The sequence below is a fragment of the Vibrio ichthyoenteri ATCC 700023 genome (assembly GCF_000222605.1).
Lineage (GTDB): Bacteria > Pseudomonadota > Gammaproteobacteria > Enterobacterales > Vibrionaceae > Vibrio > Vibrio ichthyoenteri.
On sequence record NZ_AFWF01000086.1, the window covers coordinates 1 to 105,208 of the forward strand.

Below are 105,208 nucleotides of genomic sequence, written 5' to 3' on the forward strand. Positions count from 1 at the left end.
TTTTCTCGGCTAGCTTCAGAGTTTCAGCTTTAAATTCAGGCGTGTGTTTGATTCTGTTTTTTTGATTTGTCATGTTTCACCTCGTTAGTGATTTTACTCACTTAACTCAGTGTCCAAAACTACTGGTGCGGATCAGCATTAAATAATTCGGGTATACGGTTTCAATATACATCCACCGATTAAAGATACGATGTTTATCCTCTTCACGAATTTTATCCATTCCCTCAGCCACTTTAACCAACATTTCGCCATTACCTTGTGCGACGGCAGGCCTTACGACACCAGAATAGAGATGAAACACACTGATAAACTGATCACTCTGGTCAGTGCTCTGCAAATAATAATTTGCCACTTGTAAGTCGGCAACAAAAGCATCAATACGTCCGGCGAAGGCTGCTGCAATTAAATCTTGGTTATTGGAGAAACTGAGCGTTGCTAGTTTAGGAAAATTTTTCTGTGCGTAGTCTTGCTCGAAGCCACCTTCGACGACCCCTAAGATAAAGTTATGAGAACCAGAAATAAGATCAGTGACATCGATACCAAGTAGTTTTCTATTTAAAAACAATTGCGTATCAATGGTTAGAATTGGTTGGCTAAAATCTAAATAACGGTCACGTTCTTTAGAAAGCAGTAAACCGGCATGAAAGTCTGCTCGTCCATCTTCAACGGCTTTTAGTGAATCAGCCCAATCGAGTAACAGAAACTCCACTGGTTGGCCTGTTACTCGTGAATACTCACGCCAATAATCAATCAAGATACCTGAAGGTTCACCACTCGCATCAAGAAATGAAAACGGCTTCCATGCTTTCGAGTTAGCAATGACCAGTGTCTGCGTTTGCTTTGTCTGTTCGGCATAACTTACCGACGCAATGACGAGTAGAACCCACGATAACCAACGAGACACAACAAACCTCAGCACAGCAGAGAAAATGAATTGCTATCAAAGAGCAATACTTAGGAGAATGATTCCTACTTGTATATAGTCTAAATCTACTATTCGATCGCTATGCTATTGATTTTATACGAGTGACATCACAAATACCCATTCAAAAAACACATAGAAAAAAGCCCTCATGTTGAGGGCTCAAAATCGATCATATCCAATTAGATTTGCGCAGAGTTGATATAGTCGCTGAGCTCTTGATTAGATACAGTCGTCACTAGGTCATCATTCAAATAGAAGTCCACGCTGTCTGCGCCTTTAACGCCACGCAGTACCTTATGTTGTCCATCGATATAAGTGATGTCCATCTGCATTGTATTTTCGTCTAGTTGCGACATTGTCGCACTCTCAATATTCTTGGTGCTCGTTAGCGGAACACCCGTCAAGGCAGGATCTAGCTGGCCATTTACTTTAATGTAGTTTTTGGTTGGAGTATCCACAACTGCCGGAGACTTGCCCGAAATTGGGTTGGTGCCAGTCCAAAACTCAATCGCATTAAAGATAAATAGGTCAACCGTACCGGTTAAGCCGTATACCGGTGACAAAAGCAAAAACATCCCTTCACGACCGTATCGGTTATCGACGATTTCTAGGTTGAACTTAGAGACTAAGCCTGTGGTTGCCATTTGGCCCATGCAGCCAGTTAGTGACGAAACACCTAACGCCGTCACTACCGCCATTGTTACTGCTTTTGCTTTCATTGTTACTACCAAAATAATAAATTCGGCGCGCATGCTACTCCCGGCGCTTGGTCTTGAAAAGAGGCTAACACTGCAATTGACAGAAAACTAACTTCATTTCAAATCGTATCTTGGTGTCATTCAATTTGATGTGGGCCAAAGTAAGTCACATCCGCAACATTCCCTCTCTCTATATATATAGATTTGACCAATAAAATTCGGCTTTGGCTTGAGGTCACTTAAGCAAACAAAATTGCAACATGGATAAACCAACCATTAACATACGCAAATTATTTTCATATTCTCCGAAAAAGAGATTCCAATCACACTTCAATTGGTTATAATTCGCGCCCATTGCGCTTTATGTTGATAAACGCAAACTAATTTTTAATAAATCGAGTGTTAACAATCCTCAGAAATGGGGACAAATGAGAAGAATATGAGCAAGATTGATAAAGCTTCACGTATCCTTTTAGCAGGATTCTGTATCAACCTTTGTCTTGGCATCCTGTATGCTTGGAGTGTGTTTAATAAAGCGTTAGTAACTGAATCTGGTTGGAGTGCTGCAGAAGCATCTGCACCATACGCAACAGCAACTATCACTTTCTCTATCTGTCTTCTTGTTGCAGGCATCCTTCAAGACCGCATGGGTCCACGCATGATCCTGATCCTAGGTACAGTTCTTACTGGCCTTGGCATGATCGCGTCTGGCTTTGTTAATACACCAATGATGCTAAACATCACCTTTGGTGTGATTACAGGTGCGGGTATCGGTTTTGGTTACGCGTGTCTTTCTCCTTCAGCGATGAAATGGTTCCACCCATCGAAGAAAGGTATGGTTAACGGTCTAATCGCAGCGGGCTTTGGTCTTGCAGCTATTTACCTTGCACCAGTAACTTCTGCACTGATCGATAGCATGGGCATTCAAACCAGCTTTAAGATCCTAGGTGTTGGTATCCTATTTATTGCCGTACCTCTAGCAGCAACCATCAACAACCCAGCAGCCGATTACACGCCAGCTGAGCCTAAATTAAAAGAAGGCCAAGCACCTAAAGCGGTTAAGAAGTCTGAAGATCTAACTTGGAAAGCAATGCTAAAAACTCCACAGTTTTACTCACTGTGGATCATGTACGCACTAGCTGCTTCAGTTGGTCTTATGATCATCGGTAACATCACTACTATCGCAAGCGTACAAGCTAACCTGCCAAATGCAGTTTACCTAGCTTCGCTTCTAGCAATCTTTAACTCAGGCGGCCGTGTTTGTGCGGGCATGCTTGCAGATAAAATTGGTGGTGTTCGTACTCTTCTTCTAGCGTTCGTTCTACAAGGTATCAACATGGTACTGTTTGCAACGTTCCAATCAGAAGTAACATTGATCATCGGTACTGCGGTTGCAGCAGTAGGTTACGGTACTCTACTAGCAGTATTCCCTACTCTAACAGCTGAGTTCTACGGTCTGAAAAACTACGGTACTAACTACGGTGTGCTTTACACATCATGGGGTATTGGTGGTGCAATCGGTGCAGCCGTTGTTGGTTTCTCTATGACTAATGGCGACGGTTACGGCCTAGCGTACACAATCTCTGCAGTAATGATGGCAGTGTGTATCGTACTAGCGCTTGTTACTAAGCCTCTTTCAGACGCAAAAGTTGCTGAGCTGAAAAACGCATAATTGCGAATTGATTTGAAACAAAAGGCTTAACCTAACGGTTAGGCCTTTTTTGTTTTGCGCCGTCTATAATTGATCTCATCAGATAGATGGATCAAATAATCTTGATACTTGTCGTACCAATCTATCTTGAGTTCAATGCTTATAAATAGAAAGGATTGCGTATGAGATCAGCATGGCTACTCACCGGCACCGCACTTATTTGCTCTATGCCCGCCGCCACTCAAGAGACTAAACCCAAACTCGTTCTGCAAATCACCGTCGATGGCTTACGGGCTGACTTGCTTAGCCGTTACCAACATAATTTTGGTCAAGGTGGCTTCCGCTACTTGATGGATGACGGTATCTATTACACCAATGCCAATTATCAACACGGTAATACAGAAACCATCGTGGGGCATGTTTCTTTAGCGACTGGCGCACCACCCTCGGTGCATGGCATGGTGGGTAATGTTTGGTATGACCGAGCCAAAGAACGTCTGGTCTACAACGTTGAAGATGATCAATATTCAACGCTCACTCAAGGGGCTGGTGTTGATAAAGCTACCGAAATTGACCCAACCCAAAAAACCGCACAAGGTGATGGCCGTTCACCCGACCCAATTCTTTCAACCACTTTTTCAGATGAACTCGCCCTATCAAGCAATGGCAAAGCCAAAATATTTTCTGTGTCAGTCAAAGATCGAGGCGCAATTTCACTGGGAGGCCATGCTGGTAAAGCGTTTTGGTTCTCCAAGGCGACATCTGATTTCGTCACAAGCAATTACTACTATCAACAATATCCAGATTGGGTCGAGCAGTGGAATGCGCAAGACCATCCCAAACGTTACTCAGGTACCCAATGGCAGCTTAGCCTTGAACGCGATAAATACACACTCGATGATTCTGATGCCGACTTCAAAGTTGACTTAGGTGGATTTGCACGTAGCTTTCCCCACCCATACGGCCCGGCTGACTTCAAATATTATTCAACCATGCTAACGCTCAGCCCCGCTGGCGATGAGTTAACCGCTGATTTTGCAATGGAACTACTGCAACAAGAGCAACTTGGGCAAGGCGCGTTTACTGATTATCTCGCGGTGAGCTTTTCTTCCAATGACTATGTCGTACATATGTTCGGTAGCAATAGTTTGGAAAATGAAGATAACCTGATTCGCCTTGATCGCACTCTCGCTCGCCTCTTCAAACAGGTCGACGAGTATGTTGGATTGGACAATACCTTAATTGTACTCTCTGCCGATCATGGCGTGCCGGAGTCATCACCCAATGCCGCGCGGTTTGGTCTTCGTCAGGCGCGTTACTTTAGCTTAGAAGACTTGTGGAACAATAACGTATCGCAACGTCTCAAACGCGAATTTGGCCTCGATAAAAGTGCGATCAGGCTCTACGCTCAGCCTTATGTCTACTTAAATCATCAAGTGATTGAGCAAGGTGGCCATGATTTAGATGCTGTGCAAACTGCCATTGCCGAAGAAGCAAGAAAGATTGAAGGTATTGCTTTTGCCATGACCAGTTCAGACATTAAACACAATCGTGAAGCTGAAACCCGCGTAATGCAATTGGTCAAAAATAACTATCACCCTTTGCGCTCAGGCGATGTTTACCTTGTCTTTAGCCCACGAACTTATATTAACGATATGGACGGGCTGACTATCGCTTCTACCCACGGTTCACCTTGGCGGTATGATACTCACGTGCCCGTGATTTTTGCCGGCTTTAACTTAAAATCGCAAAAACAACCAAGGCCAATTACGCCTTATGATATCGCACCCTCACTTTCTAGTCTTTTAGGTATCACTCTACCAAGTGGAGCAACAGGCGAGGTGCTGCGAGAAGTAGTGGCAGATTAAGTAAGGGCTGCGTCACGATGACGCAGAACGGATTATCAGACAAAAAGTCGTACATTTTACGCCTTCTACTTCAAGGTAAAAAAGTGGCGCTCACGACTTAAATGGCTTAGCGTCCCTCAATTAATCCCTTCTCGTGGGTTTGATTGAGGGACTATCATTTGCGAGTAATAAGATTTCGTCACCAACACTTTTCCTAGCTAGGCGCACAATATCAGCAGACAAAGAGTCACGGTGAGTCATTCGACTTGGTATCATCGATTCGTTTTAAAAGAGAACTCAAAATGAAAAAAATAATTGCTCTATCTGCACTACTTTTCGCTTCTAGCTCTGCTTTTGCCGCTTTCAACGGTCCTGAAGTGGCGTCTATCAATTCAGTTAGCGATGCACTAAAAGCCAATGATGATAGCTTTGTTATACTCACGGGTAACATTACGAAATCTTTGGGTAATGAACTCTACTTGTTCAGCGATAAAAGCGGCCAAATTGAGATTGAAATTGATGACGACAACTGGATGGGTGTCGACGTTACGCCAACCGATACAGTCATCATCCGTGGTGAAGTAGACAGCGAATGGACCACACCTCAGATTGATGTTGATACCATTAAACTTCAATAAAATGTCTCCCGCCCAAATCATCCCTTGTGATGATTTGGGTTGTTCCCCTTATTCTTGGTTTTATTTGGCTGATTAAGGTTGATGGCGGAATCATCTAACGCCGGAAGCGCTTTGGGTAAACTAAGTAGAGGTTGACGCCTTAACCTCACCGCACGCCAGATACGCTTAAAAAGCGCTTTCTCTTGCTTTCCGTGCTGGAATGCCTCCATCGTCGACGACCAATCTTCAGATGAATCTAATTTATTCAATTCCAATTGCGAGCGTTCTATTCGTAATTGTCTATAGATCATTGCACGTGCCTTACCCCACTCTCTTCTCTTTAATAATCTTGCAAAATCCAACCACAAAGGGGCTGGGTGATTCTGGTAATAACGTCTCAGCATGTAGATAACGACGATGAGTAGCAGTATTAAACTGACTATGAGCAAGATCGACGAGGCGTAAGCCTTAGTGAAAGAGACGAATGTATGTTTGGCGTGAAAAGTCTTACTCGCAAGCGTAACCGTTTCTACCTGATTTTTTTCACTGTTCCACCATTGAAATGTATATTCAGGTAAGGTGATTGCACCGCCTTGCTGAATAACATAAACGCTTTGCTCTGTGCGGCTCGAACGATAGTCACCCCGAGCATGACTATCATCCAACCGATTAGGTTGAGGATAACTTTGGTAGTCATCACTCAATTCATTCACCAACAGATCAGGAATCAACACCGATAAGGTATCAGAAGCATTAATGGTAATCGTACGCGTAATGGCGTCACCGACATGCAATGTATCACCAACGCCATCCACGCCAGTCAACGCCCACTCTTGCTGTACATCGACACTGGTTGCGGAAAACCAAGGAGTATCATCACTCAATAATCCTGACGGCAAGCGAGCTTCAAAGGTAATTGAGGGAGTATAGATTGTTCCAGACGCAGAGCCTCCACCTGCCAGCGAGACTTTTACGGCAACAGCAAGAGGCGAGATAGTAAACAATCCGGATTGCTGAGGATACAGGGTAGTTTCCCAACGTTGATGAGACCAAGTTTCTCCCTGTTCTCGCTGGGTATAATTGGTGGCAAGTTGATTGCGCTGCTTCGCGATAACGCCCGGAACTTCCACCGGGGCTATTCTTGTCCCTGCCGCAAACCAACGAGGTGTGGAGACATCAATGTAGAGAATAATTTGCTGGTTAACGGCAAAGCGTTCCATTGTTCGCTCTGTTTGTTGGTTGCCTGGCTTGTCATTTGGCAACGTGTCGCCAACCCATGCTTTGACCTTAACCAAAGAAGGGTCAACACTCGCCTGAACCCCTTGTATGTGCGCAGATACAGTAACCAATAGCGCCAAAGCCAGTAACCGCATTGAGTTGAAAGGATTAATATTCATCATGGTTTTGCCCCTTGCGCTTTTACTGCACTATCTGCTTTTACTGCACGATCCGAAGACACAGAACTCTGTTGCGGCAATGCGGGCTCTCGAAGTTGAATTTGGAACTTCGCTCTGAGGAAGTATTTCGGGTCTGCTTCAACACGTTTTAACCACTTATCCGCCACCTCTTGATCCGCCAAAATGTCATCGGCACTGAACTGCTGTTTTTGCATCAGTTGTTGAGCCGTTTCCTCATCGACACCATCGCCGGTGCGAGGCTTGTCTTGATCGAGTTCGAGTGATTCTTCCGGACCATCGGTTGATCCCGCTTGGCTTTCACTGGTTCGATTCACGTCTTCTACGATGCCCGCTATCACATTGAGGTTATGCTGCACATCATCTTTCAGCGTTGCGGTAAGTGTCGGTTTTTCTAACAAGGCAATTAACAGATCTCGTGCTGCTACGTATTCTCTCTGACGAGCCAACGCACTAGCTGCGTTGTAGAGCCCATAATCACTTTCCATTTGAATAAACGCGCTATGTGCTAGCTTGTATTCACCAGCGTAGTAATAAGCCGTACCTTTACGCAGTGGATCACGAAACTGTTTTGCTGCTTCAAGATACTGGTGCTGATTAAATAGCCTTTGCCCTTGTTGATCTGAGGTCAACCACAGATCCCACCACCACTGCCCTGCTTTTTGCCACGTAGAGCGTGTTTCTACCTGTTGATTTGTCTCAGCCTTGAGAGAAATAGCTTCAGCCTTGACTTTGATCGGCACCAACATCGTCGCTGAAATACTCGCAATAACACACCATTGCACTAACCAGCCTTTACGAAACCACAGCAGCATAATCAGAGCAATCGGGATCAACAAGCCATAGCCCATATCTTGCCATGGCATTGATGATTCACCATTAATTTGCATATTTCGCTCTATGTAGCGATTGAGCATTTCCACATCACGATTATCGACTGCCACCTCGATCAAATGTCCATTCGTCGCACTGGTGAGCGCTTCAAGTGACTCTAAATCAATAGGGTCATTGCTCACAATGTTGGGATTGCCAGCCGCAAGAACCAACAACTGATAAGGTCTTTGGCTGAAAAATTCTTTATAAGCCCTGATGGTTTGCTGATTCACCGAATCTGAAACCAGTAAAACCGTTGAGCCCGCTTGTTGTTGAAGTTGCTGATCGATCAAAGGCAAAGCCTTCTCGGCTAATTTGCCCTCTATTGGCATGATCTCCGGCGTAATTGCAGCTAAAAACGGCGAAAACACCTCGTTATCTTGGGTAATTGGCATGGCTACATGAGCCGATCCGGCAAAAACAACCAAGCCGGTGCGCCCTCCATTACGAGCGGCAAGTAAATCACTGATCTTTTGCTTCGCACGTTCAAGCCGACTTGGTGGTAAGTCTTTTTGCAACATGGAATCTGTATTATCCAGCACCACCAGCATTGAGGCCTTATCTTCGCCGAATGGCGATGCTTGTCTTTGCCAAGTTGGGCCTGCACAAATGACAATCGCGAAAGTCATAATCACAATGAGCATTTTAAGTGGCAGTTGTTTCTTCCAGCCCGTTTCCCCAATGGTTAAAGCATTACGTAAATGGGATGGCAAAACATCCTGCCACGAGGGTTTATTTTCAACGCGCCAACGCAACCAAAGGAGCACTAACATTGGAACGAGGGCGAGTAGCCATTGTGGCCGCAAGAAATGAAACTGAACTAAAAACTGTTGCAAGGCTTGCCAATCAAACATGTTTGTCCCCCTGTTGACGCTCTGTCTCGTCTTGCGGCTTCGGGACTGACTGGCTTGGATGTGAGTAGCTTTTATGTGAGTAGCTTGGATATGAGTAAAGAAGACGAGATAAGCGCAGGCGGCGCAATGTAGCCAATGTAAAAGCCAGTAAATACAGGCAAACGACCATCGCGATTAGATAATGATGTAAACTTTGCTTGGGGCGATAGCTGCTACTCTCATAGAATTGCGGTTCAAGTTCGCCGATTTTTTGATAGGCCGACGCTAACTCAACACGATTCAATGCCTGAAAAGCTTCGCCGCCCGACTCTTTTGCAATCCGTTGAATCGTCTCCATATCCAACGCAACTTCACCCACGGTTTGCGGATCGCCCATAGCAATCATATGGATGCGAACCCCTTTGGCTTTGGCGACTTTAGCGGCATCAATCGGCTCGACAAAACTGCCGGTGTCGTTGCCGTCTGTGAGGACGATAGCCACTTTCTGTGCCTGTTTGTCGCTTGGGCTTACACTGTTGTTTTTCGTTTGATTATTTTTACTTAGATGACTCCGACTATCAGCGCTTTGTTCGAACACTTTGACAACCAGACCGATAGCATCGCCCAAATGGGTGCTTTTTCCCGCCATTGCAACATCAGTCTGGTTAAGGAGCGCCAACCATACTGTTTGATCTGCAGTAAAAGGCGCTTGTAGAAAAGCAGCATCACCAAACAAAATCAACCCCAGTCGATCTCCTTGACGTGTGGCAGCGAAATCTGCCAACACCTCTTTGGCCGCCTGCAAACGGGTAATTTTTTGACCATTGTCTGCCGAAAAATCTTGCTCTGCCATTGAACCAGAAAGATCGACCACTACCATAACATCTCGGCCCAATTGCTCTCTTAATACCGGTTCACCCAATATTGATGGTTTCGTTAACGCACATACCACTAATAGCCATGAGATAAGTAACGTCATCCTCTGCCACCAACTCGGTGTCAGTTGGGTCGCGCCTGCCGAAGGGGTTTCCCCAATCGCATCCACCAATTGCTGAAAAAATGGCACCTTGATCGCCTGTTGCTTAGTGCGGTATGCCGGTACCAAGTAATAGATCAATAATGGCAGCGGCAAAATCACCAACCACCATGGATAATCCAATTCTAAACTGGCCGAGGTAACATCAATCATCTTTACCTCTCGGTATTTTGCGGCGCTGTGTTGTTGACGATTTCTTCGTTAACTGCCCTTGATTATGATGTCGCTTCAGCCATTCTGAAGCATCATTGAGTAATGTCGCGCGTTCTTTTTCTGTCAGTTGAGTTTTTGGGTCGACAAGACTGTGTAACCACTTTTTTCCCAGCTTAGAAGCGAAGCGAGCATCGATTGGGCTGAGATCATCGAGCGATTTCAGTAACGGCAAACCAAATTGTTGTCGATAGTGGCGACTTAAATGATTGAGTACGATTTTTAATATGGCGTAAATTTGATGCCCTGCTTGTGGATTGGCAATGCTAACCCTCTCAAGCGCTATGAGAGCCTCCTTGCGATAGCGATTTCGCCACCACCATCGCGCGGTTCGCCACAAGAAATAAAGGCCAGCAATCACCCCTGTGGCAAACAAGATTTTCCAGCCTAGTGTTTGAGGGAGCCAGCTAACACTCTCAGGTACCGTAACGTCATGCAAGTTACGCAGAATATAGGTACTTGGTGGTGTATGAGGATCACTCATTTAACGACCTCCCACTAACTTTTGCCACTGGTGTATGTGATCACCATCGGTGCTCAATTCAATGTGAGGCAGGCGTTTAATCGCCATAAGCTGAGATAGTTTTTGGCGTTGAATCGTACTTTGACGTTGTAGCCCTTCACTCGCCATCGTGACTTTAGCATCGCTATCTAAATTGAGTTGGTATTGGCCATCCCCCACAACCCAATTCGCCTTGGCAATATGTTCGGGCAGGGCTTGTTCTAAAGGGTCACTGACCATTACCGCTAACAGATCGTTGTGTTGTTGCAATTGTTTTAACTGCTCAAGATGTTGCTCTTCACAATCATGCCAATCACTAATTAAAATCAGCGTTGTTTGTTTCAGCTTCATCCGTTTAAGCAGCTCAACCCATTTGGCAAAACTCACCTCATCACTATCCACTGACCCAACGTTCAGCACTTGGTTCGCTTTGGCCACGCATTTAAGTTGCGCTAATAAATCATTTTGTGAGCGCCCCGCTTTACTGTGAAAAACCTTGGTATGCGAGGCGATGACAAACCCCACACGGTCGCCATCTTTTAATACTCGCCAGCCACACATTGCGCCAATCTCAGCCGCCACAACGGACTTCATCACTTGTAGCGAGGAAAAGAACATTGAACTGCGCTGATCAATACACAAAATGACGTTGCGATCTTTCTCTTCGGTATAGCTACGCACATGAGGCTTACCGGTACGCATGGTCACTTTCCAATCCAGATTACGAATATCATCGCCCAACTGATAATGGCGCAGCTCCTCGAAATTTAATCCTCTACCACGAAATAACGAACTATGGCGACCTGAAAGCACGCTGCCCGCTCTCAAATGAGGCAATAAACTAAATGACTGTGCTTGAGCTTGTAATCGAACCAAACGGGCATAATCGCAATACAGTCGCGGGTCGAACGCTTGCGTTGCTGGTGGATGGGTTGGCTTGGCCATAATATTGTTAGCCTATTTCGACGTGATCAAGCAGTTCATTAACGACTTGTATATGGTCGACCCCATCAGCTAACGCATCATAGGTCAGTGAAAAGCGATGCCCAATCACCATTGGCGTCATCGCTCTGACATCATCTAAAGTGACATAGTCACGCCCTTGTAGCCATGCATAAGCACGGGCGCATTTATCCAGAGAAATAGACGCTCTAGGGCTCGCGCCAACATCAATCCACTTAGCCAGATTTGTGTCTTGGTAACGAGCAGGTTGCCGTGTCGCCATCACCAATGCCACAATATAATTTTCCACTAAGTCAGAAACCGCAACATCAGGCAATTGGCGACGCGCTTCGATCACCAACTCAGGTTCAATATGCTCGGGCGTCACCAATTCAGCACTAGTTTCATTGCCCAACTCTTCGCTTCTTACCAATCGAATAATGTCTCGCTCTGCGCCTGCATCGGGATAATCAACCGTCACTTTCATAATGAAGCGGTCCATTTGAGCCTCGGGTAAGGGATAAGTGCCCTCTTGCTCGACCGGATTTTGCGTGGCTAACACCATGAACAGCTCGGGCAAAATGTGGGTCTTATCGCCCACCGTTATGGTGCCCTCCGCCATTGCCTCAAGTAACGCCGCTTGTACTTTTGCGGGAGCTCGGTTGACCTCATCGGCCAACACAATGCTATTGAAAATAGGCCCCGGTTGAAAACGCAGCTGTGGTTTACCCTCAAACTCTTGATATACCTCAGTACCCGTCACATCCGATGGCAAAAGGTCCGGTGTGAATTGAATTCTGCCAAAGCTAGTATTCAACAAATTTGCCAGCGACTTAACGGAACGGGTTTTGGCTGTACCGGGTAAACCTTCCAGCAATATATGACCATTGGTTAGAAGAGCAATCACCAAGCTCTGAACAACATGCTTTTGACCGATAACACTTTTCTCTGTTTGTTCCATCAACCGATTCATGGCTTGTTGAGCTTGATTCATAACGTATCCTTTTCTTGTTATCGCCTTATTGTCTCGTCACTCATTTGCTCATAGAGCTAGCAAAAAACGGCTTAAACAGGCATTAAAGGTTTGGTTGCGGCCTTAATTCATCATATCGTCTAACTGTTGAATGACGTTAGGTGGCGCGATATCACTTAACTGTGCGCGACATTGCCTGTACGCCGTCATCACTTTATTCCGTAGTTCATCTGCCGTTTGATTACTATTACGCGCCAACACTTCACATTGCGCGTAGAGATGTTGTGGGTTACCGCTGGCAATAAAGGCTTGGTTTAGCCCGCGAGCTGCTTCTAGAACATCCAATCGTTCCATCGCCAATCCGTATACATACCAATATTGAGCATTATTCATTGCCCGCTCAGCCGCTTGCTTTAAGTATTGGCTTGCTTGCTCTGATTTTCCTAAGCGTAGCAATGTTAGCCCCGCACTGTAGGGTAACGCGCTCGATTTTGGTTGAGCAGTAATGCCTTTAAATAACGTCTCTAGTGCACGTTGTTCTTGCCCCTGCACTCGATAAAGATCGGCCAAATTGGCATAACTGTTTTCATAATAAGGTTCGATGGCGATTGCGCCTTGATACCACTCGATCGCTTGATCAAATTCACCTAGATCGCGATATACATTGGCTAAGTTGGTTCGACCAAAACCGCGGTCGCTGTTAAAACGTTGAATCTGCATATAAGCTTCTAACGGCTGCGCCATTTTGCTTTTTTGCTCTTGGCTCATCTCACTCCAACCAACAACTAAAGCGCCAGCGGCTTCTGCTTGGACGGACAAAACCGGATCACCCAACAGAGGCGATAAAATTTGCCAACGATCATTAAAGGGATAACCCGACGAGCCCTCAATGGCACCTAAGCGGATCAGGTCACTGTCATGTTTAACGGCACGAGCTAAGGCCACCAGCGTGTTTTTACCTTGATTTCCGGCCATTCTCTGCAGCGCTGATCCACGGATAATGTCACTCAGTGTCGCGTCTTGAGAGAAATACGCTAATGCATCTGCCGCTCCCTCATGCCCTATCGAGTCAGCATAGAAAGCCACCGCCACATTTTGGGGACTTTGATAGTTTGAATCAGGAAACCATTGCTGTAATTGCTGAGCCGCCCATTGATCAGTTTGAGTCTCATGACAATCTGTGCAGACATTGGGGGTTTTTATATGTTGGCTTAAATCAGGTCGAGGTACATTCCAGCTATGGTCGCGACGAGGGTCTACTTCCATATAGGTGGTTTCTGGCATATGGCACGTGGTACATTGCGATGCTTCGGTATTAGCTTGATGAAAGGTGTGTTTTTCAGCGCTATATTCTGAGGCCAAATGACATTGTGCACACACTTGCTGTTCAGGAATTTTCAATTTTGCGGTATGAGGGTCATGGCAGTTGGTACAAGTCACACCACTTTTTGCCATCTTCGATTGAAGAAACGAACCATAGACATAATCTTCATCGAAAATTTGTCCATCTGGATAATAGAGCTCTGGCGTAATCAAGCTAAGGCGGTACTTATCGAGAAAAGCCCCTTTGAGATGATCTTGATTTTCATTGAGCTGTGTACGGCGGCTATGGCACTGAGCACACATTTGTAATTGGTCGGTTGGTTGAATTGCTTGCGGCTGTAAGGTGCTATGACCCTCCTTGAACACCCATTCTTTCACCGCAGCCGATAACTCACGATCAAATCCATAGTGAACACCGATTGGGTTTTCGCTTTTGGCTTGTGCGATATGCAAGCTTGCTGGGCCATGGCATGCTTCGCAACTCACGTTAATTTCAGACCATGTGGTCGCATAGCGATCTGTTGGCGCATCGTAGTTTTTAGTTAGATTGGTGGAGTGACAATCTGCACACATAAAATTCCAATTTTGCCCGCTATTTGTCCAATAAAATTCATCGCTTGGCTTAGTGTCTGGATAAAGGTGAAACCAGCGCTGGCCACCCAGTTTTAACTCACGCGCATCCCAAGCGAAGGGGATAAGTTGAATCCGTCCGTCGTCAAACTCGACCATGTATTGCTGTAATGGGTCAATGCCAAACGTATAGGCGATTTGATAGTTCTTTAGTTCTCCATCAGGTCCTTCAATCGTGACCCAAAACTCATCACCTTGCCGATAGAAACGATTTTCTTTGCCCGCATGTGTCACTTTATGATCAGAAAAATCCGCTAACACGGAAGCATCCGTTGCGTGCTGCATAGCCTTGTCATGGTGCGAGCCTTGCCATGCTTTGACTTCTTCTTTATGGCAATCAACACATTGTTCCACGCCTACATACCCAGCCTCTTCTGAGCGGGCTACGCCAACAAAAAGGCTTATTGATAGCGATAGTATGAGTACAGATTGAGCTAATATCCTTATTAGCCGTTCGCTTTTCTGCATACCTTTCCTTGTTATTTTTTACGCCAAGCCGTTTTTATTCCATGCCCTCTAAAACAGGCTTCTCGAACACATACATTTCGCATACGTGATGATTGAATACATGGTTATACGGCATGGCTAAATCACCGTTGTTTAATCAAAGATAGGCTGTTTTTTCCCGTTTTTACAAATAATTAGGGCTCCGAAGAGCCCTAACTTGTATCTCATTACTTATTTGGATTTTCTTGCAGTTTTTCCATGACTTGATCCAAGCTGAAACTCGCGGCTTCCTGCCTTGGTGGGAATTCCTCAAATGTTTCTAGGAATTTTCCAACGTAAGCTTGAGCAGGAACGAGCATATAAGCACGATCAAGCATCCAATCGTAATAGGTATTTGAAGTTACATCGGCCACTTCATATGGGTCCATACGTAGGTTGAAGATTTTTGGTACACGCAGAGGCATAAATGGTTCAGCCCAAATGCGCAAAGTACCTTTTGCGCGCTGCTCCAAAAATACAATTTTCCAGTTATGGTAACGGAGTGAACTAAGGTCACCATCATCTGTGAAGTAGAACACCTCTTCACGCGGACCTTGATCGACTTCGCCGGTAAGGTAAGGCAAGAAGTTGTATCCATCTAAGTGTACTTTGAACTCTTTATCACCCGCGCTGTAACCTTTAAGCAGCTTCTCTTTGATTTGATCATCTCCCGCGGCTGCAACCAGCGTTGGCATCCAATCCATATGGTGCATGATTTCATTTGACACTGAACCCGGTTCGATTTTACCTGGCCAACGAACCATCGCAGGTACACGGTACGCCCCTTCCCAATTGGTATTTTTCTCACCTCGGAAAGGTGTCAAACCCGCATCTGGCCATGAGTTCATATGAGGGCCGTTATCGGTTGAATAGAAAACAATGGTGTTGTCTTTAATGCCGAGATCATCCACCTTTTTCAACAGTGCACCGACATGATTATCGTGCTCAACCATACCATCGGCATAAAAGCTGATGCCTGTTTTGCCTTGGTTTTCCTCTTTGACATGCGTACGGAAGTGCATGCGCGTTGCATTCCACCACACAAAGAACGGTTTATCCGCTTTCACTGCGCGATCCATAAAATCAAGTGCCGCATCGAGGGTTTCTTCATCCACCGTTTCCATGCGTTTACGTGTTAAAGGACCGGTGTCTTCAATCTTGCCATCGGCATAAGACTTAATCACACCACGCGGGCCAAACTTCTTACGAAACTCAGGATCTTTTGGATAGTCTACATTCTCCGGTTCTTCCTCGGCATTCAAGTGATAAAGGTTGCCAAAAAATTCGTCGAAACCGTGGTTAGTCGGAAGATGTTCGTCTTTGTCGCCAAGGTGATTTTTACCAAACTGCCCGGTCATATAGCCTAATGGCTTGAGCATTTCGGCAATCGTCGCGTCTTCTGCTTGTAAGCCAAGATCGGCTCCAGGCAATCCTACTTTACTTAAACCAGTTCTTAGTACAGTTTGACCGGTAATAAATGTCGAACGTCCAGCGGTACAAGATTGCTCACCGTAATAATCGGTAAACATCATGCCCTCTTTCGCTATTGAGTCGATGTTTGGGGTTTTATAGCCAACAAGTCCAAAGGTATAGGCACTGATATTTGTTTGGCCAATATCGTCCCCCCAGATCACAAGTATGTTTGGTTTTTCTGCCGCGATACTGCTACTTGTCGCACCCATTAAGGCTACGGCAAGAATCGCTAATCGGCGTTTGACGCCATATTTCGCTGTCATAGAAACCTCTGTTGTAGTGAAAAATGTGCTTCCTGCTCAGAAACGTATAGCCCAGAAATTTAATTAATGCGAATTAGATCGCATAACACGTCACGGCTATTCATAACTCGGACATTACTACGTACAGCAGCGCAAGAATCATCAATGAGAGCTGAAAAAATTCATGACCAATCTGATAATTAGCTCGCTAGGAAGGGGATGAATCGCGAGTGTTAAAGGGCAGTTGAAGCAATCACACTGGGGTTAAATTATCCGATGGGCAGTCGTCGTCCCTGCGACTAAAAAACCTGCATTTAACGAAAAATGACATACTCTGGCGTCTACCTGCGATATTAATTCACAGTTAGATACACATTTACATAACATATTCTTTTGCGTAAATTGAAAGTTAAAACAATATAATTGATAATGCGTATCATATTCACCTAGGTAAAATATGATGTTTGACGCATTACCCGCAGGCTCAACAACCACTTCATCGTTTGATAGTGAGAACAGTACCTCTCCGTTATCGATCCTTCTGGTCGAGGATGATATAAACCTCAATCATCAATTGACCGCCCTGCTACAAAGCGAACACTATTGTGTTTCCAATGTAGAGTGTGGGGCCAAAGCGTTAACTTTACTCAAAATGCGCCAATTTGACTTAATACTGCTTGATGTCAACATCCCTAACATAGATGGATTTGGTTTACTAAAATACGTCCGCTCTCATTCACGTACCCCCGTCATTATGCTGACCGCTTATGGTGCAGAAGAGCATCGTATAAAAGGATTGCGCTATGGTGCGGATGATTACATTAGCAAGCCGTGTAATTTTGAAGAGGTAAAACTAAGAATTGAAGCGGTACTTCGCCGAACCCAACAACTCGCAGCCCCAACCTCTTCCCGCTACTTAAGTTATCAAGAGCTAACGCTCGATAGGCAAACTTATCAAGTCACCGTAACAAGCGAGAATCATGAAGAACCGCTAGTATTCACCCCCATTCAGTTCAAATTGCTTTGGACACTCATACAGCACAAAGGATCTGTGCAAAGCAAACCTTTCCTCTATCAAGCCGTACTTGAACGAGAATTTAGCCCCTATGACCGCGCACTTGATATGCATTTAAGCCGAGTTAGAAAGCAGTTATCCGCGCTTGGAATGGCGCAGGGACGCATACAAACAGTTCATGGAAAGGGATATATAATCAAATGAAACGAGTTCTCTTTTGGCGATTATTCATCGTGCTCGCTTTAGGTGGCGTTATCTTTTTTTCTTTACTGCATAGCGCAGCACTCATATCTAATGAAAAAATGAGCTATTTAGCCCAACAGCATCAACAAGAAATTCTCGATTGGGGCGTAACCGCGCAGCAGTTTATCGATGACAGTGATCAGCAAGGTTTGGACAACTGGTTAACCCAACTGGCCTATCAGGAAAACACGTGGGTAACGGTGGTTAAATCCCAAATTGATGTGGTCAGTGGCAACGGGCTTAATACCCGTTTTTGGTCTGGTTACGGGATAGGCCGAAACGTAGAATGGAAAATTCACCTCGATTTCCCCGATAACCCAATCATGGAAGTCGCCCTATCACCCAGCAATCACCACTTTTTGATTATATTACCCGAACGTATGCGTCCGGGAGGCTATCTGTCGCATGCATTTTGGTTATTCCGTGTCGTGATTCCTTTTATTGCTCTGCTGAGTTTAACCGTTTATCTATACCGATATGTTATGCGCCCTTTGCGTGGTTTTCAGCGAGCCACCAAAGACTTTAGCCAAGGTAACTATCAAGCAAGGGTGAGCCATTATCTCACCCTTGGCGACGATGAAGTCAGTCATGTGGCGAAAACCTTCGATATGATGGCCGATCGAACCGAACGTGTTATTGAGCATAATCGCAACCTAATCGCTGAAATGTCCCATGAAATACGCACGCCCCTGGCACGTGTCGAAATGGCCACTGACTGTGTAGAGAACCATATCGATACCTATACCATGGTCGAAAGAATTCGCTCAGAGGTGAAAAACATTCGCCAGATGGCGGAAGACACTCTCACATTAGCATGGCTAGAGAATGAACGCCCAAACCTATGCCAAGAATCCTTTGATCTGGTTGAGTTGCTGGATGCCATTATTGAAGATGCGCGTTTTGAGTATCCAGATCGAACGATCTCGTGCAACATCCCAGCATCCATACCTTTGACCCACTCCAATCAGCGGGCGCTTTCTCAGGCCCTAGAAAACATCATCCGTAATGGCTTACGCTACACGCCAGCAGGTGATATTTTTATTGTCACTGCCTGCTTGTCACAGCGCGCGGCTCACATCACGATTTCTGACTCCGGCCCAGGACTTGAGCCATCACTGACTAAAACTATCTTCCGCCCATTCTTTAAAGCCAACAACCAACAAGGTGCTCGCAAAGGCTTTGGGGTTGGGCTGGCACTCGCAAAACGTCATATCGAAGCGGTGAATGGCACTATAGAGGCCAAAAATCGTCAGGCTAGTGGGCTCGACATGGTGATCGAACTGCCCTCTTAATACCTGATTTTATTATTGATCATAACGTTGTGACTCATTCTATTACTGAGCCTGTCATTGATTTGTAACAGTTGTAAAAGTCATTTACTCCGCAGGGGCAAATCTTCAATATCCACAACCGATAATAATTCTCATTTAATCAAGGGGTTTACGGGAATGGATACCGTATTTAAGTTAAGCCCTGTGGCGCTCGCCCTCATTGCATTTTCAACCTCAGCACAAGAGACAGAAGTCATTGAAGTGACCGGTCAACAGTTGATTGGCGTTGACACCATCATCACCGCGGAAGATCTCTCTAAACGTCAAGCGAGTGACCTCAATGATATCTTTCGTAACGATCCTGAAGTGACGGTCGGTGGTTCATCGGGGATCAGTCAGAAGATTTATGTGCGTGGTTTAGAAGATACCATGCTTAATGTCACGATTGATGGTGCCCAACAGACCAGTAATTTATTCCACCACCAAGGCCGTTTATCAATTGAACCTGAACTGCTTAAACAAGTTGATGTGAGTGCTGGTGCCGGTCGAGCGACCAATGGCCCAGGCGCATTGGGTGGCGCAATTCAGTTTAAAACCAAAGATGCTCACGATTTACTGCATAGTGGCGAAAAATTTGGTGCACAAATCAAAAGTGGTTACTACACCAACAACAAAGGGCAAAAATACTCTGCCAGTTTATATGGTGAAATCACCGAAGGACTCGGGCTCCTAGCGACCTACGGCTATATTGATAGCGATAACATCAAAAATGGCAACGGTGACGAACAACCCTATACGGCAACGGAACAACATGTTGGCCTCATCAAGCTTTCCGGGCAAATCAACCCAAATCACTATATTTCATTAGCTTATGATTTCCGTGAAGATGATGGCGCGCGTCTGACCAAACCGCACTTCCAACCCAGTTTTAAAAATACCCCTCTAGAACAAGAAGCAGACCGCGAGACCATCACCGGTAACTATCGCTTTACCCAAGGTAATTACGTTGCTCTGGATGCGACGGTCTATAACACTCGATCTCGCATGTCTCACTTAGACAACCCACTTTGGGGGACGAGTGATGGCTCAATCGAGACCTTTGGCGGAAAACTGTTCAACACTGCATCGTTTGAAAAACACACTCTGATTGTGGGTGCTGATTATCGTGATGATGAATCTGAATTTGAAACCAACTGGGACGGAAACCGTTTTGACTATGAAAAAGGCAAAGTTTATGGTCTGTTTGTGCAAGATGATTGGCAAGTTACCGACACCATATTGCTCAGCGCGGGGGCACGTTACGACTGGTATCAACTGACTGACAATGTCGATCAAGATTTCGAATCTTCTGGCTTCAGTCCAAACATCGGCATCGACTACGAAGTCGCTTCCGGTGTTGTGATGTTCGCTAACTATGCAGAAGCATTCCGTGGCCAAACGGCTAAGGAACTCTTTATCATCGACTGGCGTGAAAACGATCCTAACCGTGGCCCAGAACGAGCGAAAAACTTCGAGTTTGGTACCCGAGTCCTCAAAGATAACTTCTTTGCTGGGATCACGGTATTCGATAGCCGAATTAAAGATGTGGTGGATAAAGACTCCGTCACGGGCAACTACACCAACGTCGGTGAACTGGTCACAACCGGTGTGACGGCTTATGTGGGAACTCATCTAGGCGATTTGTCGACGCAACTAAGTTACAACCAATCTAAGCCTGAGCTCAACGGTGTTCCATTGAGTGATGGAGACAGCACGTTAGGCACCTCAATTGGTGACACATGGGTGCTTGATCTCAACTACACCTTATCTCAAGCGCTACAGTTTGGTTGGACATCGACTTTCGTTGAACGCCTCTCTTATACCGCAGATGCCACAACCTATCCTGAAAAAGCCGGTTACGGTGTTCATGATCTCTATGCACAGTGGCAGCCAATCACCAGTGAAGAATTGTTATTAACCTTGTCGGTTAAAAATGTATTCGACAAACAATACTTCGATCATGGCACCTACGTTGGCATTATTGGAAGCGAAGTAGCTAAAGGCTACGCCTCCCCTGGTCGTGATGTTCGATTCAACCTGAGCTATGCATTTTAAAGGATAGTCTTATGTTCAAAACAGCCAGTCAGTGGCTATTGACCGCCCTTTGGGCGGTCTCTTCCAGCGCTATCAGCCAATCAATTGTGGTCGAGCATCCATTAGGCACAACCACTTTACCAACCCAACCAAGCAGAGTGGTTGTGCTTGGTATGGATGCGTTAGATGTTATGGATTATTTGGAAATCGAACCGATTGGGGTAGTAAAGCGCCCGATGCCTGATTATCTAACTAAATATCAAGCGGAGCGTTACGTCAGCGTAGGGACGCTACATGAACCTGACTTTGAGACGATTTATACTCTAAAGCCAGACCTCATTATTGTCAGCAATCGCAGCACGCCAGCTTACGATGAGTTGAGCAAAATTGCCCCAACGGTCGCTTTTACGGTCGACGCTCGTCAGTTTTGGCTTTCAACCCAAATAGCATGGCGAATGATGGGGAAACTCTTTCAGCAACAAGCTGCCATTGAGCGCATCATAAAAGCCACTGAAGAACGAATCACAGCGATTCAACAACGTGCATTGGCAGAAAATGCTCAAGCTTTGATGGTGATGGCCAATGGTGACAATATTACCACTTTTGGTGCAGGTTCTAGATACGATGCCATTTTTAACGAATTTGGCTTCAAAGAGATCGTCGATAATGATGAAACCGCTGCGCACGGCGACTTAATCAGCTATGAGTTTATCGCAGAAGCTGACCCAGACTATCTATTGGTGATGGACCGAGACAAAGCGATTGGACGAGAATCAGGTACAGCGAAAAAAGGCTTTAGCAATGAATTAATCAAGCAAACCAAAGCGGCGAAAAATGGACGCATCACTGAATTAAACCCACAAGCTTGGTACATCTCCGCCAGTGGTATTACCGCTACAGAGATTATGATCAAGGATATTACGATGGCACTAGAGTAGTCATCTACCCACTTGCATCTATGTCATAACGAATACTCTTTGTGCCGCGAGGTTATCTCGCGGCATTTTTTTACCCGCAGATCAACTCACATAGCGCAAATCAACGCTGTTGGTCTCCAACGTGTCGCCAATATTATTCTGCGAGCGACATCAATGAAGCTCGCTATTTTATCCGTCGCACGATAGCAAATACCCGTTAAACTGGTGGACGCTACCACCATCGGTGCACACCCAGTGTATTTCAGAGAGAGTCTTCTATTGCGCAGTATCGGTACATTATTTAGCGGACAAAATGGGGTTCTTTTCGCCATCAATAGCGTTACCGCACTCGCTTTTGCATTTATTCTGCCGGTCATGAGCCTGTTTCTAATCACGGAACTTAATGCGCCTCCCGCTTATTTGGGCATTTATACAACACTCACCGCAATCATCACGATCATTGTTAGCCAAAAGTTAACTGCACTTATCGACCAAGGCGTGCCGAGTAAACGCCTATTTCTTTTTTCGTTACTTGGGATCATTGCCTCTGCGGTCGGATTCTCATTCGCTCAAACATTTTGGCATGCATTACTGATTGGTTGTACGGCAATGCCGATCGCATCAAGCGCCATTCCATTGCTCCTCACCATTATTCGCAATTATGCCGATAGCAGCGGCCAAAACAGCGCTAAACTCAACTCTCAAATGCGTTCGTCAGTATCCTTGCTGTGGATTTTCGGCCCACCACTGGCCTTTATATCCGTCGAACACCTTGGTTTTACCACCAACTATTACCTTTCTATTGCATTTGCGTTGGCTGTTATTTTGATCGTCACCTTTGGGCTTAAATTACCGCAAGCCAATCGGGTCGTAAAAACCAAAGAGCAGCATGACGCATTGCCAAAACAAGTCTGGTTTCTGGCGTTTATTACGCTACTTGCCAATATTGGTAACAGCACTTATATCAACGGCATGCCATTGCTGATCACACGTGAAATGGGCTTACCGACTTCCTACCCTGGATTCTTGTTCGGTCTTACCGCTGCAGTTGAAATTCCTGTGATGCTACTGGCGGTTGGCTGGGCTGAACGCTGGAACAAACCGGCGGTGATTCGTATCGGTTTTGTCAGCGCCATGGCTTTTTATGTGGGTATGTTTTACGCCCAAACGATGCCTGTGTTACTGGCTCTACAAATATTAAATGGCATATTTTTTGGTATTTTTGTTGGTCTAGGAGTCACTATCATGCAGGATTACGCACCAAATAATATTGGCAAAGCTTCTGCGATATACACTAACGCTATGTTGATCGGCACAATGATAGGCACTAGCTCCATGGGAGTCATTTCCCAGTACTTTGGCTTTAGAATGATTCTATTGTCTAGCCTAATCGCCATCAGTTTTGCCTTCATCGCCCTGTCGATTTTCATGCTAAGAAATCCAAATCATGTCAATAATGAGCTGGTAACACCCTGCTAAACCGTATGCTAGCAGAAATATTACGCCATTTTGCTTAAACCCTAAGCAGTTACCCAGACTCGACTACCCTATTAAAAATCAGTCGTTATACTTAGCTATAAGTTTCAATAACATTGATATGCCATGAGTTTACGTAAATTGTTTTTAATTGGTCTGGTGACCATTTTTTCAGGCTGTGCGACTTACGCCGGTTTAAACTTCGACCAATTGTTTGGTGAATCGCACGCGCGGGAACGCAGAGCCGACATTGGAACCCCTGCCAGTAACCAGTTTTTAGATGACGTAAAACCCATTATCAATAATCGCTGCGTGGTCTGCCACGCCTGCTACGATGCGCCATGCCAACTCAAGATGAGTTCGGTGGAAGGTATCGATCGCGGCGCCAGTAAGGCATTGGTTTATGAAGGCACTCGCTTAACCGCGACAACGCCAACCCGTCTCTTTGAAGATGCTGATACCACACAACAGTGGCGTGCTCTTGGCTTTCACCCAGTCCTTAATGAACGTGATCAAACCTCTACTGCGAATATTGAAGCGGGTTTAGTCGCGCGTCTGCTGGTACAAAAAGAAGAGCACCCCCTTCCCGACCAAGTTCAGCTTGAAGGTTTTGATTTCGCCACAGATCGCGAACAAGTTTGCCCTACGATTGAAGAGCTAGACCAATATCAAAATGATTACCCGACGTGGGGAATGCCTTACGGCATGCCAAATTTGTCCAATCAAGAGTACACCACTCTGATGAATTGGCTGAATGATGGCGCCATTATGAATAAAGCCATACCGCTAACCACTGAACAGCAAATCATGGTTAATCTTTATGAATCGCTATTCAATGGTGAAAGTAATAAGCATCAATTGGTGGCGCGTTATATTTATGAGCACCTGTATCTATCGCATCTGTATTTTTCTGAACTGAACGAGGAAAAACCGCGCTTCTTTACCTTGGTTCGCTCTGCAACACCGCCCGGAGAGCCCGTTAAGCGTATCGCGACTCGTCGCCCATATGACGATCCACAAGTTGCGCGGGTCTATTATCGACTGATTCCAGAACAAGGTACGATCGTAGATAAAACACATATGCCTTTTTCCTTGAATAAACAACGTATGCAGGACTGGCAAAACTGGTTTTTCAACGAGCAATATAGTGTCGCGCAACTGCCAAGCTATGATGCTGATGTGGCAGCAAACCCAATGACGGCTTTTAACGACTTACCGGTGAAGGCTCGTTTCAAGTTTATGCTCGATAATTCTCAAAATACGATTTCAGCCTTTATCAAAGGGCCAGTTTGTCGTGGTCAACTCGCTTTAAACGTCATCAATGACCATTTTTGGGTATTCTTTTTGGACCCCGACAAATCGGATCTTCCAGAAGTTGATGCTTTCTATCGTTCGCAACAAGAGAACCTAAAATTACCGAGTGAATTGGAGAGCAATACCCTGCCTATAAGCAACTGGGTTTCCTATTCACGCCAACAGGCGCGTTATCTAGAAGCAAAATCGGATTTCATCAATCAAACCTTTAAAAATGGTCAGCATTTAGATACCAATGTCATTTGGACTGGTAACGGGAGCAATCCCAATGCGGCTCTAACGATCTTCAGACATTTTGACAGCGCTTCTGTTGTTCGAGGCATGGTCGGTCAGCAACCGAAAACCGCATGGGTGTTGGATTATGCCTTGTTAGAACGAATCCACTACCTCTTGGTGGCGGGCTTTGATGTTTATGGCAACTTTGGCCATCAGTTGATCACTCGTATGTTTATGGACTTTTTACGCCTTGAAGGGGAAAGCAACTTTGTTGCCCTGCTACCGCGTGATGTGCGTCATAAAGAGCAATCAAGCTGGTACCAGAACCAAAGTTCGCAGCTAAGTGACTATCTACAACGTAACGTTAAGCCGTTTAATCAACCGACTCAGGTTCCTTATCACACCAACAACCCTAAGAAAGAGTTGTTCGATATTTTGCAGCAAAAACTGAAACCCGTTTTACACGACCGCTATGTAATCGTCGACACAGGATTTAGCGCAGATAACCAAGCGCTGTTGCGTCAAATAGACAATATTCGTGGATCTGGTTTACGTCCAATCCCACAAATCATGATGCTGATGATTGAAAGCGACCAAGGCCATCAGCAGTTGTTTACGTTGTTGCACAATAATGCGCACACCAACATCTCTAGCTTATTTGACGAAGAGAGCAACCGTGACTATGCCCATGATTCCCTCACGTTAGTACGTGGGGTGATCGGCAGTTACCCCGCCGCGTATTTATCTCTTGAAGAGAATCAAATCCCAGCGTTAGTAAATATGCTGAAAAATATGCGCAACGGCGATGATTACGTTAAGTTGTTGGATGCATTCTCGATTCGCCGAAGCAACCCAGATTTTTGGTCGTTCAGCGACGATGTTCATCGCTGGTATCAGCAAGATCAACCGATCGAATTTGGATTACTTGACTACAATAGATTTGAGAATAGGTAGAAATCAATAACGCTTCTTTCCTATTTGAGGAGGTGTGTATGAGCAGCCAAGATACGATACGAACTATCGAACAGCAGATTTACGTGGCTTGTTCTGAAGGTGACTATGATACCGTCAACATGCTTGAGCATCAGTTAGAACGGCTTCGCAGTAAAGCGGAACACCCTTTTGACGATGACCCTTACGCGCCAGAAGGGAAAATATTCCCTGACGATGAATGGTAAGTCAAACCGCATATTTTAAAGCCCCAGCCTGGGGCTTTTTGTTTGAAACCACATCCCAATAGTCATAGCCACTCAACCGATAACATTAACGGTAAATAACCCATTTTATACTCAAAAAGACGCCCCTATCTTTTTCTGCTCCACAGGGATTTGGCCTGCCTTTTGGCAGGTCTTTTTTTTGCCCTCTATAGATTTTTCTTGTGGATTTTTAACGCTACGCTCATAGTTACCCACTTCCGATGGGTAACGTGCTACAAACTATTCCTTTACAAAGCACATTTTGACGCTATTATTCTTGCGCAAACGTTTGCCCATCTATTCATATCGTAGTTTTGAGGGTTTTATGCTGTCGGATATCAACATTTGCCGAAGCGCGAACTTAGTACCAATTGGTGACATTGCCATTCGTGCTGGCTTAAAAAAAGAAGAATTTCATAGCCAAGGGAAATACAAAGCGAAAGTCTCGCTCAATTGCCTTAAACGTCTGAGTGATCAAACCGCCAATAGTAATAGTGGCAAGTTAGTGCTGGTTACCGCGATCACACCAACTCCGCTTGGTGAAGGAAAGACCGTCACCACCATTGGGCTTGCACAAGGTTTGGCGCAATTACAACGTTCAGTCATTGCTTGTATCCGCCAACCTTCCATGGGGCCTGTCTTCGGCGTAAAAGGTGGAGCAGCTGGTGGCGGTTATTCTCAAGTCGCGCCTATGGAAGAGCTCAATTTGCACTTGACCGGCGACATTCACGCCGTGACAGCCGCACATAACCTTGCCGCCGCAGCAATTGATGCACGCATTTACCACGAACAACGTAATGGCTATGAAGACTTTGAGCTGCGCAGTGGTTTAACAGCACTGAAAATCGATCATAAACGCGTGGTCTGGAAACGAGTCATGGACCACAATGACCGAGCTTTGCGAATGGTCACGGTTGGACAAAATGAACTAGGTAAAAACATCAACGGCTACGAACGTGAAGATGGCTTTGATATTTCTGCCGCATCGGAGCTAATGGCAATACTTGCTTTAGCCTCGGATTTAAAAGATCTTCGTGCTCGCATCGGTCGAATCGTCGTTGCGTACACTTTAGATGGTGACCCCGTAACAACTGAAGATCTGCAAGTTGCAGGGGCGATGGCAGTCAGTATGCGTGAAGCGATTGAGCCGACCCTAATGCAAACACTCGAAGGTGTCCCGACGCTTATTCATGCAGGCCCATTTGCTAACATTGCGCACGGAAACTCTTCGATCATCGCCGATAACATCGCGACTAGATTAGCTGAATTTACTGTGACCGAAGGTGGTTTTGGCTCAGATATGGGCTTTGAGAAAGCCTGTAATATCAAAGCGCAGATTTCTGGTAAAGCACCTGATTGTGCGGTTATTGTGGCAACATTACGCGGGTTGAAAGCCAACTCAGGTCTGTATGACTTAAAGCCTGGCCAAGCGATTCCCGACTCCTTGTTTAGCGATGACAGTGCAGCACTCGAAGCGGGTTTCGAAAATCTAAAATGGCACATCAACAACGTCAGTAAATATGGTGTGCCTGCGGTGGTGGCGATCAACCGCTTTCCGCAAGATAGTGAGAGCGAACTGGCACAGCTCAAAGCGATGCTCGAAGCCTTGCCAAATAACATTGAAGTAGCGATTAGCGAGGGCTTTGCCAAAGGTGGTCAAGGTACGTTAGAACTCGCGCAGAAAGTGGTGCAGCAGTGCCAAGTTGCCCCGCAATTCAATCCACTTTACCAGTTAGAACAAACAACCGAAGAAAAACTGATGGCTGTTGCTGAAGTGGGTTATGGCGCTTCTAGCGTGACACTGAGTTACCAAGCACGCCACCAACTTGAGGAGTATCAAAAGCAAGGGTTTGATAATCTAGCGGTTTGTTTGGCAAAAACGCCTCTTTCAATTTCTACTGATGGTAATGTGAAAGGAGCCCCAACTCACTTTAATGTTCCGATTCGAGAGCTTAAATTGTGCGCTGGAGCCGGCTTTATCTATGCGCTGTGTGGTAACGTCATGACAATGCCTGGTTTGCCTGAAAAACCAGCGTTTATGAACTTGGATCTTGATGACGATGGAAATATCATCGGATTAAGTTGATTGAGAAAGCGAGCTTGATAGCTCGCTTTTTTTCATTTAAAGCGCCTGTCCTGCCCTACCATTTACAAAATCTTACTTACCTTCAATGAATTCTATGCAATTTTTTGCTCCGTCCGCCGTTCTTATCGGTATAAAGGAAGTGAACGAAATGAGGATAGTATGAAGAGCAAATTATCTGTGGTATTGCCTATCGTGGCCATGTTGCTTGTCGCAGCGTCATTTATTGGCCGGGCTGATAGTGAAATGAAAAACTCGCCAAGTAAGGCGGGGGCGGAAATTGCGACCCTTGCTGGAGGATGTTTTTGGTGTACCGAGTCAGATTTGGAAAAACTACCCGGCGTCATTGATGTTGTGTCAGGCTACTCAGGCGGAGAAACTGAAAATCCCACCTATAAGCAGGTATCATCGGGTAAATCAGGTCATATAGAAGTGATTCAAGTCGAGTTTGACCCTACCATCGTTAGCTACGAACAAGTATTAGATCAGCTTTTTCGTCATATTGACCCAACGGATAATCAAGGATCGTTCGTTGACCGCGGAGCGCACTATCGCCCTGCCGTTTTCTATCACAATGCAGAACAAAAGCAGATTGCCACTGAGTTTATGGCCGAAATAGACCAATTGGGCATCTTCAACAAACCTTTGCGAACCGAGTTGATCGAATTTGAAAAATTCTGGCCAGCAGAGGATTATCATCAAGACTATTACAAGCGTAATAAAGTCAGATACAACTACTATCGCTATTCTTCCGGTAGGGACCAATACTTAGACCAGATTTTTGGTGATGATAGAGAAACGAACCCAGCAACACTGCGCCAACTGATTGATGAAAACAAAGCACTCACTCAAGGTAAAACCTTTACTAAGCCTAGTGATGCTAAACTCAAACGTACATTGACAGAAATGCAGTATTACGTGACCCAAGAAGATGGTACTGAGCGCCCATTTAATAACGAGTATTGGGACAACAAAGAGATGGGCATCTATGTCGATGTCGTAACGGGTGAACCACTGTTTTCATCAACTGACAAATATCGTTCTGGAACGGGTTGGCCAAGCTTTACTAAACCAATCAATGATGCTTTTGTGGTTATCACCACGGACTACAAACTAGTGTACCCACGCAAAGAAGTGAGAAGTCGTTTTGGCGATTCCCATTTAGGCCACGTGTTTAAAGACGGCCCTGAACCAACCGGGTTACGTTACTGTATGAATTCAGCTTCGATGCGTTTTATTCCAAAAGAAGCATTGGAGAAAGAAGGCTACGGCGAGTACCTCTACTTATTTGATAGCTAATTCGCGCCACAAGACTCAAAAAGCCCAATTCACTTGGGCTTTTTGTTTAGGCGCTATGTATCAAGCGGTGTCACATCAGACAACCATACTTAAATGACGATGACTCCCAATGGTTCAAGTAATTGAGGTTGCTGCCAGCTGGCAATTTTTACTCCAGTCACATCGACTCTTCTTGGATCAAGTCCCACTAAATCACTGTCGCTAAGATCACAATTGGCGATCCTCACCCCACTCCAAATATCTTCGGAAAACTCCCCACGGCTAAGATCCGATCCCTGCAAAGAAGTACCTTGTAAGTTCGTACCTATCCAGCGGTTCTCAAACAACTCACATTTTTCAATGCACAAACGCTCCATATTGGCATAGGACAGATTGCAGGCGGTGATAAACGCAGAGCAAAAATAGACGTTATGGCTAATCTGATTGGCAAAACGGGCCTGAGAAAAATTGGCACCTTTTAAATCGCACTCGCGCATTTCTATACCAAAACAATTGCTACCCACAAATTGATTCATTGATAGTTGGCATTGCTTAAAACTGGCATCGTGCAAGTTGGCGTAATGGAAATCACACCCTTCAATTTGACCTTGCTCAATAAAAGTACAATTCTCAAAATGCGCTTCCACCATTTCAGCACGGCTAAAATCACAACCATAAAATTTGCAGCGGATAAATTTGGCGTAACTTAAGTTTTGGTTAGAAAATGAGTGATTTTCAAAAATCTTATTTTCAAATACGGTGTCTTGGTAATGCATGAATAACTCCCTGATTTGTTTCAAGGCTATCATTTCATTTATAAAATCACACCAAATTAAAAACCTTAAAAATCAATAAGATAAAAACGCGAGATTTGCGTGAAAAATGGCGATGTAAGGCGCCTAAATGACGCCATTCAATTATTAGTCTACGCGGATGGGAAAAATTTATTTTTACCACGCTCAAGGCGAATTGGGATTGCTAAATTGGCCAATTGAGTTAACTCAATACTTTGCAGTTCGTTCCGCACTTAGCCAAACAATTTACTCCAGATGCTAGGGTTACGTTTATCGTGAAATTCCACGCGTAAATCATCTATTGTTCTGAGCTGTTCTTTCGCTTGTTGCAGGTCACCACTTTCAAGCTGTTGCTCAACATTTTCGACAACCAACTCAAGCTGGTCAAAGCCTTCATTATAGAGAGCTTGTTTTTCTACTGGGTAATTAGCCTGCTGCAACTCATCAAGCACTTGATTGAAAGACGTCATAGCGGTACTCATCTCTTCAATACTTTGTGCCTCCGCTGCTTGTTTAAAGCTGAGTTTCATTTCATTCATCGCCGATTTGATATCAAACGAAGCAGCAAATGATTGGCTGGCAAATAGGACCATTGTTAACAGTAAACTACGTTTGAGCATGGGACTCTCTCTAAGTGATTGTTTAATTGCATATGAAAATACGGTGACCCATCGTGCAAACATGCCGAGTCAGTCCGTTTCTTGCACTGATGATACTAAACCTCAACGTTAATACAGAGTAATATTCGTCATAAAATTGTTTCAAAACCCCATTCATTTACCATCATCCTAGCGTCCATCCCTTCTATACTAAGAAACGTGCTGTCATTAGCACGAAAACGATAACGTGAGTGTAATTTCAGTAATTGGTTGAATATTTAGCTTAAATTCACCACATCGTGGTTACGAACTGTAAAAAACAAGTTATATATTAAGCAATTAAACACTCTGTAGTTGATGTGAATCAATTTGTCGTAGACAATACAGCGCCGTATTGAGTGTTAACTCAACGAGCTTCGATTTTATCTATCAATCCAATAGGTAACATCGATTATCCATTTTGAGGTGTCGTTGATAAGGTAGCTTTCCTACTATATAAGTGAAAAGCCAAACCTAGGCACGCAGTCACTACCTCGTTTTAAGGGAAAGATGATGGTAATTCCAGAAAACAGCAGCATCGTTATTTTTGGTGCTTCGGGCGACTTAACATATCGTAAGTTGATCCCTGCTTTATACCACCTCTACGCGAACAAGCAGCTGCCTGAAAATTTCGCAATTTTGGGCGTTAGTCGTACCGAATATAGTGATGAATCATACCGCGATAAGCTAAAGCGCTCTCTCCAAGAAATGGAGAAAACCGAGCCAGCAACGTTGGATGCCTTTATTGATCATCTTCACTACCAAGCCATCAATACTTCTGATACTGCCGATTACAACAAATTGACCGTTCGCCTTGATCAGCTAGCAGACAAGTATCAGTTTGAGCAGCGCAATACCCTATTCTACTTGGCAACACCACCAAGCTTGTACAGCGTCATTCCTGCAAGTCTTGCCGCTCATGGTCTTAATGATGAGCAAACCGGTTGGAAGCGTCTTATTGTAGAAAAACCATTTGGCTACGATCTCGCATCAGCACGTCAATTGGACAAAGATATTCACGAACACTTCCAAGAGCATCAAATCTACCGTATCGACCATTACCTTGGTAAAGAGACGGTACAAAACCTATTGGTGTTCCGTTTTTCAAACGCGATGTTTGAACCACTTTGGAACCGTAACTTCATTGATTATGTTGAAATCACTGGAGCCGAATTCCTTGGTGTAGAAGATCGTGGTGGCTACTACGATGGCTCTGGTGCGATGCGTGATATGTTCCAAAACCACCTGCTACAAGTGTTAGCGATGGTGGGCATGGAGCCACCAGCACAAATCAATGCCGATTCAATACGTGATGAAGTAGCAAAAGTACTGCAATGCTTGAAGCCATTGGAAGAAAATGATCTGCGCAACAATCTAGTGCTTGGTCAATACACCGCTTCAGATGTTCGTGGCCAACACTTACCCGGCTACCGTGAAGAGCATGGCGTTGCTGAAGATTCTCGTACTGAAACCTACGTTGGTCTTAAAGCCTACATCAATAACTGGCGTTGGAATGGTGTACCATTCTATGTGCGCACGGGTAAACGTTTACCGACCCGTGTGACAGAAGTCGTGATTCACTTTAAAAACACGCCGCACCCAGTCTTTGGTCAAGATGCGCCTGAAAACAAACTCATCATTCGCATTCAGCCAGACGAAGGGATTCAAATGAGCTTCGGCCTAAAGCAGCCTGGTGCTGGCTTTAAAGCCCGTGAAGTTAAAATGAACTTCCATTATGCTGATTTGCAAGAAACCCAAATGCTCACCGCGTATGAACGTTTATTGCTTGATGCCCTAAACGGTGATGCGACTCTATTTGCACGCAGTGATGCAGTAGAAGCTTGTTGGAAATACGTTCAGCCGATTCTTGATTTCAAACAAGACCCTCAATCGCTGTTTGGTTATGCCTGCGGCACGTGGGGACCAAAAGAGTGCGACGATTTATTACAACGCGATGGACGCGCTTGGCGCTTCCCTTGTAAAAACCTAACCGATACGGATTACTGCGAACTATGATCAATCATAAGATCTTTGATACGGCAGATCAGGTTGTTGAAAGCCTGGCGAAGGATATGCAAGCCTACAGCGAATTAGGCCGTGCTGTGCATATTTCTCTATCTGGTGGTAGCACGCCAAAAATGCTGTTTAAACTACTCGCAAGCGAACCATTCGCAAGCGCGATCCAATGGCAAAACCTGCACTTCTGGTGGGGTGATGAGCGCTGTGTGACACCGGATGATGCAGAAAGCAACTATGGTGAAGCAAACACACTCCTGTTTAGCCAAGTGGCTATCCCAGCGGAAAACATCCACCGAATTCGTGGAGAAGATGAGCCTCAAGTAGAAGCGGCTCGCTTTGCACAAGAGATGGCCGATGTGATCCCGTGTGAAGACGGCACGCCTGTATTTGATTGGATTTTGCTGGGCGTTGGCGCAGATGGTCATACAGCTTCGCTCTTCCCTGGTGTAACAAACTACGCTGACGAAAACCTATCGGTGCTGGCCTCTCACCCTGAATCGGGTCAGATCCGCGTGTCGAAAACAGCGAAAGTATTGCAAGCAGCAAAACGCATCAGCTACCTCGTGCTTGGCGCAGGTAAAGTTGCGATCGTAAATGAAATTTCAACCACGCCTGCTTCTGAGCTGCCTTATCCTGCAGCAAAAATTCAGTCTACGACTGGCGAAACAGAGTGGTACTTAGATTCAGACGCGGCTGCGCAGATTGCTTAACGTTATCGTTAGCACAATAGCCCGTCCTTTAGCGTAATTTGGAGAGAAATAATGAAAGGTGATATCGGTGTAATCGGCCTTGCTGTAATGGGTCAAAACCTTATCCTAAACATGAACGACCACGGTTTTAAAGTGGTTGCGCACAACCGTTCTACTGAAAAAGTAGACGAGTTCCTAGCAGGCCCTGCAAAAGACACCAACATCGTTGGCGCATACTCGCTGGAAGAACTGGTAGAGAAGCTAGAGTCACCACGTAAAATCATGCTGATGGTGCGTGCGGGTGATGTGGTTGATATCTTCATCGATAAGCTAGTACCACTACTAGACAAAGGCGACATCATCATTGATGGTGGTAACACTAACTTCCCTGACACTAACCGTCGCGTTGCTGCGCTTCGCGAGAAAGGCATTCACTTTATCGGTACTGGCGTATCTGGTGGTGAAGAAGGTGCTCGTTTTGGTCCTTCAATCATGCCAGGCGGCGCTCCTGAAGCTTGGGAAGCCGTTAAGCCTATCTTCCAAGGCATCTCAGCAAAAACAGACGCTGGTGAGCCTTGTTGTGATTGGGTTGGTAATGATGGTGCTGGTCACTTCGTTAAAATGGTTCACAACGGCATCGAATACGGTGACATGCAGTTGATCACGGAAGCATACCAGTTCATGAAAGATGGCCTAGGTCTATCTGCTGACGATATGCAAAAAGTGTTCGCAGAGTGGAATACCACTGAACTAGACAGCTACCTAGTAGAAATCACCGCCGACATCCTTGGCTACAAAGATGAAGATGGTGAAGCGCTGGTTGAGAAAATCCTAGACACTGCTGGCCAAAAAGGCACCGGTAAATGGACTGGTATCAATGCGCTAGACATGGGTATCCCGCTAACGCTAATCACTGAATCTGTATTTGCTCGTTGCCTATCAGCACTGAAAGACCAACGTGTTGAAGCTGAACAACTGTTTGCAAAAACCATCACGCCAGTTGAAGGTGATAAGCAAGAGTGGGTTGACGCACTACGTCAAGCGCTACTGGCTTCTAAAATCATCTCTTACGCACAAGGCTTTATGCTGATGCGTGAAGCATCAAACGAGAATGGTTGGGACCTAAACTACGGTAACGTAGCCCTTATGTGGCGCGGTGGTTGTATCATCCGTTCTGCATTCCTAGGTAACATCCGTGATGCATTTGATGCAAACCCAGAAATCGCATTCCTAGGATCAGATGCTTACTTCAAAGGTATCCTAGACAACTGTATGAGCGCATGGCGTAAAGTGGCAGCGAAATCAATGGAAGTGGGCATCCCAATGCCATGTATGACTTCGGCACTAACCTTCCTAGATGGTTACACGACCGCTCGTCTACCTGCGAATTTGCTACAAGCACAGCGCGATTACTTCGGCGCGCACACTTATGAGCGTATCGATCGTCCACGTGGTGAGTTCTTCCACACCAACTGGACTGGTACAGGCGGTAACACTGCGTCTACAACTTACGACGTTTAATCACTGAAAGAACTCGTCCATATAGATTGGAATCGAGTTAACAGCAGATTGATTTAAAGCCGGTAGCCTTGCTATCGGCTTTTTTTGATCACTTACCGTTGAGAGTCCGCTCTGCGAAATGAGATCATCCTAAGTTCTACGCCTATAATAAATAGTGTATGGATGAGGCGAAACCTACGTCGCTACCCTATTCTCCAAATGCATCATTTGCCGACGAAAGATTTGCTCGGTTAACAAACACCAGGATGGCGAACACGATCTATTGAGGTTCACATGACAATTAATACCCGCTTTGTGTATGTCCCTGAAAACGAAATCCCAGAACAAACACAACCATCATCGCCACCGCTAATGTCAGAGAAGGAAGCACAGCGCCAAGCGTTAGTGAAGCAAGCTCAACATGAAGGTCAATTACTCAGTGATGATTAATGCCAACTGAACAGAATAAGCTTGCTTAATGGCACTGTTAGGCTCCATATGGTGTACTGACAAAGTATGGCAACGACCAAATAAGACAAAGCCCAACTCTCTAGTTGGGCTTTGTCTTTTTAATCCAGCAAGCAACTAGCGCCAAATTAGCTTCGCGATTTTTTTACCTATTAGATAACAAGTATAAGCCACCGCGACCAAAACTAAGATTGCCGCTAAATAGGCAAGATACTGAGGAAAACCTAGCCCCCACGCAAAAGTAAACGCGAGTCCATGTAAAGCTTCAACCGGCATTTGAAGGAGAGACATAGGGGTACCAGCACTAAAAATAGAGACAAATAGACTCAAGCCAATACATGCCGTCATTACAGCGAAAAAAGTCGCTTTATTCATAAATCAGTAACGATAAAGTAAAAACCAAATTCTATTCTCGACTTTTGTTTCACGCTAGCGATAATTTAGCGCTCAACCGTCATTGTGGCGACAAAACAAGCATAAAACACCCCCAGATTCAAAGAGAGATTACTGCGCCAATAAATGAACATAACAGAGTCATTATTAACAGCGTACTCCCAATCCTTGCAGGCCGATTCACTCGGTGAAAGTAGTATTCGCATTGTTACTCGTTTGATGGGGCTGATTTTGACCTGATTGGCATGCAAATGCTCATTCAAAGCGCACACGATGCCATTTTTCGGCTTCACACCCCAACCAACGAAGAGCCTATCGTTCACATCAGCAATATCTATTCACTTTGTGGTCCTCTAAAAAAAGGGCCTTACGGCCCTTTCTCATTATATTTCCTGAGGTTTGATTAACTCAGTTAATAAGTTAGTTAGTTCGCTACCGGTAATGTTACCGCTACCACTGTCAATTCCGCTTAATTGATCCACCACACCATCAAGCTGAATCGTTTGAGTACTATTGCCATTATCACGCGTAATGGTCAACTCAACGTTATTATCATTGACTACCGTCGCCGAAATACTACTGAATAAGTCATCCATGGTTTCGTTCTGGCCTAGTAAGTCTGAAATATCGATCTTATCTTCGCTAACCGTGAAATCGCTAATGATATCAAGTCCGCCATCCAGATCGCTATTCATCCATAGGAAGGTATCGTTACCGGCACCACCAGTAAGTACATCATTGCCTAAGCCACCGATAAGCACATCGTCACCATCGCCACCAAATAGGAAGTCATTACCGAGACCACCATCAATCACATCATCACCTTGATGCCCAAGCAGCACGTCATCACCATCTGTGCCAGTGATTACGTCATCACCAGTTGAACCATTAAGGCTTGGTGAAGCCGCTTTCACATCACCAGATTGGCTGATGTTTAAGGTTGCTAAATGTTGTGACTCTACTCCGTTGGTATCAAGCACGGTATAAAGGATGTTGTAACCAACCGCTTCACCTGCTCCAAGTTGTGGGGCTGTCGGATCGGGTTGGAAGAAGTATGAACCATCCTCTTTGATGCGCAGATCACCGTAATCAGTTTCTACGACAAGATCATCAATATCAACTCTCGTGGTAACCGATGCCGGGGTGACCTGACCATTCACTCCAATCTCTTGGAGAACTTGAATACTCGACGCATTGATGACAATTTCTTCGACATCCATACCGGTAATCATTGCGAGAAGAGTACCCGGTAAACCAATGGTTGGACGTAGTTTTGGCAACTCCGTTTTGATTTTAGAATCTGGTATATAAAGAATATTTCCAGAACCAGCCACCTCTTCTAAACCCTCTTTAGGAATAGAGGATGGAACACCAACCCCGACAGACGTGACCTCTTTATCCGCGATAAAGGCATCCCACTCACTGTTGGTTGTTGAATCCCAACCTCGGTTATTACTACCATCACTAAGGAAGAAGATCACATCATTGGTATTGGTCAAATCAACACTATTAAGAGCGGCATCATCATAGCCATTCATCACGCCATAAACCGCTTCTTCGTAATCAGTGTAACCAGAAGGGTCAAACACGCCTGTATAGCTACTATCAGCAACACTGCTCAAGGCAGAGCCTAACATTGCAATCGCTTGGTTAACCGTCATCCAACCTTCACTTTGAGCCGAACGGTCAGCATTATCGTTACTCTGCCCATCTTTCCCATCCGTTAATTGATCATCAAAATCGATGAGCTGCACTAGGACATTTTCAGAGCCTTCTTGCGCATTAACATGCTCAAGCATTTCTATTGACGCTTCTAGCACCAATTCCATTCTCATTTTATTTTGATCCGGATTGCCTGAATCACTATAGAATGGTTTGCTGCGCATACTGCCCGAAGAGTCGATGATCAAACTCATCAAGGTCATTGGCGTTTCACCACCTTGATCGGCATAGATATCTTGTTGTGATGCAGCATTTTCAGTGCTTGTCGCAGTATCATTATTGGCCACTTCAGTGCTGGTCGCCGTAACATCGATATCGAGAACCGTACCTTGTGGATGGGTAATCACTAGGTTATCGAACGTTTCTGCCGCAGAACCAGTCACCGGCAATATCCAATTCACGCCGTCTTGGTATCCAGCGGACACCACAGCTGTCGCAGGCAGACCTTGAATTACCACTGATTGAATCTGTTCACTGCCATCAAGGTCATTCACAGATGCCGCTATATCAACTTCCGTTTCGATATCACCTTGTCCATTCACCGTCGATTCGCCAAACACAATCGATACGCTTGGTTCATCCGCCACTGGGGTGATATTAATGGTTAAGGTGTCACTCACTCCCGTATTAGTCGTAAAGGTAATAACAGGAAGAGAACCAGACCAATCTGCATTTGGTTCAAAGCTGTAGTCACCGTTGGCCTCTATCAACAACGTACCTGAAGCCAAATTAACGGCTTCACCAACATTGTAATTGACGTTATCAAGAGTGAACCCAGCGATGCTAAGTACATTGTCTTCATCCGTCGCACTATCGAGTACATTACCCGATACCGAATTATCTTCATCAACGGTTTGAGTTTGTGAAACGGTTGTGGTTGGTTTGTTTTCATGCACGACAACTTGTATCGTACCCACCGAATCAGCTTCACTGGTTGAGTATTGCTCTTTCGCCGTTGATGTCACAGTGATGATAAAGTCACTATCATCACCTAATGGCGGTAAAACGGTTAACTGAGTTAAATCCCAGCCGGTCACACCCACGATACCGCTCGCATCAACATTGACGCTATTACCCGCCCCATCACTTAAGGTTGCATCTTGCGGTAAGCCACTAAGCTCGACCATTAAATCTTCCGAATTATCGGTATCAACCAATGCGGTGGTAATTTCAGACAGTGGAATCTCCGTATCTTGCAAGCCTTCGTTATAGGCATACACCTCGTACACCTCTACACCTTCAACAATTTGCAATGCTGAGGTTCGCAGTTCGGTATTCTCCAAGGCCGCTTGGTCAGGTACCACTGGTAGATTACTGCTGGCTAAATCAACGGCCGGAGCGCCATTAATCGACACGTTGACATCAAAATTACCCGGACCACTTTGGTTGTGGTGGTAAATTTCAATTGGGTAAAAACCGCTTACTGGAGGAATAAATTCACTGCCGTTAATCTGGCCGCTATTCACGCCCCAACGCGCTTCGTCCACCAATTCGCCGCCAACTTTAATCGCTAAGCTATCGTCAGCTTTACCCGTAAAGTCGTATGTATTACCAGCCTCTAGATAAACAAGCCCAGTCACTAACACTGCCGTGTTCGCCGGTGTCGCGCCGCTGCCTGTTTCTTGCGCGTTATTGGTTGTCGATTGCGTCGCTTGAGTCATATCAAGCATGCTAATTTGTTCGACAAGGGTATCGCCATCTACACCATTGCCAAGACCAAAGATTGGGTCCACAACCACATTGTCCCATTCAGAGATATTGAAACTTTGCTCAGGGAAAACGATATCCGGAGTCACAATCGACAAGGTTGGCGCATCGGCAACCGGGGAGACATCGATCGTTAAGGTATTTTCCTCACTACGCGCATCGCCTTTCTCCAAAATAAAGCCCAGACTCGAGTAATCTTGGTATTGATTACCTTCGCCCACATTTGGATATTGGTCATAACCTGTTTCATGTTCAGCAGGAACAAAGCGTACGTTTCCTGCCGCTATCTCAGAACCATCGATTCTGTCACGCTCCGCAATGGGTTCCCAAGTATCAGGCGCCGTTTGCAACTCGTATTGACCATTACTTGATAGCTGAGTGACAAATAATGTTGCATCAGGATCTGTGATGCCAAGATCGTTTAGCGTTAGAATGTGCTCAGAGTCTTCGATAATTTCAATTTGTTTGCTCTGTGCATCAAGCACAGGCAATACCGTCACGTTAATAACCTTATCAACGGTTTCTACCACACCTGGCGCGTTGTCTTGAGAGGAGACAGAAACGCCAAGTGGATAATTTCCCGGTTCAGGAACATTAATAAACAGTTCCGAAAGATCATTTTGCCAAGCGGTAATATCAATTTTACCGCTACCGTCAGGTGTCAGATCGCTACCATCAGGGGCCTTAATGACGGTGCCTGCTGGGAATGCTCCTAAATCAAGTTCAGTGGTCAATGTCTCTGAACCGTCGGTATCAACCAATCCCACTACAATGTCACTGAGCGCAATGTAGCTGTCCTCGTAACCAACATTATCGAGAGTTCCTAATTTAATATCATCCAGTAAAGCGCCGTAGCTGTTGGCCGATGTTTCCGATTCAAACACCACTTTATACTGACCATCATCTGGCGTTTGGAAGTTAAGTGTTTCACTACTCCACGTTAGACTTTGTTGATCGGTATATTCAAACAATATGGTCCGTTCACCTTGGCTGTTTTCTAAGAAAATGGTCATAGGTGAATCATCTAAACGACGAGCGGCCACATCAAATGACAAGGCATAAAACTGCCCCGCCTCGCCCTCAAATTGTGTAAAGAGTTGGTCATCTCCATTACGGCCTTCTAGCTCATAAACATTATTGCCTTGTTCGCCAGCATTACCTCGATAAACCGTTTCCTTACCGACTTCATTGTAGTCTTGATTACCACTGTTATTGTCTGTTCCCCAAACGCCTTCAGCGCCGTCGCTGATGCCTTCGACAACATCCGCATCGGTAAGCTCTTGTGAGTCAATATTTCCTCTCCACGACTGACCATCCAAATCAATCGTATCGAAATTATGGAAGGACAGAATCTCCGCGCCTTCGATATCTAGATTTGGCGTATCAGTCACCGCTTCCACGTCGACATCAATAATATGGTCTTCTATTACCGTATCGTTTGCAGTATATCCTTCAACTCGGAGGCTAAAGTTGACATCGCTGTGTTCAGGAGGCGTAATCGTCAATAGATCGAGTTGGTTTGGTGACAATGAGGCCATGCCATTAATCACACTAATTTCATTGCCATCGGAAGCGAGCACGGCGCCATCAGGGATATCTTTGATAACAATTTCCACCACCGAGCTATCCGCTGGTAGTGTAATATCAAGCGCGATTGCCGTATCTTCTTGGCCTGCAGCGCTATCATCAACATCTAAATCCGACACTTCGATAACTTGAACCGTAGTGGTTGCCGTATTCGACTCTTGCCCCGCATCATCGGTCACTTTAACCGTCACCGTTCGGTCTGTTTCATCAGGATTTTCACTGCTGTTTTCAAAGCCAATTTGTTTTAAAAACGCTTCAAATTCGGAAGCAGACAGGCCATTTGGATCATCGGCCGTCACCGTTAGTACAATCGAAGATGCAAGCACACTTTGACCAATCGTAAAGCCGCTGGTGTTGGCGGGCAGTGTTAAGCTGTCACCATCAAATTTATTGACTAAAGTAACTTCCATGGTCGTAATACGGTCATGGTCATCGAATATATCTGCGTCCAAGTCAGCAATGGAGACCGGATCATCCCCTTCGGTGAAGGTGGTTTGATAATCCACATTACTGTCGAGTTTGGAAACTTTAATCACTAAGTCGTTGTAATCATCGTCATCACGAGGATGGCCTAGTTGATCATCAAAGCTCAAGACGGTATTTCCATCATTGTCTTCAGATACTCGGATGGTCGAATTCTCGCCATGGGTTGAGAATACGGTCTGGTTTGGTACGACCGCACCATTAATCAACAGCTCTCCCATATCACTCGTCGTGAACTCTGCGTTAGCAGGTGCACTGCTAATCACATCCGCAGCATCTGGGATGAGGAAATAACCGACATTATCCAAGCTATCAAGTTGACCGAGTACAGGGTCTACAACATTGCCTTTGTAGTCATGGGAGTCGTCCATCAATATCATTAGCTGCTGCGTATCACTTGTGTCGTCATAGACATAGTAGCCAAACACATTTTGATATCCGGCGCTTTCGCTGACAAACTCAATTTGATACTGACTTCCATCCAAATCTAGAGTCGGAGATTCGTTGTCAGTTATCGTCGCCAGTCCTTCCTCTACGCCTTGTTGATACTGAGTGCTTGCCGACAACATAAAGACTTCGTTGTTATCAGATACGTTATCATCTGTCGTTTGCACAAGAACATCGAACTCAGACTCACCAGCTGGAAGTATAAACTGCACCGTTCCGTCATTACCGACGCTAAGGACTTGTGTGGTCGAACCAAATTGGACACTCAACTCCGTACCATCAAAGTCTTCAGGAGTCGTCGCATTGCCTTCCGCGAGAGTTAGGGTGATGGTTGTATCTGTGGTGCTGCTTGATGACAAGGTCACATCGAAAGTAGCGATATTGCCTTCTTCGACGGTCGGTTCGCTAACGCCAGTCACAACCGGACGGTCATCATCCGCTGGGGTTGGCCCGCTTGGATCGACACTGCCATCATCAAAGATGGTCGCAACGCCTTTATCATTACCTTGTGCGCCCACTACACCACTAGCGGTAAGCTCAAAGCTTTCTGCGCCTTCGTATATTGGTGCATTGTTATCATCCGTCGTTGCGACAGTCACGCGAACTTCGTTCACGCCCGCCGGCAGAACCACATCACCATTATTGGCCACAGTCAGCACTTCCGAACCGTTGTTGCCTTCAAACTCAACCAGCATGGCGCCGATGTCGTCGCTTTCTGTCGAGATATGATTAATACCTAAGTTGATGGTGGTTGGCGCTTCAGTTGGGGTGGTCAATGACACGATAAACACGGCGTCTTGTCCTTCGCTCACATCCACATCATCTGACACTTGTACCAAAGGTATATCAACGTTTTCAATGTTCCCTTCACCACTCACACCACCAATGCTCAAGGTGTAATCTTCGGTGAGTTCGTAAATACCATCCACTAAGGTTGGAATGACAATACTGAAATTGCTGATACCTATCGGGACAACAATTTCATTGGTAATAGGGTCAAACGTCACACCATTGGTAAATTGAGCCTGACTTAAGTCAACATCGTTGTCGGTTGCGGTATCGTCGTTGGCACCAAATTCAATGCTGTAACGGGTTTCTTCAAGCACGCCATCTTCAAGTGCCACTTGATAAACTAGATTGTCCCCTTCCACCACAGTGGTATCGAGCATCTCAATGGAGTCCACATCCACGGGCGTTGGCAGAGGATTAACAATGATTGAGACTTTGGCTTCATCAAAGCCGCCTTTATCGTCAGTGATGACATAATCAAAATGGGTATCGCCGGTAAAATCATCATCCAAATCGATATAGACAATGCCATCTTCAATCCAAATGTTGGCATTATTGGCATCCGATACATGGGTAAAGCGGATACTATCACCATCAGGATCAGCATCATTACCCAGCAGCTCAGAAACCGGGATTTGCAATACGTCGCCTTGATTGGCGACATACGCGCCATCGCTTGACGCTTTAAAGCCGGTCAGGAAGTAATCCGATGAATCCGATCCTCGGCTTGGTTCGTTAACAAAATCCACCGCCTCAAACACGATGCTGTCAAACGCTACACCGCCTAGTGCGGTTTCATCAAAGCTGTAGGTGCCATTACTGCTGCCTTCGTTAGCGATAAATAAACCGCTGGCAACCGCATTATCACCGAAATAAGCCACCCATTTGCCTTGCTCGTGGTTGCCGTTACCGCCTTCGTCTTTAAATAGATTTGAGACAGAGAAAGTAAACTCGGTCACGGGCTCATCAAGATCAATTCTAAATTGCTCCGATTCGCCCTCTTCACGGTTATATTGAATTTGCGCGTCTGGACCACCGTTTTCATCGCCCTCGACACCGCGTTTCACGCCACTCTCGGTAATGCCTTTGTCATCACCTTGGTAACTGCCGCTGACTTGCGCATCGGGATGGATCCAATCGTCGCCATTGAATTTACCCAGTTCGACTTCAAACGCCACCGGATCATCGGTTGCAATTGGTGGGGTATTATCGGCTTCAACAAGGCTGACCGTCCGTTCTTCACTGACGTTATCATCACTGTCGACAGCGCGGTAATCAAAGCTATCATCCGCAGGATTCGCTTCAAAGTAGCGCAGTTCCCAGTTACCGTTACCAATGGTAGAGACTTCCACACTGGTGATTTGCGCGCCTTCTTGGCCTTCTGAAGCAAAAATTTCTATTTCTTTGAACAAGTCAGTATTGCCTGAGGTCTCTTTGGTGACCTCTTTGACAATTGTGCTGCCATCATCGAGATAAACGGTGATCAAGACGCTGGTTGGGTTGGCTTGTTGTCCTTCATAGAACCATCCGCCTAAACCATCCAGACCCAGCGTGACCGAATCTGCAGGACGTTCAGACATATCAATCACGATCGATTCGTTCGCTTGAATCCCATCACCATTGCCCACACCCAGACCGTAACCAATATGGTTTTTGTCACCAAAGTATTGCGTCAGTGGTTGGTCGTTGTTGGACTCAGCGGTGATACGGATCACGTCATCGCTGCCTTCAAAGGTCAGCACGCGCTGTGTTGGGTCACCATCGACCGGCTCACCCCAGTTAAGGAACGATGTGGTACTTTCATCGCCTTCAAAGCCTTCGGGCTCTTCTTTTACGCCCAGGAAGAAGCCGGTTGATTGATCGTCGTTTTCGTAGGTAAACAACGTTGGGTCGAAGGTTTTCAGCTCGCCAATCACCTCGCCGTTGTCATCAAATTGAGTCAAGTCACTCTCATCGAGAGGTTGACCATCATAAAACAGCACGCCAGACTCTGGCAGACTGGTGATCACCACACCTAGTGGCGTATTGGCAGAATCGTCTTCTTGATCAGAAATGTGGTCGTTGTCAGCATTCACATCATCATTAAAGACAATCGCAGCACTACCATTTGAATCGAGAGCGACATCAAAGTCTTCTGCTTCTGGTGGATTGTCTTTGCTGTCATCAATCAACACATGCTGGCTAGCATCACTTAAATCCAACGCTTCAAAGATATTGTTGTTTTGGTCATCGGTTACCGACACCACCGAAACCGTGAAGGCTTGGCCTTCTTCATAAACATCATCTTGCACGGTATCAATCGTAAAATTAGCCGTATAGCCATCAGGGTTAACAATCGCTTGTGCCACTTCGACAATGTCATCACCATCGGCATTCACATAGCTGTAGCTTAAGGTAATGATGCTACCAGCCGGAGCCAACGGTGTTGCCAAAGGTTTTGCTGGATCACTCAACGTGATAGTAAATTGCCCTGTTGAGTCTCCTTCCATCACCGATTCCGGTCCAGTAAGGGTCACAATGGCAGGATCAACATCATCGGTAATGGTGGCATCACCATCCACATCGCTTTGTTGATATTCGGTTGTTGCCGCTAGATTAAATGTCTCGTTATTATCAACAATAACGTCATCGTTGGTTTGCACCAGCACTTCAAATTCAGACTCTCCTGCTGGTAAATCAAATTGCACCGTTCCGTCATTGGCCACTGGCAGAACTTGCGTTGTGGCGCCAAACTTGACCGTCACTTGACTGCCATTAAAATCATCGGGATCAGATGCAGAACCTTCAGATAGTGTCAGTGTAATGGCGGTGCTGGTGGTGCTGCTTGATGACAAGGTCACATCGAAAGTAGCAATGTTGCCTTCTTCGACGGTCGGCTCGCTAACGCTAGTCACAACCGGACGATCATCATCCGCTGGGGTTGGCCCACTTGGATCGACGCTGCCATCATCAAAGATGGTCGCAACGCCTTTATCATTACCTTGTGCGCCCACTACACCACTGGCAGTAAGCTCAAAGCTTTCTGCGCCTTCGTATATTGGTGCATTGTTATCATCCGTCGTTGCGACCGTCACGCGAACTTCGTTCACGCCCGCCGGCAGAACCACATCTCCATTATTGGCCACAGTCAGCACTTCCCAACCGTTGTTGCCTTCAAACTCAACCAGCATGGCGCCGATGTCGTCGCTTTCTGTCGAGATATGATTAATACCTAAGTTGATGGTGGTTGGCGCTTCGGTTGGGGTGCTCAGTGACACGGTAAACACTGCATCTTGCCCTTCGCTCACATCCACATCATCTGACACTTGTACCAAAGGTATATCGACGTTTTCGATGTTACCTTCACCACTCACGCCACCCACTGTTAAGGTGTAATCTTCGGTGAGTTCGTAAATACCATCCACTAAGGTTGGAATGACAATACTGAAATTGCTGATACCTATCGGGACAACAATTTCATTGGTAATAGGGTCAAACGTCACACCATTGGTAAATTGAGCCTGACTTAAGTCAACATCGTTGTCGGTTGCGGTATCGTCGTTGGCACCAAATTCAATGCTGTAACGGGTTTCTTCAAGCACGCCATCTTCAAGTGCCACTTGATAAACTAGATTGTCACCTTCCACCACAGTGGTATCGAGCATCTCAATGGAGTCCACATCCACGGGCGTTGGCAGAGGATTAACAATGATTGATACTTTGGCTTCATCAAAGCCGCCTTTATCGTCAGTGATGACATAATCAAAATGGGTATCGCCGGTAAAGTTATCATCTAAATCGATATAGACGATGCCATCTTCAATCCAAATATTGGCATTATTGGCATCCGATACATGGGTAAAGCGGATATTATCACCATCAGGATCAGCATCATTGCCCAGTAATTCAGAGACTGGTATTTGCAGCACTTCACCTTGGTTTGCAACATAAGCGCCATCACTCGACGCTTTAAAGCCAGTTAGGAAGTAATCGGAAGAGTCTGAACCACGGCTTGGTTCATTAACAAAATCCACCGACTCAAACACAATACGGTCAAATGCCACGCCGCCTAGGGCGGTTTCATCAAAGCTGTAGGTACCGTTACTGTTGCCTTCGTTGGCCACAAACATACCACTAGCAACCGCGTTGTCACCGAAGTAAGCCACCCATTTGCCTTGCTCGTGGTTACCTGAACCGCCTTCGTTTTGGAATAGATTCGATACTGAGAACGTAAACTCAGTCACTGGCTTATCCAAATCAATAGTGAACTGCTCAGACTCACCTTCTTCACGGTTGTATTGAATTTGCGCGCCTGGCCCGCCATTTTCATCACCAGCAACGCCACGTTTCACGCCACTCTCGGTAATGTCTTTGTCATCACCTTGGTAACTACCGCTGACTTGCGCATCGGGGTTCGTCCAATCGTCACCGTTAAACTGACCTAACGAGACTTCAAATCCCACCGGATCATCGGTCGCAATCGGCGGCGTGTTCTCTGCTTCAACAAGACTGACTGTACTCTCTTCACTGACGTTATTGTCACTGTCTACCGCACGATAATCAAAGGTATCCTCGGCGGGATTAGCCTCAAAGTAGCGCAGCTCCCAGTTGCCGTTACCAATAGTAGAAACGTCAACACCGATAATTGAAGCGCCTTCTTGTCCTTCTGACGCAAAGATTTCTATCTCTTTAAACAGTTCGCTATTGCCCGTCGTGTCCTTAGTGATTTCTTTTACTATTGGTCCACCTTCGTCAAGATAGACCGTAATAAGCACGCTAGTTGGATTGGTTGGATGGTCCGGATTAAAATACCCCCCCATACCATCAAGGCCCAAGGTGACAGAATCGGATGGACGTTGAGACATATCGATTGAGATCGTCTCTCCTTCTTGTATCCCGTTGCCTCCGCCGACACCAAGACCATAGCCAACATGATTCTTATCTCCAAAATACTGGCTAAGCGCTTGATCATTGTCGGAGATGGCGGAAATTGTGATGACATCATCACTGCCTTCAAAGCTCAGAACTCGTTGGGTTGGGTCACCATCAACTGGCTCACCCCAGTTCAAGAATGACGTCGTACTTCGTCCTCCCTCTAAACCCTCTGGTTCTTCTTTAACCCCTAAAATGAATCCGGTCGACTCGTTATCATTCTGATAGGTGAATAAGTCTGGATCGAAGGTTTTAAGATCACCAATCGCATTACCATTTTCATCAAATTGGGTCAGGTCATCGACAGTCAACGGTTCGCCGTCATAAAGCAAGATCCCCGACTCGGGCAAACTGGTAATCACAACAGACAGAGGCGTGTTAGCTGGGTCGTCTTCCGCATCAGAAATATTGTCATTGCTTGGTTCGACATCATCGTTAAAGACAATAGCGGCGCGACCATTAGCGTCGAGAGATACGTTGAAATCCTGTGCTTGAGGTGGTGTATCAGGAGCCGCTGTCTCAAAGAACGATAAGATACGATCAACCAGACCCAAGCTTTGAGTACGGGATAAGCCTATCCCTTCAAAACCTTGAGTCTCGAAATTAGTTTGGGCTATTGCTTCATCACCCGTTCTTTGCACTGAATCTAGACTTGTGCCACTGGAACCACTCTCTTCACCGGCCGCAGGATCGAATTCTTCATCAACCTGGGTTGGATCTTGCCCATCTTCTAAGGCCGCAATAATTTGTTGGACATCATCAGTGACATCGCGCAACGATCCATCTTCTTGAGCGATCGCCGCGTTCACGACCGGCGCTCCCGCCTCGGTAAAGGTACCATCTGGCAATAATATTACGTCTCCAGGCTGCGGATTTTCTCCTTCCTGAAGCACTTTTACATTACCATCTGCTCCGATTATCATCGCACCAGCGATATTACCCATTGATATATAAGCCCCGAATCCCATAAAACCACCTATCACGCATCCCAAACCATATTCTAGCCGTACAGATCGGCTCACTTAATATTAGTTCAAATCGTAGCCAATACAGGATATGACATCGAAAAGTACCAGATTTGAGACGTCGACAGAGCGAAACCGCTCGGTATTTCAGAATAACGATGAGTAATCTCGTAGCGTCAATGCACAAACTCGTTTATTACGACTGAATAACGTTTGTTCTGATGTTGTAAACATAGGAAAGTTAAATTTGGCCTTTTTCAACCCATTTTTACTTCAAACAACACGCTAATGAACATTGTTTTATTACTCAAATTCTGGCAATTTAGACCAGTCTTTATGTTAGCGATGAGAGCACCGATGAAGGTTATAATACTGCACGGTTTATACATGCACGCAATTGTTATGCAGCCCTTAAGCCGAAAACTGCGTGAGTTAGGTTTTGACACTCAGACCATTACTTACAATAGTATTGCCATCGATCAAGACAGCATATTCGAAAAAATTGATGGCGCTCTTTCAAGTGATATGACTAACTTATTAGTTGGCCACAGTTTAGGAGGACTGGTCATCAAGCACTACTTGGCTTCTCGCCGGCCAAGCACTGAAATAATCAGCCATATTGTGACCATTGGAACCCCCATAAAAGGAGCCTCAATCGTAGAGCGTATTAAACAACTAGGCTTCTCTTCTATACTCGGCAATGCGCCACAACATGGCTTAAATTTGCATGACGACCGTTGGGAGTTCCCACAAAAGCTCGGTTGTATTGCTGGCACTCTCCCGCTTGGTGCTCGCACTCTACTCATGATGGACAATTCAATTCAGTCAGATGGCACAGTGACCGTTGATGAAACTAAAATTGATGGCATGACGGATCACATTCAGACCCCAAGAAGCCACACCAGCCTGATCTATAGCGCATTTGTTCCCAAACAAATCCAACATTTTAGTCAACACGACATGTTTCTGCGCTAGATTCACGCCCTCACAATTGATGTTTATCGCGCGCAATGCTTGATCAAAAAATCTGAACGCGCTAATATCATCGCCATTCGACGATAAACTATATAACATGCCTATGAGTAACTGTAACGAGATCAACGCCACTGCATTAGTTGTCAATCAAACCCAACTAGAAAATGAGCAAAAGCTTGCCGCTCTTGCTAAAGCATTGGCACACCCTGCTCGTGTTCGTATTTTAAAAATATTGTTCACACTTGATAATCTTGGTGGTTGTCTCAACAGTGACTTAGTATCTGAATTAGGCCTTGCCCAATCAACAGTATCCGAGCATCTGCGCATTTTAAAACACGCAGGGTTTATCATTGCTGAGCCGATGCCACCAAAAATGTGTTATCGAATCGATCGTCAAGCGGCAACGACATTTGCTGAACTGTTCCAACAACTACTAAGCTAATTCAGGTGGTTTTTACCACCTAACTTTAACCGCTCCAATCAATCGCCTTTCGACGATAAACGAAGAGAAAGAAAAATGAGCAATCAAACTGTAGCAATCACGCCACCATCAATGAGTTTTCTAGACCGATATTTAACTATTTGGATATTTCTAGCCATGGCTATCGGCGTGGGAATCGGCGCCTTATGGCCACAGGTCGCGCAATGGAACCAAGCCATGTCCATCGGCAGTACTAACATCCCTTTAGCCATCGGCCTAATTTTGATGATGTACCCGCCACTCGCAAAAGTCGATTACAGCCTGCTGGGTAAGGTGCGAAAAGACAAACAAGCCATCAAGCTATCATTGTTTATGAACTGGATTGTCGGCCCAATTTTGATGTTTATCCTTGCGATCACCTTCCTTGCAGATAAACCTGGGTATATGGTCGGCATCATACTGATTGGTTTAGCTCGTTGCATCGCCATGGTGCTTGTTTGGAATGATATTGGTGGTGGTAATAAAGAATACGGTGCAGCATTAGTCGCAATCAACAGTGCGTTTCAGATTGTCACTTATAGCTTTATGGCTTGGCTATTTATCACCGTACTACCCCCATTGTTTGGCTACCAAGGCTTCGACGTAGATATCTCCATTTTAGATATCGCTGAAAGCGTATTGATTTATCTGGGTATCCCCTTCCTTGCGGGTTTTCTCAGTCGCAAATGGTTAGTAAAAGCAAAAGGTAACGATTGGTACAACAACGTCTTTATCCCTCGCATTTCACCGATTACATTAATTGCGCTATTGGGTACGATTGTGCTGATGTTTAGCTTAAAAGGAGAAATGATTCTCGAGCTACCTATGGACGTCGTGCGTGTGGCAGTGCCATTAACAATCTACTTTGTGGTGATGTTCTTTGTCAGCTTCTATGTCGGTAAGCGAATGGGTATCGAGTACGACAAAAATGCGTCGATTGCTTTCACTGCTACTGGCAATAACTTTGAGTTAGCGATTGCTGTTTCAATCGCTGTATTTGGCCTAAATTCAGACCAAGCATTTGCTGGCGTTATCGGGCCACTGATTGAGGTTCCCGTGCTTATTGCGTTAGTTAATGTCGCGTTACGCTTGAAGCAAAACTATTCAATCAAGTCAATGGCCAAATAACCGATAATAAAAAGAGGACTTAACGTCCTCTTTTTTAGTTTTTAGTGAAATAACTTTTGCTCGATAATGTCAGACAACGGCATCGGTTTATAGAAATAGTAACCTTGAATAAGGTGTATCCCTTGTTGCTGCATAAAATCAATTTCGTCTTGTTCTTCCACACCTTCGACCACAATTTCAGCACCAATCGTACGAACTAATTGGCTAGTAAGACTAAACATCTCTTTGCCATTTTTTTGTTTCAGATTCAGCACCAACGAACGGTCGATTTTCACTTTATCAAATTCGTAACGACTTAAATAACCAATCGATGAGTAGCCAGCGCCAAAGTCATCCAGAGCGATTTTAATGCCGATACCACGCAGCTCTTGCAGCACGTTCCATGTTGTTTGTTCGTCTTGAATCAGTAAATCTTCAGTAATCTCAAATTCAACTTGTTTAAACGACAAGTTACTCTGCTCAATCATACGAATCACGATTTTAGCGAAATTCTCTATTAAGAATGTATCTGGCGATATATTGATCGAGACTTTAAATTCCGGATCGACCGCCAGCGGACTTACCTCTTCCAACGCTTGTTTAACGACCCATAAGTCCACTTCAGAAGACAGGCCTAACTTAGTAAAGCTTGATAAAAACGTGGGTGGCGTAATCTTACCGTCATAACCCTTATGGCGAATCAACACTTCCAACGAATTAATTTTATCTCGCTGCATATCCACTTGGGGTTGGTAAAATAAGACAAAATCACCCGAGGTTTGCAACTGACTGATATGTCTTTGCGCAGCAAGATTGGCACTCATCTGCGGCAGCATTCCCATCACTGTGCGGCTTTGGCCCATATCACGGTAGTTGAAAAAGTTATCTGATAAACCTTTAGTAAAAATGGCATTGGTGCCGATCACCTTATCCATTTGCTTAAAAAATGGCAGGTAAATGATCATACCAACAAGGATAATCACCGCTTGCAATAACACAGCAGCGAGGTCATTTCCGGTTGCGTTATAGCCGCTTAATAATGCTGGCGTCATCCAGCTTACAAATGTTTCGACCGGCGAAACCAACCCAAGCGAAGTCGCTAAGTAGGCAAGCAGTAACCCCGCTAATGGAGCCAACAAGAAAGGCACAATTAGCAATGGATTAAAAATCACCGGTAAGCCGAATAAAATAGGCTCATTGATATTAAACAGACTCAATACTAAGGTGGCAAATGCGAGTGTTCGATAACCTTTGTTTTTGGTGAAAAACAGCATACATAAAACCAGACTTAGCGTGTTACCAGCCCCGCCCATTCCAGCATAAATATCATAAAAATTGCTGGTCAAAATAGGTAACGGAACACCAAAATCCGCGTATAAGTTGTAACTTTGCGCTGAAAACTCGTAAAGTTCACTTTTTAGTGGTGCCAGTACAATATGACCATTAATGCCGATACTCCAAAACATATTGCGCGCTAACTCATAAAGCATCGCATCACCTAGAGAGTACTCGTTTAAGCTAGGAATAAGCTTGAAAAATTCACCGCTTGAAATCACCCATCCTTTAAGTAGCACACCTGCTCCCACATAAAGAACGACCATAAACATCGCCGCCCCCACCAAGTTGATCGTTTGATCAACAACATTCGGCAGTTCAGACTCAACAAACAGTTTCTTCTTTTCGAAGATTTGAGTGGTTTTACTCACTAGCAACGGAATAATAATCGCGAGTGGATAGTTAGTCGGAATGATAGAGCCCGCCTGGAGCATTCCCCATTCATGGCCAAGGATGACATATATTAGCAATGCTGGCGTAATCACATTCGCCCGAGAGGTTTTGTGCAACGTCGCCAAAAACTGTGAATAGTAGACCACGAGTAGAATCGGAAACAGCTTCCAAACCAGTGTGCTAATAAATTGTATTTTTCCAGCTACCAATGTGAAACCGGCCATAGATAAGCCAGTACTGATCAACATACAAAACGCTGATAACAAACTGATAGGCAAAAGCATCAGAAAGACATTACATAAGCCATTAATGTAGTCGTTTTCCGATGTTTTAGAGAATATGCGATAAAATGATTTTGTGTTCATTGGGGCTTCAATTTCCAATATTTGCACTAAGCAATATTTTTAGAAAAAAATGCCGCACCGAATCTATCCTTGAGTCGTCGTACCCGAGAGTAGTTGATCTTTCAACAGTTGCGCCATACTGACTGCTCGCTGAGAGCATCGTTGCTAATTTTGTTTAATATTATGAATAAGCAAGCAGGCGCACGTTACCTTCTATACCGCAATATTTCCATTGCGATATTTTATCGTTACGATTTGAAGTAGTTAGGATGGGCTATTATGCATTTATCCCATAAATAACAGCCACTTAATTTATATTCCTTCTTTATTTTCATCAAATCGTTGCGTGTACATTTCCATAAAATCTTGGCGAATTAATTGTTCAAGATGATTGGCTTGTTCTGTAGGGCAAAACAACATGACATGGACAGCCTGTTCGCCTGTGGCGGTGCTGTTGATATGGATGTGAGGTTCCGAACCTGGCAAGTCAACTCCAGCATGTTTTTCGATAACCGAGTTATAGCGGCGCGCCACTTCGATGAATGATTGACAGTGTTCTTCGACCTTAAGATTTAGGCTAGGTAGTAGCGGATACAAATTCACAAAATCTCTCACCACAATACTAAAATCGTGGTAGACATAGCGCTTCATGAAGTTAAGATTTTTGACAGGATAAGTAAAAAACATACTGTTGGGTAAAGTGGCCGTTTTACCGGTAAAGTGGTACTGGCCATGATATAGATCGATTTCTTGTATTACTGTGGCCATCATATTGTGTTCGATCACCTCGCCACAAAGTTTTCCCACTTCAATCCAATCGCCAATTCGAAAAGAACGCGAACTCGCACGTTGAATCGAGCCCGTAAAACATAAGATGATTTCTTTACTTGCCACCACAACAGCAACAGCAATTGCCGTCAATGACAAAGCAAATTCATTAATTTCCGACTGCCACAAAATGAATAGCGTAAGCACCGTCGCCGCAAATGCACCATTTTTCGTTCTGGACATCCAATTGCGTTGATCTTCGGATAAAAAGGCGACATCTCCGCGAATTTTAGCCAAGGTAATACGTCGTACAAGCGAGATCAACAATATAATCAGAGCTGAAAATGCTAGCTTGTGAGTTAGAAGAAAATCGATAACAACTTGTACTTTCTCCACGATCTACTCCTATCAATACTATGTGGTTACTTTATTTTTACTTTTCAGCATAAATTTCCCACACTAAGCCGATAAAATCCAGCTAGTTATATCGTGCAGAGGTAATAAATTGGTTAAAACTTTCGCACCATACAATGACAGTATTGAACTCTTCGATCCGAATATCAGCGGGAAGATCGATAGAAAACCGATCAAAGGTCCTGATATCCCCCACCTTCACCATACTATTTTTATGCTCATGAAATGCAGCTTCAGTTTCAATATAGGTCGGAGAAAGATAAAGCTTATAATCAGGCCCTGGAGCCAACTCACCAATAAAAACGACCTGACTGTCACTGAGTGACACAGATCCTTCTCCCCAATGGAGAAAGTCGCTATCTTGTCGTTCTCGCTGAAATGTGCCGGTAAAAAGTGCATGGTTCGAAACTTGCTCCACCACCGTGATCTCAGGTGAAGTCGGTTGCGTCAGAATGGGCAATGCGTAAATACCTAACACAAAGCCCACTATACCAATCAACAAATGTGACAATAACAGCAACGCGCCTTTGATCATCTTTCACTCCGGAATTAAGGTCTTTCCTTAATCCTAGAGCAATCAGCGTATTATCGGTAATTGAGTGCGGTTTTTTCTGACAGCTTCACAATAACCTTAACCGCATCCAGCATGCCTTCAACCGTAATGAACTCATGGATACCGTGGAAATTGTACCCACCCGTGAAAATATTCGGGCAAGGCAATCCCATAAACGACAAACGCGCACCGTCAGTTCCACCACGAATCGGTTTAATATTAGGTTGGATATCACACTCAATCATTGCTTGTTTGGCTAGCTCAATAATATGTGGGAACGGTTCAACCATTTCTTTCATATTGAAATAGTTATCACTTAGCTTAAGTTCGACATGCCCTTTGTGTAACTCAGCATTTAAACTATCCACATGACGTTGCATGAGAGCTTTACGTTCTTCTAGACCCGCTCGGTCAAAGTCGCGAATGATGTACCCCAACTCACAACGAGCAACCGACATCTCTGCTGATTTCAGGTGATAAAACCCTTGATAACCCTCTGTGCATTCGGGTGTTTGTTCTGCTGGCATCATCATCTGAAAACGCGCTGCTATGTTCATGGCGTTGACCATTTTATCTTTGGCCGTTCCCGGATGAACATTAATGCCATGAAAAATAACATCGGCACTGGTTGCGTTGAAATTTTCAAATTCTAATTCGCCCACCGGGCCACCATCGATCGTATAAGCCCACTTAGCGCCAAATTTATCGACATTAAACAAATCAGCACCTCGGCCAATTTCTTCATCTGGTGTAAAGCCAATACAAATATCACCATGCTCAATATCTGGGTTCTTTATCAACACGGCCATCGCCGTAATAATCTCCGCGATGCCGGCTTTATTATCTGCTCCTAACAAGGTAGAACCATCGGTGCAGATAATATTGTGGCCATGTAAATTATGTAGCTCGGGATAGTGAATTGGAGACAACACTTCATCACCCTTACCTAAGGCGATATCACCACCTTGATAATTTTCAACGATTTGTGGCGTCACGTTTTTACCCGAGGCGTCAGGAGCCGTATCCATATGGGCAATGAAACCAATCGCCGGGACAGGATAATCAACATTGCTTGGTAAGCGAGCCATTAAGTAGCCATTGTCATCAAGAGAAACATCGCTCAAACCTAGTTCAAGCAATTCAAGTTTCAAGGCATGAGCAAATGTACGTTGACCTTCACTACTGGGGCAATGCGTTTCACGAGGATTAGACTGAGTGTCAAAAGTGACATAACGTAAAAAGCGTTCAACCAAATTATTCATAAAAACGGACTTCCAATTAAAATCATCCGCTTAATACTACGCCCTCAATCGCAGAGAATTTTGCTGTAAATCATGATTTTATCATTCCTGTTGTTGAAGCGATTTTTATTGACCACTGAAGACAAATTCAAAGTAAAAAAAACGCCTCTATCAAAGAGGCGTTTTCTAATAAACTTTTTAATTAAAGCAGAATGAAGATACCCGCTAAGCAAGCACTCATTAAGTTTGCCAATGTTCCAGCAGCAACCGCTTTAAGACCAAGATTGGCCACTTCAGCGCGACGATCTGGCGCAATAACCCCAATCGAACCCAACTGAATCGCAATTGAACCAATATTGGCAAAGCCACACAGAGCAAAAGTAATGATAACTTGAGAATGTTCAGATAAAAGTTGCTTGTGTTCTACAAAATCAATGAACGCAACGAACTCATTCATGATGATTTTTTGGCCGATGTAAGAACCCGCCATTAACACTTCATGCTTTGGCACACCAATGACCCATGCAAGCGGAGCAAATAGATAGCCAAAGATACCTTGTAGAGTGATACCCGACAAACCGACAAGTTCGCCCATGTTCTCAAGGCCAGTGTTCACCATCGCAATCACAGACACAAACGCAATCAGCATAGTCCCGACGGCAACAGCCACTTTCATACCGTTCATCGCACCACTTGCAAGCGCATCAATAACATTGCTCTCTTGCGCTTTGTCCATGGCAATTTCTGTTTGATCAACCGGTACATCACGTTCAGGAACAATGATTTTCGCCATCATTAAGCTACCCGGTGCTGCCATAAAACTGGCCGCAATCAGGTACTTAAGTTCCACGCCAAGACCGGCGTAACCACCCAGCACGCTACCAGCAACCGAAGCCATGCCTGCTGACATAACCACAAACAACTCTGAGCGGGTCATTCGCGATAAGAATGGACGGACAAGAAGTGGCGATTCGCCTTGAGAAAGAAAGATGTTGCCTGTAGCAACCAAAGATTCAGCTTTACTTGTACCCAAGAATTTTTGGATACCGCCACCGATAAACTCAATAACCTTCTGCATAATACCTAGGTAGTAGAGAGCAGAAATCAGCGCGCTAAAGAAGATAATAATAGGAAGGACGCGCACAGCAAAAATAAAACCAGAAGTAGCGAGGTCACCAAACAGGAATTTGATGCCTTCATCCGCGAAAGAAAGCAATCCAGCCACTGCGCTACTCATGCTGGTTAAAGCCGCTTGGCCCAACGGAAAATAAAGCACTAGAGCAGCAAAACCCACTTGCAACAACAACGCTCTCGACACTGTTTTCCAGTTAATTGATTTGCGACTTTCAGACAGCAACACCGCACAGCCGATCAGAGCTAGAACGCCGATTAAACCAAATAATACATTCACTTTAGATTACCTTTACAAGCATTGAGTTGGTAGCTGGTCCGGTCCGTGGGGTCATTCACCATTCCGTGTGACGGCTTGTAATTGGTTGAGCTGATGCTCATAACCGGGCGGAAAGTATAAACATCAATGTGAGATATTCATCACATATTTTCACGCAAACGTTCAAGCGAACAATTATTAACCACGCAAACGTTTTGTTATTTCTGCGTTAAATCCTAACACGCTGCCAATTGTTGGGACTTATGTCGCAAAACAACACAGAAAAGCAACTGTTTGCATAATTATTTCCACAAAACTGCGCCATCTTTTCTATGTTTAATACAGTTAACGTACTCAAAGCGTTCACTACAACGTCAACGGTAAATCCTTAAATATATCCACTATACTTTCATCCCCGCTTATTTCGCGGGGTTCTTTTTATCGCCTAAAGTACGGATAAATGGTTCATTGTGTCGATTTCTCTACTAATAGTATTGATTGATTTGATCCGGATTCCATCTTACTAATGTACCAATGTAAGCCATAGTAATCGCTATGAAACATAACGTATAACAACCAGCAATACGTTAATATTCAGTTACAAGGCGCTCGCGATGAAAAACCTTCCCATCTCTTTTAAGGTCAGCATTCCTCTGATTGCAGTACTCTCTACACTGCTCTTTTCCACTCTATTTTCGATGTACCAAGCAAACAATCAAAAAGAGCTAAATCGACAGCTCAATGCCAGTGTGTTACCGGCTTTTACCAATTTGGAAGATGCATATCGCGACCTTTATCAAGTTATGGTTGCCGCGATGAATATTTACCGAGTTAGCGACCCTGAGCAAATTGCTTACCATACCGAAGAATATTTTGATAACGCCAAGAAAGCGATACCGCGTATGCAATCTACGCTTCCTTTATATTCCCAAGGCTTGCTGAGCGCAGAAACTCGCATCAACTACGACACCATGCTCTCAACCGCTGAGGTATGGCTAAATTCTTTCAAACCAATGTTTAATGATCCCTCACAAGCTGAAGGCTACTTCAACCAAAACGAACAGCAGATTGAAAAACAATTTAAAGTGATCCGTGACAATCTTGGAGTTATCAAAGACGACATCGAGGTGCAAAAGAATCGATTAGTGTCTGAAGTAAACGCATCAATTTCTCGCTCAAATATTGCATTACAATTTGGCGCGGCATTTGCTGTGTTAGTTGCATTACTCGCTTTTTGGATGAACAGTCGATTTGTCGTTAAACCAATCAAGTCGCTACAAGTTACGATGAACGATATTAGCCAAGGGGAAGCGGACCTTTCTCAGCGTATTGATATTGATACCAAAGATGAACTCGGTGCACTGGCTAGCTCTTTTAATACTTTTGTGTCTCGAATTCATACTACCGTTGAGCAAGTCGTCATATCTTCCAATGCGGTTCGTGCAGAAATGGAGAATATCAAATCCATCACACGCGGTATGGCGAACTTCAGTAGTAGCCAACAACAAGAAAGTGAAATGGTCGCCACGGCAGTTTCAGAAATGCTAGCGACTACTGAAACGGTAAGTGAACATGCGATCGTTGCAGCAGATTCGAGTCGCAATGCGAACAAAGAAGCCGAAACAACCAACGCAACGATTACGTCAACAGTGAGTTCAATTGAATCGCTTTCCAATGATGTGAGTAACGCTAGCAGTGTCATCAATACATTGGACAGTGATGTCGGTAATATTGTGACCATTTTGGACGTAATTCGCGATATAGCAGAGCAAACCAACCTACTCGCCCTCAATGCAGCGATTGAAGCGGCACGTGCAGGTGAACAAGGTCGAGGCTTTGCCGTTGTTGCTGACGAAGTCCGCTCGCTTGCCAGCCGCACCCAACAGAGTACAGGTGAGATACAGGCCATGATTGAACGTCTTAAAGACGGAGCGAAACGCGCCGTCACCGTGATGGACTCTAGCCAACAAAGCAGCAGCGAAACGATTTCAACCGCGCAGTCTGCAGCACTTTCTCTTAATACTATTCGTGCTGCGATAGAGAGTATTAACGACATGAACGATCAAATCGCCATTGCCGCGACGGAACAAGCTAGCGTCGCCAATGAGGTTAACGGCAACATTCATCGCATTGCAGGCAACAGCCAACAAATGGTTGAGATGGTCAACAGCGCAGATAACGCATGCAGTAGTTTGGATGATCAATGTCGACACTTGGATCAATTAGTGGCCGAATTTAAAGTATAAACACGCTTTTGTAACCAAAGCCCAGCCCACTCGCTGGGCTTTTTTATGCTCAACGAACTGGATGGATTGTGACTGCTGAGATTAAACACGCGGTTATGAAGTTTGAACTTGCACGACGACTTTCTAATGAAAATTATCGACCATGTCGAAATATTGATTCAATTGTGATCGATGGCCATTTACGCTGCTGATATTTTCAGCAATATTATATTTCCGATATTTATTGAGTGGTGAAATCATGCAAATCAGCAATGCTATTTATCAGCCACATATTCAGCAAGATCTAAAAAATGCAACCGCTTATATCAACGATTCATTGGATACCAATGGGAGTCGTCTTAGCGCGACGCTAAGCCAACAAAATCAAATCCAAATTCGCAACGCTGATGGGATCGTAGTCAAGACATTACAAGGTGAGAAAGTTGCCATGCGGATGAATAATATTGATGAGTATGTCTGAACAACATAAACAAAAATGCCAGTCCATATGGCAGACTGGCATTGGTGATTAATTAACGCATTGGTAGATTTGGGTATAGCGTGTTGATATACAGCCAAACAATTTATCTCGACGAGCGCACTTATCTAAAGGAATACCTAAGCTCTGTGCGTTTTTAAACCCCCAAGCTTTACAGGCATTTTGAGCCATAAAGAACGCCTCTTGCTCATCAATCACCGCCTGCTGAAGCAACCCTTCATCATAAGCTAGTGTAATTGTTGCATCACTCTTACTGCCACCGGTCACAAACCAGTTTTTGTTTACAGGGTTTGCGCAAGCCGTCAAATTTGCCGCCATCGCCAGTGCGATAATCAGTTTGAATCTCATTAGTTTTTTAGTATTACGATTCTGAAAAGGTGGCGCATTTTACACAAATTTTTGTGCACTGCATCATTAAATTTACGCACTTAATCAACCCTCTGCGAGCAAGCAAAATCCACATGCTATTGCTCTCTTAGCCTGACGCCTTCGGTCAATCATCACTACGAGCGAGGATCACCTATTACAATGAAGAAAAAAGCCGCTCTCTAGAACTCCCCATTCATTTCTCCTTAAACCTTGCCTGATTGATTGAAATTAAAAATTTTATCCGCTTAACAGTTGAAAGCTAATATAATTGCGGTATACAGAAGAATAGATCACTCTTAAATGATAATAAGTACGTGGAATACTTCACGAGCTTGATAAACCATAAGATCAACAAAAACGATAACGAAGAATCGATATGAACCAATACGTTAATGACCCATCCAACTATCAACTGTTAATAAAAAATTTACTTTTTTCTCCAGTTGCCTTTGATCCCCAGCAAGAGATTGTCTACGCCAACCACCGTCGTCATAGCTACCAAACGTTTCATGACCGAGTAAAGCAGTTTGCCAATGCGCTGACCAAGATGGGAGTGCAAAAAGGCGATACCGTTGCGGTGATGGACTACGATTCGCACCGTTATTTAGAGTGCTATTTCGCGATTCCCATGATTGGCGCGAAACTGCACATGATTAACGTTCGACTCTCTCCTGAACAGATCCTCTTCACTATTGATCATGCCGAAGATGATATTCTACTGATCCACGAGGAGTTTCTACCCATTCTCGATCAGATCAAAGGCCGTATTGATACCGTCAATCATTATGTGGTTTTACGCGACAACGAAGAGTGCGAGTACGAACAGCTGCTTAAGCAAGAAGATACGCATTTTAACTTCCCTGACTTTGATGAAAACACCGTCGCCACTACGTTTTATACCACTGGCACAACAGGCATGCCTAAAGGGGTTTTCTTCACGCATCGCCAACTGGTTCTCCACACTCTTGGCATACTCAGCACTATCGGGACCAATGCCGTTCAGGGCAGGCTTCATCAAGGTGATGTCTACATGCCTATCACACCAATGTTCCATGTTCATGCGTGGGGCTTGCCTTATATGGCGACCATGCTTGGTGTTAAACAGGTCTACCCAGGCAAATACATTCCTGATTCGTTGCTCGCCTTAATTGCACAAGAAAAGGTTACCTTTTCACACTGTGTGCCAACCATTTTGCACTTATTGTTAAGCTCACCAAAATCAGAAACGGTCGATTTTTCCCAATGGAAAGTGGTGATTGGCGGCGCCGCTCTACCAAAAGCACTGTGTAAATCGGCACTAGAACGAGGTATCGATGTATTTGCAGGCTACGGCATGAGTGAAACAGGACCAATTCTCTCAATCGTGCAACTTAATGAAGAGTACCTCAAACTCGATATAGACCAGCAAGCCGAATACCGCTCCAAAACCGGTAAAAAAGTCGCGATGGTTGAAGCCCATATCGTCGATGAAGAGATGTGTCAGCTTGAGCACGATGGTGAAGTGAGTGGTGAAATCGTAATCCGTGCACCATGGTTAACCCCTAATTATTATAAAGATAATAAAAACTCTAAGGCTTTATGGCGCGGCGGCTATTTGCACACAGGTGATGTTGCGACCATCGATGGAGAAGGTTTCATCAAAATTACTGATCGCGTTAAAGACATGATTAAAATCTCTGGCGAGTGGGTAAGCTCTTTAGAACTGGAAGATATTATCCACCAGCACCGAGCGGTTTCAGAAGTTGCAGTCATTGGCATGTCACACAACAAATGGGGCGAAGTGCCGCTTGCGCTTGTGACACTCAAGGATGGTGCTCAGGTAACAGAGAAAGAACTGCTTGGCTTTGCGAAAGAGTTTATTAGTAAAGGTATCCTAGCCAGAGAGGCTCTATTATTGAAAGTGAAGTTTGTCGATACCATCGCCAAAACCAGTGTAGGTAAAGTGGATAAGAAGGAACTACGTCGGTTACATCTGTAGCCCGTATTTCTTTTATTTCGATACCATCACACACTAGCGCTACATAATCTGAATGGCCGCTGGCTGTAAGCAATAAAAATGCCCCAAGATATTCTTGGGGCATTTTTGGGGATATCTCAGGGATAGTTGAAGGATTAAATGGGTTACATATCCCTTTTAACGCCTTCATAAGGTGCACAATAGAAAAGGCAGCACCTAATTCCTATCCCCCTAGCCTTTGTTATTCCCAATCAAGGATAACTTTGCCAGACATCCCGCTACACATGACGTCGAAGCCTTCTTGGAAGTCATCAACCTTGTAGTGGTGAGTGATAATTGGCGTCAAATCTAAGCCTGATTGGATTAGCGAAGCCATCTTGTACCAAGTTTCAAACATCTCACGACCGTAAATACCTTTAATCACAAGGCCTTTAAAGATCACTTGTGTCCAATCGATACCCATATCTGATGGTGGAATACCTAGCAGAGCGATACGACCACCGTGGTTCATGGTGCTCAACATTGAGTTAAACGCCATTGGGTTACCTGACATTTCAAGACCGACATCGAAGCCTTCTTTCATGCCAAGCTCTTCCATTACGCTTTCTAGGCTTTCATTCGCCACGTTAACCGCTCGTGTCACGCCCATTTTACGCGCTAGATCTAAGCGGTATTCGTTCACATCAGTAATCACAACGTGACGAGCACCAACGTGTTTCGCAACCGCAGCTGCCATGATACCGATTGGGCCAGCACCGGTGATCAGTACATCTTCACCGACAAGATCGAATGAAAGCGCAGTGTGAACAGCGTTGCCAAACGGGTCAAAGATAGATGCCAAATCATCTGAAATATCGGCAGGGATCTTGAAAGCGTTAAACGCAGGGATCACTAGGAATTCAGAGAAACAACCAGTACGGTTTACGCCCACACCAATAGTGTTACGACATAGATGAGTACGACCACCACGACAGTTACGGCAATGGCCGCAAGTGATGTGGCCTTCGCCTGAAACGCGATCACCCAGCTCAAAACCACGAACTTCTTGGCCAATACCAACCACTTCGCCCACGTACTCATGGCCAACAACCATTGGTACTGGGATGGTTTTTTGTGACCATTCGTCCCACTTGTAAATGTGAACGTCGGTGCCACAAATCGCGGTCTTTTTGATACGGATTAAAAGATCATTATGGCCAAGCTCTGGCTTGTCCACTTCCGTCATCCAAATGCCTTCTTCAGGCTTTAGCTTTGCTAATGCTTTAATTTTCATTCTATTCACCAAATATTGCTCCGCTCTGTGCGCAGCAAAAAAATTCATATCTCAATCACAACATAGTCGACTCTCAAGAGTGACGACTCGATATTGTCGTCACTGTTAAGAGCAAAAGCTGGGCTAAATTAGATAATGCCCATATCTTGACCAACTTGGATAAAGGTATCGATCGCACGGTCTAGCTGTTCACGAGAGTGCGCGGCTGACATTTGTGTACGAATACGCGCTTGGCCTTTTGGCACTACTGGGAATGAGAAACCAACAACATAGATGCCTTTTTCTAAGCAGCGCTCTGCAAATTCTGCCGCCACTTTGGCATCACCCAGCATGATTGGAATGATAGCGTGATCAGCACCACCCATAGTAAAGCCTGCAGATTCCATACGAGTACGGAAGTGCGCAGCGTTTTCCCACAAATGAGTACGTAGATCGCCACTTTCTTGCAGCAATTCAAGAACACGTAGTGATGCGTTAACAATCGCAGGAGCCACTGAGTTCGAGAACAAGTAAGGACGTGAACGTTGACGAAGCCAATCGATCACTTCTTTTTTACCAGATGTGTAACCACCTGATGCGCCACCTAGAGCTTTGCCTAGTGTGCCAGTGATGATATCAATACGGTCAACCACATTGTGGTAATCAGGCGTACCGGCACCAGTTGGGCCCATAAAGCCAACTGCGTGTGAGTCATCAACCATAACAAGTGCATCGTACTTATCTGCAAGATCACAAATAGCAGGAAGGTTGGCAACCACACCATCCATTGAGAATACGCCGTCAGTAACGATAAGAGTATGACGAGCACCCGCTTCTTTTGCGGCGATCAATTGCTGTTCTAGCTCTTGCATGTTGTTGTTTGAGTAGCGGTAACGCATCGCTTTACACAAACGTACGCCATCGATGATTGAAGCATGGTTTAACGCATCAGAAATGATGGCATCTTCTGCACCAAGAATCGTTTCAAATAGACCGGTGTTAGCATCAAAGCAAGAGGTGTAAAGGATGGTGTCTTCTTTGCCTAGGAAATGAGATAGCTTTTGCTCAAGCTCTTTATGGATATCTTGAGTACCACAAATAAAGCGAACTGACGCCATACCAAAACCGTGTTCATCCATACCCGCTTTACCCGCTTCGATAAGCGCAGGGTGGTTAGCAAGACCTAGGTAGTTATTGGCACAAAAGTTTAATACTTCTTGGCCTGTAGAGATTTTAACTTGCGCTTGCTGTTGCGAAGTAATTACACGCTCAGATTTATAAAGGCCTTCAGCCTTAACATCTTCAATTTGTTGCTGGATCTGTTGGTAAAATGCAGAGGACATCGTCAATTCCTTATCATTGTCTTTATAAATGGCATCTAGCGCGTTTTTTATAAATAGTACGTTGGCCAGATGCTAGATTGATTAAGGCTTAAACGCCCAATCAATCTACATCGGTTAAGTGTAATCTAGGACAAGAAATTGCATTATCCCACTAGGTGGAAAAACATTATTGAATCTGAGGCACAAATCAGTTTTACTGAGCGCTATGTGTCCCGAGTTGGACGCCGGCAAGCAACATGATTGCGGCAATAAATAATAGGATATTTTCGAGTATCGACCAAAGGTCGAGCATCGTATCGGCGTAAAGCATTCTGGTCTCCTCGTCTGTTGTCGTTGGGGATACCTTAGTCTTTGAATTGGTTCAAAACCGAGAGGCAAATCGCAAAAAATCCTTATTTATAAATATATTACTATGTGAATAATTATGATCAACAACCGTCTTATCGCCCTACTTCCAGACCTCGCTTCATTCATTCTTATTGTGAATGAAGGCAGTTTTACTGCGGCCGCAAAAATTTTGGACGTAACTCCATCCGCTCTGAGTAAATTGATTACTCGTTTAGAAAAAGCACTGTCCGTCAAGCTGTTTGAGCGCACAACACGCTCACTGATTATTACTCCGGCAGGGCAAAAAGTGTATGACCAAGCCCTACTGATGGTCAATGCTGCGCAACAAGCGATCGAGTTATCCACCAGCGATCACACCGAAGCAAGCGGTGCCATCACCGTGGCGGCGCCAGAAGCATTTCTTAACTCAGTATTGCAGCCTTTGGTGCTACCCTTTTTAGCACAATATCCTGAAATAGAATTACGTTTGCGTGTTGCAGATGGACAATTTGATCTATTGCGCGATCGTATTGATATTGCCTTCAAACTGACCGACAAACCCGATGAAAATCTTGTATTGAAAGAAATCGGCCAAACGCATTTACGCTTATGCGCCAGTCCAGAATACATTCAACAGTTTGGCATGCCGAACCACCCGACAGAGCTCATTGAACATCAATGTTTATATTTAGCAGAAACCGAACGTGACCATATCTGGGATTTCTTTAAAGACGATGAGTTCCACTCAATCGCGGTTCGAGGACGATACGCGGTAAACCACTCACAAATGCGCTTAAGTGGTGTAAAGAATGGCTTAGGGATTGGTATTTTCCACGATTTTGTTATCGCAGAAGCGCTAGCAGCAGGCGATGTTATAGAGGTACTGAGTGAGTGGACATTAAAAAGTAATTATCACGGGGCGATAGCAATGCAGTATCCACAGACGCAGTACATGCCCGCCAGAGTTCGGGCATTTATCGATTTTGCCATCGAGCATTTGCAAACAAAGTTAACTAATTAAGCTATCTTTGCAAGTAACAATCTCTACAAGTAAATAGTTCCTTTAAGGTATAGATTGGCAAAGCCTGAGATAAGCACCCTATCGCTGACTAACTGACAATACAAATTGCCGCCACGCGCTGACGCTTGAAAGGCCAATAACGCTTTTTTATCTAAGCGCTCTCCCCAATAAGGCGCTAACCCTGTATGAATAGAGCCGGTGACGGGATCTTCATCACCACCGTTGGCTGGCCAGAAGTAGCGCGAAACAAAATCATATTTCTCTGCTGCGGCCGTGACAACGACATCCAAAGGCGCCAGTTGTTTCAATAACTCAGAGTCATAGTTAACTTGATAAACATCTTGTTCATCATCATAAACCGCAAAATAGGCTTGGCGATTTTTTAGCACGTAACTTGGCTCTATTGATAAACCTTGTAAAAGCGCTTCAGGCGCCCGCTCAACCCTTTCTGGGGCCTGATTTGGAAAGCTCATTTCAATTCGCCCATCACCTTTACAGTTAACATAAAGGGAACCTACTTCATTGGTAACAAACTCTAACTCTCCCTGGCTTTCACAAAGATTAAAGAGTACGTAAGACGCAGCTAGCGTCGCATGACCACAAAAGGCCACCTCGGTTAACGGAGAAAACCAACGAATAGCGTATTGATTTACCGATTCTTGCTTGATGAATGCCGTCTCAGATAGGTTGTTTTCCATTGCGATGTTTTGCATTAACTCATTCGAGGGCCACTCTTTCACTGGCACAACAGCCGCTGAGTTACCTTTGAACTGTTGATTGCTAAACGCATCGACAATATACATTTCAAGTTCCATTTTCTACTCTCTCCTTATTGACTAGACAGGCTTCGCTTCGATTAAGAGCAAATTAAACCATGGCGTCTTACGCCACTTTTTAGTGTAACTTCTACCCTTGCAACGCTTCCATTACCGCGGCATGTGCATGAATTTGAGTCGTGTCATATAACGGGACTGGGGTATGTTGCTGCTCAACCAATAAAGCTATCTCGGTACAGCCTAAGATCACCGCTTGCGCCCCTTGCTCGGCAAGGCTATCAATTATGCTTAAATAAGCGGATCTTGAATCATCATAAATCTTCCCTTGGCATAACTGGTTATAAATGACGTCATGAACACGATTGCGTTGTTGCTCATCTGGAATCACAACTTCAATACCAAACTGTTCAGTAAGGCGCTGTTTATAAAAATTTTGCTCCATGGTAAAACGCGTTCCCAGCAAACCGACTTTGGTAATCCCATCCTGAACAAGCTTTGCCGCTGTAGCGTCTGCAATATGTAAAATAGGAATCGCAATCTGTTGTGAAATTTGCGGCGCAACCTTGTGCATGGTATTGGTACAAATAAGGACGAAATCCGCACCGCCAGCTTGTACCGATTGTGCAGCACGACCTAGAATCGCGGCGGTTTCATCCCACAAACCTTGATGCTGTAACTGCTCAATTTCATGAAAATCAACACTATAAAGACAAATTTTAGCGGAGTGCAATCCACCTAACTGTGCTTTTATCCCTTGATTAATTGCTTTGTAATAACTGGTGGTAGATTCCCAACTCATGCCACCAATCAGACCAATAGTTTTCATTATAATTCCTTTATTTTCTGTTCACTTAAACCGCGTCCAGTGGTTAAAAAATGGACCCAATCTTGTCGTTCCCGGAGTGAGGCTTGCATAACAGCTGAATCGACATCATAAACAACGCTATGAAAGGCCACTTCCCACTGATGATGCGAGTTTAGAGACAAGGTTGCATAACGAGCATGAGGGCTATAGTTTTCCATCGAATGCAGAAAAGGCGCATCATCAGTATACGCTGGCATTCCCACGCTACCCGGATTTATGACCATCTGCCCAGTGGAAAGTGTTACGCAACGGGGCGTATGGGTATGGCCACACAATATGATTGGTGAAGGTTGACCATCAAGACGGTCCAATATTGCTCGATCTGGACGTAACTGAGCATAGCCTTGGCTGGCGTCTTCCAGTAAATACTCTAAATCATCATTTGGTGTACCATGACAAGCGTAAATCTCATCCGTAATTTGGCAGTCAAACGGTAAGGATTTCATCCACGCATGCGCTTCTTCATCAAGTTGTTGCCAGATAAATTTCATAGTCGAATTTGAATCAAGTTCACTTTGCGTCGCTTGAAAGATCTGGCGATCTTGATTACCACAAATCGTCACCGCATCGAGTGATTGTAGATAGTGGTACGTCTCCTGAGGCGCTATCGGGCCATACAAAATATCGCCCAAATTGATGAATTGTTCAGTACCAAACCGTTTTGCATGCTCTACAACCGCGCGCAAAGCGTAAATATTGCTATGAATATCGGATAGAATCGCATAAGTAGACATTTTACTCATTCCTTGAGCCCATTAAATTACAAATACTATCAGTACCAGAATTTGTATTGTATTGAAATACCGGAAAAATCTTTTGCTTACCTCGATGTAAACTCTGCAAAAACAGTAAATCAGCCAGTTGCACCGCCAAAGAACACCAGTTGTAACTCCGCTTTCAAAGCCTCATGAACCAAAATGCAACTGGTTTCTCAAAAATGAGCATCACAAAACAAAGTATCCATATTGTCATTTGTATTAATAAAATGGTTTCATTTTTGAACATTCATACATATAATTTTACTTACATAATAATCGTGCCCAAGGAATCGATATGCGCTACCTGATTACCTTGATGCCAATTCTTTTTTCAGCAGTAGTTTTTGGCTCACCTCTTAAGATTAAGCTTTCTGATCAATCTGTTATCTATACAGATACAGATACACTCCTCCGCGAATTCGAAACAGAAACATTTGAAACACAACTACCATGGTTTGAAGATGTTCGACAATTTACTGGCATACCGGTTGCAAAAATAGTCGAACGTTATGGCAACCAAAATACCTTTGCGGTGACCTTCTCTGCTCTGAATGATTACAGTGCAACGACAACCATCGAAGACATTAATAATTTCGACCCTATTATCGCTATTTCCATAAATAACCAACCTATTAGGGTTCGCCATAAAGGCCCATATTGGATGGTATTTAATTTAGACAAATACCCAGAGATTAATAACACAACTTACCATTCTCAAATGGTTTGGCAAATTGATGAAATTGTAATTTATAGCCATAACAATGATGAATAAAAATAACGCTAACAAATTTTTGACTCTACAATCTCGTTCAAAGGCGATGCTTTTAGCGTTATCCGCTCTACTGATCATGGCCAATTTGTATGTTTTTTCTGAAACACGCCAACTGGCTCGTTCTTACTCAGAGCAACAGAACCAAGCTACGTGGTTTCTTTTCCAACTCACCAAAGAGTTCTCTTCACTGGTATCTGTCACACCCTTTGCCATGGAGAATGAGCAGTATCGCAAAAAAACCGAGCTTGGTTATGAACTCACTTGGAGTCGATTTGATCTACTGCTTAACGCACAAGAAGCCGATAGCTTTATGCAGTTAGCGGGGGCTCGCGATTTTTTTTCTGATCTTTTTCAACGCTATATTCGCTTAGAGCCCGAACTGTGGCAGCTTAAAACCCAAAGCCAAGCAGCATTGTTGGCTAAACACTTAGAATTAATTTATCAAGATATGATCAATTATGTGAATATCAACTTTCGAATAAAAAGTCCTATTTATCAACAACAGATGGAACAGGCGCGATTACTCAATCAAACCCAATTATTCTTGATGTCACTACTGGTCGTTTGCGCGATTTTGGTCGGTTATGTCTTACACTTAGAATCAAACTACAATAAGCATTTAGCACTCACCGATGCGCTTACAAAAATTAAAAACCGTCTCGCTATGACGGAAGAGATTAATCAAAGAATCGAAAGCCAAACCCCTTTCACGGTCTGTTTACTCGATCTTAATGGCTTCAAACAGATTAACGATCAATATGGTCATCAGGCCGGAGATATTGCATTGCAGACAATGGCGCAGCGTTTCAACTGCGCCGAACACAATCCATTATGCCAAGCCTACCGAATGGGCGGGGATGAGTTTGCTCTACTACTTCCACAGCAACCACCAGCAGAAATGGAACAAGCGTTAAATGCGATTTTGAATTGCTTTGATGAAGAGATATCGATTTCACCAGAGGTTTCTGTTGCCCTCTCTGCCAGCCTAGGGCTGGCCACCTATCCCAATCAAGGAAACACGTTTAGCGAGTTACTAAAAACGGCAGATACCAACATGTACCAGATGAAATTTGCAACGCAAAAACGTTCGATGCAACACTAAGCGCCATTCGTTTGATACTACACCTAGAGCTTTTTACACCAAGATTGGCACGCTGAACGAATTTGCGTTGCCGCCGCTTGGTACTGGTCCAAAGATTTAAGGAAAGGGTCTGCAATCGTGCCCTCTCCCCATTGCCCAAGCAAAAAAGTTTTTCCTCTCGCTTGAGTCGAAATTTTGCTGACACGAACAATTTGTTCTGGCTCCATCACCAGTATAACGTCGCTCCATAAACAATCTTCTTTCGTCAATTGATGCGCCTGATGCCCTTCAAGGTTTATCCCCATGTCATTGGCGACACTCATCATTGTGCTATCCACAGCATGACCCGCTAAATCACTACTTTTTACGGCGATACCCGCCGAGCGCACTTGGACGTCCGGCAACATTTTACTCAACATGATCTCGGCGAGAGGTGAGCGGCAGATATTACCAGTACAGACCACTAAAAATCGTTTAAACATCGCTTATTACCTTCTGTTGCCTCGTTCTCTGCAATGGCGTGGCTATCGAATAACTTGCACCAATAATGGCTAGTATTGCCAAAAAGGTCACCGTGTTGGCCGGTGCCTGTAAATTGAAATCAACCGTAATATGCAGCAACATGGCAACTAATGCCACAAGCCCCCCCAAAGCAGCGCCCTTACAAGTTCGACTTTGGCGATGACTAATCACCCATACCGCCAATCCAAATGCCCACAGTACCGCGAGAGCCAATAATAATGTGGCTGGTAACCCAACCTCCGCAACAAACTGAATATATTCGTTATGAGCATGATCATAAAAGCCGACGGCGTGTTGGGTATAACTTGGAAAAACTATGTAGAAGCTTCCCAAGCCACTTCCGGTCAACAAAAAGTCTTTCAACATAGGTATGCTCCATTGAACCACCAAGTGTCTGGTATCACTAGACAAGTGAGATTCTGCAATTCTTTGTTGCACCTTTTCTAGGCCAAAAAATGAGCCAAGCACAATAATATCGACAACGAATAAACTGATGAGTAGCCATGTTAATTTAGGCGGTCTTTGCTTGTAACAGCATAAAGCAATAATTCCGGTGATGAACGTCGCAACGAAAAAGGCACTGTTTCCCATTCTAGACCGCGTCATGACTAACGCGATAACCATAATAATCAGCGCAAATCGAATCAGCATTTTTTTCGAAACTAATAACTGTAGTAAGGCGTTCACTCTTTCCTGCCAAGAAGAGGAACCGGTTGAACTGCTGCTTAAGTCGATAACAATCAAACCTATTCCCATGCTGAGACAGAGCAACAAATAATTGGCGAGGTGATTTTTATACACAAATGAACCGGTCGCAATATCAGTCTCGGGAAAACCAAAAATCCACGAAGACTCTACACCCAAAAGAACGTTAAGTGAGGCATAAAAAGCCTGCAAAGTTCCGCTGACGACAATCGCCAACATGACTAACTTAAGACGTTTTTTACTATGAATTAGAATCGCACAAATACAGATAAAAAATAAATAGGCGACACCTTTAAGCAGTGAGATATACGTTGCCGCAGGATCGAGTGAAATATAGCCCCATCTCGCGGCTACGTTTTGGTAAGCATCAGCTGATGAGGGCGAAATCCATTCCAACATTGAAACTGGCATAGGGATAATCTGTATCAATACCCAAACCTGAAATGTGGCAATCGGGACAATCAACCAAAGAAAAGCCTTCAAGCGCTGACTAAGCGCAGAATCCCGAGAGTGGTAGAAAATGCCCGCGAGAACAAAAGCAATCGTTGCGATCCATACTTCTCCGATTGTCCAAGCCCAAATTCGATTTGACCCTAATGGTATTGGTAACCAAATTAGCAGTGCTATTAAACCAGCAAAACAACTACGCTCAAGCCAGCTAATCATTGAGAAACCCTTTCTTAATGTGATATTTATAAACGAGAGCATGAGTCTCGAATTTCGACGTCATTAAGTCAAAATATTCACTAAATAATCACTGCAACTCTCAAATATGGGACACACTTGGCAGGCTTTTTATAATATATTCCTCGTTTGCTTTAAGGTTGATAAACGAACCTGATATTGATTAATGGAAGAATCATGAATAAACGTATAGTTTCGCTGTCCTCTATACTTCTTATCAGCACCCCCTCACTTAGTTATGAAATGATTAACAATGATATCGCTTATCTCGATTTTTATGGTGATGTCAAAGCCAGTGCTATTTTTCTCGATGGACAAGATAATGAGTATTCATTTGGTGATTCTAAAATTGGCGTTCGAGGTCGATACGCAGTGACTGACCTTATTTCAATAGCGGCAGGCACCGAAGCACAAGTTAACCTTGATGCTGATGAAGATAAAAATGAAGATGACCTTTTTATCTCACAATACTTTGTCGGTTTATACGCAGAGTCGCTGGGAGCCCTGACTTACGGTAAACACAGTACGTCATCGGATGATTTATCGGGTGTCGATTATTCTGAAGTATTTGGTGGTAAATCCAACCTCAATTCAGTAGGTGTTAAAGGCGATACCATAAAGTACGTTTACGATAACGAACTCTTTACTCTCAATGGCACATACGGCTTTGAGTCTGGTGAACAAAAGCGAACCCTTACTGAGTTCTTTGGCCAATATAATCTTGCAGACCTGATATTAGTCAGTGGTATTGGCTCAACTGAAACCAACGCAACGAGCAACAAAACTGACGCCTTGTATTTTCATACCACAGCACGTTTAGAGATGGGTGACACCAATTTAGGGATTACCTACTACCATCAAAATTTTAATAATGATTCGCAACCCTCGCGCTCAGTGGATAAAAACGCCTTTGCCATTGCCGGTCAAATCGCATTTACTGTTGCCCTAACTGGTTACGCTGGCCATGAGGTCATTAACCAAGACTCCGATAACTCTGCGATAACTGGCACCCGAAATAACAGCTACCTAGGCTTATCTCTGGTTCCGCTTGAGTACACAAAGTTATTTGCTGAAGTTAATTTTGACTCGCCGATTCAAGCGCCTGATGAAACTAATTTTGCTCTCGGCGCGGCCATCGCTTGGTAAATAAAAGCTTTAAATTGTTTAAACAGTGAACCTATAAAAAGGGCTGTCATCGACCGCCCTTTGCTTGCTGTTGCTCTAACAATATGAATACCTACTAATGAAAACGGCGTTTCAGTCTGAACACCAATGATGTCAGTTGGCTGAAATAGGGTCTTTCTTGGTTGGAGCGTTAGGTATTGGAGTCTCGACTACCGTTTCTGTACCTGCAGCGGTCGCTTCTGCGATAATCGTTGGATCTATTCCCGCCTCAATCGCGGCAATAGTTATCTCTTCGTTACTCAACCCAAGTTCACGGGCGGTTGCAACAATCAAATCAATATAATCAGGATATTGGATAAAAGCGAGAGTCAAAACTTGTGCAAACACATCGAGTCTCTGCTTCGCGACTTCCTGCAAAAAAAGAACCAAATTATCCTCTACCGAGTACAAAGAAAACTGTTCAATTAGAGCTATCGGGCTAAGAGACGTATCTTGGAATAAACTGTCTAACTGCTCTTGCGTCATTTCTTGAGCATGAGCCATTGAAACCATAGAAAGCGCAGCTGCCATACTTACAATTTTTAGTTTTTTCATGAAAATCCTTTTATATTACCCTTAGAGATAACGACAATTTAATGCCCTACCCTTTCTTCTCAATCTCTCCGATTGACCTTACTTAAAGGCGTCTAGATTAATGACGACAATAATAAGGACTAATATTGTTGAACTCTAAAATGTTACAGGCTCTTTCTCCAATAACAGGCATTTTTAATATTGAATCATATTGCCAAAGTTTCATTTTATATCGTTCATGATCTAACAAATAAGAAATAGACTGTTTTTTATCCACGAGTGATAGCTCAGGCCAATGCGCTAGATAATAGATAAGAGACTGTTTGACCGTGAATGACTCATACAATCCCATTTCATGAGCGAGATGAAATTGTTTGATCACAACATCAAAAGGGGCTCCATTTCGCCACATTTGATTGGCTTTATTCACGACCACTGTTGAATCTAGAGGACGCTTTTTTTGTTGTTGTTCAAACTGATCAATCGATAGAAGTGAAAATTTCTCTACCGACTGTGGCTTTACTGCTTGAAAGCCTAACCAAGAGTAATACAAACCGAAAGCCTGATGATCAATAAAAGGCCCTGAAGAGGCGGGGGTCAACGTCATATCTAAAGCAATGTCATGTTTACCGGCTTGTATTGTTGCTCGATTCAAATCTGCCAAAGTATTGCGTAGTGTTTGGCTTTGCCAATCATCCACGCCCTTAATCACAGATAGAAACATGAGTAACAAAGCACCCACCATTAAGCCTAAGCTCATCATTCGCTTACGCATAACTTAAACCTTGCGTTACGTGGTCCGTTTCTTGTTGGGCTAGCCTTTTTTAACGATGCAATAACGTACATAAACAAAACCAAGGGCAAATGGGGCAATATAACGCGCATCAATCGTCATGAAAAAGGAACTGGCTAACACTAAAAATAGTAACACGGTAAAATCATATTTCATTCGGTGCTTAATAAAAAACTTGAACAGTCGACCTATATATTTGATATAGACATAGACAAAAAATATGCCACCAAAGATAACCCAATCGAAAAAGAAGGACTTGGTCGAGACACTTTTGGTTTCACCAACCACCAAATAGTTCGAAAACTCCGAAAAATTCAATAACCCCGGAGCGAGGCCATCAACAAACCTCAAAGCATAAACTCCATATTCATACATTGAAGGTAAATAACCAAAGAAACCACTGCCAATTGGATTGTAAATGAGTGACATAATCGCGGTCATGACCGCAGTGCCTCGAGTCGCTACGCTCGTGTAACGCTCAATATCATTAACGATTGAACTGCCAAGAAATGTCGTCACAAACATCGATATTGAAAAGAGTAAGATGAACGACGCAAGTAGTTTGTGAAAAGCGTTAATGCGGCTGAAAGTAACAAAAGTAATAAATACCGTCATTAAGAAACAGATTAAGGTTCCCTTAGAGGTTATAAGGATGACACTCCCGACAATAACTGGTGTGATAATGAAAAGATTAATACGAAAAATAGCCGCAACCATTAACAGTGCGAGCGAAAACTGAAATCCAAAGGTACTCGCTTCTAAGGTAAACCCCCTCATTCGGTGAGGTGACAAAGCAAAATTTTGATGGAAAAATGACGAACTATTAATGAACCCTCGTGCAACTAAGTTTAACAAGAATGCAAATATCACAACGCCAGCAATGACCATCACCCCTTGATAGATTGTTTTCTCATCCTGACGAATGACGGTTAAAAAGATAACAACAGGAGGAATTATAAGGAGTAAAAATCTAAGGCCACGATCAAACAAAAAGGTTTTATTGTAATCACCGTAAAAAAAAGTCAGCAATATAAATGAATAAACAAAGAAGCCAAATAACAACTTAATGGTATTAAACTCGGTTTCAGATAAGGTGCGATAGGACAATACGATAATCAGAGCAAGTAACGGAACAAGAACAATCCCTAATGGTGCGGTAAATACCCCACCAATAGACGCAAGAGCGGTATTTTCAAATGGAATCAGTAAACACAAAAATAAAAACACCACTTTTTGCACAATAAACTCCTAGTTGAGCGTGGAAAACGACTGGAAATAACGCTGATTCATAACATCTTCATGGAAATTGTCTTCAAAGTGCTCGACACAATCTTGTTGACGAATGTTGAGGTAAGCCCTTTCTGTTAGGACTTGAGCGATACCTTGTGACAAACCAGACTCACTTTCTAGATCAAATACCCATCCAGTGCGTTCATTAAGCATATCTGCGAGCGAACCTGCATTTGACGCAAAGACTGGAGTACCATTACGCAATGACTCCGCCACAATGAGACCGAACCCTTCCCACAGCGAGGGAACAACCACAAAATCAGCATACTGAAAATGTTGGTCAAGTTGTGTGTTCGCAACCCAACCTAGGCGTTTGATAGTGACATTCTCTATCGAACTATCAAGTAGTTGATAAAGTTCAGGACAGTCCTTATGTACCGCCTCTCCAATTACGGTCAGCTCGATGGGCTGTTCAAGCCGTGGTAACTTTGTCAATGCGTCAAGAAACAAGTGCAAACCTTTGCACATATCCAAGCGACCAACAAACAACATTCGTGTCGGCCCAGGATTTCTTTCACTTTCTGCTAGCGCTAAAGCACTGCCCTGGACGCCATTCCACACCAAGGTGGTCTTGTTTTCTTTGAGACCAATCTTTAACGCTTCGTTATATTCTGATGGTGAAATGCAATAAATTTGGTCGCAAAATGGCGCTAACAATCTTTCCGCGCCGATGTAGATCGATCGGTAGACGGTGTTTTTAAACGTCGAACTATAGCGAACATTGAAAGACCAGCCATGACTACAAAATACAATAGCGACTTTATTCCATTTAGCGAAAGGCCACAAAAAAGGCCTTAGAAAACCAGAAAATGTACTGTGCAAAAAGATCACTTGGTATTGTTTTATTTCGATTTTAAACAGCAACATCCAGAGTAGTATCACAACATTGAACGGTCTAAACCCTCTTGATTTCAGCGGCAAAATAGAACGGTGATAATCAAAGGCAAGGAATTCATTCTCAACCGCTTTCGAACGAGATAATGACTCAAAAAAAGTTTCAATTCCGCCAGGTGTTGTTTCTGAAATATTAAGTACTTTCATCACTACCCCGTATAACTCAGTCGACGCAACACTTGATGATTGCTTAGCCCATCAAGCCTGAATAGCAGACGTAAAACCATTACAATCACCGAATATCGATTTAATTTCGAATCCACCTTGCCAAATAAAAACTTATGATTTGAAACGATTTTGTCAAATACACGTTGGTCTTGGGTCTTATTTTTCACCAAAAACTTGATCAAATTGATATAACAAGTAGAGATGAACAAATTGACATCTTGCTCTCGAGCCATTTTTTTTGCTTGTACAGAGATTCGCTCAAATGCATCGATATGCGTGGTGTCTTTCTGTGTTAATGGGCTATTGATCGCCGAACCACTGCGCATAACGTGAAAATACAAAACTTCATCACTGATATAGCATTGGCGTGCACATGAAAGGTAATCAATGATAAATAGGAGATCTTCGCTAAAATGCAGTTCTTCATCAAATCTCAAATTATGTGTCAAAAGCAATTGACGAGAAACCATCAAGCCACACACGTGCAAGCGAATTGCTTTGGTTAAATACAAAGAAAGCGCCTGACGCCCATCCACTTTTTGCACGCGATTAATCGCCTCCTCTGACTTATCATCCAACACTTTTTTAAATGAAAAGAGTACTGTATCTAAGCTTGGCTGCTGACGTAACACCTCATCTAAATAAGTAAAAACCGTCGTTTGGTAATGGTCATCGGAATCTAAAAAGAGAATGAATTCGCCTTGAGCATGTTCAATACCGAAATTACGTGCGCTCGAAACACCACCATTCTCTTTACGTAACAGGCGAATACCATCATGCTCGATTGAGTAATTTGGACCTTGCTGGGAGCCATCATCAACTAAAATCAGTTCCACATCATTTTCTGAACGCTGAGCGACTTCTTGGGTAAACCAATCTACGATACGTTTGGCATAATCAAAGGTATTGTAAATAGGTACAATTACTGAATATTTCACGCAATGGCCTCCTGCCATAATCGATTAACGACCTCAAGCTCGGTCTCTTTCGCCTTATTCAACGCATTTTTAGACAAGGTGTGATAACGCACTTCATCACCGCATATCTGAACAATTCGCTCTGCAAACTGAGTGCTATCTCCTTGAGCAACACGGTAACCATTAAGTCCGTCCTCAACAATCCACGGCAGAGCATCAAACGTCTGATAAGCCACAATCGGTAAGCCTTGGCTTCGAGCTTCAATCAATGTCTGGCCGAACCCTTCATATCTTGATGTCATGATAAACATTGCGTAGTTTTTTAGTGTGGCTGCAACATCGCTTGTCGGGCCTCTAAAATGCACATTATCTTGGCTCGCCACTAATTCAATTAGCGATGCCACTTCACTTTCACTGCCGTCACCATAGATATCTAAGCTATATCCCTCTGGCAGTCTCGCTACGATCTCTAGCATGGCGGAAAAATTTTTCTGCCCTTCATCAATACGAGCAATAGTGACAAGTTTCTTGCTTACTGATTGAGTGGAAGTAGCCCTCATCAACTTACAACCTCGAGGGATGACACTAACTCGGCCATCAAGACGGGGGAATAAACTCGCCAGTGCGAATTTGTCTTGATCGGTATAGACAGTAAAGAGATCTATTTTACTTTGTAACAACGTCATGATGAGCTTTGACAAAGGCTTAAAGAATACAGAGAACTTATTCGTCTGCACTAAGACAACTTTGGCATTATTTAATGTGCTGCGAGGCAAATAGAGCAAATCGTTTGGATGGAACAGCACAACAATGTCATCAGAACCGAGCTGTAACTCTTTCACCGCAGAGATTTGACTCAACTTGGCCGAGATTTTGTTACCACTTCCATATTTTGAATAACGAACATGCGCGCTCTCAGCATAGTGCTCTTTTGTCGGATCAAACTGAAACAATTCGTAATTCTCACCGTGAAATAGATTATGTAAACTCCGAATCAAGGTCTCAACCCCACCCATGGTGGTGGATTTTTGTGGATTAATCGTGACAAGTTTCATCAAATATCCCTGCCCTTAATCGCTACCAAACAGATCACGGGTATACACTTTGTCAGCAACGTCAGCTAATTCTTCAACCATACGATTGCTCACAATCACATCACTGATTTGTTTAAAGGCGTCAAAATCGTTGACCACTTCAGAATTGAAAAAAGTGGGCTCTTCGAGTAACGGCTCATAAACAATGACTTCGATCCCCTTCGCCTTAATACGTTTCATGATGCCTTGAATACTAGAGGCGCGGAAGTTATCAGAACCCGACTTCATGATAAGTCTATAGATACCCACCACTTTAGGCTGTTTATTAACGATAGAACGAGCAATGAAGTCTTTGCGGGTGGTATTTGCTTCTACAATCGCCTGAATCAAATTGTTAGGCACGTCTTGATAGTTCGCTAATAACTGCTTGGTGTCTTTAGGCAAACAGTAGCCACCATACCCAAAAGAAGGGTTGTTATAGTGAGTGCCAATTCGTGGGTCTAAGCCCACGCCTTCGATGATTTGACGAGAGTCCAAACCATGGCTTTCGGCATATGAATCAAGTTCATTGAAATAAGCAACTCGCATTGCGAGGTAAGTGTTAGAAAACAATTTAACCGCTTCAGCTTCGGTTGAATTAGTAAACAAAACTTGGATGTCGCTTTTCACGGCCCCTTCTACTAATAGTCCAGCAAAAGTTTCGGCACGGGCTGAATTTTCCCCAACGATAATTCGTGACGGATAAAGGTTATCGTGTAGCGCTTTACCTTCACGCAAAAATTCAGGGGAAAAGATGATGTTATCAAACTCTAGGTCGTGTTTTACTCGCTCAGTGAAACCAACTGGAATGGTAGATTTGATGACAACCACCCCTTTAGGCGCATATTGCTTCACTTCTTTGATCACTGACTCTACCGAGCTGGTATCAAAAAAATTCGTTTCTGCATCATAGTTGGTTGGGGTCGCGACAATAATGTAATCAGCCCCTTGATAAGCCAAATTTTTATCCGTAGTTGCGGTCAGATTCAACGACTTTTCTGCCAAGAAAAGCTCAATTTCAGTATCTGAAATCGGTGAAATCCGTTGATTGATTTTCGCCACCTTCCCTTCATCAATATCGAGCGCTAACACCTGGTGATTTTGAGCAAGAAGCACCGCATTAGACAACCCGACATAACCTGTACCAACAACTGTAATTTTCATAAATCTTCCGTAATTTATTAAGCTTGTAGGTAGTGACTGCACTACGCTTGATATTTTTGACTGGACAATGACTGCTTCTTCTTTGCGAAGCGATTTAATAATGCTTTGGGATTATTAAGGTAGTAATAAGTACGTACCGGAACCAAAGTGATTTTTCGTTGGAAAAGTAAACCAACAACATGTGCCACATCCCCTAGCGACATCACCTTGTGAAAATTCTTTACCATTTTATAAAGTGAGGTGCTGTTTGTAGCGATAGCAAAATGCGCTATGTATTCGATACGTTTGAGTTCCACCAGATAGCGCGAACGCACGACCGCGGGTTTAAAATTCACCGTCAGGGTGCCTTTACCGCGAGTCACACAATAAATCTCCTGCGGATGAACCGAAATAGAAGCCGCTTTTCGGCCTGAAACCAGTGAGAACATCACATCATTTGAAGCGATCACTTGATCAAAATAGAGCGCATGTTGCTGCAGAAAATCAGTGCGGAACACTTTGCTCCATGGCACCGAAAAATGATAACGAATATCTTCATTACCAGAGTCCAAGTAATCACGTACTAAATCAGCATAAATATGATGTCGGTCAGACAATTCACCACTCACATCACAACGACTGGTTGGTGAAAAGTACGTGATGTCTTCAGCGCTTAATACACGATCAAGTAGCTCAAACGTTCCAGAGCAAAACAGATCATCTGCGTCAGCAAACAAGGTGTAGTCGCTACGAACATAGTTCAGCGCAACATTACGTGCCGAACCTGCCCCTTTCACACCCGTATCATTGGTGAACAATTCAAGGTGAAGGCCTGGGAATTTTTGCGCTAATCGCTCGGCATCTAATACTTGCTCGCTATTATCATCCACGATAAGTAGTTGAATATCATTTCGCACAGGTACCGACTGAAGCAAGCGCTCTAGCCCTTGATGGCTATTAAAGTGCGGAACAATGATCGCATAAGTAAATTCCATTTTAGTGCTTCCCAATTATGACGTATGAGCTTCAGGCTGTTTATCGAGGTGATGAATATAGTCACCGTAAACATAATCTTGCTTACCCTTCCCTTCACTAATCTGGTTGAGTAACACACCTTCAAACTGGACATCGTGAGACATAAATCGAGAGATGGTATTGCGCAGCGTCACCACACGAGTACTGGAAGCTCGGAGAACCACAACAACCTTGCCTGTAATTTTACTTACAATCATGCTGTCGCTGACCACTAAAGCTGGCGGTGTATCAATGATCACTTTGTCGAAGCGTTCCGCTAATTGATGAAGTAACTGCGAGAAACGCTCAGAGCTAAGTAGCTCTTGCGGATTTGGTGTCGGCATGCCAGCAGGAAGCACGGTCAGTCCCGAACGCTCATCAACAAACAAACACTCTTCTAAGCTCGAATTCATCAATAGGTGATTCGTCAGACCTGGCTTATAACGTTTGTGGCCAAAACGTTCCGCCACTGCAGATTTTCTTAAGTCACAATCAATCAGCAAGGTGTTTTCTACCTTTGAGAACGCCAGTGCTAAGTTAATTGAACAGGTCGTTTTCCCCTCATTTGGCAATGATGATGAAATAGTAATAAATTTGCCTTCCCGATTTGCAAGTGCCAACGCAGTTCTAGCGGAGCGAATTGATTCATTAAACGTCATGTACTTTTCGCTAAAGAAGACATCACTACCCAGCACCTGCTTCTTGAATTTGGTTAACTTAGGAATCCCGCCCAATGGAATAAGCCCCAACTTATCTTCACAATGCTTAATTGACGTAATAGTGTTATTAAATGCATCCAGCAATAAAACCACTGATATCGAAAGTAACAGCGCTGCAATCATGGCAAAGCCAACAATCAGCTTTTTATTCGGTTTAGCGGGAAATTGTGGCGTTAATGCTTCATCAGTAAATCGGGCATTACGCGAATCAAAGTCGCTGGTTGCCGTCGTTTCTTTCTGGCGGTTCAAAAAGATATTGAGAATATTCCTATTCGTCTCTTCCTCTCGAAGCAATGCCTCATATTGACGCTTTTTAACCGTTAAGCTCTGGAACTCTTGTTTGCGATTATCTAACTCACGGGCAATCAAACGCTCTTGCGAGCGAACCGCTTGCAGTTCTTTGCCTATGCCGCCCACAAGTTGGCCAATCAGCTGACTCAACTGCTCTTCGAGATTGCCACGCTTCGCGCTCACGGCAATCATTTTTTCGTGTTTAGGGCCATAGGTTTTGGAAAATTCGGTTTGCTCACGCTTAGCATCGGCCAACAAACTGCGTAAATTAATCACCTGAGGATGCTTAGAAATCTCAGGTACCGATGACACATCCGTCATCGCCAAAGAGCCGCCACTACTTAAAGTACTATAAGCAGACTCAAGCTGAATACGTCGGTCTGTTACTTCACTCAAGCGTAAGATTAAATCGTTGATCACAGCGCTGGCTTGTACATCAATGCCACTGTCATCGTCATCAACCAATTTTTCTTTGGCTAAGAATTCAATCAACGCATTTTCAGAACGTTTCAGTTGTTCTTGCAATTGTTCCATGCGACCAGAAATCCAAGACGATGCATGCTCAGTCGCATCCAATCGAGCATCAAGCCCTTCGAGGATGTACGCTTCGCCGACTGCATTAGCCACATCTGCCGCAAGTTGCGCGTCTAAAGACTCAAACGTAATACGAACCAGTTGGGTTTTTCGAATAGGAGAGATAAACAAGCGAGATTGAAATCTGGCCAATACCGCGTAACGTACTTTTGTCGCCTGCTCTTCCGCTGTTGGCTCACGCTGTAACTCTTCTGACTTAAACATCGGCAATGCCAGAATTTTCTCTTTGAGCAGAGCCTTTAATGATTGTTCAGGCTCAATATAAGGATTAAATTCTTTGTTATTTTCTAGATTGAGTTGTGCAATGACTCGCTCAGCAATACGGCGAGACTTTAAAATTTCAAACTGTGTTAAATAGTATTCTTGTTGGGTCGAATCAATACCGACCACTTCTTCAATGGAAACCGCGTTGCTCGTTTTAGATTCAATCAAGAGCGTCGCTGTCGCCTGATAAGTAGGCGCAATAGACAATGCAAACAGTGCAGCAAGCACCGTTACAAGAGCGGTAAATAGTGATATTTTCAACCAGCTGCGTTTCAGTAATACTATGTACTTACCAAAATCCACCGACTCCCCTTCCACTGAGGTTTTTTCATCACTTAGTAACTTCATACTTTCCCTAATAATTCGTCAAATTGAGTTGGTTTGTGGCCGGTGTTACCAAAAAGAAGCGACAACATGAATCGTGTCACCTGGATGGATAACTTGATATAACTCAGCTTCGATTTCTGTGTTTTTATCAAACTCAGTGGCTAGCTGTTCGGCACTCAGATTGGCGTACTGATCGGACTCTGTGGATTTGGTGCGGTAAGCACGAGCGCTACGACGGTATTTACTCATCACGCCCCCAGCTAAGGAAATTGCTTTTTGGACTGTGAGTCCTGGTTCGTATTCATAACCGCCTGGCTTATTGACGAGGCCGTTAATATAAACATTACGATACTGAACAATAGCCACGTTCACCTTAGGGCTCACAAGGTAATCGCCTTGTAGGCCCAGTGTTATCTCACTCTGGACTTGTTCGAGAGTTTTACCCCCAAGTTTAATAACACCGAGATAGGGATAATCGATGACTTCACGATTATCTATTTTTTGCTCCTCTATGGTCAGGTTCTCTTCGCCATAGACTTTTATGCTAATCACATCACCAGCGGCAAGTTGATACAAATCACTGCTATTTGCAAAGACTGAACCAATAGAAATACAACTTAGCATAAGGATTTTAAACAGCTTATTAATCACTTTAACACCTAATCTTACTGGTTAATTTAATACGCGGTTTTACCGACAAAACCTTTAAAAATGGTCAAGAAAATAATCTTAATATCAAGCCATAGAGACCATTCACGAATATAATTCAAATCGTACTCAACACGCTTTTCCATTTTATCTACCGTATCAGTTTCACCACGATAACCATTAATTTGTGCCCATCCCGTAATGCCTGGTTTTACTTTGTGACGGAGCATGTAACGATCAACAATTTGGCGATATTCTTCATTATGGGAAACCGCGTGTGGTCTTGGCCCAACAATAGACATACGACCTTGAAGGACATTAATAAATTGAGGAAGTTCATCAAGGGATGTTTTACGGATAAAAGCACCAAATTTAGTAATTCTGGGATCGCCTTTGGTTGCTTGTTTAACCACTTGGCCATTATCCATAGAGCGCATAGAACGGAACTTCCACACTTTTATTTTCTTGCCATCAATACCATAACGATGCTGTTTAAAAATAACCGGACCTGGGGATGACAATTTAACCCCAAGAGCAACCGCCAGTAACACCGGACTAATTAGCAATAAAATAAGGAGTGAAACAACAATATCTTCCAAGCGCTTAACAAAGGTAGACATACCGTAAAATGGCGTATCATGAATACTTAACGTTGGGATATTGCCCACATTACGCCAACGAGATTGAATAAGATCATAAGTGAAGAAATCAGGTACGATATAGACGCGAGCGGTACTATCTGCAAAATAATTGATCACTTCTTTTATTCTAGTTGATGCTTTCATAGGCAAAGCAACATAAACATGGCGGAAGTCACGCTCTTTCGCCATTTTCAACGCATCGTTAATTGAGCCTTTGAGGGCGATATCGAGATTGTCATTGGATAAACGATCTGGGCTTCTATCGTCGAAAATGCCGACTAAGTTAAGCCCATGATGGCGACTTGATTGAATTTCTTTTGCTAATGCCAACCCTGCCGGCGTCGCCCCGATAATGATGCTTTTTTTCTCATAGGAATTTGATTTTGTTGATGTTCTAACTTTGCCACTCACCAAACGATAAGTCGTCAGTAATACGGGAGTGCCCACAAACCAGAGAGTAATCGCTACACGAGAAAACGAATCGGTAATTTTGAAGCCAAAAGCGAGTACGAGCAATAAGCCAATCGCACAAAACCAAGATAAGAGTATTGGGGCAAACGTTTGACGCAATGAAGAAGTAAAAGAAGGATTATAGACACCAAGCAGCTCAGCCATAACACTAAAAGAGACCACCGCAACACTGGTCGCTAGTAAGTAATAAATGTTCCACGAGTCTGCGTATAGATTGGCAGACATAATGATCGTTGTGATCACAATCCCGATATCTAACACGCGATAGGCGATGACGTGCTCATCTCCATGGTGTTTTATAATGCCTATTTCTCTCATGACTATATTCCCTGAACTAAACGAATTCCATTCGATTCCAAAGTGAATATGCCGTCATACTTTGTTAGCACATCACTTTAATCTGGACATAGTCTGTATTTATTTGCGACAAAAACAAAGTAGATTTATTTTCTATTCAATTTGTTCCAGACTTTGAGATTGCAATAATTCCAACTTGTGAGAATATCAAGATAAAGATTCGACTATAGTCGTAAAAAAGCGATTAATTTGGATATTTAAAGCAATTCATCCATAAAATTAATAGGGCTATATAGTTTTTTAAAACCACAATAAAATAAACACATACAACTTTATGATTAACTAACAGTATAAACCAGCCATGCAACGAACAATTTAATTACAACATAACAAACTGTAAAATAACAACCCGCGCTGCACACCTAGTCATATAATAATGCCGTCAAAATACTCGTTCGTATTTGATCAATTCTAGACATAAAAAAGCCCCTCACTTAGGAGGGGCAAATGTTACCATCGCTTATAGTTATAATGTTTTACCAGTAAATTTATTAACCAAAGTCACCGTTTACATAACCTTGAGTGCGGTCATCTCGTGGAGAGTTAAAGATAACACTCGTTTCATCATGTTCGACTAATTCACCCATAAGGAAAAAGGCGGTACGGTCTGATATACGACGGGCTTGTTGCATAGAGTGCGTAACGATGACTATCGTATAGTTCTTTTTCAGCCCTTCCATCAAATCTTCAATTTTGTGCGTCGCGATAGGATCAAGTGCTGACGTTGGTTCGTCCATTAAAATAACATCAGGTTCCATTGCGATGGTACGTGCGATGCACAGACGCTGCTGCTGTCCACCTGAAAGGCCAAACGCATGGGATTTCAAGCGGTCTTTTACTTCATCCCACAATGCTGCACCACGCAACGAACGCTCGACCACTTCATCAATGTGCTTCTTGTCTTTCATGCCTTGAGCACGTAGTCCATAAGCAACGTTTTCGTAAATACTCATAGGGAATGGATTTGGCTTTTGAAACACCATCCCCACTTTAATACGTAGGTCGGCCACATCGATATTGCCATAGATGTCTTCTTCATCCATGGTCAATTTGCCTGTAATTTTTACACCTTCAATCAAATCGTTCATGCGATTTAGACAACGTAGTAGTGTTGATTTGCCGCAACCAGATGGGCCAATTAGCGCCGTAACTTGACGAGTTGGAATAGGTAGGTTGATCGATTTTAGCGCTTGGTTGTCACCGTAAAATAGATCTAGGTTTTCAATATTAAATTTGTTCATCATGATATCTCTTAAATCTTAAATTCGTTTCTGTCGATTGTGTCTTAGCGCATTTTGTTGCGGCGCAATCGACAGCTTAAGTATGCGTTAAATTAGTAAGTTGCTGTGTTGAAACGGCTTGCAATCAACTTTGTCACCATATTGATAAGCAGTACTACTACTATCAACACTGTCGCTGTACCGTAAGCTTGGTTCCATTCTTCAATGGTAAATAGCTCTGTGGTTAGCTTATATAAGTGAACAGTCAACGTACGACCAGAATCCATCAATGAATCTGGAATACGAGCTACCATACCTGCGGTTAAGAACACCGGGGCGGACTCACCAATAACACGACCAATACTTAAAATGACCGAAGTTAAGATACCTGGCATTGCACTAGGCAAAATCAAACGCCAGATAGTATAAATTTTTGAAGAACCTAATGCGTATGAACCTTCACGATAAGCGTGCGGGACTGACATGAGTGCTTCTTCTGTTGTACGAATGATTACCGGCAAAATCAGAATACTTAGCGTTAGCGCTCCCGACAAGATAGAAAAACCTAAGCCAAGAATCGCGACGAAAAACGTCATACCAAATAAGCCAAAGATAATCGATGGAATACCAGCCAGCGACTCGGTACAAAAACGAATCACTTTAACCAGACGACTGCCTACTTTTGAATATTCCGTCAAGTAAATTGCCGTCATGATGCCCAACGGCGCAGCAACAGCAATTGAAGCCATTACCATGTATAGCGTTGAGATAATCATCGGGAAGATGCCTTGCTCATCGCCAGTACGGGTGTAGTCGTCAGTCACAAAGTTCCAATCAACATGTTGAAGACCGTTTGATAAAATGTACCAAATAATCCAGAACAAGAAGCCAACTGTCAGTGCCGCGGCAGCCCATACAAACCCGCTTAAAATGTTGTCTTTCATCTGGCGCGAGCGTTTAAGTTTTGCGTAATCCATAGTCATCACCAGTAGTTATTTTGTCTTTTGACGATTCAGATAAAGCAGCGCAGCGTTTAGCATCATAATAAATGCTAATAAAACAACGCCCGTTGCATAGAGTGCACTCGCATGTACACCACTTGCGTAAGACATCTCTATCGCTATATTCGCCGTCAGTGTACGAGCCGAATCTAAGATACCTTGTGGCATTGCTGGCGCATTACCCATAACCATGATGATCGCCATCGTTTCGCCAAGTGCACGACCAATACCCAAAATAACCCCTGTCATGATGCCTGAACGCGCAGCAGGAACTAACAATTTAAAAATGGTGTATATCTTTGATGCACCCAGTGCCAAAGAACCTTCTTTATATGTTCTTGGCACCGCGCGAATTGACGTTTCCGATACGGTAATAACCGTCGGTAGAATCATCACACCAAGGACAATGATACCCGCTAGGATGGTATTACCCGCAGGGACATCAAAGACATTTTGAATCAGTGGAACAATAATAACTAAGCCAAAGAAGCCGTATACCACCGAAGGAATACCAGCCAATAGCTCTACCGCAGGGCGAATAACATCCGCGATGCGCTTTGGCGCAATCTCAGCGATGAAAACAGCCGTCAGTACACCTATAGGAACGCCGACGACAACCGCACCGAAAGTTGAAACAACCGAGGCGACAATCATGGTTGCAACACCATAAAGAGCCGGTGGTAACCAATCTTGTCCCAAAACGATACCTGTCACGCCAACTTCTTGGAACGCCGGAATAGATTCACGGACGATAAAGTAAGCAATAACGGCAAGAGAGATAATGCCGATTGCGGCACTAGTCAGAAATAAGCCATGGAAGATGCGCTCTTTCCAGTCAACGCGCTTTTTAGCACGTAGGCCAGGCTTAGATATTTGAGTCGCTTCAGTGTTCATAAGCTCTTCACTATTTGTTGCGATGGTCATAAAAAATCACCGTACTTGCCCAATCATATCGGGCAGTCGTGTAACAAAAGGCTCAGCCCAATGCGGGCTGAGCAATAATGGGTATTCGAATATTAGTTAACTGAGATGTAACCTTTACTTTCTACGATTGTTTGTGCTTCGTCAGTTAGCATCCAATCTAAGAATTTTTGAGCTTCAGCCGTCGGTTTGCCTTCTTTGTAAAGAACAAGGAATGGACGAGCTACTTGGTAAGAACCGTTCTTAACGTTATCTACTGAAGCTGGAGTGCCATTGATATCAAGCGCATTTACTGAGCCATCAACAGTACCTAGTGAGATGTAGCCGATTGCGTATGGGTTAGATGCGACCATTGTTTTCAGAGCACCGTTACCGTTGGCAACTTGAGCGCGTTGAGAAATCGCTGATACTTTCTTATCACCAATTTTTTTCTTAAGCTTCATGATATCTTCAAATGCGCCACGCGTACCTGATGCTGTATCACGAGTAATAGCGACGATTGGCTTATCTGCGCCACCAACGTCTTTCCAGTTAGTGATATCACCCTTGTAAATTGCCGTAACTTGCTCAGCCGTTAGACCTTCAAGTTTGTTTTTCGGGTTTACCACAACTGCGATACCATCACGAGCAACCACTTCTTCAACCAGTGTTGGCTCTTTTTCTGACTCTTTTAGATTACGAGATGACATGCCCAAATCTGCACTGCCATTTTTCGCAGCTTTAACGCCCGCTGAAGAACCAGGTCCTTGGACTTCAATATATACGTTTGCGTTGTCTTTCATGTATGTTTCAGAGAAAACTTCCATCAGTGGCGTAACGCTACTAGAACCTACAGCAGAGATAGTTTCTTTTGCTGAAGCTGGAGTCACTGCTAGTGTACTTAGTAGAGCAATCGCTCCGATAACTGTCTTTTTCATCACAAGTTCCTTTATTGGCTTTATTGCCGTTGTGTTTATTCAACGATGCCTACTTTAGGGGGTAAATATGACAGTTGTGTTTCACTTAATTGAAGCCTATATGACAGTTGTAAAAAAGCATTCGCCCACAGAAAACAAGACTAAATCATTGATATTTATAGAATCAACAACAAAACCGGCGTAAATACATACAGCTTATCGCATAAGAAATAAGCAGTAATTTCGCTTTTTGTCATAAAGTAAAAAAGCCAGTCATAATTATGACTGGCTTTTAGCCCAACAGAGTTGGATTACAGGAGCACACTAGTCTAGGGGGAAAACTAGTCTGCTTAGGGGGAAAAGTCTCACGATCTGATGGTAACAACCACTCGATCTAAGTTTTCGATTTGATCAATGCCGCCGCACTTAACATTGCATCTTTAGTACAGACATCAATGATTTTTAAGTGATTAAATCGCTCTGGATCTTTAATCGCGACATCATGAGCAAAGATCACAAAGCGCGCTTTTTCGACATCTTTGGCGGTAATACGATTATTGATACCATTAGCACCTTGTGTTTCAACCTTAATCTTAATTCCTAACGCGTAAGCGGCTTTTTCTAACGACTTCGCTGCCAAGAAAGTGTGCGCAACGCCTGAAGGACAAGCGGTAACCGCCAGAACTTCCGCTTCGCCTTCACCTTCAATAGAACGATAACGCTCAGCACAACTTAAGCTTTCATCTTCATTGACCGTCTTTTTTAGCAAAATAACAATAGCCGCGGTGGTGAGTGCCCCTGCCAAGGTGCCGACGATGTAGCCAATTTTCCCATCCACAACTGGCAGCACAATCCACCCGCCCCACGGCGCATGGTTGACGACATGAAACATGAAACCCATTACGTTACCCACAATGCCACCGGCAACAATTGCGGGGATAACACGCGCGGGATCAGAAGCGGCAAATGGAATAGCGCCTTCACTGATGCCTATCATGCCCATAATTCCAGCCGCTTTGCCCGCTTCACGTTCATCGCGTTTAAATTTCTTTGGTGATAGCAGTGTTGCTAAAGCCATCCCTAACGGTGGAGTGCAAATTGCAATTCCAACCCCACCCATTAACCATGGTTGTGTATTAATCTGTGTTTGCGCGAATAACGTCGCGACTTTATTGATAGGGCCGCCCATATCAAACGCCGTCATAGCACCGAGAACAGTGCCAAGCATGATCTTGCCCGACCCTGCCAGTCCAGCCAGCGATTGATTCAATGACTCCATCGCATTCGCAATAGGAGCGCCAATTAGCCACATTACCGCACCGCACGTTACAAACGTGCCAATCAGTGGGTAAATAAAGATAGACCCGAGTGAGCTCATGCTGCTCGGCAATTTAATTTTCTTCAGCAGCCATACCACGTACCCGGCAAAAAAACCGACCACGATAGCACCAAGAAACCCGGTGTTGTAATGACTCACCGCAATCCACGCACCGATCATACCCGGAGCAAGACCTGGTTTATCGGCAATGGAATAGGCAATATAGCCCCCCAATACCGCGGTAAATAAGGTCAGCCCCGCGAGACCCATTTGGGCAATATCCGCTAACACTCCTGTCGTTGGTACACCACCATGACCAGAAATCATCACTGATAACGACAACAATACGCCACCAGCCACGATAAATGGGATCATATGTGAAGTGCCAAACAACAAATGCTCTTTCGCCCTGGCCAAACTTTGCTTCATTGGACTCAGCGGCGGAGCGAGTTCAACCTGATCGACATAGACGTTATGGTGCTCAACACCAACATCGGTCAATAATGCTAGAGCTTCCTCTATTGACTGGACTTGCTTAAGGTCCGTCACAAAGCCATCTTCAATCAATTTTGAAGAAAGCTGCGCTAATACTTCAATATGGTGGTGGTCATCGCCATCTGGAGACGCGAGCATAAAAAACACATCCGATAGCTCGCCATCTTCAGCACCATAATCGATGCCATTTTGACTGATGCCAACCGCCACTGCCGGAGTTGATACTGCATAGCTTTTTGCATGAGGAATGGCGATACCTTGTTCAAAACCGGTATTACCGATGCTTTCTCGTTTCCAGATATCCACCAGAAAGTCGTTTTTGTTTACCAATTTACCTGCCGACTCTAACAACCCGACAAGTTCCAGTAACACTTCTTCCTTGGTTTGAGCTTTAAGGTCTAAACAGATCGTCTCTGGTTCAATTAGATTTGTTATATCCATTGTTATTGTCACCTAAAATTTGAACAAAAACGGCCCATGCATGAGCGTAGATTAACCAACCTTACCCCATGTAAGATATAGGAGGAATCTAGCATTAACTGGAAAAATGTAACACTCATTTCAAACTGTGATACGCCTCTTACCTGAGCATGGTTTTAAGCGAACTTTTCTCGCTTTGATATGCTAGTATCGGGCAAAAATAGAGCCGAGAATCATGATGAAAATTGTTGCTGTCACTGCATGCCCAACCGGTATTGCTCATACTTATATGGCCGCAGACGCCCTAGTAAAAGCGGCATCTAAATTCAACGTCCAGATAAAAGTAGAAACACAAGGCGCAATGGGGATCGAAAACCCTTTAACGCCATTAGATATCACCCATGCAGATAGAGTTCTTATTGTCTCTGACATCGAGATTGAACAAGCCGGTCGTTTTGAGGGAATGAACAAAATTCAAATCCCAATCGAAGATGTATTACTTAACGTCGACAAAGTGTTTCTTATTCATTGCCGATAACTCAGAGCAGAATTGAATATCGCTGATGAACGAATATCAAATTACATTTTTAGTCGATGACGCTAACGCCAGTGCTCATGTTGCATCACCACTGCATCGAATCGCCAAGAAATTCAAAAGCTCACTGCATATTTTGAATATTACTCAAGATCGTTGCGCCAAATTGACACGATCCATGGCAATGCTACAAGCAGGGTTAATCAAGGGTGACATTTGCCAAATAACCGCAATGGGTATTGACGCGGAACTCGCTTGTTTTGTCATAAAAGACATCATAGCCGAACATTTCACACTGGTGGGTTCACAGATCAATTATGAATTTTCTAGCCAACTGGCTCAGCAATTACCGCAGATCTGCCCTCCCAGCGAAATACATTGGCATTACGCCAAAGCCCGCACAGAATTGACCAAGTTCGAATGTCTAAAAGGACTGGCTCAACTGATTTACCCTGACAATCCAGATGAGTTGATTCTGGCCTTTATTAAAAGAGAGGAACGCTCATCAACATGTGTCACTCCAGGCATCGCATTGCCCCATGTCATGTTCGCTGATGTCGAACACGTTTCGGTCGCCGTCATCGTCAATGAAAAAGCCATAGACTGGGCATCAAAGATGGGCGATGTGCACATCGCAATAGCACTGGTAATTCCTGCCAAACCTAACCGAGAACAAATTATTTCCGCAACAAATCTCACCCGCAACCTTCTTAGTGGGCAAATAGCGGAACGTTTATTGTTTACCCGAAGCAGCGTAGATCTACAAGCCTTACTGATGTACTCCATGTCGCGCCTCATTGTTTAACGAAACACGCAGCTAGTCACCAGCATCCTAGCCCACCATCGATAAATTATTTTTACGCCGAGCCACGATATTCGGTTGGCGTTCGACCGGTTCTATTTTTAAAGACTCGACAAAAATAGTTCACATCTTTAAAGCCACAGCGCAGCGATACTTCACTCAACTTGAAGTTGTATTTTTTCAACATGAACTTTGCTCGATCCACCCTTACCCAAGTAATGTAATCCGCTAGCGTCATATGGCCTTGTTGACGGAAAAGACGTGACAAATGGTTCGCAGAGATACTAAATCGCTCCGCAATACTGTCGCGCGAGATCGGTCGATGGAAGTTATCTTGAATATAGATACATATTCCTTGATAAAGATCTTGAACACGACTTTGCGTTTGTTCGATAGGCGCTTCGAGCATAACTTTGCTGTATTGAAGCAATGCTTGCAGTAGCAATTCATCCATCGGTTTTTTGTGGCTCTCACGCGCTAAAGAACTAAGCGCCTCAAGAATATTGTCAATCGCAAAGCCTGATCGAGTCTGAATACTGTGCTTTTGGACATCAAAAAAACCGGTTTCACCTTTGCGCTTGCTCACCAAGCTCAAGCCCAGTTGGCGACGACCAAATAAGATACTTAAAACGGAACAATCTGTATCCCAGTCAGGTTTATTCCAGCAGTTTGGCGGAATAAAAATAGCATCACCCGCCTTGGCCGCAATATGAGTGACCTTGCGATCATGGCTTTCCATCTCATTGATATATTCGCCATCCAATACCAATTCAAGTCGCGGAAAGTTTACTTGGTAGCTAAATTCTGGAGGCGTATGAAAATCACCAGCAAACCATATGTGATGAAACGGTTCGCGTTCACTAAGGACTGAAGATATCAGATCATGAAAAATCATTGAATGGGCTCAAATTACGCATTCTTAATGCTATTAAGATAGATATACATCGGTAGGTGGTCATTCACCAAGGAGCAAAATCACACTTCAAAAATTAGGTTACAAAAATTCAGCCTCTGTGACAATTTTATAGCTAATTAATTCAAACTCACTCATAAAACCCAATAAAAACAATCAGTATAGACATAGCACATAATTCATCCAAATAATTAATACGTCACAAATATGCAATCCAGAGCACCCAGCGACCGATCTATATCACACTCTTTTTAATGCGTTACAATTGTCTAGTAAATGCTTCTTTTCTTCACTACAGCCCATCAGCCTCACCCACCAGAATAACCCCATCAAAATAACAAAGTGAACTGGGGTGCGACATGATCACCAAATTAATCAATCAAGATTTAATTTCGCTTAATCTACAAGCAACGTCTAAAGATGACGTTTTTAACGAACTTATCGACATTCTTCATGCTCAAGGGCGAATCTCTGATAAAGCCCAATTTTTAACGGACATCAAAGCGCGTGAAGAGGTGGGTAACACAGGTTTCGAAGAAGGCATTGCGTTACCGCACGCCAAGAGTGCGGCAGTTACCGAACCCGCTGTCGCGATCGGCATTAGTCGTCATGGAATAGATTATGGCGCAGAAGATGGTTTGCCATCAAAACTGTTCTTTATGATTGCCTCTCCAGATGGTGGCGATAACCACCATATTGAAGTCCTTGCAGAGCTCTCTTCTAAACTGATCGAAGACGGTTTTATTGAGCGCTTTTTAGCTGCTCAATCGAATCAAGAAGCCTTAGATTTATTGTTAGAAAAACCTCAACCTGTTATCGCGATCTCAAATGAAGAAAGCAAAGGCTTTGTGATTGGCGTCACCGGATGCCCAACAGGTGTCGCGCATACCTATCTTGCAGCTGAAGCGCTTGAAAAAGGCGCGGCTGAGCTCGGGTACGAAATCAAAGTCGAAACCAATGGTTCGATTGGTATAAAAAACAGCCCAAGCGCTGACGACATTGCTCGCGCTGATGCAATCATCATCGCGAGTGACAAGCAAGTAGAAATGGCGCGTTTCGCTGGCAAACGTCTGATAGAAACCAATGTCAAAGCGCCGATTCGGGATGCAAAAGCGGTGATTAACGAGGCATTAAATGCGCCTATTTATGACGCTAAATCGGCGCCAGCGACTCAATCTTCGGCTGAAAAAGCTACTCAAGCGCGTGGTAACTTATATCGCTATTTGATGAACGGTGTTTCTCATATGATCCCGTTCGTAGTCACCGGTGGTTTGCTCATTGCGCTCGCACTAGCAGTCGGTGGCGAGCCTAGCGAATCGGGTATGGCAATACCGGCAGGCAGCATGTGGAATCAAATCCTTGAAGTCGGTGTGGTTGCCTTTACCTTAATGATTCCAATTCTTGCGGGCTACATCGCCTATGCCATCGCTGACCGTCCTGCTCTTGCTCCAGGCCTGATTGGTGGTTGGATTGCAAACAACGGTTCATTTTACGGCGCAGAAGCTGGGACTGGTTTTATTGGTGCCATCATAGCCGGTCTGTTAGTAGGCTACTTTGTTAAGTTCATCACCTCGATCAACTATCACAAATTCATTCGTCCACTCGTGCCAATCATGATCGCTCCGATCACAGGCTCACTGTTCATTGCCGGTTTATTCATCTTTGTTATTGGCGCGCCAATCGCGGGACTAATGGATAGCCTTAACGCCATGTTAACCAGCATGAGTACTGGCAATGTCGTGTTGTTAGGTATTGTCCTTGGTGGCATGGCTGGCTTCGATATGGGTGGCCCGTTCAATAAGGTCGCATTCCTATTCTCTGTTGGCATGATTGCAAGCGGTCAAACTCAATTTATGGGTGCGATGGCGTGTGCAATCCCAGTCGCGCCTCTAGGTATGGCTCTCGCTACAGTGCTTGGCCGCAAGCTTGGTATTTTTGAAGAATCAGAAATTGAAGCAGGTAAAGCATCAGGCGCAATGGGTCTGGTTGGTATCTCTGAAGGTGCCATTCCATTTGCAGCACAAGATCCTCTTTCTGTTATTCCAGCGAACGTACTCGGCTCTATGGTCGCGGCGGTTATGGCCTTCACATTTGGAATTACCAACAGCGTCGCTCACGGCGGCCCAGTCGTTGCCCTACTTGGTGCAATGAATTTACCGCTGCTTGCATTGCTATCTATGGCGACCGGCGCTGCTGTGACGGCAGTAACGTGTGTGACCTTGAAAAAAATCCGTAAAGCGAAGCTCGTTGCAGCGATCGCATAACCATCAGTACTTATCGAATGGCTTGAGCTTCAACTCAAGCCATTTTGCATTTCATCCTAGCCTATGGCGGTCACTTTTATGCAAAATCATTCCTTCGAACCAAATTACGCACCTCAAACCGTTTTCTTTCCAATGACCAATGTTATTCAAAACTATGCATGGGGCAGCCCATCATCGTTTACTCAACTGTTTGGCACTGAAAATCAAACCGGTGAACCTCAGGCTGAAATTTGGATGGGCGCTCATCCTAATGGTTGTTCCACCGTCAGTAATCAAAGTGGAGAGCCTACAAAATTGTCCTGTTTGATCGCGCAAAACATCAATGCTTTCTTAAGCGAAAAAGTCGCTTCCCGCTTTGGTGAACTTCCATATCTATTTAAAGTGTTGGCGGCGGAAAAAGCACTGTCGATACAAGTTCATCCAAACAAGACTCAAGCAGAACGTGGGTTTGCTCTTGAGGAACAATTAGGCATTCCACATAGCGCGGGCAATCGCAACTATAAAGATGCCAATCATAAACCGGAGCTTGTCTATGCGTTGACCGAATATCACGCTATGAATGGCTTTAGACCAGTTAAAGAGATCATTGCTAACTTTACTGATCTTGCGATCCCTGAGCTTGATTCACTACTCAGTCATTTGCGCGCCAACCCCAATGCTCGTGGTTTATCGCTGTTTTTCTCAGACCTACTCTCTATTGAAGGAGAAGCAAAACATCAAGCCATCAACGCTCTGCTCGCTCACGCGAACCATTGCGCAGATCCATTATTTGCATTGATTATCGAGCTGGAAAATCAATACCCTGGTGATATCGGCTTATTTGCGCCATTGATGCTTAACGTGATTACATTGCAACCTGGTCAAGCGATGTTTCTTGACGCAGAAACCCCTCACGCTTATTTAAAAGGCACCGGGCTTGAGATTATGGCTAACTCAGACAATGTGCTACGAGCTGGACTTACGCCTAAGTTTATGGACATCAATGAGCTTGTTTCATGTACCCGCTTTGATGAAAAACCACTAGAAAGCTTACTCTTAAACCCAACGGAACAAGACGACATGTTGGAGTACCCCATTCCAGTAGAGGACTTCAAATTCGCCATCGTTTCGCATTCAAAACAGCGTCAAATCCACACAGAAAGCGCCGAGATATTACTACCTCTTGATGGAGCAATGGTACTGACTCATGGCAATGGTGAGTCTTGCTCAATTGAAAAAGGCCAATCCGTCTTTATCCCAGCCTACGCGGACAACTACATCATTGACTGTGAAGGACGAGTCGCTCGCGCCTACAGTTAATCCACTACTGCTCTCTACAGCCTCGCACTCGCGGGGCTTTTTTATATCGAGTGTTCCCCTAGCTCAATTCTCAATTCTCAATTCTCAATTCTCAATTCTCAATTCAGAGCGCCCCTCCATTACGATCAAACTTCCCACCGTTTTATTAATGACCTCTATCACACTTGGATTCGCTTGATACAAATCTACAGTGGATGGTTTTTTTTTGCTATTTCGCAATACCTCCACTTGGATTAATTTTATCACATCACTTAAACACCTGAGTTAAACATGATTACCACACTAACAAACGTCAAATCAATTAAACACGAACTGAAAGCTAATAATAAAAAAGAAGTGTTCGAAGAGTTGGCTCAAATGCTATTTGATGAGAATCGAATCAGTAATAAAGAATCATTTTTACAAGATATCGAAACGCGTGAGTCTGTCAGTGTTACATCAACTGATGGTATCGCTTACCCACACGCCAAAAGCAAAGCGGTTACTGAACCAGCTATCGCCGTAGGTGTAAAGCCTGAAGGCATTGAGTATGGCGACGAAGATGGTATCAAACCAACCGTATTTTTTATGATTGCTTCTCCAGATAATGGCGCAGATCATCATATTTATGTACTACAAGAACTATTTGGTAAATTCAGCGATGAGTTCATCCAAGATATTAATAACGCAAAAAATGAAGAAGAAATTCTGAATATTTTAATCAATTCATAAGGTGGATTATTTATGAGTACCCTAACAGCTCAAAATACCAGCAACAGTGATTTTAAAAAGACACTCAGCACATTAAAAGGGCACCTACTTTTCGGTACCTCTCACATGTTACCTTTTATCGTAGCAGGTGGTGTTTTATTAGCTCTAGCGGTAATGGCGTCAGGTAAAGGTGCCGTTCCTGCTACAGGCATTTTGGCGGATATTTCAAATATCGGCATTAAAGGTCTAGTTCTGTTCCCAATCATCCTTGGTGGTTTCATCGGTTATTCAATCGCTGATAAACCAGCTCTAGCTCCAGCAATGATCGCTTCTGGTATCATGGCTGACATGGGCGGCGGCTTCCTTGGTTGTATCGTGGCAGGTTTCATCGCTGGTGGCGTGGTTTTCCAACTTAAGAAAATCCCTCTATCAACGAACATGACGGCACTTGGCGCATACTTCATCTACCCTCTGATCGGTACTCTAATTTCTGCAGGTATCGTACTTTGGGGTATTGGTGAGCCAATCAAACTGTTCATGGCTTCAATGAATGAATTCCTAGCGTCAATGGCGGGTGCATCAAAAATCGTTCTAGGTACTATCCTAGGTGGTATGACTGCATTTGATATGGGCGGTCCTATCAACAAAGTTGCGACGCTATTTGCTCAAACTCAAGTTGATACTCAACCTTGGTTGATGGGTGGCGTTGGTATCGCAATCTGTACTCCACCACTAGGTATGGCTCTAGCAACGTTCCTATTTAAGAAGAAATTCTCTAAACAAGAACAAGAAGCAGGTAAAGCAGCAGCAATCATGGGTTCAATCGGTATCTCTGAAGGTGCTATCCCATTCGCAGCTAACGACCCAATGCGTGTACTTCCATCAATCGTTGCTGGTGGTATCGTAGGTTGTGTATTCGGTTTCCTAACTGACACGCTACTGCACGCACCATGGGGCGGCCTGATCACAGCTCCTGTATCAAGCAATATTCCAATGTATGTGGTTGGTATCGCACTAGGCTCTCTAACAACGGCACTTATCGTTGGCTTCTGGAAACCAGTTGCTGAAGAAGAAGCTGAAGAAGATCAAGTAGCAGCACCAGCTCAAGCTGCAGCTCCAGTGGCAGGTGAAGGCGAATATGATGTTGTAGCGGTAACTTGTTGTCCATCAGGTGTTGCACACACTTTCATGGCTGCAAAAGCACTAGAAAAAGCAGGCTTAGCTGCTGGCATCAAGATCAAAGTTGAAACTCAAGGTCAAAACGGCATTCAAAACCGCATCACTGACTTAGACGTGGCAAACGCGAAACTGGTTATCCTAGCTCACGATATTCAAGTGAAAGATGCTCATCGTTTTGCCAACGCTAAAGTGGTTGAATGTTCAACCAAAGAAGCCATGAAACAAGCTGCGACACTGATTCAAGCGTAATCGACGTAGCCGACAAATTAGATGTAATTTCTAACCAGTCCTAACCCATCCGATACTTTCGTTGAGAGTATCGGATTTTTCTATTTGATGGGCCTGTTTCAACACTTTAACTGCACACGAAGTGCGTCACAAACATCGATTATCATTTTGCTTTACGCTATGGTTTTGCCCTCCACCACCATAAGCTAGCCGTTATTATAATTTCATTAATGATTCACAATGAATTTGCCTCTGACGCTGAGCATTATCGACATAATCGAAGATCATCTACCTAGTAGAGTGACCATCCACGAAATTGCTCAACAATGCAGTTTCAGCCGTTCATACTTGCAGCACCAATTTAAAGCCACTACCGGATTCTCAATTTCTCAGTATCAAAAATATCGCTTGATAAGCCTCGCCGCACGCCAACTGACAAATAGTGAACAACGGGTCCTTGATGTCGCTGTTGAATATGGTTTTGAATCCCAAGAAGCGTTCGCGCGAGCATTCCGACAATATACCTGCACCCTGCCTTCACAGCTGCGTGGTCAAGATGTCTGGGCCGACAGAATGTCGTTTCCACGCCTCGACATCAAACGTCTACAACTGCTAGCGTCAATACTGAGTTTACCTCTGACTATTTTGTCGCAAAGTCCCACCCGTTGGGGATGCTACACCTTCACCATTGATAGCTCCTCTAGAGACATAGACGTAATCGTAAAAGCGATTGATAACGCATACCAAGGTTTAATGGCTGAGCCTTATTCCGCCACCTTGCCTCTCCATCGGGCACAAGTCATCGAGTTTCGGGAGCATAACCAAAATCTCAGCAGTACTTACCCTCTCTCGATCGCGATTCCTTTTTCCGAACAGCAAAGCATCCCTGAAGAACTATTCGAATTGCGTTTACCAACAACTCAACTCGCCACTATTTCACTGCCTGAACCCAATTACGTCACTATCGCCTTTAATCAGTTATATCAAAGAGTTTATCAAGAGCATCAATGTTACTTCGCCGGCTTACCCGCCTATTGGATCTACGATCATCAAACAGGCCACCTGCAACACAAATACCCAGTGGAACTTCGCGAACAGGCAGATGCAGACAGTACATGGCAGCTTTTCGACAAAACCAATGAAGTATTACTTGATGAAACTCACCTAACCCTATCGTCACATTGGATTCCCCAGGCACAACGAGCAGGTACTCGCAGGCTGACTACCCTAATTAATCAGCTCACTTCATCTACGTCAGTCAAACAGCACATTAAGGCGGTGATATTTAACCGTCCTGATGTCAATTCAGCAGACCAATACCAATATTTTATCTGTTCGCCACATCCATTAACGCAGCCCAATCAGTCGACCGAGAAAGATGACCTGATTCACTGTGAAGGCTGGTATCTGAAAACACGTTGGCAAGGCAGCGACATCTACCAGCTAGAAAATGACATAGAGAAATTCTATCTACGCTTACTCCAACACGAGCACTATCAATATCGACCAGCACCTGAGGTATTGCGAAAGCTAACGTTCACTCAAGCCCAGGCAAAAAATGCCACCGCAGCAGCGGCCAAAAGTGGCGACGATATCATCCGCTTTGAGCTACTCACGCCTATTTTCGTCAATAAGCGCCTATAGAACCAATCAAGCGTTACCTCTACCGACGCATAGCAAAAAGGCCGTATCGCTACGGCCTTAGTGATCAGATAACCCCTCAATTAAAAATTCACCAATTGGATCACCTGATGAGCTTGTTCTGGATGAGCAAACTCTATTTGCGCCATGGTTGGGGGACCTTGTAACGCGGGGTTATTTGAATAGCCAAACCCTTCCGTAGGCAGACCACTGACATCTGATGTAAGTTGCTGATTATTATCTACATCTTGATAGGCAAATATCGCATATTTTCCAGTAGGTAAGCCTGGTATCGTCACCCCGTGCTCAACTTGTTCCGCAGAATATCCTTGTGCATGGACACTTGGCAGCCCCATCAGATCATCATGTTCTGCATAGACCAATACAATCACTGGCCCAGAATCTTGAATATTTTTAATCATTACCGACAATGGCGCTGAACCATCAGCATCTGCTTCAACACTCGGTAGAATCTGAGGTTTGAACATCAAAGACAACACTAACGCAGCTGATACCGCCCCGCCCATACCAATCGATAAACGCCTTGTTTTCGATAACTTGGTTTTATTTTCGCGTATCCAAGCAGGTATCCAGATTGAAGCAGCGCAGAGCAATATTAAGATCTCATAATGGCCTTCAAAGCGCTGGCTCATCAACATAGGCGCCATTAAATAAATCATTACTGTGTGCCAAGCGAAAACTTGCAACGAATGACGCCCTAGATAACTGAGCGGACGACAATCTAGCCAGGTCGGGCGAATACGAATCATCACAGCAATAATATAAGCCCATAGCGCAATATTGGTTGCTCTCAGCCAACCTAGCTCTGGTTTGTCGGCGAGTGAATAGAGCACACCTTGATGAATACCTAAGGAAATAAAGGCGCCATGATGCATCGCCATAATCAACAACGCCAATACACAACAAATGACAAAGATTGGCAGTGAATACCAACGGAATTCTGGGTTATTCGCCGCAAAACCCAATGCTGAGGCCACCACAAATAGTAATTGCCATGCGAACGGGTCAAAGTAGCCGGTTTTTAAATCGAACTGAGGAGATAGGTCCGCCAAAGAAGAGACCAGTAGCTGATCGGTAATGAAGCCGCTCATCCCCCAAACAATCAAACTCACTGCCATTACCATCATCATCCAGCCACGACGATAAGCGGCAATGATCACTGGTAACAAAGCGATATACATAATATAGAGCGGTAAGATTTCGAGAAAATTAGGCTTGTTGACCAGTAAAACACTCCAAATCACCGTCGAATAAGGCGCTTCAACCAGATTGGTAAAGTTTGGTAGTAATGTTTCAGCGGCTTGCGGCCAAAAGAGCACACAGAAAGCAAACCAAACAAAAATCACCACTAAACAAGCGATATGATAGCGGTAAATACTCCATGCCCTGCCCCATGCCTTTTGTCTAATGTCTATAAGGCTAAGCGCCGGTCTGCTATAAATAGCCCCCGCTAGAAAGCCGGACACAAGCACAAACCCTTCTGCGGCACCAAATTGCCCAAAAGGTTGTAAGGTGAACGTTTGAAAAATTGAGCTGCCACCACTTATCCAAAATAAGTGATTAAGAGTCATAACCAACAGCAATAACCCTCGAATCGAATCTAACGCGGGAATGCGCTTCATCATCATATCCTTATCGAATGTTAATCAGAGGACAGTATGCACACTCGCACTACCAGCGATCTGACCGATTGTGCTATGAATATGATCTCCATCGAAATACCGCATAAAGATACAATGCAAAGACATGAGCAAACCTGCTGCAACATAGGGATACAGCAGCGGAAAAATGACATTTGAGAGTGGGAAGGAAAAGATTAAGCGCAGCTGAGCAAAATAAAACAGCCGACGCTTTAATAGCATCGGCTGATGGCAACCAAAACTAAGGTATTTACCTAGGTAACGACTTGGCTATTTACGCGTTTTTTTCTCGGTTCGAGACATGTATAACTTTCACCGGAAAGAAGCGATCTTTGATAAACAAAAAAGCCCCGGAGATAAGAGCCAACACTGATACAAAGAAAAGCGCGTGCATGTGTAAGAACCATGCAAATATAGCCGCCAGAAAAGCAATAAAGGTAATCATGCGGCTGTTTGTCATTACTTGACCTAATTTTCTATCCATAACTCCTCCTCTATCTACCTGAAATATCGAAAAAGCACGAACAAAATGAAGACATGTTCCGTCTTTGGCTCATCAACAAGCCCAACTTGTGCGCCTATATTATCCAAACAATTGTATATAAAAACCGCAAACGAGATCGCAAATCAAAACAAAGATCCACTACGAATTAGGTTCTGTGAAAGGCGCCTCAAATATCTAGGAGGATGACTTAAAGGTAAACATCAATAAAGAAATAGCCTGTCATAGCGAGACTAGATAATGCGACAAATGCTTTGATATGGGAGGCTTTAAGCTGGCGAGAAACTCTCGCTGCAATATAGCCGCCCAGCAAACTACCACTGAGCACCGCGAACCCTGGCAGCCATGCAATCACTCCTTGCAGATAGAAAACCACAATAGCACTTATAGATACACCACTGGATACAACCAATTTAATTCCATTCATTTGATTAATGTCTTGATAACCAGCAAGCACTAAATAACTCAAGACGACAATGCCTAGACCTGCGTTAAAAAATCCCCCATAGACACTCACCATCAATAGTAAAATAGGAAGCGCCCATTTCGCACTGCCTATACGCTTCAACCATTCACTCAGGCGAGCACCAAACAAAAACAATAAGGTGGCAAACAACAATAACCAAGGAATGGAGTGAGTAAACATTTGCTCACTAATGGTCAGCAATAACGCCGCCCCAACCGCGCCACCAATCACACTCAATAGGAGAATAACGAGCACTTGTTTGGGTTGATGAATAAAATCATGACGAAAGCCATATGCTCCCGCAACATAGCCTGCGCTCACAGCAAACGTATTCGTCGCATTGGCCACTATTGGTGGAATTCCGATAAACATTAACGCTGGAAAGGTAATAAAACTGCCCCCTCCCGCAACGCTATTAATGACGCCACCTAATACACCAGCAATAAACC

Annotated in this window: 80 protein-coding genes; 33 read left to right on the top strand and 47 right to left on the bottom strand. The window is 44.2% G+C overall.

Translation table 11 applies throughout. The annotated features are described in order from the left end of the window. Positions 1 to 106: 106 nt before the first annotated feature. Positions 107 to 904: a transporter substrate-binding domain-containing protein gene (locus tag RH85_RS07100; protein WP_006711530.1), complete on the bottom strand. Its 798-nt coding sequence runs from the start codon at positions 902 to 904 to the stop codon at positions 107 to 109. 200 nt (positions 905 to 1,104) lie between these two features. Next, the gene (locus tag RH85_RS07105; RefSeq protein ID WP_039948813.1) at positions 1,105 to 1,644 is read right to left on the bottom strand and encodes a DUF3332 domain-containing protein; all 540 of its coding nucleotides are present in this window, start codon (positions 1,642 to 1,644) and stop codon (positions 1,105 to 1,107) included. A 418-nt stretch (positions 1,645 to 2,062) separates the two neighbouring features. Between RH85_RS07105 and RH85_RS07110 the strand changes: the two genes are divergently transcribed. From RH85_RS07110 to RH85_RS07120, 3 genes are all read left to right on the top strand, one after another. Then, a complete protein-coding gene (locus RH85_RS07110; protein WP_006711532.1) occupies positions 2,063 to 3,295 on the top strand; it encodes an L-lactate MFS transporter in 1,233 nt (410 codons plus the stop codon). A 161-nt stretch (positions 3,296 to 3,456) separates the two neighbouring features. Next, positions 3,457 to 5,142 carry an alkaline phosphatase family protein gene (locus RH85_RS07115; protein ID WP_006711533.1) on the top strand — a complete coding sequence of 562 codons (1,686 nt, stop codon included), beginning with the start codon at positions 3,457 to 3,459 and terminating at the stop codon, positions 5,140 to 5,142. A 281-nt stretch (positions 5,143 to 5,423) separates the two neighbouring features. Further along, positions 5,424 to 5,759, top strand: a complete 336-nt coding sequence (locus RH85_RS07120; RefSeq protein WP_006711534.1) for a YgiW/YdeI family stress tolerance OB fold protein — start codon at positions 5,424 to 5,426, stop codon at positions 5,757 to 5,759. A gap of 17 nt (positions 5,760 to 5,776) precedes the next feature. Here the strand turns inward: RH85_RS07120 and RH85_RS07125 are convergent, their stop codons facing one another. From RH85_RS07125 to RH85_RS07160, 8 genes are all read right to left on the bottom strand, one after another. Beyond that, positions 5,777 to 7,138 carry a BatD family protein gene (locus tag RH85_RS07125; RefSeq protein ID WP_006711535.1) on the bottom strand — a complete coding sequence of 454 codons (1,362 nt, stop codon included), beginning with the start codon at positions 7,136 to 7,138 and terminating at the stop codon, positions 5,777 to 5,779. Then, complete coding sequence (locus tag RH85_RS07130; protein WP_006711536.1) at positions 7,135 to 8,880, bottom strand: VWA domain-containing protein; 1,746 nt, start codon at positions 8,878 to 8,880, stop codon at positions 7,135 to 7,137. The genes RH85_RS07125 and RH85_RS07130 overlap by 4 nt, the downstream gene beginning before the upstream one ends. Then, positions 8,873 to 10,048 carry a vWA domain-containing protein gene (locus RH85_RS07135; RefSeq protein WP_006711537.1) on the bottom strand — a complete coding sequence of 392 codons (1,176 nt, stop codon included), beginning with the start codon at positions 10,046 to 10,048 and terminating at the stop codon, positions 8,873 to 8,875. Before RH85_RS07135 ends, RH85_RS07130 begins: the two co-directional genes overlap by 8 nt. Beyond that, complete coding sequence (locus tag RH85_RS07140) at positions 10,041 to 10,589, bottom strand: DUF4381 domain-containing protein (RefSeq protein ID WP_006711538.1); 549 nt, start codon at positions 10,587 to 10,589, stop codon at positions 10,041 to 10,043. The genes RH85_RS07135 and RH85_RS07140 overlap by 8 nt, the downstream gene beginning before the upstream one ends. Continuing rightward, positions 10,590 to 11,552 carry a DUF58 domain-containing protein gene (locus RH85_RS07145; protein WP_006711539.1) on the bottom strand — a complete coding sequence of 321 codons (963 nt, stop codon included), beginning with the start codon at positions 11,550 to 11,552 and terminating at the stop codon, positions 10,590 to 10,592. A 7-nt stretch (positions 11,553 to 11,559) separates the two neighbouring features. After that, entirely contained in the window at positions 11,560 to 12,543 is a 984-nt protein-coding gene (locus tag RH85_RS07150) for an AAA family ATPase (RefSeq protein WP_006711540.1), read from the bottom strand. Positions 12,544 to 12,645: 102 nt separating this feature from the next. After that, positions 12,646 to 14,943, bottom strand: coding sequence for a multiheme c-type cytochrome (locus tag RH85_RS07155; protein ID WP_050799181.1), 2,298 nt, complete (start codon positions 14,941 to 14,943; stop codon positions 12,646 to 12,648). A gap of 206 nt (positions 14,944 to 15,149) precedes the next feature. Beyond that, the gene (locus tag RH85_RS07160; RefSeq protein ID WP_006711542.1) at positions 15,150 to 16,697 is read right to left on the bottom strand and encodes an arylsulfatase; all 1,548 of its coding nucleotides are present in this window, start codon (positions 16,695 to 16,697) and stop codon (positions 15,150 to 15,152) included. Between the two features lie 439 nt (positions 16,698 to 17,136). Here RH85_RS07160 and RH85_RS07165 point away from each other — a divergent pair, with 439 nt between their 5' ends. The 9 genes from RH85_RS07165 (at position 17,137) to msrB (ending at position 29,779) form a co-directional block, all read left to right on the top strand. After that, on the top strand, positions 17,137 to 17,895 hold the full coding sequence (locus RH85_RS07165; protein WP_006711543.1) for a response regulator transcription factor: 759 nt from the start codon (positions 17,137 to 17,139) through the stop codon (positions 17,893 to 17,895). Next, positions 17,892 to 19,226: a sensor histidine kinase gene (locus RH85_RS07170; RefSeq protein ID WP_006711544.1), complete on the top strand. Its 1,335-nt coding sequence runs from the start codon at positions 17,892 to 17,894 to the stop codon at positions 19,224 to 19,226. The genes RH85_RS07165 and RH85_RS07170 overlap by 4 nt, the downstream gene beginning before the upstream one ends. Before the next feature lie 156 nt (positions 19,227 to 19,382). Next, a complete protein-coding gene (locus tag RH85_RS07175; RefSeq protein WP_006711545.1) occupies positions 19,383 to 21,299 on the top strand; it encodes a TonB-dependent receptor domain-containing protein in 1,917 nt (638 codons plus the stop codon). A gap of 11 nt (positions 21,300 to 21,310) precedes the next feature. Further along, entirely contained in the window at positions 21,311 to 22,216 is a 906-nt protein-coding gene (locus RH85_RS07180) for a siderophore ABC transporter substrate-binding protein (RefSeq protein ID WP_006711546.1), read from the top strand. A 258-nt stretch (positions 22,217 to 22,474) separates the two neighbouring features. Beyond that, the gene (locus tag RH85_RS07185) at positions 22,475 to 23,674 is read left to right on the top strand and encodes a sugar efflux transporter (RefSeq protein WP_006711547.1); all 1,200 of its coding nucleotides are present in this window, start codon (positions 22,475 to 22,477) and stop codon (positions 23,672 to 23,674) included. A 123-nt stretch (positions 23,675 to 23,797) separates the two neighbouring features. Continuing rightward, the gene (locus RH85_RS07190; RefSeq protein ID WP_006711548.1) at positions 23,798 to 26,155 is read left to right on the top strand and encodes a fatty acid cis/trans isomerase; all 2,358 of its coding nucleotides are present in this window, start codon (positions 23,798 to 23,800) and stop codon (positions 26,153 to 26,155) included. 38 nt (positions 26,156 to 26,193) lie between these two features. After that, positions 26,194 to 26,379 (top strand): hypothetical protein, encoded by a 186-nt coding sequence (locus RH85_RS07195; RefSeq protein WP_006711549.1) that lies wholly within the window; start codon positions 26,194 to 26,196, stop codon positions 26,377 to 26,379. Positions 26,380 to 26,722: 343 nt separating this feature from the next. Then, positions 26,723 to 28,483 carry a formate--tetrahydrofolate ligase gene (locus RH85_RS07200; protein ID WP_006711550.1) on the top strand — a complete coding sequence of 587 codons (1,761 nt, stop codon included), beginning with the start codon at positions 26,723 to 26,725 and terminating at the stop codon, positions 28,481 to 28,483. Positions 28,484 to 28,642: 159 nt separating this feature from the next. Further along, positions 28,643 to 29,779, top strand: coding sequence for a peptide-methionine (R)-S-oxide reductase MsrB (gene msrB / locus RH85_RS07205; RefSeq protein ID WP_006711551.1), 1,137 nt, complete (start codon positions 28,643 to 28,645; stop codon positions 29,777 to 29,779). A gap of 89 nt (positions 29,780 to 29,868) precedes the next feature. Here msrB and RH85_RS07210 read toward each other — a convergent pair whose 3' ends face one another. Next, positions 29,869 to 30,534, bottom strand: coding sequence for a Qnr family pentapeptide repeat protein (locus RH85_RS07210; RefSeq protein ID WP_006711552.1), 666 nt, complete (start codon positions 30,532 to 30,534; stop codon positions 29,869 to 29,871). A gap of 251 nt (positions 30,535 to 30,785) precedes the next feature. Then, on the bottom strand, positions 30,786 to 31,172 hold the full coding sequence (locus RH85_RS07215; protein WP_006711553.1) for a cytochrome b562: 387 nt from the start codon (positions 31,170 to 31,172) through the stop codon (positions 30,786 to 30,788). A 531-nt stretch (positions 31,173 to 31,703) separates the two neighbouring features. Between RH85_RS07215 and zwf the strand changes: the two genes are divergently transcribed. The 4 genes from zwf (at position 31,704) to RH85_RS23155 (ending at position 35,848) form a co-directional block, all read left to right on the top strand. Beyond that, a complete protein-coding gene (zwf, locus tag RH85_RS07220; protein ID WP_006711554.1) occupies positions 31,704 to 33,206 on the top strand; it encodes a glucose-6-phosphate dehydrogenase in 1,503 nt (500 codons plus the stop codon). Beyond that, a complete protein-coding gene (gene pgl / locus RH85_RS07225; protein ID WP_006711555.1) occupies positions 33,203 to 33,919 on the top strand; it encodes a 6-phosphogluconolactonase in 717 nt (238 codons plus the stop codon). The genes zwf and pgl overlap by 4 nt, the downstream gene beginning before the upstream one ends. Before the next feature lie 51 nt (positions 33,920 to 33,970). Next, entirely contained in the window at positions 33,971 to 35,419 is a 1,449-nt protein-coding gene (gnd, locus tag RH85_RS07230) for a decarboxylating NADP(+)-dependent phosphogluconate dehydrogenase (RefSeq protein WP_006711556.1), read from the top strand. Between the two features lie 273 nt (positions 35,420 to 35,692). Next, entirely contained in the window at positions 35,693 to 35,848 is a 156-nt protein-coding gene (locus RH85_RS23155; RefSeq protein ID WP_006711557.1) for a hypothetical protein, read from the top strand. Positions 35,849 to 35,983: 135 nt separating this feature from the next. Here RH85_RS23155 and RH85_RS07235 read toward each other — a convergent pair whose 3' ends face one another. Next, complete coding sequence (locus tag RH85_RS07235; protein ID WP_006711558.1) at positions 35,984 to 36,241, bottom strand: hypothetical protein; 258 nt, start codon at positions 36,239 to 36,241, stop codon at positions 35,984 to 35,986. A gap of 401 nt (positions 36,242 to 36,642) precedes the next feature. Next, positions 36,643 to 48,873, bottom strand: coding sequence for an Ig-like domain-containing protein (locus tag RH85_RS07245; RefSeq protein WP_138956452.1), 12,231 nt, complete (start codon positions 48,871 to 48,873; stop codon positions 36,643 to 36,645). Between the two features lie 354 nt (positions 48,874 to 49,227). Here RH85_RS07245 and RH85_RS07250 point away from each other — a divergent pair, with 354 nt between their 5' ends. The 3 genes from RH85_RS07250 (at position 49,228) to arsB (ending at position 51,433) form a co-directional block, all read left to right on the top strand. Then, entirely contained in the window at positions 49,228 to 49,845 is a 618-nt protein-coding gene (locus RH85_RS07250; RefSeq protein ID WP_039948809.1) for a PGAP1-like alpha/beta domain-containing protein, read from the top strand. 103 nt (positions 49,846 to 49,948) lie between these two features. Then, positions 49,949 to 50,287, top strand: coding sequence for an ArsR/SmtB family transcription factor (locus tag RH85_RS07255; protein ID WP_039948821.1), 339 nt, complete (start codon positions 49,949 to 49,951; stop codon positions 50,285 to 50,287). Between the two features lie 75 nt (positions 50,288 to 50,362). Further along, positions 50,363 to 51,433, top strand: coding sequence for an ACR3 family arsenite efflux transporter (gene arsB, locus RH85_RS07260; RefSeq protein WP_006711562.1), 1,071 nt, complete (start codon positions 50,363 to 50,365; stop codon positions 51,431 to 51,433). A 41-nt stretch (positions 51,434 to 51,474) separates the two neighbouring features. Here arsB and RH85_RS07265 read toward each other — a convergent pair whose 3' ends face one another. The 5 genes from RH85_RS07265 to RH85_RS07285 all read right to left on the bottom strand — a co-directional run bounded on the left by RH85_RS07265 (position 51,475) and on the right by RH85_RS07285 (position 57,871). Next, on the bottom strand, positions 51,475 to 53,505 hold the full coding sequence (locus tag RH85_RS07265; RefSeq protein ID WP_006711563.1) for an EAL domain-containing protein: 2,031 nt from the start codon (positions 53,503 to 53,505) through the stop codon (positions 51,475 to 51,477). Between the two features lie 291 nt (positions 53,506 to 53,796). Further along, complete coding sequence (locus RH85_RS07270; protein WP_006711564.1) at positions 53,797 to 54,648, bottom strand: mechanosensitive ion channel family protein; 852 nt, start codon at positions 54,646 to 54,648, stop codon at positions 53,797 to 53,799. A gap of 82 nt (positions 54,649 to 54,730) precedes the next feature. Continuing rightward, the gene (locus tag RH85_RS07275; protein ID WP_174269571.1) at positions 54,731 to 55,198 is read right to left on the bottom strand and encodes a DM13 domain-containing protein; all 468 of its coding nucleotides are present in this window, start codon (positions 55,196 to 55,198) and stop codon (positions 54,731 to 54,733) included. Between the two features lie 53 nt (positions 55,199 to 55,251). Further along, a complete protein-coding gene (gene pepT / locus RH85_RS07280) occupies positions 55,252 to 56,481 on the bottom strand; it encodes a peptidase T (RefSeq protein ID WP_006711566.1) in 1,230 nt (409 codons plus the stop codon). A gap of 181 nt (positions 56,482 to 56,662) precedes the next feature. Beyond that, complete coding sequence (locus tag RH85_RS07285; protein WP_006711567.1) at positions 56,663 to 57,871, bottom strand: NupC/NupG family nucleoside CNT transporter; 1,209 nt, start codon at positions 57,869 to 57,871, stop codon at positions 56,663 to 56,665. Positions 57,872 to 58,464: 593 nt separating this feature from the next. Between RH85_RS07285 and RH85_RS07290 the strand changes: the two genes are divergently transcribed. Then, positions 58,465 to 60,096, top strand: coding sequence for a methyl-accepting chemotaxis protein (locus tag RH85_RS07290; RefSeq protein WP_006711568.1), 1,632 nt, complete (start codon positions 58,465 to 58,467; stop codon positions 60,094 to 60,096). 238 nt (positions 60,097 to 60,334) lie between these two features. Continuing rightward, the gene (locus RH85_RS07295) at positions 60,335 to 60,556 is read left to right on the top strand and encodes a hypothetical protein (RefSeq protein ID WP_006711569.1); all 222 of its coding nucleotides are present in this window, start codon (positions 60,335 to 60,337) and stop codon (positions 60,554 to 60,556) included. A 48-nt stretch (positions 60,557 to 60,604) separates the two neighbouring features. Here RH85_RS07295 and yecR read toward each other — a convergent pair whose 3' ends face one another. Then, entirely contained in the window at positions 60,605 to 60,922 is a 318-nt protein-coding gene (gene yecR, locus RH85_RS07300; protein WP_006711570.1) for a YecR family lipoprotein, read from the bottom strand. Positions 60,923 to 61,319: 397 nt separating this feature from the next. On the opposite strand from yecR, the gene RH85_RS07305 reads away from it, so the two are divergent. Continuing rightward, positions 61,320 to 62,921 carry a long-chain fatty acid--CoA ligase gene (locus RH85_RS07305; RefSeq protein ID WP_006711571.1) on the top strand — a complete coding sequence of 534 codons (1,602 nt, stop codon included), beginning with the start codon at positions 61,320 to 61,322 and terminating at the stop codon, positions 62,919 to 62,921. Between the two features lie 220 nt (positions 62,922 to 63,141). Here RH85_RS07305 and tdh read toward each other — a convergent pair whose 3' ends face one another. Both tdh and RH85_RS07315 read right to left on the bottom strand, forming a co-directional pair. Further along, positions 63,142 to 64,173 (bottom strand): L-threonine 3-dehydrogenase, encoded by a 1,032-nt coding sequence (gene tdh / locus RH85_RS07310; protein ID WP_006711572.1) that lies wholly within the window; start codon positions 64,171 to 64,173, stop codon positions 63,142 to 63,144. 128 nt (positions 64,174 to 64,301) lie between these two features. After that, positions 64,302 to 65,495 (bottom strand): glycine C-acetyltransferase, encoded by a 1,194-nt coding sequence (locus RH85_RS07315; protein WP_006711573.1) that lies wholly within the window; start codon positions 65,493 to 65,495, stop codon positions 64,302 to 64,304. Positions 65,496 to 65,919: 424 nt separating this feature from the next. Between RH85_RS07315 and RH85_RS07320 the strand changes: the two genes are divergently transcribed. Further along, a complete protein-coding gene (locus tag RH85_RS07320; RefSeq protein ID WP_006711575.1) occupies positions 65,920 to 66,843 on the top strand; it encodes a LysR family transcriptional regulator in 924 nt (307 codons plus the stop codon). Between the two features lie 23 nt (positions 66,844 to 66,866). Here the strand turns inward: RH85_RS07320 and RH85_RS07325 are convergent, their stop codons facing one another. The 3 genes from RH85_RS07325 to RH85_RS07335 form a co-directional block, all read right to left on the bottom strand. Next, positions 66,867 to 67,658, bottom strand: coding sequence for a PhzF family phenazine biosynthesis protein (locus RH85_RS07325; protein ID WP_006711576.1), 792 nt, complete (start codon positions 67,656 to 67,658; stop codon positions 66,867 to 66,869). A 91-nt stretch (positions 67,659 to 67,749) separates the two neighbouring features. After that, positions 67,750 to 68,445: an aspartate/glutamate racemase family protein gene (locus RH85_RS07330; RefSeq protein WP_006711577.1), complete on the bottom strand. Its 696-nt coding sequence runs from the start codon at positions 68,443 to 68,445 to the stop codon at positions 67,750 to 67,752. Further along, positions 68,445 to 69,227: a metallophosphoesterase family protein gene (locus RH85_RS07335; RefSeq protein ID WP_241210364.1), complete on the bottom strand. Its 783-nt coding sequence runs from the start codon at positions 69,225 to 69,227 to the stop codon at positions 68,445 to 68,447. Before RH85_RS07335 ends, RH85_RS07330 begins: the two co-directional genes overlap by 1 nt. Positions 69,228 to 69,537: 310 nt before the next feature. On the opposite strand from RH85_RS07335, the gene RH85_RS07340 reads away from it, so the two are divergent. Together RH85_RS07340 and RH85_RS07345 are read left to right on the top strand one after the other, a co-directional pair. Then, positions 69,538 to 70,014: a putative pterin-binding protein gene (locus RH85_RS07340; RefSeq protein ID WP_006711579.1), complete on the top strand. Its 477-nt coding sequence runs from the start codon at positions 69,538 to 69,540 to the stop codon at positions 70,012 to 70,014. Positions 70,015 to 70,060: 46 nt separating this feature from the next. After that, positions 70,061 to 71,116, top strand: a complete 1,056-nt coding sequence (locus RH85_RS07345; RefSeq protein ID WP_241210365.1) for a GGDEF domain-containing protein — start codon at positions 70,061 to 70,063, stop codon at positions 71,114 to 71,116. A gap of 23 nt (positions 71,117 to 71,139) precedes the next feature. Here RH85_RS07345 and RH85_RS07350 read toward each other — a convergent pair whose 3' ends face one another. Beyond that, the gene (locus RH85_RS07350; RefSeq protein WP_006711581.1) at positions 71,140 to 71,577 is read right to left on the bottom strand and encodes a low molecular weight protein-tyrosine-phosphatase; all 438 of its coding nucleotides are present in this window, start codon (positions 71,575 to 71,577) and stop codon (positions 71,140 to 71,142) included. Then, positions 71,570 to 72,988: an O-antigen ligase family protein gene (locus tag RH85_RS07355; protein ID WP_006711582.1), complete on the bottom strand. Its 1,419-nt coding sequence runs from the start codon at positions 72,986 to 72,988 to the stop codon at positions 71,570 to 71,572. Before RH85_RS07355 ends, RH85_RS07350 begins: the two co-directional genes overlap by 8 nt. Before the next feature lie 195 nt (positions 72,989 to 73,183). Here RH85_RS07355 and RH85_RS07360 point away from each other — a divergent pair, with 195 nt between their 5' ends. After that, positions 73,184 to 74,152: a porin gene (locus RH85_RS07360; protein ID WP_006711583.1), complete on the top strand. Its 969-nt coding sequence runs from the start codon at positions 73,184 to 73,186 to the stop codon at positions 74,150 to 74,152. 132 nt (positions 74,153 to 74,284) lie between these two features. Here RH85_RS07360 and RH85_RS07365 read toward each other — a convergent pair whose 3' ends face one another. The 16 genes from RH85_RS07365 to RH85_RS07440 all read right to left on the bottom strand — a co-directional run bounded on the left by RH85_RS07365 (position 74,285) and on the right by RH85_RS07440 (position 92,600). Next, positions 74,285 to 74,725 (bottom strand): hypothetical protein, encoded by a 441-nt coding sequence (locus RH85_RS07365; protein WP_006711584.1) that lies wholly within the window; start codon positions 74,723 to 74,725, stop codon positions 74,285 to 74,287. Positions 74,726 to 74,822: 97 nt separating this feature from the next. Next, positions 74,823 to 75,479, bottom strand: coding sequence for a hypothetical protein (locus tag RH85_RS07370; RefSeq protein WP_006711585.1), 657 nt, complete (start codon positions 75,477 to 75,479; stop codon positions 74,823 to 74,825). Positions 75,480 to 75,518: 39 nt separating this feature from the next. Then, positions 75,519 to 76,736 carry a hypothetical protein gene (locus tag RH85_RS07375; protein ID WP_006711586.1) on the bottom strand — a complete coding sequence of 406 codons (1,218 nt, stop codon included), beginning with the start codon at positions 76,734 to 76,736 and terminating at the stop codon, positions 75,519 to 75,521. 9 nt (positions 76,737 to 76,745) lie between these two features. Further along, the gene (locus tag RH85_RS07380) at positions 76,746 to 77,828 is read right to left on the bottom strand and encodes a glycosyltransferase family 4 protein (protein ID WP_006711587.1); all 1,083 of its coding nucleotides are present in this window, start codon (positions 77,826 to 77,828) and stop codon (positions 76,746 to 76,748) included. A 2-nt stretch (positions 77,829 to 77,830) separates the two neighbouring features. Further along, on the bottom strand, positions 77,831 to 78,787 hold the full coding sequence (locus tag RH85_RS07385) for a glycosyltransferase family 2 protein (RefSeq protein ID WP_006711588.1): 957 nt from the start codon (positions 78,785 to 78,787) through the stop codon (positions 77,831 to 77,833). Next, a complete protein-coding gene (locus tag RH85_RS07390) occupies positions 78,784 to 79,821 on the bottom strand; it encodes a glycosyltransferase (RefSeq protein WP_006711589.1) in 1,038 nt (345 codons plus the stop codon). Before RH85_RS07390 ends, RH85_RS07385 begins: the two co-directional genes overlap by 4 nt. Before the next feature lie 15 nt (positions 79,822 to 79,836). Further along, positions 79,837 to 81,003: a nucleotide sugar dehydrogenase gene (locus tag RH85_RS07395; RefSeq protein ID WP_006711590.1), complete on the bottom strand. Its 1,167-nt coding sequence runs from the start codon at positions 81,001 to 81,003 to the stop codon at positions 79,837 to 79,839. Between the two features lie 41 nt (positions 81,004 to 81,044). Then, entirely contained in the window at positions 81,045 to 81,977 is a 933-nt protein-coding gene (locus RH85_RS07400) for a glycosyltransferase family 2 protein (protein ID WP_006711591.1), read from the bottom strand. Positions 81,978 to 81,992: 15 nt separating this feature from the next. After that, a complete protein-coding gene (locus tag RH85_RS07405; protein WP_006711592.1) occupies positions 81,993 to 84,212 on the bottom strand; it encodes a GumC family protein in 2,220 nt (739 codons plus the stop codon). A gap of 45 nt (positions 84,213 to 84,257) precedes the next feature. Then, positions 84,258 to 84,842: a polysaccharide biosynthesis/export family protein gene (locus RH85_RS07410; RefSeq protein WP_006711593.1), complete on the bottom strand. Its 585-nt coding sequence runs from the start codon at positions 84,840 to 84,842 to the stop codon at positions 84,258 to 84,260. A gap of 26 nt (positions 84,843 to 84,868) precedes the next feature. Then, the gene (locus RH85_RS07415; RefSeq protein ID WP_006711594.1) at positions 84,869 to 86,269 is read right to left on the bottom strand and encodes an undecaprenyl-phosphate glucose phosphotransferase; all 1,401 of its coding nucleotides are present in this window, start codon (positions 86,267 to 86,269) and stop codon (positions 84,869 to 84,871) included. A gap of 530 nt (positions 86,270 to 86,799) precedes the next feature. Beyond that, positions 86,800 to 87,549, bottom strand: coding sequence for a phosphate ABC transporter ATP-binding protein PstB (gene pstB / locus RH85_RS07420; protein ID WP_006711595.1), 750 nt, complete (start codon positions 87,547 to 87,549; stop codon positions 86,800 to 86,802). Between the two features lie 92 nt (positions 87,550 to 87,641). Then, a complete protein-coding gene (gene pstA / locus RH85_RS07425; protein ID WP_006711596.1) occupies positions 87,642 to 88,505 on the bottom strand; it encodes a phosphate ABC transporter permease PstA in 864 nt (287 codons plus the stop codon). Between the two features lie 15 nt (positions 88,506 to 88,520). Beyond that, positions 88,521 to 89,453 (bottom strand): phosphate ABC transporter permease subunit PstC, encoded by a 933-nt coding sequence (pstC, locus tag RH85_RS07430; RefSeq protein WP_006711597.1) that lies wholly within the window; start codon positions 89,451 to 89,453, stop codon positions 88,521 to 88,523. Positions 89,454 to 89,545: 92 nt separating this feature from the next. After that, positions 89,546 to 90,367 carry a phosphate ABC transporter substrate-binding protein gene (locus RH85_RS07435; protein ID WP_006711598.1) on the bottom strand — a complete coding sequence of 274 codons (822 nt, stop codon included), beginning with the start codon at positions 90,365 to 90,367 and terminating at the stop codon, positions 89,546 to 89,548. 373 nt (positions 90,368 to 90,740) lie between these two features. Beyond that, complete coding sequence (locus RH85_RS07440; protein ID WP_006711599.1) at positions 90,741 to 92,600, bottom strand: fructose-specific PTS transporter subunit EIIC; 1,860 nt, start codon at positions 92,598 to 92,600, stop codon at positions 90,741 to 90,743. Positions 92,601 to 92,817: 217 nt separating this feature from the next. Here RH85_RS07440 and RH85_RS07445 point away from each other — a divergent pair, with 217 nt between their 5' ends. Next, a complete protein-coding gene (locus tag RH85_RS07445) occupies positions 92,818 to 93,117 on the top strand; it encodes a PTS fructose transporter subunit IIB (RefSeq protein ID WP_006711600.1) in 300 nt (99 codons plus the stop codon). Positions 93,118 to 93,142: 25 nt separating this feature from the next. Then, positions 93,143 to 93,919: a PTS sugar transporter subunit IIA gene (locus tag RH85_RS07450; protein WP_006711601.1), complete on the top strand. Its 777-nt coding sequence runs from the start codon at positions 93,143 to 93,145 to the stop codon at positions 93,917 to 93,919. Between the two features lie 52 nt (positions 93,920 to 93,971). Here RH85_RS07450 and RH85_RS07455 read toward each other — a convergent pair whose 3' ends face one another. Continuing rightward, positions 93,972 to 94,811 carry a helix-turn-helix transcriptional regulator gene (locus RH85_RS07455; RefSeq protein WP_006711602.1) on the bottom strand — a complete coding sequence of 280 codons (840 nt, stop codon included), beginning with the start codon at positions 94,809 to 94,811 and terminating at the stop codon, positions 93,972 to 93,974. A 377-nt stretch (positions 94,812 to 95,188) separates the two neighbouring features. Here RH85_RS07455 and RH85_RS07460 point away from each other — a divergent pair, with 377 nt between their 5' ends. The 5 genes from RH85_RS07460 to RH85_RS07480 all read left to right on the top strand — a co-directional run bounded on the left by RH85_RS07460 (position 95,189) and on the right by RH85_RS07480 (position 102,133). Beyond that, positions 95,189 to 97,093: a fructose-specific PTS transporter subunit EIIC gene (locus RH85_RS07460; RefSeq protein ID WP_006711603.1), complete on the top strand. Its 1,905-nt coding sequence runs from the start codon at positions 95,189 to 95,191 to the stop codon at positions 97,091 to 97,093. 78 nt (positions 97,094 to 97,171) lie between these two features. Next, a complete protein-coding gene (gene manA, locus RH85_RS07465; protein ID WP_006711604.1) occupies positions 97,172 to 98,392 on the top strand; it encodes a mannose-6-phosphate isomerase, class I in 1,221 nt (406 codons plus the stop codon). 270 nt (positions 98,393 to 98,662) lie between these two features. Further along, a complete protein-coding gene (locus RH85_RS07470) occupies positions 98,663 to 99,103 on the top strand; it encodes a PTS sugar transporter subunit IIA (RefSeq protein ID WP_006711605.1) in 441 nt (146 codons plus the stop codon). Between the two features lie 12 nt (positions 99,104 to 99,115). Continuing rightward, positions 99,116 to 100,510, top strand: a complete 1,395-nt coding sequence (locus RH85_RS07475) for a PTS fructose transporter subunit IIBC (RefSeq protein ID WP_006711606.1) — start codon at positions 99,116 to 99,118, stop codon at positions 100,508 to 100,510. 219 nt (positions 100,511 to 100,729) lie between these two features. Then, entirely contained in the window at positions 100,730 to 102,133 is a 1,404-nt protein-coding gene (locus RH85_RS07480; protein ID WP_006711607.1) for a helix-turn-helix transcriptional regulator, read from the top strand. An 80-nt stretch (positions 102,134 to 102,213) separates the two neighbouring features. Here RH85_RS07480 and opgC read toward each other — a convergent pair whose 3' ends face one another. The 3 genes from opgC to RH85_RS07495 form a co-directional block, all read right to left on the bottom strand. Continuing rightward, positions 102,214 to 103,779 carry an OpgC domain-containing protein gene (opgC, locus tag RH85_RS07485; RefSeq protein ID WP_241210366.1) on the bottom strand — a complete coding sequence of 522 codons (1,566 nt, stop codon included), beginning with the start codon at positions 103,777 to 103,779 and terminating at the stop codon, positions 102,214 to 102,216. Between the two features lie 286 nt (positions 103,780 to 104,065). Beyond that, entirely contained in the window at positions 104,066 to 104,275 is a 210-nt protein-coding gene (locus tag RH85_RS07490) for a hypothetical protein (protein ID WP_006711609.1), read from the bottom strand. A gap of 208 nt (positions 104,276 to 104,483) precedes the next feature. Continuing rightward, positions 104,484 to 105,208 (bottom strand): sulfite exporter TauE/SafE family protein (locus tag RH85_RS07495; protein ID WP_006711610.1); only part of this gene is annotated, 725 nt, incomplete at its 5' end.

Coding starts and splice junctions, on each gene's coding strand:
- RH85_RS07470 (WP_006711605.1), top strand. CDS start 98,663: ATGATTACCACACTAACAAACGTCAAATCAATTAAACACGAACTGAAA.
- manA (WP_006711604.1), top strand. CDS start 97,172: ATGCAAAATCATTCCTTCGAACCAAATTACGCACCTCAAACCGTTTTC.
- RH85_RS07210 (WP_006711552.1), bottom strand. CDS start 30,534: ATGCATTACCAAGACACCGTATTTGAAAATAAGATTTTTGAAAATCAC.
- RH85_RS07315 (WP_006711573.1), bottom strand. CDS start 65,495: ATGTCCTCTGCATTTTACCAACAGATCCAGCAACAAATTGAAGATGTT.
- RH85_RS07175 (WP_006711545.1), top strand. CDS start 19,383: ATGGATACCGTATTTAAGTTAAGCCCTGTGGCGCTCGCCCTCATTGCA.
- RH85_RS07215 (WP_006711553.1), bottom strand. CDS start 31,172: ATGCTCAAACGTAGTTTACTGTTAACAATGGTCCTATTTGCCAGCCAA.
- yecR (WP_006711570.1), bottom strand. CDS start 60,922: ATGAGATTCAAACTGATTATCGCACTGGCGATGGCGGCAAATTTGACG.
- RH85_RS07355 (WP_006711582.1), bottom strand. CDS start 72,988: ATGATTAGCTGGCTTGAGCGTAGTTGTTTTGCTGGTTTAATAGCACTG.
- RH85_RS07405 (WP_006711592.1), bottom strand. CDS start 84,212: ATGAAGTTACTAAGTGATGAAAAAACCTCAGTGGAAGGGGAGTCGGTG.
- pstB (WP_006711595.1), bottom strand. CDS start 87,549: ATGAACAAATTTAATATTGAAAACCTAGATCTATTTTACGGTGACAAC.
- pgl (WP_006711555.1), top strand. CDS start 33,203: ATGATCAATCATAAGATCTTTGATACGGCAGATCAGGTTGTTGAAAGC.
- RH85_RS07305 (WP_006711571.1), top strand. CDS start 61,320: ATGAACCAATACGTTAATGACCCATCCAACTATCAACTGTTAATAAAA.
- RH85_RS07250 (WP_039948809.1), top strand. CDS start 49,228: ATGAAGGTTATAATACTGCACGGTTTATACATGCACGCAATTGTTATG.
- RH85_RS07340 (WP_006711579.1), top strand. CDS start 69,538: ATGCGCTACCTGATTACCTTGATGCCAATTCTTTTTTCAGCAGTAGTT.
- RH85_RS07145 (WP_006711539.1), bottom strand. CDS start 11,552: ATGGCCAAGCCAACCCATCCACCAGCAACGCAAGCGTTCGACCCGCGA.
- RH85_RS07265 (WP_006711563.1), bottom strand. CDS start 53,505: ATGAACACAAAATCATTTTATCGCATATTCTCTAAAACATCGGAAAAC.
- RH85_RS07330 (WP_006711577.1), bottom strand. CDS start 68,445: ATGAAAACTATTGGTCTGATTGGTGGCATGAGTTGGGAATCTACCACC.
- RH85_RS07105 (WP_039948813.1), bottom strand. CDS start 1,644: ATGAAAGCAAAAGCAGTAACAATGGCGGTAGTGACGGCGTTAGGTGTT.
- RH85_RS07155 (WP_050799181.1), bottom strand. CDS start 14,943: ATGCAGAAAAGCGAACGGCTAATAAGGATATTAGCTCAATCTGTACTC.
- RH85_RS07440 (WP_006711599.1), bottom strand. CDS start 92,600: ATGGATATAACAAATCTAATTGAACCAGAGACGATCTGTTTAGACCTT.
- RH85_RS07370 (WP_006711585.1), bottom strand. CDS start 75,479: ATGCGTAAGCGAATGATGAGCTTAGGCTTAATGGTGGGTGCTTTGTTA.
- gnd (WP_006711556.1), top strand. CDS start 33,971: ATGAAAGGTGATATCGGTGTAATCGGCCTTGCTGTAATGGGTCAAAAC.
- RH85_RS07415 (WP_006711594.1), bottom strand. CDS start 86,269: ATGAGAGAAATAGGCATTATAAAACACCATGGAGATGAGCACGTCATC.
- RH85_RS07335 (WP_241210364.1), bottom strand. CDS start 69,227: ATGAGTAAAATGTCTACTTATGCGATTCTATCCGATATTCATAGCAAT.
- RH85_RS07460 (WP_006711603.1), top strand. CDS start 95,189: ATGATCACCAAATTAATCAATCAAGATTTAATTTCGCTTAATCTACAA.
- pstC (WP_006711597.1), bottom strand. CDS start 89,453: ATGACCATCGCAACAAATAGTGAAGAGCTTATGAACACTGAAGCGACT.
- RH85_RS07115 (WP_006711533.1), top strand. CDS start 3,457: ATGAGATCAGCATGGCTACTCACCGGCACCGCACTTATTTGCTCTATG.
- RH85_RS07125 (WP_006711535.1), bottom strand. CDS start 7,138: ATGATGAATATTAATCCTTTCAACTCAATGCGGTTACTGGCTTTGGCG.
- RH85_RS07195 (WP_006711549.1), top strand. CDS start 26,194: ATGAGCAGCCAAGATACGATACGAACTATCGAACAGCAGATTTACGTG.
- RH85_RS07325 (WP_006711576.1), bottom strand. CDS start 67,658: ATGGAACTTGAAATGTATATTGTCGATGCGTTTAGCAATCAACAGTTC.
- RH85_RS07345 (WP_241210365.1), top strand. CDS start 70,061: ATGCTTTTAGCGTTATCCGCTCTACTGATCATGGCCAATTTGTATGTT.
- RH85_RS07180 (WP_006711546.1), top strand. CDS start 21,311: ATGTTCAAAACAGCCAGTCAGTGGCTATTGACCGCCCTTTGGGCGGTC.
- RH85_RS07200 (WP_006711550.1), top strand. CDS start 26,723: ATGCTGTCGGATATCAACATTTGCCGAAGCGCGAACTTAGTACCAATT.
- RH85_RS07400 (WP_006711591.1), bottom strand. CDS start 81,977: ATGGAATTTACTTATGCGATCATTGTTCCGCACTTTAATAGCCATCAA.
- RH85_RS07360 (WP_006711583.1), top strand. CDS start 73,184: ATGAATAAACGTATAGTTTCGCTGTCCTCTATACTTCTTATCAGCACC.
- RH85_RS07165 (WP_006711543.1), top strand. CDS start 17,137: ATGTTTGACGCATTACCCGCAGGCTCAACAACCACTTCATCGTTTGAT.
- RH85_RS07160 (WP_006711542.1), bottom strand. CDS start 16,697: ATGACAGCGAAATATGGCGTCAAACGCCGATTAGCGATTCTTGCCGTA.
- RH85_RS07450 (WP_006711601.1), top strand. CDS start 93,143: ATGAACGAATATCAAATTACATTTTTAGTCGATGACGCTAACGCCAGT.
- RH85_RS07435 (WP_006711598.1), bottom strand. CDS start 90,367: ATGAAAAAGACAGTTATCGGAGCGATTGCTCTACTAAGTACACTAGCA.
- RH85_RS07475 (WP_006711606.1), top strand. CDS start 99,116: ATGAGTACCCTAACAGCTCAAAATACCAGCAACAGTGATTTTAAAAAG.
- RH85_RS07480 (WP_006711607.1), top strand. CDS start 100,730: ATGAATTTGCCTCTGACGCTGAGCATTATCGACATAATCGAAGATCAT.
- zwf (WP_006711554.1), top strand. CDS start 31,704: ATGGTAATTCCAGAAAACAGCAGCATCGTTATTTTTGGTGCTTCGGGC.
- RH85_RS07320 (WP_006711575.1), top strand. CDS start 65,920: ATGATCAACAACCGTCTTATCGCCCTACTTCCAGACCTCGCTTCATTC.
- RH85_RS07235 (WP_006711558.1), bottom strand. CDS start 36,241: ATGAATAAAGCGACTTTTTTCGCTGTAATGACGGCATGTATTGGCTTG.
- tdh (WP_006711572.1), bottom strand. CDS start 64,173: ATGAAAATTAAAGCATTAGCAAAGCTAAAGCCTGAAGAAGGCATTTGG.
- RH85_RS07120 (WP_006711534.1), top strand. CDS start 5,424: ATGAAAAAAATAATTGCTCTATCTGCACTACTTTTCGCTTCTAGCTCT.
- RH85_RS23155 (WP_006711557.1), top strand. CDS start 35,693: ATGACAATTAATACCCGCTTTGTGTATGTCCCTGAAAACGAAATCCCA.
- RH85_RS07255 (WP_039948821.1), top strand. CDS start 49,949: ATGAGTAACTGTAACGAGATCAACGCCACTGCATTAGTTGTCAATCAA.
- RH85_RS07170 (WP_006711544.1), top strand. CDS start 17,892: ATGAAACGAGTTCTCTTTTGGCGATTATTCATCGTGCTCGCTTTAGGT.
- RH85_RS07130 (WP_006711536.1), bottom strand. CDS start 8,880: ATGTTTGATTGGCAAGCCTTGCAACAGTTTTTAGTTCAGTTTCATTTC.
- RH85_RS07290 (WP_006711568.1), top strand. CDS start 58,465: ATGAAAAACCTTCCCATCTCTTTTAAGGTCAGCATTCCTCTGATTGCA.
- RH85_RS07190 (WP_006711548.1), top strand. CDS start 23,798: ATGAGTTTACGTAAATTGTTTTTAATTGGTCTGGTGACCATTTTTTCA.
- RH85_RS07135 (WP_006711537.1), bottom strand. CDS start 10,048: ATGATTGATGTTACCTCGGCCAGTTTAGAATTGGATTATCCATGGTGG.
- RH85_RS07140 (WP_006711538.1), bottom strand. CDS start 10,589: ATGAGTGATCCTCATACACCACCAAGTACCTATATTCTGCGTAACTTG.
- RH85_RS07245 (WP_138956452.1), bottom strand. CDS start 48,873: ATGGGATTCGGGGCTTATATATCAATGGGTAATATCGCTGGTGCGATG.
- RH85_RS07390 (WP_006711589.1), bottom strand. CDS start 79,821: ATGAAACTTGTCACGATTAATCCACAAAAATCCACCACCATGGGTGGG.
- RH85_RS07110 (WP_006711532.1), top strand. CDS start 2,063: ATGAGCAAGATTGATAAAGCTTCACGTATCCTTTTAGCAGGATTCTGT.
- RH85_RS07395 (WP_006711590.1), bottom strand. CDS start 81,003: ATGAAAATTACAGTTGTTGGTACAGGTTATGTCGGGTTGTCTAATGCG.
- RH85_RS07365 (WP_006711584.1), bottom strand. CDS start 74,725: ATGAAAAAACTAAAAATTGTAAGTATGGCAGCTGCGCTTTCTATGGTT.
- opgC (WP_241210366.1), bottom strand. CDS start 103,779: ATGATGATGAAGCGCATTCCCGCGTTAGATTCGATTCGAGGGTTATTG.
- RH85_RS07150 (WP_006711540.1), bottom strand. CDS start 12,543: ATGAATCAAGCTCAACAAGCCATGAATCGGTTGATGGAACAAACAGAG.
- pstA (WP_006711596.1), bottom strand. CDS start 88,505: ATGGATTACGCAAAACTTAAACGCTCGCGCCAGATGAAAGACAACATT.
- RH85_RS07380 (WP_006711587.1), bottom strand. CDS start 77,828: ATGAAAGTACTTAATATTTCAGAAACAACACCTGGCGGAATTGAAACT.
- arsB (WP_006711562.1), top strand. CDS start 50,363: ATGAGCAATCAAACTGTAGCAATCACGCCACCATCAATGAGTTTTCTA.
- RH85_RS07490 (WP_006711609.1), bottom strand. CDS start 104,275: ATGGATAGAAAATTAGGTCAAGTAATGACAAACAGCCGCATGATTACC.
- RH85_RS07350 (WP_006711581.1), bottom strand. CDS start 71,577: ATGTTTAAACGATTTTTAGTGGTCTGTACTGGTAATATCTGCCGCTCA.
- RH85_RS07455 (WP_006711602.1), bottom strand. CDS start 94,811: ATGATTTTTCATGATCTGATATCTTCAGTCCTTAGTGAACGCGAACCG.
- pepT (WP_006711566.1), bottom strand. CDS start 56,481: ATGAATAATTTGGTTGAACGCTTTTTACGTTATGTCACTTTTGACACT.
- RH85_RS07445 (WP_006711600.1), top strand. CDS start 92,818: ATGAAAATTGTTGCTGTCACTGCATGCCCAACCGGTATTGCTCATACT.
- msrB (WP_006711551.1), top strand. CDS start 28,643: ATGAAGAGCAAATTATCTGTGGTATTGCCTATCGTGGCCATGTTGCTT.
- RH85_RS07295 (WP_006711569.1), top strand. CDS start 60,335: ATGCAAATCAGCAATGCTATTTATCAGCCACATATTCAGCAAGATCTA.